This is a genomic window from Bacillus sp. RC242 (assembly GCF_044908245.1).
Lineage (GTDB): Bacteria > Bacillota > Bacilli > Bacillales > Bacillaceae_G > Bacillus_A > Bacillus_A mycoides.
Window position 1 is genome coordinate 1 of sequence record NZ_JBIYCZ010000007.1, and the last position, 115,343, is coordinate 115,343.

At 35.0% G+C, this 115,343-nt stretch carries 106 protein-coding genes, 1 tRNA gene and 15 pseudogenes (1 of these 122 running past the window's edge); 30 read left to right on the forward strand and 92 right to left on the reverse strand.

Annotation, left to right across the window (positions count from 1 at the left end):
- Positions 1–297: 297 nt before the first annotated feature.
- Positions 298–1,761: pseudogene (locus ABH957_RS14925) on the reverse strand (BclA C-terminal domain-containing protein); the annotation flags it as partial.
- Positions 1,762–2,522: 761 nt separating this feature from the next.
- On the opposite strand from ABH957_RS14925, the gene ABH957_RS14930 reads away from it, so the two are divergent.
- The 3 genes from ABH957_RS14930 (at position 2,523) to ABH957_RS14940 (ending at position 4,042) form a co-directional block, all read left to right on the forward strand.
- Complete coding sequence (locus ABH957_RS14930; protein ID WP_201054957.1) at positions 2,523–2,828, forward strand: PEP/pyruvate-binding domain-containing protein; 306 nt, start codon at positions 2,523–2,525, stop codon at positions 2,826–2,828.
- A gap of 182 nt (positions 2,829–3,010) precedes the next feature.
- Positions 3,011–3,445, forward strand: a complete 435-nt coding sequence (locus ABH957_RS14935) for a hypothetical protein (RefSeq protein WP_201054959.1) — start codon at positions 3,011–3,013, stop codon at positions 3,443–3,445.
- Between the two features lie 213 nt (positions 3,446–3,658).
- Complete coding sequence (locus ABH957_RS14940; RefSeq protein WP_252195854.1) at positions 3,659–4,042, forward strand: S-Ena type endospore appendage; 384 nt, start codon at positions 3,659–3,661, stop codon at positions 4,040–4,042.
- On the opposite strand, the gene ABH957_RS14945 is transcribed toward ABH957_RS14940, so the two are convergent.
- From ABH957_RS14945 to ABH957_RS14955, 3 genes and pseudogenes are all read right to left on the reverse strand, one after another.
- Complete coding sequence (locus ABH957_RS14945; RefSeq protein WP_201055261.1) at positions 4,027–4,371, reverse strand: DUF3992 domain-containing protein; 345 nt, start codon at positions 4,369–4,371, stop codon at positions 4,027–4,029. The two genes, ABH957_RS14940 and ABH957_RS14945, sit on opposite strands and share 16 nt — an antisense overlap.
- Positions 4,372–4,385: 14 nt before the next feature.
- Positions 4,386–4,754: a DUF3992 domain-containing protein gene (locus tag ABH957_RS14950; protein WP_201054963.1), complete on the reverse strand. Its 369-nt coding sequence runs from the start codon at positions 4,752–4,754 to the stop codon at positions 4,386–4,388.
- Between the two features lie 164 nt (positions 4,755–4,918).
- A pseudogene (locus ABH957_RS14955) lies at positions 4,919–5,259 on the reverse strand (DDE-type integrase/transposase/recombinase); the annotation flags it as partial.
- 137 nt (positions 5,260–5,396) lie between these two features.
- On the opposite strand from ABH957_RS14955, the gene opuD reads away from it, so the two are divergent.
- Positions 5,397–6,947, forward strand: a complete 1,551-nt coding sequence (gene opuD, locus ABH957_RS14960) for a glycine betaine transporter OpuD (protein ID WP_016096749.1) — start codon at positions 5,397–5,399, stop codon at positions 6,945–6,947.
- A gap of 285 nt (positions 6,948–7,232) precedes the next feature.
- Here the strand turns inward: opuD and ABH957_RS14965 are convergent, their stop codons facing one another.
- From ABH957_RS14965 to ABH957_RS15000, 8 genes and pseudogenes are all read right to left on the reverse strand, one after another.
- Positions 7,233–8,663: an IS4 family transposase gene (locus tag ABH957_RS14965; protein WP_201054965.1), complete on the reverse strand. Its 1,431-nt coding sequence runs from the start codon at positions 8,661–8,663 to the stop codon at positions 7,233–7,235.
- A 113-nt stretch (positions 8,664–8,776) separates the two neighbouring features.
- Positions 8,777–8,995 carry a hypothetical protein gene (locus tag ABH957_RS14970; protein WP_002090568.1) on the reverse strand — a complete coding sequence of 73 codons (219 nt, stop codon included), beginning with the start codon at positions 8,993–8,995 and terminating at the stop codon, positions 8,777–8,779.
- A gap of 283 nt (positions 8,996–9,278) precedes the next feature.
- Positions 9,279–9,440, reverse strand: a pseudogene (locus ABH957_RS14975) (DNA cytosine methyltransferase); the annotation flags it as partial.
- 754 nt (positions 9,441–10,194) lie between these two features.
- A pseudogene (locus tag ABH957_RS14980) lies at positions 10,195–11,028 on the reverse strand (anthrax toxin lethal factor-related metalloendopeptidase); the annotation flags it as partial.
- Positions 11,029–11,185: 157 nt separating this feature from the next.
- Positions 11,186–11,539, reverse strand: a pseudogene (locus tag ABH957_RS14985) (IS4 family transposase); the annotation flags it as partial.
- 518 nt (positions 11,540–12,057) lie between these two features.
- Complete coding sequence (gene tnpB / locus ABH957_RS14990) at positions 12,058–13,179, reverse strand: IS200/IS605 family element RNA-guided endonuclease TnpB (protein ID WP_149191235.1); 1,122 nt, start codon at positions 13,177–13,179, stop codon at positions 12,058–12,060.
- 620 nt (positions 13,180–13,799) lie between these two features.
- Positions 13,800–14,468: an S-layer homology domain-containing protein gene (locus ABH957_RS14995; RefSeq protein WP_404511782.1), complete on the reverse strand. Its 669-nt coding sequence runs from the start codon at positions 14,466–14,468 to the stop codon at positions 13,800–13,802.
- Between the two features lie 3 nt (positions 14,469–14,471).
- Positions 14,472–14,552: pseudogene (locus ABH957_RS15000) on the reverse strand (hypothetical protein); the annotation flags it as partial.
- A 199-nt stretch (positions 14,553–14,751) separates the two neighbouring features.
- On the opposite strand from ABH957_RS15000, the gene ABH957_RS15005 reads away from it, so the two are divergent.
- The 3 genes from ABH957_RS15005 (at position 14,752) to ABH957_RS15015 (ending at position 16,464) form a co-directional block, all read left to right on the forward strand.
- On the forward strand, positions 14,752–14,985 hold the full coding sequence (locus tag ABH957_RS15005) for a hypothetical protein (RefSeq protein ID WP_002016601.1): 234 nt from the start codon (positions 14,752–14,754) through the stop codon (positions 14,983–14,985).
- Between the two features lie 224 nt (positions 14,986–15,209).
- The gene (locus ABH957_RS15010; RefSeq protein WP_002169373.1) at positions 15,210–15,455 is read left to right on the forward strand and encodes a hypothetical protein; all 246 of its coding nucleotides are present in this window, start codon (positions 15,210–15,212) and stop codon (positions 15,453–15,455) included.
- A gap of 31 nt (positions 15,456–15,486) precedes the next feature.
- Positions 15,487–16,464: a CgeB family protein gene (locus tag ABH957_RS15015; RefSeq protein WP_404511517.1), complete on the forward strand. Its 978-nt coding sequence runs from the start codon at positions 15,487–15,489 to the stop codon at positions 16,462–16,464.
- A 125-nt stretch (positions 16,465–16,589) separates the two neighbouring features.
- On the opposite strand, the gene pseI is transcribed toward ABH957_RS15015, so the two are convergent.
- From pseI to ABH957_RS15060, 9 genes are read right to left on the reverse strand one after another with little or no spacing between them, the layout of a single operon-like run.
- On the reverse strand, positions 16,590–17,639 hold the full coding sequence (gene pseI, locus ABH957_RS15020) for a pseudaminic acid synthase (RefSeq protein WP_002169371.1): 1,050 nt from the start codon (positions 17,637–17,639) through the stop codon (positions 16,590–16,592).
- Positions 17,632–18,192 carry a UDP-4-amino-4,6-dideoxy-N-acetyl-beta-L-altrosamine N-acetyltransferase gene (gene pseH, locus ABH957_RS15025; protein WP_003193069.1) on the reverse strand — a complete coding sequence of 187 codons (561 nt, stop codon included), beginning with the start codon at positions 18,190–18,192 and terminating at the stop codon, positions 17,632–17,634. Before pseH ends, pseI begins: the two co-directional genes overlap by 8 nt.
- A gap of 1 nt (position 18,193) precedes the next feature.
- Positions 18,194–19,294 (reverse strand): UDP-2,4-diacetamido-2,4,6-trideoxy-beta-L-altropyranose hydrolase, encoded by a 1,101-nt coding sequence (gene pseG, locus ABH957_RS15030; protein WP_404457050.1) that lies wholly within the window; start codon positions 19,292–19,294, stop codon positions 18,194–18,196.
- A 39-nt stretch (positions 19,295–19,333) separates the two neighbouring features.
- Complete coding sequence (locus ABH957_RS15035) at positions 19,334–20,329, reverse strand: cytidylyltransferase domain-containing protein (protein WP_404446653.1); 996 nt, start codon at positions 20,327–20,329, stop codon at positions 19,334–19,336.
- Positions 20,330–21,535 carry a UDP-4-amino-4,6-dideoxy-N-acetyl-beta-L-altrosamine transaminase gene (pseC, locus tag ABH957_RS15040; RefSeq protein ID WP_002069610.1) on the reverse strand — a complete coding sequence of 402 codons (1,206 nt, stop codon included), beginning with the start codon at positions 21,533–21,535 and terminating at the stop codon, positions 20,330–20,332.
- Entirely contained in the window at positions 21,535–22,497 is a 963-nt protein-coding gene (locus tag ABH957_RS15045; protein ID WP_404511519.1) for a dTDP-glucose 4,6-dehydratase, read from the reverse strand. Before ABH957_RS15045 ends, pseC begins: the two co-directional genes overlap by 1 nt.
- Complete coding sequence (locus ABH957_RS15050) at positions 22,494–23,519, reverse strand: SDR family NAD(P)-dependent oxidoreductase (protein WP_404511521.1); 1,026 nt, start codon at positions 23,517–23,519, stop codon at positions 22,494–22,496. Before ABH957_RS15050 ends, ABH957_RS15045 begins: the two co-directional genes overlap by 4 nt.
- A gap of 33 nt (positions 23,520–23,552) precedes the next feature.
- Positions 23,553–24,956: a CDP-glycerol glycerophosphotransferase family protein gene (locus tag ABH957_RS15055; RefSeq protein ID WP_404511523.1), complete on the reverse strand. Its 1,404-nt coding sequence runs from the start codon at positions 24,954–24,956 to the stop codon at positions 23,553–23,555.
- Positions 24,957–24,960: 4 nt separating this feature from the next.
- The gene (locus tag ABH957_RS15060) at positions 24,961–25,728 is read right to left on the reverse strand and encodes a glycosyltransferase family 2 protein (RefSeq protein WP_016093944.1); all 768 of its coding nucleotides are present in this window, start codon (positions 25,726–25,728) and stop codon (positions 24,961–24,963) included.
- Positions 25,729–26,035: 307 nt separating this feature from the next.
- Here ABH957_RS15060 and ABH957_RS15065 point away from each other — a divergent pair, with 307 nt between their 5' ends.
- Positions 26,036–27,325, forward strand: a complete 1,290-nt coding sequence (locus ABH957_RS15065; RefSeq protein WP_404511525.1) for a glycosyltransferase family A protein — start codon at positions 26,036–26,038, stop codon at positions 27,323–27,325.
- Positions 27,326–27,809: 484 nt separating this feature from the next.
- Here ABH957_RS15065 and ABH957_RS15070 read toward each other — a convergent pair.
- The 6 genes and pseudogenes from ABH957_RS15070 to ABH957_RS15095 all read right to left on the reverse strand — a co-directional run bounded on the left by ABH957_RS15070 (position 27,810) and on the right by ABH957_RS15095 (position 31,518).
- Positions 27,810–28,517 (reverse strand): annotated as a pseudogene (locus ABH957_RS15070) (IS6 family transposase).
- A gap of 32 nt (positions 28,518–28,549) precedes the next feature.
- Positions 28,550–28,723, reverse strand: a complete 174-nt coding sequence (locus ABH957_RS15075) for a hypothetical protein (protein WP_404511799.1) — start codon at positions 28,721–28,723, stop codon at positions 28,550–28,552.
- 108 nt (positions 28,724–28,831) lie between these two features.
- Positions 28,832–29,065 (reverse strand): hypothetical protein, encoded by a 234-nt coding sequence (locus ABH957_RS15080; RefSeq protein ID WP_016097159.1) that lies wholly within the window; start codon positions 29,063–29,065, stop codon positions 28,832–28,834.
- A gap of 351 nt (positions 29,066–29,416) precedes the next feature.
- On the reverse strand, positions 29,417–29,614 hold the full coding sequence (locus tag ABH957_RS15085; protein WP_002069589.1) for a hypothetical protein: 198 nt from the start codon (positions 29,612–29,614) through the stop codon (positions 29,417–29,419).
- A gap of 761 nt (positions 29,615–30,375) precedes the next feature.
- The gene (locus ABH957_RS15090; RefSeq protein ID WP_003193045.1) at positions 30,376–30,747 is read right to left on the reverse strand and encodes an ArpU family phage packaging/lysis transcriptional regulator; all 372 of its coding nucleotides are present in this window, start codon (positions 30,745–30,747) and stop codon (positions 30,376–30,378) included.
- 138 nt (positions 30,748–30,885) lie between these two features.
- Positions 30,886–31,518, reverse strand: a complete 633-nt coding sequence (locus tag ABH957_RS15095) for a Holliday junction resolvase RecU (RefSeq protein WP_404511527.1) — start codon at positions 31,516–31,518, stop codon at positions 30,886–30,888.
- Between the two features lie 101 nt (positions 31,519–31,619).
- Here ABH957_RS15095 and ABH957_RS15100 point away from each other — a divergent pair, with 101 nt between their 5' ends.
- The 3 genes from ABH957_RS15100 to ABH957_RS15110 all read left to right on the forward strand — a co-directional run bounded on the left by ABH957_RS15100 (position 31,620) and on the right by ABH957_RS15110 (position 33,284).
- Positions 31,620–31,784 carry a hypothetical protein gene (locus tag ABH957_RS15100; protein WP_000140898.1) on the forward strand — a complete coding sequence of 55 codons (165 nt, stop codon included), beginning with the start codon at positions 31,620–31,622 and terminating at the stop codon, positions 31,782–31,784.
- A 415-nt stretch (positions 31,785–32,199) separates the two neighbouring features.
- Positions 32,200–32,415, forward strand: a complete 216-nt coding sequence (locus tag ABH957_RS15105) for a spore germination protein (RefSeq protein ID WP_002161752.1) — start codon at positions 32,200–32,202, stop codon at positions 32,413–32,415.
- A 401-nt stretch (positions 32,416–32,816) separates the two neighbouring features.
- Positions 32,817–33,284 carry an epimerase gene (locus ABH957_RS15110; protein ID WP_404511529.1) on the forward strand — a complete coding sequence of 156 codons (468 nt, stop codon included), beginning with the start codon at positions 32,817–32,819 and terminating at the stop codon, positions 33,282–33,284.
- Positions 33,285–33,354: 70 nt separating this feature from the next.
- Here ABH957_RS15110 and ABH957_RS15115 read toward each other — a convergent pair.
- Positions 33,355–33,947 (reverse strand): annotated as a pseudogene (locus tag ABH957_RS15115) (IS6 family transposase); the annotation flags it as partial.
- Between the two features lie 138 nt (positions 33,948–34,085).
- Positions 34,086–36,131 carry a sigma 54-interacting transcriptional regulator gene (locus ABH957_RS15120; RefSeq protein ID WP_404511531.1) on the reverse strand — a complete coding sequence of 682 codons (2,046 nt, stop codon included), beginning with the start codon at positions 36,129–36,131 and terminating at the stop codon, positions 34,086–34,088.
- 269 nt (positions 36,132–36,400) lie between these two features.
- Here ABH957_RS15120 and ABH957_RS15125 point away from each other — a divergent pair, with 269 nt between their 5' ends.
- The gene (locus tag ABH957_RS15125; RefSeq protein WP_404446771.1) at positions 36,401–37,813 is read left to right on the forward strand and encodes a YfcC family protein; all 1,413 of its coding nucleotides are present in this window, start codon (positions 36,401–36,403) and stop codon (positions 37,811–37,813) included.
- A 36-nt stretch (positions 37,814–37,849) separates the two neighbouring features.
- Positions 37,850–39,022: a beta-aspartyl-peptidase gene (iadA, locus tag ABH957_RS15130; protein ID WP_404511533.1), complete on the forward strand. Its 1,173-nt coding sequence runs from the start codon at positions 37,850–37,852 to the stop codon at positions 39,020–39,022.
- Between the two features lie 155 nt (positions 39,023–39,177).
- On the opposite strand, the pseudogene ABH957_RS15135 reads toward iadA, so the two are convergent.
- From ABH957_RS15135 to ABH957_RS15170, 8 genes and pseudogenes are all read right to left on the reverse strand, one after another.
- Positions 39,178–39,273: pseudogene (locus ABH957_RS15135) on the reverse strand (helix-turn-helix domain-containing protein); the annotation flags it as partial.
- A 313-nt stretch (positions 39,274–39,586) separates the two neighbouring features.
- Positions 39,587–40,042, reverse strand: a pseudogene (locus ABH957_RS15140) (Rpn family recombination-promoting nuclease/putative transposase); the annotation flags it as partial.
- Between the two features lie 43 nt (positions 40,043–40,085).
- Positions 40,086–40,787: a YrrS family protein gene (locus tag ABH957_RS15145; protein ID WP_404511535.1), complete on the reverse strand. Its 702-nt coding sequence runs from the start codon at positions 40,785–40,787 to the stop codon at positions 40,086–40,088.
- A 238-nt stretch (positions 40,788–41,025) separates the two neighbouring features.
- Complete coding sequence (locus ABH957_RS15150; RefSeq protein WP_002013690.1) at positions 41,026–41,460, reverse strand: hypothetical protein; 435 nt, start codon at positions 41,458–41,460, stop codon at positions 41,026–41,028.
- Between the two features lie 261 nt (positions 41,461–41,721).
- Positions 41,722–41,928, reverse strand: coding sequence for a histidine kinase (locus ABH957_RS15155; RefSeq protein ID WP_404511801.1), 207 nt, complete (start codon positions 41,926–41,928; stop codon positions 41,722–41,724).
- 187 nt (positions 41,929–42,115) lie between these two features.
- Positions 42,116–42,355: pseudogene (locus tag ABH957_RS15160) on the reverse strand (DDE-type integrase/transposase/recombinase); the annotation flags it as partial.
- 8 nt (positions 42,356–42,363) lie between these two features.
- Entirely contained in the window at positions 42,364–42,858 is a 495-nt protein-coding gene (locus ABH957_RS15165; protein ID WP_404511537.1) for a hypothetical protein, read from the reverse strand.
- 53 nt (positions 42,859–42,911) lie between these two features.
- A complete protein-coding gene (locus tag ABH957_RS15170) occupies positions 42,912–43,358 on the reverse strand; it encodes a collagen-like triple helix repeat-containing protein (protein ID WP_404511539.1) in 447 nt (148 codons plus the stop codon).
- Positions 43,359–43,566: 208 nt separating this feature from the next.
- Between ABH957_RS15170 and ABH957_RS15175 the strand changes: the two are divergent.
- Positions 43,567–44,272: pseudogene (locus tag ABH957_RS15175) on the forward strand (IS6 family transposase).
- A 758-nt stretch (positions 44,273–45,030) separates the two neighbouring features.
- Here the strand turns inward: ABH957_RS15175 and ABH957_RS15180 are convergent.
- A complete protein-coding gene (locus ABH957_RS15180; protein WP_404511541.1) occupies positions 45,031–45,237 on the reverse strand; it encodes a hypothetical protein in 207 nt (68 codons plus the stop codon).
- Between the two features lie 258 nt (positions 45,238–45,495).
- Here ABH957_RS15180 and ABH957_RS15185 point away from each other — a divergent pair, with 258 nt between their 5' ends.
- Entirely contained in the window at positions 45,496–46,878 is a 1,383-nt protein-coding gene (locus tag ABH957_RS15185) for an alpha/beta hydrolase family protein (protein WP_404511543.1), read from the forward strand.
- Between the two features lie 125 nt (positions 46,879–47,003).
- On the opposite strand, the pseudogene ABH957_RS15190 reads toward ABH957_RS15185, so the two are convergent.
- Positions 47,004–47,694, reverse strand: a pseudogene (locus ABH957_RS15190) (IS6 family transposase).
- A gap of 538 nt (positions 47,695–48,232) precedes the next feature.
- On the opposite strand from ABH957_RS15190, the gene ABH957_RS15195 reads away from it, so the two are divergent.
- Both ABH957_RS15195 and ABH957_RS15200 read left to right on the forward strand, forming a co-directional pair.
- Positions 48,233–49,327, forward strand: a complete 1,095-nt coding sequence (locus ABH957_RS15195) for a response regulator aspartate phosphatase (RefSeq protein WP_404511545.1) — start codon at positions 48,233–48,235, stop codon at positions 49,325–49,327.
- Positions 49,327–49,500: a hypothetical protein gene (locus ABH957_RS15200; RefSeq protein WP_404511547.1), complete on the forward strand. Its 174-nt coding sequence runs from the start codon at positions 49,327–49,329 to the stop codon at positions 49,498–49,500. The genes ABH957_RS15195 and ABH957_RS15200 overlap by 1 nt, the downstream gene beginning before the upstream one ends.
- Before the next feature lie 225 nt (positions 49,501–49,725).
- On the opposite strand, the gene ABH957_RS15205 is transcribed toward ABH957_RS15200, so the two are convergent.
- From ABH957_RS15205 to ABH957_RS15215, 3 genes are all read right to left on the reverse strand, one after another.
- Positions 49,726–50,457 carry a CPBP family intramembrane glutamic endopeptidase gene (locus tag ABH957_RS15205; RefSeq protein WP_404511784.1) on the reverse strand — a complete coding sequence of 244 codons (732 nt, stop codon included), beginning with the start codon at positions 50,455–50,457 and terminating at the stop codon, positions 49,726–49,728.
- Positions 50,458–50,750: 293 nt separating this feature from the next.
- The gene (locus ABH957_RS15210) at positions 50,751–51,896 is read right to left on the reverse strand and encodes a vWA domain-containing protein (RefSeq protein ID WP_404511549.1); all 1,146 of its coding nucleotides are present in this window, start codon (positions 51,894–51,896) and stop codon (positions 50,751–50,753) included.
- A 276-nt stretch (positions 51,897–52,172) separates the two neighbouring features.
- A complete protein-coding gene (locus tag ABH957_RS15215; RefSeq protein WP_404511551.1) occupies positions 52,173–52,940 on the reverse strand; it encodes a hypothetical protein in 768 nt (255 codons plus the stop codon).
- Between the two features lie 881 nt (positions 52,941–53,821).
- Here ABH957_RS15215 and dnaX point away from each other — a divergent pair.
- Positions 53,822–54,328, forward strand: a pseudogene (gene dnaX / locus ABH957_RS15220) (DNA polymerase III subunit gamma/tau); the annotation flags it as partial.
- Between the two features lie 80 nt (positions 54,329–54,408).
- Here dnaX and ABH957_RS15225 read toward each other — a convergent pair.
- The 4 genes from ABH957_RS15225 to tnpB (ABH957_RS15240) all read right to left on the reverse strand — a co-directional run bounded on the left by ABH957_RS15225 (position 54,409) and on the right by tnpB (ABH957_RS15240) (position 57,438).
- Positions 54,409–54,636 (reverse strand): hypothetical protein, encoded by a 228-nt coding sequence (locus ABH957_RS15225; RefSeq protein WP_000206853.1) that lies wholly within the window; start codon positions 54,634–54,636, stop codon positions 54,409–54,411.
- A 160-nt stretch (positions 54,637–54,796) separates the two neighbouring features.
- Positions 54,797–55,396 (reverse strand): hypothetical protein, encoded by a 600-nt coding sequence (locus tag ABH957_RS15230; RefSeq protein ID WP_012259929.1) that lies wholly within the window; start codon positions 55,394–55,396, stop codon positions 54,797–54,799.
- Positions 55,397–55,844: 448 nt separating this feature from the next.
- Positions 55,845–56,063, reverse strand: coding sequence for a hypothetical protein (locus tag ABH957_RS15235; protein ID WP_044441042.1), 219 nt, complete (start codon positions 56,061–56,063; stop codon positions 55,845–55,847).
- A gap of 253 nt (positions 56,064–56,316) precedes the next feature.
- Complete coding sequence (gene tnpB, locus ABH957_RS15240) at positions 56,317–57,438, reverse strand: IS200/IS605 family element RNA-guided endonuclease TnpB (RefSeq protein ID WP_404511554.1); 1,122 nt, start codon at positions 57,436–57,438, stop codon at positions 56,317–56,319.
- Positions 57,439–57,813: 375 nt separating this feature from the next.
- Here tnpB (ABH957_RS15240) and ABH957_RS15245 point away from each other — a divergent pair, with 375 nt between their 5' ends.
- Both ABH957_RS15245 and ABH957_RS15250 read left to right on the forward strand, forming a co-directional pair.
- Complete coding sequence (locus tag ABH957_RS15245; protein WP_404511556.1) at positions 57,814–58,914, forward strand: response regulator aspartate phosphatase; 1,101 nt, start codon at positions 57,814–57,816, stop codon at positions 58,912–58,914.
- Complete coding sequence (locus tag ABH957_RS15250; protein WP_404511558.1) at positions 58,914–59,072, forward strand: Phr family secreted Rap phosphatase inhibitor; 159 nt, start codon at positions 58,914–58,916, stop codon at positions 59,070–59,072. The genes ABH957_RS15245 and ABH957_RS15250 overlap by 1 nt, the downstream gene beginning before the upstream one ends.
- A 289-nt stretch (positions 59,073–59,361) precedes the next feature.
- Here the strand turns inward: ABH957_RS15250 and ABH957_RS15255 are convergent.
- The 21 genes and pseudogenes from ABH957_RS15255 to iolG form a co-directional block, all read right to left on the reverse strand.
- Positions 59,362–59,550: pseudogene (locus ABH957_RS15255) on the reverse strand (Rpn family recombination-promoting nuclease/putative transposase); the annotation flags it as partial.
- Positions 59,551–59,764: 214 nt separating this feature from the next.
- Positions 59,765–60,496: a GntR family transcriptional regulator gene (locus ABH957_RS15260; RefSeq protein ID WP_404446614.1), complete on the reverse strand. Its 732-nt coding sequence runs from the start codon at positions 60,494–60,496 to the stop codon at positions 59,765–59,767.
- 289 nt (positions 60,497–60,785) lie between these two features.
- Positions 60,786–61,775: a tagatose-bisphosphate aldolase gene (gene lacD / locus ABH957_RS15265; protein ID WP_309515362.1), complete on the reverse strand. Its 990-nt coding sequence runs from the start codon at positions 61,773–61,775 to the stop codon at positions 60,786–60,788.
- A gap of 15 nt (positions 61,776–61,790) precedes the next feature.
- The gene (gene lacC, locus ABH957_RS15270; RefSeq protein WP_404446608.1) at positions 61,791–62,726 is read right to left on the reverse strand and encodes a tagatose-6-phosphate kinase; all 936 of its coding nucleotides are present in this window, start codon (positions 62,724–62,726) and stop codon (positions 61,791–61,793) included.
- Positions 62,723–63,028: a hypothetical protein gene (locus tag ABH957_RS15275; protein ID WP_404446605.1), complete on the reverse strand. Its 306-nt coding sequence runs from the start codon at positions 63,026–63,028 to the stop codon at positions 62,723–62,725. The genes lacC and ABH957_RS15275 overlap by 4 nt, the downstream gene beginning before the upstream one ends.
- A gap of 405 nt (positions 63,029–63,433) precedes the next feature.
- The gene (gene agaF / locus ABH957_RS15280; protein ID WP_404446602.1) at positions 63,434–63,856 is read right to left on the reverse strand and encodes a PTS galactosamine/N-acetylgalactosamine transporter subunit IIA; all 423 of its coding nucleotides are present in this window, start codon (positions 63,854–63,856) and stop codon (positions 63,434–63,436) included.
- Between the two features lie 27 nt (positions 63,857–63,883).
- Complete coding sequence (locus tag ABH957_RS15285) at positions 63,884–64,750, reverse strand: PTS system mannose/fructose/sorbose family transporter subunit IID (RefSeq protein ID WP_404446599.1); 867 nt, start codon at positions 64,748–64,750, stop codon at positions 63,884–63,886.
- Positions 64,740–65,513 carry a PTS N-acetylgalactosamine transporter subunit IIC gene (gene agaW / locus ABH957_RS15290; protein WP_404446597.1) on the reverse strand — a complete coding sequence of 258 codons (774 nt, stop codon included), beginning with the start codon at positions 65,511–65,513 and terminating at the stop codon, positions 64,740–64,742. Before agaW ends, ABH957_RS15285 begins: the two co-directional genes overlap by 11 nt.
- A gap of 16 nt (positions 65,514–65,529) precedes the next feature.
- Positions 65,530–66,003 (reverse strand): PTS N-acetylgalactosamine transporter subunit IIB, encoded by a 474-nt coding sequence (gene agaV / locus ABH957_RS15295; protein WP_404446594.1) that lies wholly within the window; start codon positions 66,001–66,003, stop codon positions 65,530–65,532.
- A gap of 209 nt (positions 66,004–66,212) precedes the next feature.
- Positions 66,213–67,418, reverse strand: coding sequence for an N-acetylglucosamine-6-phosphate deacetylase (gene nagA / locus ABH957_RS15300; RefSeq protein WP_404446591.1), 1,206 nt, complete (start codon positions 67,416–67,418; stop codon positions 66,213–66,215).
- On the reverse strand, positions 67,408–68,571 hold the full coding sequence (locus ABH957_RS15305; RefSeq protein WP_404511786.1) for an SIS domain-containing protein: 1,164 nt from the start codon (positions 68,569–68,571) through the stop codon (positions 67,408–67,410). Before ABH957_RS15305 ends, nagA begins: the two co-directional genes overlap by 11 nt.
- 341 nt (positions 68,572–68,912) lie before the next feature.
- The gene (locus ABH957_RS15310) at positions 68,913–69,095 is read right to left on the reverse strand and encodes a hypothetical protein (RefSeq protein WP_404511560.1); all 183 of its coding nucleotides are present in this window, start codon (positions 69,093–69,095) and stop codon (positions 68,913–68,915) included.
- An 81-nt stretch (positions 69,096–69,176) separates the two neighbouring features.
- Positions 69,177–69,539, reverse strand: a complete 363-nt coding sequence (locus ABH957_RS15315) for a hypothetical protein (protein ID WP_404446585.1) — start codon at positions 69,537–69,539, stop codon at positions 69,177–69,179.
- 73 nt (positions 69,540–69,612) lie between these two features.
- Positions 69,613–73,569, reverse strand: coding sequence for a TIM-barrel domain-containing protein (locus ABH957_RS15320; protein ID WP_404511562.1), 3,957 nt, complete (start codon positions 73,567–73,569; stop codon positions 69,613–69,615).
- Positions 73,570–74,472: 903 nt separating this feature from the next.
- Positions 74,473–75,264: a 5-deoxy-glucuronate isomerase gene (locus ABH957_RS15325; RefSeq protein WP_404511564.1), complete on the reverse strand. Its 792-nt coding sequence runs from the start codon at positions 75,262–75,264 to the stop codon at positions 74,473–74,475.
- Positions 75,265–75,368: 104 nt separating this feature from the next.
- On the reverse strand, positions 75,369–76,214 hold the full coding sequence (locus ABH957_RS15330; protein ID WP_404511566.1) for a class II fructose-bisphosphate aldolase: 846 nt from the start codon (positions 76,212–76,214) through the stop codon (positions 75,369–75,371).
- An 88-nt stretch (positions 76,215–76,302) separates the two neighbouring features.
- Positions 76,303–77,199: a myo-inosose-2 dehydratase gene (gene iolE / locus ABH957_RS15335; RefSeq protein WP_404511568.1), complete on the reverse strand. Its 897-nt coding sequence runs from the start codon at positions 77,197–77,199 to the stop codon at positions 76,303–76,305.
- A 120-nt stretch (positions 77,200–77,319) separates the two neighbouring features.
- A complete protein-coding gene (gene iolD / locus ABH957_RS15340; RefSeq protein ID WP_404511570.1) occupies positions 77,320–79,260 on the reverse strand; it encodes a 3D-(3,5/4)-trihydroxycyclohexane-1,2-dione acylhydrolase (decyclizing) in 1,941 nt (646 codons plus the stop codon).
- A 154-nt stretch (positions 79,261–79,414) separates the two neighbouring features.
- Positions 79,415–80,878: a CoA-acylating methylmalonate-semialdehyde dehydrogenase gene (locus ABH957_RS15345; protein ID WP_404511788.1), complete on the reverse strand. Its 1,464-nt coding sequence runs from the start codon at positions 80,876–80,878 to the stop codon at positions 79,415–79,417.
- A gap of 77 nt (positions 80,879–80,955) precedes the next feature.
- Entirely contained in the window at positions 80,956–81,954 is a 999-nt protein-coding gene (iolC, locus tag ABH957_RS15350; RefSeq protein WP_404511572.1) for a 5-dehydro-2-deoxygluconokinase, read from the reverse strand.
- Positions 81,955–82,059: 105 nt separating this feature from the next.
- Positions 82,060–83,085 carry an inositol 2-dehydrogenase gene (gene iolG / locus ABH957_RS15355; RefSeq protein WP_404511574.1) on the reverse strand — a complete coding sequence of 342 codons (1,026 nt, stop codon included), beginning with the start codon at positions 83,083–83,085 and terminating at the stop codon, positions 82,060–82,062.
- 494 nt (positions 83,086–83,579) lie between these two features.
- Between iolG and ABH957_RS15360 the strand changes: the two genes are divergently transcribed.
- The gene (locus tag ABH957_RS15360) at positions 83,580–84,860 is read left to right on the forward strand and encodes an MFS transporter (RefSeq protein ID WP_098805776.1); all 1,281 of its coding nucleotides are present in this window, start codon (positions 83,580–83,582) and stop codon (positions 84,858–84,860) included.
- An 89-nt stretch (positions 84,861–84,949) separates the two neighbouring features.
- Here the strand turns inward: ABH957_RS15360 and ABH957_RS15365 are convergent, their stop codons facing one another.
- The 10 genes from ABH957_RS15365 to ABH957_RS15410 form a co-directional block, all read right to left on the reverse strand.
- Complete coding sequence (locus tag ABH957_RS15365) at positions 84,950–85,951, reverse strand: LacI family DNA-binding transcriptional regulator (protein WP_404511576.1); 1,002 nt, start codon at positions 85,949–85,951, stop codon at positions 84,950–84,952.
- A 521-nt stretch (positions 85,952–86,472) separates the two neighbouring features.
- Positions 86,473–86,925 (reverse strand): JAB domain-containing protein, encoded by a 453-nt coding sequence (locus ABH957_RS15370; protein ID WP_404511578.1) that lies wholly within the window; start codon positions 86,923–86,925, stop codon positions 86,473–86,475.
- Positions 86,926–87,437: 512 nt separating this feature from the next.
- Positions 87,438–88,277, reverse strand: a complete 840-nt coding sequence (locus ABH957_RS15375) for a hypothetical protein (RefSeq protein ID WP_404511580.1) — start codon at positions 88,275–88,277, stop codon at positions 87,438–87,440.
- A gap of 158 nt (positions 88,278–88,435) precedes the next feature.
- The gene (locus ABH957_RS15380; RefSeq protein ID WP_404511582.1) at positions 88,436–88,870 is read right to left on the reverse strand and encodes a hypothetical protein; all 435 of its coding nucleotides are present in this window, start codon (positions 88,868–88,870) and stop codon (positions 88,436–88,438) included.
- 309 nt (positions 88,871–89,179) lie between these two features.
- Positions 89,180–92,275, reverse strand: a complete 3,096-nt coding sequence (locus tag ABH957_RS15385) for a type I restriction endonuclease subunit R (protein ID WP_404511584.1) — start codon at positions 92,273–92,275, stop codon at positions 89,180–89,182.
- Complete coding sequence (locus tag ABH957_RS15390) at positions 92,276–93,418, reverse strand: restriction endonuclease subunit S (protein WP_404511586.1); 1,143 nt, start codon at positions 93,416–93,418, stop codon at positions 92,276–92,278.
- On the reverse strand, positions 93,408–94,928 hold the full coding sequence (locus tag ABH957_RS15395) for a class I SAM-dependent DNA methyltransferase (RefSeq protein WP_404511588.1): 1,521 nt from the start codon (positions 94,926–94,928) through the stop codon (positions 93,408–93,410). The genes ABH957_RS15390 and ABH957_RS15395 overlap by 11 nt, the downstream gene beginning before the upstream one ends.
- 417 nt (positions 94,929–95,345) lie before the next feature.
- The gene (locus ABH957_RS15400; RefSeq protein ID WP_404511590.1) at positions 95,346–96,023 is read right to left on the reverse strand and encodes a hypothetical protein; all 678 of its coding nucleotides are present in this window, start codon (positions 96,021–96,023) and stop codon (positions 95,346–95,348) included.
- Positions 96,024–96,406: 383 nt separating this feature from the next.
- Entirely contained in the window at positions 96,407–96,610 is a 204-nt protein-coding gene (locus ABH957_RS15405) for a hypothetical protein (RefSeq protein WP_404511591.1), read from the reverse strand.
- Between the two features lie 37 nt (positions 96,611–96,647).
- Positions 96,648–96,857 carry a hypothetical protein gene (locus ABH957_RS15410; RefSeq protein ID WP_404511593.1) on the reverse strand — a complete coding sequence of 70 codons (210 nt, stop codon included), beginning with the start codon at positions 96,855–96,857 and terminating at the stop codon, positions 96,648–96,650.
- 231 nt (positions 96,858–97,088) lie between these two features.
- Between ABH957_RS15410 and ABH957_RS15415 the strand changes: the two genes are divergently transcribed.
- The 4 genes from ABH957_RS15415 (at position 97,089) to ABH957_RS15430 (ending at position 99,803) form a co-directional block, all read left to right on the forward strand.
- Positions 97,089–97,418: a hypothetical protein gene (locus ABH957_RS15415; RefSeq protein WP_404511595.1), complete on the forward strand. Its 330-nt coding sequence runs from the start codon at positions 97,089–97,091 to the stop codon at positions 97,416–97,418.
- A 115-nt stretch (positions 97,419–97,533) separates the two neighbouring features.
- The gene (locus tag ABH957_RS15420; protein ID WP_404511597.1) at positions 97,534–98,244 is read left to right on the forward strand and encodes a DUF4145 domain-containing protein; all 711 of its coding nucleotides are present in this window, start codon (positions 97,534–97,536) and stop codon (positions 98,242–98,244) included.
- 16 nt (positions 98,245–98,260) lie between these two features.
- Entirely contained in the window at positions 98,261–98,461 is a 201-nt protein-coding gene (locus ABH957_RS15425) for a hypothetical protein (protein ID WP_404511599.1), read from the forward strand.
- A 589-nt stretch (positions 98,462–99,050) separates the two neighbouring features.
- The gene (locus tag ABH957_RS15430) at positions 99,051–99,803 is read left to right on the forward strand and encodes a S1 family peptidase (protein WP_404511601.1); all 753 of its coding nucleotides are present in this window, start codon (positions 99,051–99,053) and stop codon (positions 99,801–99,803) included.
- A 725-nt stretch (positions 99,804–100,528) separates the two neighbouring features.
- On the opposite strand, the gene ABH957_RS15435 is transcribed toward ABH957_RS15430, so the two are convergent.
- The 5 genes from ABH957_RS15435 to ABH957_RS15455 form a co-directional block, all read right to left on the reverse strand.
- The gene (locus ABH957_RS15435; protein ID WP_404511603.1) at positions 100,529–100,741 is read right to left on the reverse strand and encodes a hypothetical protein; all 213 of its coding nucleotides are present in this window, start codon (positions 100,739–100,741) and stop codon (positions 100,529–100,531) included.
- A 678-nt stretch (positions 100,742–101,419) separates the two neighbouring features.
- Entirely contained in the window at positions 101,420–102,226 is an 807-nt protein-coding gene (locus ABH957_RS15440) for a hypothetical protein (RefSeq protein ID WP_404511605.1), read from the reverse strand.
- Between the two features lie 348 nt (positions 102,227–102,574).
- A complete protein-coding gene (locus ABH957_RS15445; protein ID WP_404511607.1) occupies positions 102,575–103,183 on the reverse strand; it encodes a hypothetical protein in 609 nt (202 codons plus the stop codon).
- Between the two features lie 367 nt (positions 103,184–103,550).
- Positions 103,551–104,198, reverse strand: a complete 648-nt coding sequence (locus tag ABH957_RS15450; protein WP_404511609.1) for a DUF4145 domain-containing protein — start codon at positions 104,196–104,198, stop codon at positions 103,551–103,553.
- Positions 104,199–104,459: 261 nt separating this feature from the next.
- Positions 104,460–104,657, reverse strand: a complete 198-nt coding sequence (locus tag ABH957_RS15455) for a hypothetical protein (protein WP_098817675.1) — start codon at positions 104,655–104,657, stop codon at positions 104,460–104,462.
- Positions 104,658–105,125: 468 nt separating this feature from the next.
- On the opposite strand from ABH957_RS15455, the gene ABH957_RS15460 reads away from it, so the two are divergent.
- The 4 genes from ABH957_RS15460 (at position 105,126) to ABH957_RS15475 (ending at position 107,970) form a co-directional block, all read left to right on the forward strand.
- Complete coding sequence (locus ABH957_RS15460; protein WP_404511611.1) at positions 105,126–105,488, forward strand: type II toxin-antitoxin system PemK/MazF family toxin; 363 nt, start codon at positions 105,126–105,128, stop codon at positions 105,486–105,488.
- A 381-nt stretch (positions 105,489–105,869) separates the two neighbouring features.
- Positions 105,870–105,945: transfer RNA gene (locus ABH957_RS15465), tRNA-Val, on the forward strand.
- 170 nt (positions 105,946–106,115) lie between these two features.
- The gene (locus tag ABH957_RS15470; protein WP_404511613.1) at positions 106,116–107,036 is read left to right on the forward strand and encodes a tyrosine-type recombinase/integrase; all 921 of its coding nucleotides are present in this window, start codon (positions 106,116–106,118) and stop codon (positions 107,034–107,036) included.
- Between the two features lie 172 nt (positions 107,037–107,208).
- Positions 107,209–107,970, forward strand: coding sequence for a helix-turn-helix domain-containing protein (locus tag ABH957_RS15475; RefSeq protein ID WP_404511615.1), 762 nt, complete (start codon positions 107,209–107,211; stop codon positions 107,968–107,970).
- Positions 107,971–108,233: 263 nt separating this feature from the next.
- On the opposite strand, the gene ABH957_RS15480 is transcribed toward ABH957_RS15475, so the two are convergent.
- The 10 genes from ABH957_RS15480 to ABH957_RS15525 form a co-directional block, all read right to left on the reverse strand.
- Complete coding sequence (locus tag ABH957_RS15480) at positions 108,234–109,091, reverse strand: hypothetical protein (protein WP_098016198.1); 858 nt, start codon at positions 109,089–109,091, stop codon at positions 108,234–108,236.
- Between the two features lie 96 nt (positions 109,092–109,187).
- Positions 109,188–109,415, reverse strand: a complete 228-nt coding sequence (locus tag ABH957_RS15485; RefSeq protein ID WP_098016197.1) for a hypothetical protein — start codon at positions 109,413–109,415, stop codon at positions 109,188–109,190.
- Between the two features lie 42 nt (positions 109,416–109,457).
- On the reverse strand, positions 109,458–110,096 hold the full coding sequence (locus tag ABH957_RS15490) for an HGGxSTG domain-containing protein (RefSeq protein WP_404511618.1): 639 nt from the start codon (positions 110,094–110,096) through the stop codon (positions 109,458–109,460).
- Positions 110,097–110,111: 15 nt separating this feature from the next.
- Positions 110,112–110,339, reverse strand: a complete 228-nt coding sequence (locus ABH957_RS15495; protein ID WP_404511620.1) for a hypothetical protein — start codon at positions 110,337–110,339, stop codon at positions 110,112–110,114.
- A gap of 28 nt (positions 110,340–110,367) precedes the next feature.
- Positions 110,368–110,565 carry a hypothetical protein gene (locus tag ABH957_RS15500; protein WP_078213998.1) on the reverse strand — a complete coding sequence of 66 codons (198 nt, stop codon included), beginning with the start codon at positions 110,563–110,565 and terminating at the stop codon, positions 110,368–110,370.
- Positions 110,552–110,746: a hypothetical protein gene (locus ABH957_RS15505; RefSeq protein ID WP_078213999.1), complete on the reverse strand. Its 195-nt coding sequence runs from the start codon at positions 110,744–110,746 to the stop codon at positions 110,552–110,554. Before ABH957_RS15505 ends, ABH957_RS15500 begins: the two co-directional genes overlap by 14 nt.
- A gap of 78 nt (positions 110,747–110,824) precedes the next feature.
- Positions 110,825–111,481 carry a hypothetical protein gene (locus ABH957_RS15510; protein ID WP_404511623.1) on the reverse strand — a complete coding sequence of 219 codons (657 nt, stop codon included), beginning with the start codon at positions 111,479–111,481 and terminating at the stop codon, positions 110,825–110,827.
- A gap of 333 nt (positions 111,482–111,814) precedes the next feature.
- Positions 111,815–112,336 carry a hypothetical protein gene (locus ABH957_RS15515; RefSeq protein WP_404511625.1) on the reverse strand — a complete coding sequence of 174 codons (522 nt, stop codon included), beginning with the start codon at positions 112,334–112,336 and terminating at the stop codon, positions 111,815–111,817.
- Positions 112,337–112,355: 19 nt separating this feature from the next.
- Entirely contained in the window at positions 112,356–113,057 is a 702-nt protein-coding gene (locus ABH957_RS15520; RefSeq protein ID WP_404511627.1) for a LexA family transcriptional regulator, read from the reverse strand.
- A gap of 35 nt (positions 113,058–113,092) precedes the next feature.
- Complete coding sequence (locus ABH957_RS15525) at positions 113,093–113,314, reverse strand: helix-turn-helix domain-containing protein (protein ID WP_158081093.1); 222 nt, start codon at positions 113,312–113,314, stop codon at positions 113,093–113,095.
- 1,630 nt (positions 113,315–114,944) lie between these two features.
- Between ABH957_RS15525 and ABH957_RS15530 the strand changes: the two genes are divergently transcribed.
- A protein-coding gene (locus ABH957_RS15530; RefSeq protein ID WP_404511630.1) for a recombinase family protein crosses the window boundary here: on the forward strand, positions 114,945–115,343 show its 5' portion. Its footprint extends 168 nt past the window's final position; 399 of the gene's 567 nt are visible here — the first part of the coding sequence; it begins with the start codon at positions 114,945–114,947; the stop codon falls past the right edge of the window.

Here is a 115,343-nt window from a genome sequence, read left to right on the forward strand (position 1 = left end):
TTCGTTGTACAAAACCAACATCTCTAGCAAGATCCCGTAAGGCATTTGGAGATAAAAAACTTTGAATCTCTTGAGCAAATAGTTGTAATTCGTCATACACAGAAACAGACATAAAAAACGCCATCCTTTCCTATGATTCTACAGAAAGAATAGCGTATTTTTTCATTTTAAGGGGGATTTTGTTTTGTTAGCTTGATAGCAATGTGGTGCTACCTCAACTTGATGATATCATGGTCTCAGCCAACTGCCCATGATATCATCAAGATTATTCAAAAATTATGCATTCAAAACAGCATTTCAACTTACACGAATGATTGTTAGAGCAGCTCCTGTTGAGCCACCACCAAGTAAGACCGCAGTTCCTACTAAACCAAATAACTGAAGGGTAATTGTATTACCTGCTGTTAAAGATACAATTACATCATTGTTATAACTTGCAGTGGATACAATAGGAGATAATATAGAACCAGGAATTGAAGTAGCACCATTTAGTAATAGTCGTGAGCTAATTAATAGTGCGACTGTTGTATTAATTTGGTATGTGATGTAATAACGCCCTGTCGCTGGAACTGTAAACGTATCATTGGCACCATTGGCTGTAAAGCCATCCAAACTTTGATCATTAGGAAGTGGAATATTAGTACCACCTAACAAAACAACAATTGTACTTCCAACTGTATTTGCAGCAAACATTGAGTTAGTGGTTACATCCGTTCCAGTTGGTCCAGTAGCTCCGGTTACTCCCGTTGGTCCTGTAACTCCGGTAGCTCCCGTTGGTCCTGTAGCTCCGGTTACTCCCGTTGGTCCTGTAACTCCGGTAGCTCCCGTTGGTCCTGTAACTCCGGTAGCTCCCGTTGGTCCTGTAGCTCCGGTTACTCCCGTTGGTCCTGTAACTCCGGTAGCTCCAGTAGCTCCAGTAACTCCCGTAGCTCCAGTAACTCCCGTAGCTCCCGTAGCTCCAGTAACTCCCGTAGCTCCAGTAGCTCCGGTAGGTCCTGTAACTCCCGTTGGTCCGGTTACTCCTGTAGGCCCAGTAACTCCCGTAGGTCCAGTAGGTCCGGTAGCTCCCGTTGGTCCGGTTACTCCGGTAGCTCCCGTTGGTCCTGTAACTCCGGTAGCTCCCGTTGGTCCTGTAGGTCCTGTAACTCCAGTAGGCCCTGTAACTCCCGTTGGTCCAGTAACTCCAGTAGCTCCAGTAACTCCCGTTGGTCCTGTAACTCCGGTTACTCCAGTAGCTCCAGTAACTCCCGTAGGTCCTGTAACTCCAGTAGGCCCTGTAACTCCCGTTGGTCCGGTTACTCCCGTTGGTCCTGTAACTCCAGTAGGCCCTGTAACTCCCGTTGGTCCTGTAACTCCAGTAGGTCCTGTAACTCCAGTAGGCCCTGTAACTCCCGTTGGTCCGGTTACTCCCGTTGGTCCGGTTACTCCCGTTGGTCCTGTAACTCCGGTAGGTCCAGTAGCTCCGGTTACTCCCGTTGGTCCTGTAACTCCGGTAGGTCCAGTAGCTCCGGTTACTCCCGTTGGTCCTGTAACTCCGATAGGTCCAGTAGCTCCGGTTACTCCCGTTGGTCCTGTAACTCCGGTAGGTCCTGTAACTCCCGTTGGTCCGGTTACTCCTGTAGGCCCAGTAACTCCCGTAGGTCCAGTAGCTCCAGTAACTCCGGTAGCTCCAGTAACTCCGGTAGCTCCAGTAGGTCCGGTAGGTCCGGTAGCTCCAGTAGGTCCGGTAGCTCCCGTGACTCCAGTTGCCCCGGTAGGGCCCAATCTGCTCCTACCGTCGCAACTAAAACAATTATACTGAAACATTATTATTTTCTCTCCTCTACATTCTATAAATATAAAACATTGCATATAAGTAGCCCGAAAATAAAACAGTCTCCTTGAAAATAATTAATTTATATTCCCTACATACCAAATTCGTTTTTTAGATTCATAATATAGTGATGTTCATTTTGATGTTGTATCATATTTTAAGCCAATAGCACTAAGAGACAGTATAAGTTGTTCATAAATTTCCAGACAACTTTGTCTGAACGTACACGTTTTATAAGGAGAAAAACATTATTGAATAGGAAAAATGGATAGCTTGCTCCTCTAGGCATAATTTCCAACTATACATCCCATTCTAGCAGAGGGATGTATGGTTGAACTCATATCAAGTAATGTATCCATATCAACAAATTGCAAAGGCATTCAATATCAACTGTCACACCAGTAGCAATCAAATCACACTATGAACTACACACTCTATCTTGTACAAATTTTTATCTACACATTAACTCAATGTATTTACATTACACTTACATGACATAGTTTTTCTCCTTTTATTTATCACACAGTACATCTCTTATATATTTATGACTCAATCATTACCTTGCTTGTACAATATTATATAAATCAATTTAATAATTCTGATTATTATTAAAAACAAATTACTATTCTCTTATGTCTTTTCTAAGAATATCTAACAGAATGTGTACTTAATTTATTTGTTTATCCTAGTTTTCTCAGGTAAGTGTATTATGTTTACTGCTGACGCTATTACAGAGAATTGTAATGTTATTTTTATTAATGCGAGTTTCGGATTAGGAAAAGCTCTTGTATCTAGACTAGTTTCTGTTGAATTATATAAAGTAAAGAAAGGAAATGAAATGTCATTGCTAAAAACATCTCGGAGAAGAAACTGGATTTTTTTGTTACCGGAAGGAGGTAACGTAGAACAACCTTTACCTACTGATCAAGAGACCAAGCAAGTACTAACTGATAGTCAAATCATTACTTTAGCCGAAATGGGGGGAATTGAGGGGAAATTTTCCACAAGATATTGAGTTCTGTATAGAAAATGGAGGGATTTTCATTATAAAAAGTCGGCCAATCACGTCCTTGTATCCCTTTCTGGATATACCACAAGAACCATTGCATGTAATGTTATTGGACATATGCAAGTTATGATAGATACAATAAAGCCAGGTCTTTCTATATTACGGGCACTTTTCGAGGTGGAGGCACAGTGATAAGAGAAGGAGGAATATATATTGATTCTACGGAAGTACTTCTAATTACCTTAGGAAAAAAACTTTTCTCTAAGCTGATTAGAAATATTGATGAAATAACTAGTAAGACTATTCGAAAATTTATTCAAAGAACCGATTTCTCAAGTGTCCCACCTAAACCTGGAATAATGAAACCTACCTGGAAAGAGACCTTTAAATATATTCGTAAAACGAATCCAACAATAGCAAGAAAACAAGTGGAATCTTTTATGGATAATACGAGAAAACAAGTTCATCAAGATATGAACCTGCTACAAGGAGAAGAAAGTTTAGAAAAGAAACAATATCATTTGGATACCATAGGTATTGAAATCATTCGAAACATAATTCCAAAACTGTTAGCTTTTATGATCTCCTCTGTATTTTTAAAAAAGCTCTTGTCCTCTGGTTAGGTGACGACAAAGAAATTCATCAATTAATTTCTTTTATATAAATAAAATTATTATCAGATTCAAGCCTATTAAACAATCCTTCGTTGAATTTTTTGTCTATTATTAACACAACAATTGTTTTACAGCATTTAATAGTAATAAAAGAGACTATACAGGGAGGAATGAGCAATGACCTCTAAAAAAAATATTGGCTGTTTTGCCCCTCTATCTATCATCTGCCCTCCATACACTCCGCCCACTCCACCAAGCTGTGAATTAGTAACAAATGAGTTTGCTGGTAATTTTTTCATAACAAAAGAAATCCCCTTCCCAACAAATACAAATGATCTTCGAACATTACCAATATGGGAAGGTGATGGAGTGTTAAATATCTCAGGTACTATCTCTATATACAATAGCACCAGTAGTACAGAAGAAATCACTGTTCAAATTGTCAGCCAAGTTACAAATACTTTTACTGTTTTTCCTGGAAATACGATGTCATATACAGGTAAATCATTACAATCTGTTACGATCATTAATATTTTAAACAACCATTCTCCATATATAGAAGGGAAATATTGTTGCCAATTTTCATTTTGTTATGAAATTGGATAACGTACTGTAAGGCACAATTGTCCTTGGCTCGTTCCCGTTCCAGTTGTTACAATTTGAATTGTTGTAAAATATCTCACTGTAAACGACCCGCTACTTTGCGGTTGTACAGTAATTGTATTTACTATTGCTGTTCCTACTAAAAAGTTCACTGTAATTGGATTTACACCTATATCATATTTTACATAACCTGATGCATACAAATCTTGTGTAATATTATTCGTATATACCGTTTCAGTTACCGCACCAGTTGCGGACCAATCTATACAAACTTGATCTTGAACAAGTTTGTTATTGGAACAACATGATAAACTGGAATTTCCCATTTTGATCTTCTCCTATTCTTCTATGAAATTGGATAACGTGTTGTAATACAAAATTCCCCTTGATATGTTCCAGCTGTTGCAGCAGGTAAAGTCACTTCAATCGTTTCAAAACGACGATACGTAAAAGCAATACTTGTTCCTGGATTTAATGTTTGTGTATCAAGTGTATTTCCTGCAGAATCAAGGACTGTCATCGTTATTGCAGCAGGTCCTACATCATATTGAACAAATCCTGTTCCAATTACATTTTGATTAATATTGTTGTTATAAAGTACATTCGTAATTGCAGTAGCAACTACAGTTCCTGACCATGGACTACACACTTTATCTTGAACATAATTTTTATCTGGACAACAAGTTAACGCTGTCCCTGAGCATTCACAAGACATAATTGTTTTCCCCTCTCTCTATTTTATTCCTTATATGTGTATGTCCTTAAGAATCTTTTGCCTGTATGATTCATCTATTTTCACAAAAATCATTCACTGTGGGTTCTACTGCAAAGGTTACATCCATTTGAAAGAGGTATATAGATTCCTAATGGAATCTGATCTTATGCTGCTATTCTAAAGAGTTGGTGAATGAATTTCATTTGATTTTGAACAGACCGGTCCCCTAAAGTAAGTTGTCCTTTTTAATGATATGCATCGCTTCCATTCCGAAAAGAATAGATTGGATTGTACGAAAAGATTTCAATCCTAACATCGAGCCAACTCTCTTTTTAATAAAACGGGGATCTTATTTCACAATGATATTCAGATATTTTATCTGTCTGGTTTGGATACCTACGGGCATCTTTTTCTCTTTCTTAAATTCAGCAATTGCTATCGAATAATCTAGGTTCTTGTTTACTGTGATAACACGAGGCTTTGAAACATGAAAAGACCGCAAATAATTCTTAACGTGGGTTTTATGTTAGTACGTTGGCTGTACCCAATATCACCTATGAAAAACGAATTTTTTGACAATTAATTCTATCATTGTTATTATTAATATAATTTTTAACTTTATTAAATAAAAGGTGGGATTCTATGATAAAAAAAGAAAACAGTGTATTCTATATCTCCATCTTGCTTACAACCTTATTTATTATATGGGGTGTAATTCCAGCAAGTTGGATACAAGGCTATGATTTACAAAGTGTTACCTCTTCTTTAAACGCATTTATTCTCAATAAGTTTGGATGGTTTTACTCTCTACTTATGACCACAATGATTGTTTTAGCTGGTTATTTAGCATTTTCAAAGTATGGCTCCATTCGTCTTGGTAAAGATGATGAAAAACCGCAATATAGTTACCTCTCTTGGCTTTCCATGTTATTTGGAGCAGGAATGGGCATCGGACTTCTCTTTTATGGAATTACTGAACCCATTTCACACTTTGGAGCACCGCTTACTGGTGAACCTGGAACTGAGGAAAGCGCTAAACTTGCTATGCAATATTCATTTTTCCACTGGGGTCTCTTCCCTTGGTCACTTTATGCAATGGTCGCTCTAACAATTGCATATTTTACATTCCGAAAACAAAAAGGTAGTACAATTGGCGCTACAGTTACTCCATTATTTAATCGATCGAAACATTCTCCTATTGGAAAAACAGTAGATATTTTGGCTGTTTTAGCAACTGTATTTGGAATCGTACCATCCGTAGGAATCGGTGCACAACAAATCGCTGGAGGATTAAGCTATTTATTCCCTTCTATTAATAATACAATTGGTACACAACTCGTACTTATTGCCATTTTCACTGTACTCTATTTAACAAGTGCACAAACTGGCTTAGATCGTGGGATTAAATATTTGAGTAACTTAAACTTCTCCCTCGCTGGAATATTACTCGTTTCCTTTTTAATTTTAGGGCCAACTGTCTTTATCATGAAGTATTTTACTTCCACACTAGGCTCTTATATTGGAGCATTACCAAGCATGGGATTAAATTTAGGTGCTTTTAGCAAAGAATCCTCTTCTTGGATTGAAAATTGGACTATTTTTTACTGGGGTTGGTGGATTTCTTGGTCTCCATTCGTCGGTACATTCATTGCCCGTGTTTCTCGCGGACGTACAATTCGTGAATTTATTATCGGCGTCGTATTAATCCCAACATTCATTTGTACATTTTGGTTCGCTGTCTTTGGCGGTACAGCTATTCATATGGAAATGTTCCAATCACTTGGAATTGCTGATGAAATTGCGAAAAATGGTACCGAAATTGGGTTATTCGCTGTCATTTCGCATTTACCATTCTCAACATTTTTGACCATTATTGGACTAATTTTAGTCGCAACATTCTTCGTTACCTCTGCTGACTCCGCAACATTTGTTGTTGCTATGCAAACAAGCAATGGTAACTTATCACCGAAAAACAGTTTGAAGCTTATTTGGGGATTAACAATTGCAGCTATTGCAGCCATTCTCTTGCAAGCTGGTGGGTTAAATGCACTGCAAATTGCAGCGATCATAGCAGCTTTACCATTCTCTATTGTAGTCGTTCTTATGGTCACGTCGCTCTTTAAAGAATTACGAAAAGAGAATATCATTACTCAAACGAAACAATCACCGCAAAAAATAAAAAAAGTTATATAAGGGGTAGCACCACATCACTATCAACCTAACAAAATAAAATACCCCCTAAAATAAAAAAATACGCTATTCTTTCTGTAGACTTATAGGAAAGGATGGCGTTTTTTTAACACTTGGGGGTAAAGAAAATTCTTAAGTTGATGGATATGTGGCGGTACCCCATCGCTATCAAGCTAAGCTCATACAACGTCAATTATAGTAAAGGTTGTTTCTTTTTATAAAGGCTAGGTGTAGGGAATTGAAAGATTTGCATACGAAATAAACCCTAATGGGTTTCATTTTTTTGATTTAAGCCGCTTGATTATTAGACATGGTACAATTGTAAACGACACCTAATATATCAAAGACTGTTTTCTTCTCATACCTATGAGATTTTCGCCCGTTTTGCTGTAGGAGGTTGAACAAGCGAATTAGAATCTTTGATAGCTCTTGGGTGTCTTTCTGTATAGCTTGGAAAAGAAGAAGAAAGTAATCTTTAATCATATATACGGCCTTATATTCACTCAGTTCTCGTTTCTTTTTTATAAGAAGTAATTGCCGCATTTGAAACATGGTAGAAGAACAGAGTAGAATGGCAATCAGTTGTCCATACAAATGGCATTCTAATCTTTCTCGTTTTATCTTTTTACAATGATGAATATGAAAGAATGATTTCCATGTTTTAAATATAATCTCGATTTGCCAACTTAAAGAGTACCAATCATGTACTTGTCCCATCGGGACAATATCTGTAGGGGTGTTTGTCATATATACATTGATACCACTGAGACGTTTACTACGAGGAGAATACTTCATTCCTTTCTTTTTTTCTCTTACAGCTTGATCTTGTAATCGTTTTTGTTGTTGTTCTTTTGTTAGCCGATGAACAATCACACGAGTTGATACTTTATCAATCATTCCTACATAAGCTTCAGATATTTCATATGTTTGTCCTGGTTGAAGAGAGTTCATTACAACCTCCATATCTATCTGTATATACTCTGTACCTTTCTTTATTCTTCCATCTTGAAAATAATCAGGGTTGGGATTTTTTTGATAAATACATGTATTTGATTTAATACGAGAGATATAGTAAGCCTCTTTATCTTGTATGTGTTGAAGATCCTTCAAATGAAAATACCCTAAATCTCGGATACATAAATCATTCGCTTTCACAGTTGGAACACACAGAGAACCGTAGGTTCGATCATGTTGTTTCCCTGGACCCGTATGAATATGAAGGAACTGTCCACTTAATAAATCATACTCAAGCTGAATCTTTACTCCCGCTGTATGGCTGCATCCCCCTGCACCTGGATAAACGGATGAAAAAGGATCTGGAAGTTGAAATGCAGTTGAATCTAAAATACGAATACGCTTGAAAACAGAAGTATATGGAGAAGAAATCGGCATATATGAGGTCAATTTTTTGCTTAATAGTTCGGCTAGTAGGTGTTGTAAAAGTTGGACGGCCGCCTTATTAAATCGTTGATTCAGTCCCTCAGGACTGATAAGTACTGCTGTTGATGCTTCTAAACAGCTAGATAATTGAGTTAAAGAAGTCATAGCTACATTTTGGCTCACCCATACACATAAAGCTATTAAATCTTTTGCTTGGTACTTACTGGTTCGTTGTACGAAACCAACATCTCTAGCAAGATTCCGTAAGGTATTTGGAGATAAAAAACTTTGAATCTCTTGAGCAAATAGTTGTAATTCATCAGACACAGAAACAGACATAAAAAACGCCATCCTTTCCTATGATTCTACAGAAAGAATAGCGTATTTTTTCTTTTTATGGATACATTTTTTTAGCTCGATAGCGATGTGGTGTTACCTCAAATATAATTATTTTATTTGAAGGTCTCTTTTAAATTTGTTTCAAATCTTTTCATAGGTTGGTATACAAGAACGTGTAGTGATAAACCTATCACTGCAGTAATGTTTAAAATAATACTTATAATCATTAAAGACCATTCTATAACTGGAGAAAAGTATCCATTCATACTTAATGTAGAAGAACTTACACCAAGTATTAAAATCACTATTAGTAAAGGTAAGTTTTTAACCAATTTGAATCCCCCCTTTAAATATAATATCTTTATATTATTATATCACACACTAGGGTATGTAATTAATATAAGATAGTTATCTATGGGAATTTAACATGTTTTTTCATTTTGGGGGTGACCTATTTTTTTAGCTTGATAGCGATGTGGCGGTACCCCATCACCATCAAGTTAATTAATTTATTGCTCCATAAAATTTTCTTTATGGAGTTACTTTGAAATCCTAGGTCGATGGGCATTTGTTTTTCTTAGCTTGATAGCGGTGTGGTAGGATCCCTTGTTAATCAGCCTGATTACAAGCAGTATCTAATGTCTGAGCAACACCTTTCCCTCCTCTTCCCCTTCTAGTTTTACTCCCTGGAACAGAATAATTAACACTATCCCCCACTTCAGCTACTGCATATCCTTTTTTTGTAGCTTCTTTAATATGGATTTTATAGCTTTTCATCATTTACACTCTCCATTTAATTAATTTCTAATTAAGCTGCCTTTTTATTAGGAAGTAAAACCCTGGGATCATCTTTGCATGTAATCGTAGGGGATATCCCCATAGGATTACACATCTCTCCACCCCTTCTCCAATCACTAGAATTAATATTTCCTATTATTTAAATACGATTTTGTCCAATTTTTCTTCTGATAGGAAATACTTTTCTTGTACATTTTTTTCGAGAATGTCTAATAATAGCATCCTTTAACGAATTCCCCGAAAGAATTCTCCTTCCTCAAGCGTTATGAAGGGCGTAGCCCAACGGTAGGTGGGAGATGAATTTCGGTTTGGCATAGCCAAAAACTTTTGATAAACTAGCTATATGAAGTTCTTTGATAACTTGATATATGAGGTTGCAGGAAGAAAATAGAGTGCGAAAAACAAGCCATTCGGTTCCTGCGTAAAATATCAACCGTACCAAAAGAGCGTCCAAGCGTTGGACATCTAGGGATGGAACACCCCGAAGTAACGCTCAGGGAGACGAAAGGTTGCTTTCATCGTGGAACTGAGAAACTCCCACTTCAAGCCTTGCTAAGTGGCGAGTGTTCACAGGAATAACTTATTGCCACACAACAGTTCCCTAGTCTATCCTTCAATTCAGATGTTCTTTTCCTTTTTAGTATAAAAATACCCCTTTAGATAACCACCTAAAGGGATAGAGCATCGAATCTTTTTTATAAACATCGTGACTTTATTTTAAATCCATAATTAACTCTGCCTTCTTGTTATAATCTACTTTTGCGAATTCTCGATCACTATATCCTTTTAAAGACCAAGCAAATTGATTTCCGTCTAATAGTTCATTAATAGGTTCTGTTGAATTGGAATCCCCTTGAACAGTTTTAATTAATAAATCTATGCATCTATAAGTCAATGGAGCCTTATCTTTTAGCTCTTGCTTAGATGATTCGCTAAAATAATAATATGTAAAACATTCCGCAAAATATTCTTCCTTATTTTCGTAATATTTATCCGGGAAAAATTTCTGTCTCTCTTGACTGAAAGGAACATCAAACAAATCAGTATGACTTATATTAAAAAAAACCACTCGATCAATTGCATGCGCTATTTCATGAAGTTCTAAATTAATGGAACCATGCCCCTTTCCTCTTTCACTAAAACCTATTCTAGCCATTACAGGTTTTCCACCAATATCAGATCCCACACCTGGTACATCATCCCAGGTCAATTGTTTTCCTTCGGCATTGGTTTGCCCTTCCCATCCTCGTGGAATTAATCCTTTTAGGTCCCTGTATTCGTCAGACTCAGTGATAGGATAATTAACAAGTTTTACATATGTTCCGTCTGCCACTAATTTATCAAGTATGCCGCTTTTTATTTTTTTTATTCTATCAACCATATGTTGTGCCTCTTGATATTCTTCCACATTATTTCCTCTTATATCAATATGAATAAGCCTTTCATTTTTAGTCTGTTGTTCTTTTATAAACTCAAGGTTGTTTAAAGTTTCGGCTGCAAGGGGATGGTTTGTAAGGGAAATAGACAGAATAAATATCAATAATATCAAAATTGTATTTTTTTTCATATAAATCCTCCCGTTATATGATTTTTAATAACCCTTTGATTAAATAGGGATATTTCAAAAACAAAATTGATAGTGATTGAAGAAATAAGCATTCCTTTTAAAAGCCTCATTTCATGATTCCAATAATTCTGGGTTAATTTTATTTTCCATACTGGCTTGCCTTTTTATATTGTATGTATTGAAGGTCTTTTAAATGAAAACAACCTAAATCTCGGATACATAAATCATTTGCTGTTACATTTGGGACACACAGAGAGCCGTAAGTGCGATCATGTTGTTTACCTGGACCTGTATGAATATGTAGGAACTGTCCACCTGGATAAACCGATGAAAATACATCTGGGAGTTGAAATGCAGTTGAATCTAAAATACGAGTATGCTTGAAAACAGAAGTGTATGGAGAAGAAATCGGCATAGATGCGGCCAATTTTTTGCTAAGTAGTTCTGCTAGTAGGGGGTGTAAAAGTAGGACGGCCGCCTTATTAAACCGTTGATTCAGTCCCTCAGGACTTGATGAGTGCTTCGATTGATGCGACTTACTTTAAAAACGGACTCAAGTTCATTTAGTGAATAATTACCATCCTCCCATTCTTTCAATATGTTAAATTTATCCTCCGCAGAGTAAACTTTTTTAGACATTAACAAAACTCTCCTTCAAGCAAACAGATTTTTATTTTTTATCTGTCTACCTAAAGGAGAGCATATCAGTTTAGAAAGAATAACGTTTTCTTGGTACTTAGGGGTATTGTTGATGGGCATGTATGGTGCTCCTATCAGTATATCCAAGTTTGATAAACCATTTTTATATGTTTCAAAGTTTTTACATCAGAACCCATATTAGTTTAGCTTTTTTTTGCACCTATAACTTGGACATCATCAAATAATACATTAGATGTTCCATTTGACGTTAGAATCCCAACATGAGTGTTTGCTAAATCCCTACTTGTATTGAACTACCCCCACTTTCACTTCGTTTAGAAGTGAAAGTGGGGGATTCCTAAGTAAAGAGTTCTATCGAACTCTAATTTATTAGGCTATCTCCGCAGTCCTTGCGGTTAGAAGTCTTATCGCTTCATTCTTTAGATTGATACTTGCGTTAATATCCCTATCATGATGTGTACTACAAGAAGGGCATTCCCATTTACGTAGGTTTAGATTTTTAACGTCTTTGTTTTGATATCCACAACAAGAACATAATTGGCTTGAAGCAAATGTTTTCGATACGACAATGACTTGTTTGCCGTACCATTTTGCTTTATATTCCAACATGGTTCGAAACTGTGACCATGATACCTCACTAATTGCTTTTGCTAACTTATGATTTTTTAACATATTCGATACTTGCAAATCTTCTATACCGATAACATCGTGGTTTTTGATGATTTCAGTTGAGATTTTGTCCAAATAATCTTTTCTAGAATTCATTATATATTCATGAATTCTAGCTACCTTAATTCTTTGTTTATTCCAGCGAGAAGATCCTTTCATTCTTCTAGAAAGAACACGCTGTACTTTTGCCAACTTCTCTTCTAACGATCGAAAAAACTTCGGGTTTTTATAGGTTGTTCCATCTGACAAAATCGCGAAGTCTTTTAGCCCTACATCCATTCCAATGTAAGAAAGTGTTTTCAGGAATTCTTGCACTTCTGTTTCCACTAACAATGACACAAAGTATCTACCAGAAGGGTTCCTTCTAACCGTAGCATTTAAAATACGTCCCTTTACTTCACGACTTTTGGCAAATCGAACAAGACCTAGTTTTGGCAATTTCATTTTGTTGCCTACAACAGCAATGTTTTCATTTGTTTGTTTTGTGGTATAAGATTGTACGTTGTTCTTCTTAGATTTGAAACACGGGGAGCTGTTTTGTTTTTTGAAAAAGCGTGTATAAGCATCCGCAAGGTTGCGAACAGACGACTGAATCGCAATACTATCCACTTCTTTTAGCCAAACAAACTCTTTCTTCATGGCAGGGAGTTTGGCAGAGCATGTACCATATGTCAAACCTTTTCCTGTTTCCTTGTATGCATTATCCCATAGAGATAGGAAATGATTGAATACAAAACGAGAACAACCAATCGTTTTATTGATTAGAGTTGCTTGTGCTTTATTTGGATATATACGAAATTTATATGCTTTATTGATAATCATAAGTTTCACCTCCATTTCGATATATATCTATTATATACCGAACGTACATTCGAAATATAGTAAAATGATCATGACAATTTGTCAAGTAACACTTTACTACCTGTCGAACAATTAAGATGGCTCTTGCCATCCCTTGTCCGAAGCCAATTCATCTCCCACCTACTCACTAGGCTGTGGCCCTTCACGTTCCTTGAGGAAGGAGTCTTCTTGGCTAAAATGATAAAGTTTGATTGAAATTCATCATAAATCCTGCTACAACAACATTTCTTTTAAAATGTATTCTTTAAAACGGTTAAACTTTTTCAAAACGGTACGACTTTATTTCAAATCCACACTTAGAAATTGTTTTTTAATTTTCAACACCTTATATACCGTCTTAGTGCTTGTATTTTAAAAATAGACTATAAAAAATGCACCTCTAATTGTCAATTATGTGACTAACAATTAGGGTGCATTTTTTGATCAAATTAGTTAGTTTTTTCAAAACCTATAACTTTGATTAGAGAAAAGATGAATTGTGTTGATATAAACTTTTTTACACTCAAAATGATGAGTCAATTTCAAAACAAACTGGTACGAAGCCTATATAGGCTTCGTATTAAAGCCATCTTATTATAAGATTAAATAGGCTTTGGTACAAAATTCGGATTTAAGTTGATTGCTCTATATAAAAATACAGCCATTTCTGCTCTTGAAACATTCGCTCCTGAATTGAAATTTTTATTTCCTGTACCACTTGCAATCCCATTGCTATATAAAGCTTTTACATATTCATTCGCCCAATGATCTTTCATATCATTGAATTCATAATTAGCTTTGATTTTCAAGTTAAATGCTTTAGTTAACACTACTGCAATTTCAGCCCTTGTCGCAGTGTTTTTTGGATTAAATGTCTTTTCCCCATTTACTGAAAAAATACCGCTCTTCGTTAAGGACAAAATTTCTTTTTTAAATGGGCTATCATTTATATCTGTAAAAGGATTATCACTTGTATCCGGCAGTGATAAAGATTTATATAAGACGGCTGCTAATTGTTCACGTGTAAGATTATCATTTGCTCCAAAGTAACCATTCCCATATCCATTTATAATTTTATTTCCTGCCATATATGATATTTGGTCATACCCCCAATGACTTTCTGGAACATCTAAAAATACATTAGGAACTTTAATGCCATTTTCGTTAAAATAATATACTTGTCTCTTAATAGTTTGTAAGCCTGTTTGCATAACACCATCTTCATTAAAGTAGTATTTGTATCCATTAATAGATTGTAGGCCTTTAACCAGAGGGCCCTCTTTATCACGATAATACCAGTTTCCATCTTTTTGAAACCATTTAACCCAAGGATATTTCTCACTAACTTCTTTTATATTAAAATATTATATTTTTAAAAACAAATAACATCCAGGCTAACTAAAAAAGATAGATATAAGTTAATATACTGCTTTTTCGTTTTTATATAATTCTAGTTTTTCTATTAGTCCAAACATTTCATATTGTTACCACATACAATATAAAATGTTTGGATTGTATTATATTAATCAACACTTAAAGTTAGGAGGGCTTAATATGGCAGAATGCACAGGTTTAGCTTGTTTTTTATTCTCTTCGTGGCCAACAGGAACTGTTGTTACAATTACCACTAAATCAGGACAAATTATTGGACCTGCTACTTTTTCATTGTTCTTTCCGACTATTTGTGCGGTTGTATTAGTTGAAGAAGATGTGATAACCCCCTCTTCTACCAATACCATATTCATAAGTTGTGAAGATATAGAAAGTGTTACTTTAACCACCCCTTAAGATGCTTCAGGTGGTTAAAGTTCAATCCATAGTTAAGACATTCTAATGAATGTCTTAACTATGGATAATCTAATCAAAATGCTCCAAAATGTATTATTCCATTGTATCTATCATTTCAATAAGTTGCTTTAAACTGAATTTTTCCCCTTCTAAAGGTTACTTGTCTACACATCCCTCTACATACTTTCATATGATATAGTATATTGTTTAAAGGAGGGATAAATTTGTTCTTATGTAATTTATTTCGTTGTTCAGGTGGAGTATGTAGTATTTTTAAAAATTTACAACCAGGCGAAGTCGTTACTGTGACTGGTAAATCTGGAAATATTATTGGACCTGCTATTTTTACAAATTTTAACCCTAATACTTGTATCGTCACATTAGAAGAGGAAAATTCAGTTACTCCTCCTACTACAAGTATTACTAAGATCAGTTGTAAAGAAATAGAAAGTGTTACATTTATCTCATAATATATTTTAAACCTAAAGCAGGGATTGAAATATGAAACTCTTATACATTACTTCTGGTTACTCAAAAATCTATCAATATCTAGATCAAAGCATACAGAGAACACTTATCGATCAAAATTTCGAATGGTTAGCAGTACAGCCGAGTGAATTAATAGAGCAATTGGATTTCATTACAACAACGTTTCATCCTGATATTGTTTTCACCTTATTAGGTAATCATCTACCACAAAAAGCAATTCAATATTTTAAAAAAAGGAACATTAAATTAGCTGTCTGGTTAACAGAGGACCCTTTTTATATAGATACCTCTCTTCTTCTATTAAATAACTTTGATTTTATATTTACTATTGATAGTGAAGCACTTAAATATTATTCAGGTTTAGGATATACCAATGTATACCACTTACCATTAGCAACTAATATAGATGTATTTAAGCCTGGTCTAAGAAATTCGAAATATAAAAGTGAAATATTGTTCATTGGATATCCTTATCCAACCCGAGTAAAATTGATGCAGTTTCTTTTGGAAAAAACCCCTTATCACTATACTGTTATTGGTCAACACTGGAGAAATAAGTTAATTAAAAAATGGAAAAATCACCGAAGAATTAAAATTATAGAAGAATGGATTCCACCTCAAGAAGTTGCACTCTATTATAATAACGCTAGTCTTATATTAAACCCTCATCGTAGTCATCTATTTTCACAGAATAAAAATAAAAATAAAATAAAAAATAATACCATTAATAATCGTACGTTTGATATTGCAGCTTGCCAAGGCTTTCAAATTATTGAAGAAAAATCTGACCTTTCATCTTTCTTCAATAAAGATGAAATTATATCCTATAATAGCTTTGAGGACTGTTTAAATAAAGTATCTTTTCATTTGAATGATACGATTTCGAAGAGATTAATGGTCGAAAAAATTCATACAAAAGTTATTACACAGCATACTTTTCATGAGAGAATCCATTTTATTACGACTATTTTACAATCACAACTTCATTAGGTTATTAAATTAAAAATATCTTTTCTTCTATAATCATTCTGAATAAATTAAAATGCCTTTTCATTAAATTGAAAAGGCATTTTAATTTATTCAACGAATTCCTAGTGGTATCTAATTGTACCCTATCAAATAAGATCCCACGAAACAGGCGTTCCTTTTTCAATGTCCTTATTCGCTTTCTTTCCGATAATTTTGGATAGGTGTTTTGGTAATAAGCCATTACCTGGTCTAATAGCTTTAATATTTTCTATCGTGAAAGCCTCTCCCGCCTTTATGTTTTCTACAACATATAATGACCTTCTAAATTTTAAAGAATCTTTTTCTAAATCAGTAGGGCCATAATATACTTTCCCCAAAGATTCCCATGCTTTTTCAGTTTCGCTTACTAATAATTTAAATTCAGCAGGTTCCATTGAAAAATCAGCGTCAACTCCTCCATCCGATCTCGAAAGCGTTAAATGTTTCTCAATTACTGTGGCTCCCAAGGCGACACTCGCTACAGATACTCCTACCCCAAGTGTATGATCAGACAAACCTACTTCACATTTAAATAACTCCTTCATATGAGGTATCGTAGCTATATTTGTAGATTTCGGAGATGCAGGATACGTACTTGTACATTTTAATAGAATTAATTCTTTACATCCCTCTTCTCTCGCAGCTCTTACTGTTTCATCTAATTCAGCAATAGAAGCCATACCTGTCGAAATGATTATTGGTTTTCCTGTCGTTGCTACTTTACGTATGAGGGGAATATCAGTATTTTCAAAAGATGCGATTTTATAACAAGAAACATTCAATGATTCTAGAAAATCTACAGCAGTTTCATCAAATGGAGTACTAAATGGTATCATTCCTAATTCTATACAGCGATCAAAAATGGGTTTATGCCACTCCCATGGTGTATATGCTTCTTTATATAAATGATAAAGTGTTTTACCTTTCCATAAGCTTTTCGTATCCTGAATTAAAAAATCACCATTTTCTATATTTAAAGTCATTGTATCTGGTGTATATGTTTGAATTTTAAATCCTTGTGCTCCAGCCTCTGCTGCTGCCTCTACAATTTGCAAGGCTCTATCTAATGATTGATTATGATTCCCTGACATTTCTGCAATAATAAATGGTGGCGAGCTATTGCCAATCTCTCTACCCCCGATATATAAATTACTCATATTTTTCACCTTCAATTTCTTTTTTTATAGCTTCTTTCCTTTCCATCCATTGTTCATAAAAAAGGGTCATTGTAATAACGTCGATAAATTCATTATCCCTGAAAATATGGTTCACATGTCTTCCATCTTCCTGGAAGCCGAGTTTCTGATGAAAGTTTAAACTAATACGATTTGATTCTAATATTTCTGCACATACTTTTTGTATGCCATTTGTTTCAAAAATATAGTCTAATGCTACTATACCTAATACAGTTCCAGCACGCCTTACACTCTGTTTGTCTCCTATATAAAATCCCCAATTACAAGTTCGATCTATTTTATTTATTTTTGTAAAATTAACAAATCCAATTGGCTTTTCTTTATATATTAGTAATCTTGCAATCATTGTTTCATCATATTTTAGTTTTTCAAACCATTTATAGTGTTCGTCTATTGTTATTTTATGATCTTCGTACATAACAGAACGAATTTCTTCTGTATTCCTCCACTTTAAAATAAGATTTAAATCTTTCTTTTCTATACATTTCAAATGGAATTTTTCAATGTTTAACATACTATCCTCCTAAAATAATTTTTGTTATTTCATCCGAATTACTGGCACACTTTATGGCAAGAGCTTTATTAGACATTTCTCTCACTTTATCTGAATCTGTTAAAAGTTTGTTTAGACATTTCGTAATGGTTTCATCTGAAACACTTTCAGATGTACCGATATTCCATGTAGCTCCGGCCTCCGCAACAGCTTTGGTTACTTCTATTTGATTTTGTGCAGTTGTAATTGTTATAGAAGGTAATCCAAGAAAACAGCGCTCCCATGTTGTTGTGCCCCCAGCTCCTATCCCTAAATCCGCTCGTATCATAAACTCTTCAATATTCTCTATTTGACAATAAAATGAAGCGTTTGAAATGCTCTTGCAATAATTTTGAATATCTTTCTTATGAGGATTTTGGCTTCCTACCACTACATCTATTTTTAAAGTATCACTATTAATATTTTGTATAGCTCTTAACGTTTTTAATGTCTCATTCGTTACATCGTGCCCACCAAAAAATATAAAAATATGTTCAACCGCACCCGTTCTTTTTCGTAAAAATTTCTTAGCAGAATGGAACTCTGGCCGTAATATGGCATATTTAGGTCCTAATTTTATTAAAGAGTGCTCTGGTATTAATTCTTTATAGCGTTCATTAAGACTTTCGTATAGATTTTGATCTAATAACAATTCACAATCATGTACTCGATCTGCAAGATCGTCAATTACCATAATCTTTTTTACAGTTTTTTTAAAAACAGTCTCCCACTTTTTATCTAACCCATAATGATCAACTATTAACCAATCAAATTGGGGGAGTTGAGACAAAATGTCATTGGTTTGTTGTGCATCAACAAACCAATGACATTTAAGCCAATTCAAATAACTCCCATATACTGTACTTGAGAATTCAGTATTTTCATCATTTGTATCTAATAAAAATACGTGGAATCCTTTACTTAAAATATATCGCTGAAGATCACCTTGTAGCTTACGACAAATGAAATAAATTTGAGCACCTTTATTCTGTAACTCCTGAGCCAATGTTAAACAACGCATAATATGACCCGTCCCTATTTCAATAGATGCATCAGCACGAAAGACAATTTTTTTCTCAAGCAAGTTACTCCCTCCTCGTTAAAAGTACTACAATTTATTAATTTATAATTTTGTTTCTCTATTTAGCTCATCCACTAATGATTGTTGATTCGCCCATTTCAATTTCACATGACTATTGATTTGAATGAGCTCAGGATTTTGAAGGATGTAATCTTTTATTTGCTGAAAAAATACAGGTTCGTCTTTTACATTAAGATTTTTATAAAGTTCATTAAACATGTCTAAATCTGGTTGTTCATCTAATGTTAACCTCCAAGAAGGATAACACAATGGAGGAGGAAGTTTTACTATATTGACCCGGAATAAATGAGGGTTATTTATAAAATAAAATGGAAGATATTCTGTATAGTTTAAAGTTTTTGGGGCTTGTAGCAAACGTTCAATTGCTTCTAATGTGAAAATATCGCCTGCTGTTCCGACAGGTAACGTACTTAGCTGTGCTTGTGTATAATCTGCTCCACTTTTCAAATGTTGCTCTAGTAAATAATTATTGATTTCTGGTGATACAACTGGGCAATCTCCTGTAATCCGCATAACAATGTTTGCATTTTCTTGTTTTGCAGCTTGGAGTATGCGATCTGCGGTATTTTCTGAATCACCTCTGAAAATTTTAACCTTCCCACCTAGATCAAATTTTTCTAAAGGATCATCTTGTGCTACATCTGAAGTAGCAAGTATGACTTGGTGTCCCCCAGGAATAGCTAATGCATTTATAAGACAGCGTTCAATAGAAGGGATTCCATGTATTGGCAATATTGCTTTTAAAGGCAACCTAGTAGATTTTAATCTACAAAGTACAATAATTACTACTTTAGGAGGTTCAATAACCTCTTTCGTTAATGGAGTTCCTGCTTGCAAATTATATAAAGCTACTTGAGGTAATAATTCCTCAAACTGAAGCTGGTTCAGTGCATTTTCAACGCTACCTAGTTCCATATCAACTTTATTAGCTGTAATGATTTCTCCTTTTTTTATATCAACTTTTGTTACTGCTCTTAACAACTTTTTGTTTCGCAATTCTAATAACACCCCTTTCATTTAATGTTTAGCAACTCTATAAAACGAAAGAACTTTTCTTACTGCTTTTATTACATCCCCTACATCACCTTTTGTCATTTTAGGAAATAGAGGAAGTGTAATAATTTCCTCATATAAATTTTCGGCTTGTGGACAAAGGCCTTTTCTATAACCCAAATTTTGATAAAACGGTTGTAAATGTACTGGTATATAGTGCACATTCACACCAATATTTTCTTTTTGTAATGCCTCATAAATTTCTTTTCGATTACCCTTTAATAATTTAGTATTTAACCGAATGATATAAAGGTGCCAACTTGAGTGGGTTTGGGGCAATTGCTTTGGTATGATGATTTCAGGTAAACTATTAAATTCTTTATTATAAATGTCTACATATTTCTTTCTAATCTTAATAAAAGAATCTAATTTACTTAACTGTGATAAGCCAAGAGCAGCCTGTATATCAGTCATCCTGTAGTTGTAACCCAAAAATTGCATTTCATAATACCAAGGCCCATGATTATCAAGAAGTTTTTGAGGATTCCTTTCAATTCCATGTGTACGAAATTGAACAAGCTTTTCATAAAGCAAAGTATTATTTGTAGTAATTACTCCACCCTCTCCTGTTGTAATATGTTTCACAGGATGAAAGCTAAACATTGTCATATCACCAATTGAACCAATCTTTTGGTTTTTATAAGTGGCTCCTAATGCATGTGCTGCATCTTCAATGATAATCAAGTTATTCTCATTTGCTATTTTTTTTATTTTATCTAATTCTACAGGCTGCCCAGTAAAGTGTACGGGAATAATAGCCTTTGTTTTGTTTGTAATCTTTTCCTCTATAGACTTAGTACTGATATTGTATGTTTCATAGTCTATATCAGCGAAAACTGGCTTTCCACCCTGGTATAAAATACAATTTGCACTTGCTACAAATGTCATTGAGGTTGTAATTACTTCGTCTCCCTCTGTGATTCCAGCTGCATAGCAGGCAGCATGCAAAGCAGCTGTACCACTTGAAAAAGAAACAGCGTAATTTGCCCCAACGTATTTTGCTATAGCCTCCTCAAACTGTTGAATCGTTGGTCCTGTCGTTAAAAAGTCTCCTTTTAATATATCTATAACTGCCTGAATATCATGGTCATCAATTTGTTGTTGACCATAAGGCAAATATGTTCCTCTAACAGGATTTCCCCCATGTATACCGAGAATTTCCCTGGCCATTATTCTTTCTCCTTAGGGTTAATTTTTAAAGATTTAATCCACTCTTCTGTTTTAATAACTCCATCTTCTAAAGAAACTTTCGGTTCCCAATTTAATATTGTTTTTGCTTTTTCATAGTTACATAATAATTTTTGAATTTCACTTTGTGGATGGATATGAGTTACATGTTGAATACTTACTTTATTTCCCGAAATCAATTCTGCTAATTTATTAATTGATATATCTTGTCCTGTTCCTGCGTTGATAATATGACCATTTGCTTTAGAAGAATAGCCTGCTTTCACAACGAAATCTGCACAATCTTCAACGTATAAAAGGTCTCTCGTTTGTTTCCCATCTCCATAAATATTTACTGGTATTTTATCTAATTTATTATTTATAAAAATGGCAACAACCCCACCTTCACCTCCAGTTTTCTGGAATGGCCCGTACGTATTAAATGGACGAATTACCACAACTGGAAGCTTATAAGCATTATAGTAAGATAGAACCATATTTTCAGCAGCTATTTTTGATCCAGCATATGGAGAAGCTGGTTTAATGGGGTCTAATTCTGATATTCCTTGTGCATTAGTAGCTTTATCATATACCATACAAGTACTCATAAAGACCATTTTGACATTATGCTTATGACATTGTTCTAACAAATTAAAAGTACCTATTGTATCATTTTCAAAAGTCGTTCTAGCATCATCTATACTATCTTGAACATTAATACTTGCTGCTAAATGATAACAAAGGTCAAATGAATGATTTTTAAATAATTGGTCAAGCAATTTTTTATCTTTAATATCTCCTTGTATACATTGCTTCAAGTTTAAATCATAAACGAACTCGATAATATTTGCTGTAGTTGAATTCGCTAAATTGTCTAATATCCATACTTCATGCTTATCTTGCAATAATCGCTTTACAACCCACCTACCAATAAATCCTGCACCACCAGTTACTAATATTTTCATAATTTCTCCCCTCCTGCTAGTAGTTGCTGGTTTATAATCAAATTTCTAAGTTCTTCTTTTGAAATCGCATCTTGATGATCTGAGCGATAAAATCCTGGCTTCGCTCTATTGGCATTTTCATATTGAGCACCCTTTTTTAGTGGACTTGGTATGATAAACATATCCGGTAATTCAAAAGCCTGTAAAGATTCATCATGTGTCATAAGTTCTTCATACATTTTTTCACCAGGTTTTAATCCAATTTCTTCAATCTTAATACTATCCTTGGACAAACTATACAACTTTGTAACTTCTTCTATCATCACTTCACTTAAATCTTTTAATGAAATAACTGGCATTTTCAATATGAAAGTTTCACCGCCCTTTGCTATTTTCATTGCTTCAATGGTTAACATCGTTGCTTGTTTCAGTGTCATCATAAATCTGCTCATACTAAGATCAGTTACAGTTATTTTGTGATTTTCTTTAATTTGATTTTCAAATAAGGGAATAACAGAACCTCTCGATCCCATAACATTTCCGAAACGTACACTTGCAAATATTGTTTCACTAGATCCTTTTGAATATTCCGCTGATGTTATCAATCTTTCAGCTGTTAGTTTTGTTGCACCATAATTATTTGTTGGTGAAATTGCTTTATCAGAGCTTGTGAAAATCACCTTTTTTACTTTCTGGGCAATTGCTGCTTTTATTACATTTTGTGTTCCAAAAATGTTGGTCAATACCGCTTCAAACGGATTATATTCACAAAATGAAACATGCTTCATCGCCGCAACATGGAACACATAATCAATATTTTCCATTGCGCTATATAGGCGATCATAATTTCGAATATCCCCAATTAAATAGCGAATATTTTGATTTTCACCCCTAAACTCTTCTTGTAATAAAAATTGATTATATTCACTTCTACTAAAAATTCTTATAACTTTTGGCTTTCCCTCTAAAACATTAGAAAGAATGCTTTTTCCAATTGTTCCTGTTCCACCAATAATTAAAACGTTTTTATTTTTAAAAAACATAGATATGAATACCTCCTCTTTTTAAAATAATGTTTATCCTTGTGCGCTTTGAATTAAGCCTTGCAACTTTTTGGTGCTTACTTCTTGTGGATAATTTTCACTAATAAATTGTTGTCTTAATTCTTTTGCTAGACTTGACTGCAAAGAATCGTTTAGGACCTTTTCAATCGTGCTCACCATATCTTCAATAGAGTGATTTACAAGCCAATCTAATTTATCATAATACTTATAATCTCTATCCTCTAATAACGATTTATAAACAACTACAGGTATATCTAATAACATTGCCTCTAACCCAACTGTTGAATTAGAAATAACCACAAGATTCGCATGTAAAATAACATCATACATGTTCACTTCATTTGTTATATATTTAACATTAGGATATACGTTACTTAACCGAACATATTCTCCCACTAGGTTACGCCCTTTTTCCCAAGGATGAGGCTTTATAATAACTGTGATATTTTTGTCTTTAACTAATTCTTCTGTCAATTCGATATAAAATGAAGTTTTAAATGGCTGGGTTGCAATAAAAACTACTTTTGTAGAGGGGTCTATTTTTAATTGTTTAAAAAGATTCTTTTTATCCATATATACCCTATCGAAGATATCATCATATCTGGGATGCCCTATAACCTCAATTTGAGATTCACTGACCCCTTTTTGAAGGTACCAATCTCGTTCATATCTTCCATATACAACCTGTTTTGTAGCGAAAACTGGAAAGTATGCTTCTTCACCCATTATCGCACCATGCTGAAGACAATAACTCGGTATCCCTTCACTTTTAGATAGAAAAGTAAGAGCTCTGCTTGCTATATCCTCCGTTGTGCCAACAATCACACCAGAAATAACTTGTTCTTTAAATATGAAATATGCCATATTAAGTTTCTCAATCATAATAGGGAGGTCGCTGAGTAATTTTTTTTGAAAAAACATGTTTGAAAATAGTGGATGTGTATTAAACTTTGAATAGATTTTTTTAGCCTTTTCGATGAAAACATGTGCAGTATTAGGGGCTTTATTTATATAATCTGGTGCACAAATTGTAGGAAGACCATAAAGTTCTGTCTTTTTTGATCTAGTTAATATCTTTGTATGATTTGGATTAAAGTGAGTAAAATTACTTACTGAAAAACGGAGATAATCTGAATTCAGGAGAATCACTCCATTTTGATTTATTCTTTTTATCTTTGATTGAAATGAAGACATTCTTTTTTCAAACTCTAACTGCAACTGTGTTTCCTCTATAGGTTCAATTGACAGTTGTTTATAAAAATCTTTTTCTTTCATTTTATTTTTTACATCTTCGTCCAAATATTGATAGAAATTACTCAGTAATGGTAAAGGAACATTATAATGCTTTAATTCAGAAAAAACATTTATATATTCTAGATTTAATAACCAGTAATTTTTCAAATAGATGTCACTCAATATTTCACCCTCTTTTTTTTCTTAAGTCTTCTCTTAATTCTTTACATGTTCTTTGTGATGGTAATAATTGTACAAATTCATTTTTTTCTTCCGCAAATAACTGCGCATGTATTGAATGTGAAGTAATATAATTGATATCTAAAATTTCATCTAAAGGATAAAAATCCCAATAATGATTTAATCTCCAAAAAAAGCGTGCATCTCCTATACGATAAAACTGAGGATCTTCATCCCAGTAAGTACTCCACCTTTTTTCAAGAATCGGCAAAACAGATGCTCTATGCATTATAGAACAATGATCAATTGCGCATGGCGCATTATTAGTGACTTTTTTTGCAGGCCTTTCAACAGTTTTGATAGGTAAATCTGATTCATCTAGATGGATCGTTTTTGATGCAGAATATACAATTTGAACATCTTTATTCTCATCAAGATAACTAGACATCATTTTAAGTCGCTCTTTTTCGTATTGATTATCATCTGTAATATAAGTAATATACTCCCCTTTTGCATGTTTAAGTGCCTCGTTAATTAAAGCAGCATATCTGACTTTTTTTGTTCGTTCAGAAATATGGGCTACATTACTTTTATAAAAGTGTACATTTTTCTTGTTTATGAATGGTTGAATCACTTTCTGAGTCAGTTCGTTAGAATCATCATCCATAATAAAAAGTTCAAAATCTTGGAAAGTTTGGTTTAATACACTTAATATCGATTTTTCTACAAATGTGGGCTTATTATAACTCGTCATAATAACTGTAATTTTAGGCAAATATTACTCTCCTCCTTATCATTAAATAAAAAATAGTTACGTTATTATATAAAGAGAAAGGACGAACCGTTCCGATAATTTTAAAAAAGATTTATATATGTAATAAAATGATAAAGTAGCTATTTTATTTGCCCATGCATCTTTTTTATAATCCGCTATAGTCTATACCATATCTATGAACAAGTAATAAACTATTTAAGTACAAAAAAGAAAATATCAATAGTTAGAAACAACTAACTCCAAAGATTCAATTAATATTCACCTGAAAATATTAAGCTATCCAAAATTCTCACAAGAGGTGACAACTTTGAAACCCCTAATTTCAATTATCCTCACTAGCTATAATAAACCTTCTTTAATTAATCAAGTTATTGAAAGTGTTCAGATGCAAACTTTTAAAGAATGGGAACTTTTTATTATGGATGATAACTCTTATCCAGATACTATAAATATCATAAAAAAGTATTTAGATGACCCTCGAATTTATTATAAGAATAGTTTTATACAAGGTAATGAAAGATATAAAACCACAAGATATGCAACGCTCATTAATGAGGCGCTTCCATTAACATGCGGAGATTATATTTGCTATTTAACCGATGATACTATGTACGTTCCAAATAGATTAGCTGAAATGTTATCTTTCTTACAAAAAAATCCTGAAATAGATGTGGTGTATTCTTCTCAGCACGTAAAATGTGTTGATTATAATCTACAACCTACTCATGAATATGTAAGAAAAGCCTCGGAAATTTTATATACAGCTGCAAATGTTGTGGATCACTGTTCAGTTATGCATACAAGAAGAATTTTATTAATGGTTTATCAAAAATACAGTAATTATTGGGAGACCGATCCTCTATATTGGTTTAACGGAGATGCAATGTTTTGGAAACGTCTAAATACATTCCAACCTTTCTATCCTATTAACAAAGTGCTCGATATTACTTTCAAAACACCTTTTTCCTTCCAAAATCTATATGCCAACCTCCCATCTAAAGATTTAAATGGTATATTGCTTAGAAATTCACAAGGTGACGTATTTTTAGTTGATAATTATAAACGTAGGCCCATATCAAAAGAAATGCTTTCTTACTTCAAATATAATCAAAATCAAATTGTCCCAATACCTGAACCATTTATTTACAAATACACAGAAGGACCACCTATATCTCTTACAGAACCCATTCCAAATTTACGTGTTGTAAAAAATGAAAAAGGAGAATTATTTTATATAGAAAATAATCAAAAACGTCCATTTATTAACACTACAGCATTTCGCAAGTTTAAATTTTCAGCTCAAGAAATTATTAAAGTTTCGCAACGTAGTTTAGATGAATTTTCAGATGGACCACCTATTTACCCGAAATTATCTAATTACACGATTCTACCTGAAGGGAAAGTATTTATCTATCATCACAATTATTTCATTATGACAGATCGCATGCTTCACCCAATAGATAAAGACATGTTACAAAAACTGTATCTATTAAAGAACTGTATACCGATTTCAAAAACTAGCTTATCCTACTTTAAAATTGGTCCTTCTATTTCATCATATCCATCTCACTTAGCTGAAGAGTACCAAGAAGACTGACAAACGAGATTGTGCCAAGAAGGACTATCCCCATGCCCATCAACTTAAGAAAAGTAAGCACCCCAAAACAAAAAAATGAGCTGTTTTCTCAAAATATCTACCTGTAGAGAAAGAAAGTTTTCATTTAGGGGGTACTTCAAAACCTTAGCTTGCTAGTAGGGGTCACCATCTATCAATATTAGTAATGCAGATAACATCATCCTATCGAATAATAAGAAATATATATAATGCCATACTTCATCATTATTGCATGCTTGTTTCTTTCATCTTTCACAACAAATTCTATATGATAATAGGTGCACTTCTTCTCTTCATGAAGTTTTGATGTACCATTATGACTCTCTCAATTCTGTCAAAACAGTCACTTCTTTTTTTATTTTTTCTTTCTCAAATAGTTCTGATTTTCCCATTGATTCTTTTAGGTTCTGGTGCAAAAATAAAGTAAAAGAGAATAAAGCATATATATTCCTAACGGAATCGTATCTTATGCTACAAGTCCAAACAATTGATGGACGAATTCTTTCTGATTTTGGATAGACTGGTTCCGTAAATTAATCTGTTCTTTTTTAATCATATGCATGGCTTATACTCCAGAAAGAATGGATATAGCTGTGTCAAAAGATTTGAGCCCTAGCATAGAACGGATACGCTTCTTTATAAAGCGATGATCTTGTTCTACTATATTATTCAAGTACTTTTGTTGTCTAAGTTGCATACCATCAGGTATGCTTTTTTCTTTTTTCAACAGTTCAATTTCTATTGGATAAGCCGGATTCTTATCGACTGTTATCACACGTGGCTTTGATACATGAAAAGACCGCAAAGCTTTCTTGAAAAAGCGCTTTGCAGCCTTTCGGTCTCTTGTTTTGCTTAGACAAAAATCGATTGTGTTTCCTTTCGAATCAACAGCACGGTACAGGTACATCCATTGCCCTTTAACTTTTATATATGTTTCATCAACTCTCCAAGAGTCATTGGTTTGCTTAAGGTGACGACGAATTCGTTTGTCCAATTCCGGGCCATACTGATGAACCCAACGCATAATCGTGGTATGAGAAATAGATAAGCCCCGTTCCTTCATCATTTCCACCAAATCACGAAAACTGAGGTTATACCGTAGGTACCATCTTACCGTTAACAAAATTATATCAGGCTGATAATGCTTCCATTTGAACAAATTTTCCTTTTTCATACTGATCACACACCTTTTCTAGAGTAGTAATATCAGTATGTCCAAGTTTTATAGATTTTTTGCACCAGAACCAGCCAACCCGTTCCTAATCCAAGTGAAAATACTGAAATCCCTATAGGAAGTAGTGCTTTGAAAAACTCCCACTTGTAGTACCAAATAATCTCTAAAACATCCTTAAAACTTGTTGGACCCCACATTCCCCTCACCCCTTATCATCCCCTTAACAACAAACAAGACGGCAGCGCCTACGATAATTGCTATTGGTTTAATCACTACTTCACCAACAATCCTAATTCACGTAGGATTCCTGAGAACTAATAACCATACGCAAAACCTACAATACAAATTCCTGGAGTGTATCTATGTTCTAAATCTTCATTGTACGTTTTCTTATAATAAGCTAGTTTAGAATCAATGTTATGTTTGTCGTTAATAATTACTTCATCGCTAGGAAATCCATCCATTTCAATCTGAACAGCTACATACTCTGCTTCTTCATTTACAGCTTCATTAAAACACTTTTCTAATTCCTCTAATGTTACACCCACCATTAACCTTCTATTTAAATGTACATTTTGCTCAATAAAAAAGAGCACCCACGTCAGTAGATGCTAAAATATGTGAATGAACTTCTCGATGAGCATTGAATAGGATATAAGCGATTAACTTGTCCTACACTATACTATATGATTTCTTTATCAAAATAGTTCATCAAAAAGGCACCTTATCCAGGTGCCCTTTCGTGAACATAGAGGTAACACTAAAACGCAGCAATAAACTTGATATCGTGGTGTGTCAATATCATTCTATGCTCGATATTCCCTAATATGCTTAATGGTTAATGTGTAATTTCTATATAACAAAGAAAAAAGCACCCGTTTTGGATGCTTTTTTTGTATTTAATCCTTCTTCTCTTTTACCACTAAAGAGAATACATTGTCCAAATTAACCATACGATCTCCAAATCTGAAGAATCTAGCTTCTCTTGCTTGTATAGAATTTTCTATAGCAGCAACTGTTACTGTCTTTTTATACTCAATTTCAAATTCGTGTTGTTTACCATCGACTGCTTCTATGCTTATTATAAATTTTTTCATTTACTTATTCCCCACCTCTCCCAATCTATCTATTCGACAGAAAAGAAGAATATCCTACAAAACAAAAAGCCATCACCGAAGTGACAGCTCCTGAAGGGGAAGAGAGAGAACAAATGGCAATAAGTATCTCTTCAAGCCTCTGCTATTCTAGATACTCTCAGTCTTCTCGTTTATACTCCTTAGAGTCGGCTACTTAATGTCATTTTCGCCAATGTCGAATTATAAAAGATTTATATCCAGACGCATATGTTTCTTCCTACGCCTTGTTTGAACCAACACATAAAACTGAGGGGAATGTTCAGCTGTATTGGCTCAAACAAAGAGCGGAAGCTCTCTGCTCGGTTAATCGTTTAAGAAGAACAGCCTGACTTATATCGGTGATTGTCGGTAGCAATTACTAATATAATTTAGACTTTCCTTCTTTTATGACATGCAGTTCATTCAATCAAACCATCATATCCAATTGGTGCCGATCTAGTTTTAACATAGAAATCAAGAAATCCACATGACAGGCGTGGTTTTACTACCTATGAGCCTACAAACGAAAGGTGGAACGCTTATACACTCAATAAGAAGTAAAATATAAATAATTTCGGGAAGCTCTTATCCCCTCTAGCCTCCGCGTCACCGAGTAACGTTATTATAATGGGAACGCTATCCCCAAAACGTATTCTCTTTTCAAAGAACTGTTTATAGGAATAGCTTATAATTTCCGGCATTTTATTTAGTCCCCAAAAAAGTTCGCCTTTTGTTCGCGTTTTTTAGATAATCCCTAATGCTGTAGCAATCAGTTTCACTGCACTTTGCTTCTTCTCATAGAAGTAAGTCTTCTTGAGTAGTAGGTCATGATAAACATCTGAATCTTTTACTCTTTCATTCGTTAAGAACTTCATTGTAATAATGTCTCTTTCTTCCTTATCTAAGATATGCTCCAAAGTCTTCTCCATCTGTTTTACCTTTAATTCGCTTATTCTTCTTGAATTTCGTATCTCTGGAAACAAACTGATTCCTTCTTGCTCCACGTCATTGCTGAATCGCATCTTGAGTGCTCTGTATTCCTTTAATACGCTTACTACTTCCTTCTGTACTTTCTTATCATCGATATCCGGTAACAAAATCAATTGTCTCTCCAAGTCGGAATCCCCCTATTTCAAATTTTGGTTTTTACATTCACATCAGATACGTGAAATTTTACTATCTAACTACTGAATAAGAGAACATCGCGCATTAACATAGCCCCACCACACTATTGCAAGTTGTTCCGCTATCCATTAAGCCTTTAGCAATTTACGTTTCTTGTTGTTCATCTTTTCTTTTGCTGCTTCAATGTTATTCGCTATCCTTGTATGGTCATAATCAATTTGAATCATGCCCTCTAACATCGCTGGAATTATTCCTTGTTCATCGATGTATTGCAAGTAATCAACTGGCGCTCGTTCTGTCTGATCCACTAAGTATCCATAAATATCAAAGTCTGCTCTCGGTATAGACTTCTTACCTTTTGGTTGCTGTGACATTCTTATATAACATCGAATCGCTGATAGTGGTACCACGAATACTGACTTGTCCTTGCTAAATTCAATAAGGAAGAAACAAACCGCTCCCATCTTCTCTGCTTTCTCCAGGTAATCCAACTGATGCTGCACAATGTTCTTTAAATCAAATCGTGTAGCATTCTCTGTGGACTTCGCTTCAAACGCAATAGCTCGTCCCTTATAAACGCCATCATAGTCCACTGTACTTTTAGCTTCATAGAATCCATTTAATACACGGCCGCCTTTACTTTTTAACACCTTCACAGGAGTTGGACGCTTGTTTATAAGCGCCACTCCCCCTCTTTGATACATTTCATTCACTAGATTAATAAGCATTTCAAATGCCATTCTACGGTTTCCTAGTCCCATTGTTATTCCTCGCTTTCTATTCAAAGGATTATTTTATTAAGTTTCTACAAAATGGTAATTATTATATAATTAAACTATTAAAATCTTAGGTGGTGATGCAAATGACTGAAACAATCCGAATTGCTCTTTTCACTCTTGTAGGAATAAGTGCCATATTTTCTGTAATTAAAGAATTTCAAAAACCAGAAAAAAGAAAGTTTTGGATTACATTCGAAACTTTAATTCTAATCGGGGCAGCCTGGATGTTAATAGGGCTTCTCATGTAACCTACATAATTAGTAAATCCTCTGAATAAAACTCAATATTCCGTCAATACTGTAGATGACATTAGATTTTTCTCCTTGTTCCCCCTTGGAGATGAGCAGTTAGTTTTTGCTAACTGCTCTTTTATTTATGACAAAGATAAGATTCTTTAGAATGATTCTTCTTTATTTCTCAATATAAGGAACCTTGGATTTTCGTTAACAATCCTGTAATATATGAACAAAGAGTAAGGTAAGAGTTACTCTTTGCCATTTTAGGAAAGGTTCTGTTGGAGACAACAGGACCTTTTTTCGTAAAAGGATTATTTTGTTATGTTTTCTAACAAACTTCATTTCAAAATTTTCAGATCCAGATGAACCTCTAGACGCATACACCATATAATAATTTAAATACTTCTTAATAAAGCAGGTGAAAACTATGCCATCTGTTGTTGGAAATCTGGTTGTACAAAATAGTAACGGTTCTTTCAACTTAGGCGATTTTTACAACGTTTCTCCAAAGGAAAATACAAAGGCTTATAATGGTTCAGGATCATCCAATGTTGCTTTTGTTGCCAATACCTTTAGCGGTGTTAGTGCAACAAACACATACGATTCTGATGTTGCAGACCAAAACCAAGTTGGGACAGTCTAGAATTGTTCATTTTCCTCTTCCTCCCCTGAATAAAACTCAATATTCCGTCAATAATATAGATAGGCGATAGCCAGAACTCATTTAATGAAGTCCCTAACCTTTCTCCTTTCCCCCTTGGAGAACCAGCCGAGCAGTTAGCTTTTGCTAGCTGCTTTTTTACAAATACTAATTAATTTATCCAAGCACATTTTGAAAAATCCCGTATGATTTGGTGTACCCTTTCTTTTAAGTGAATGAACTCGTCACGAGAGCACTTTATTAAGTGCTCTTTTCGTGTTTCAAATACATACAAAGTGAAATTTTTGTTTAAAACCATCCTTATTTTTAGCTATAGTCTTACTAACACTTTTGTGTTAAAATCCTCTAGAATATTGATCTTTATATTATTTTTTGGAGGATTTATGAATAATCAAAACAACAATGGAACAAACAACATCAGTAGACTATTGGCAATTTTTCTAATAGTATCACCACTATTAATACCTATTGTTCTCCCGACAGCTATAATTGTAGGAATGAAACAATGGATGCCTGTTGACGTTGAATATCCAAGTATAATATCACTATTGACATTATGTATTGGATTTTTCATAGTAGGAATCATCTTCTCTTTAGTATTACGAGTATTCAAATTATCTGAGGAAAAGCTAAAAGAATTAGGTTTCTTAGGGTTTACAATTTCAATTGTTAGTACCTTCCTGACGATGTATGTCGGATATTTTTGGCTAGCTAATCTTAATTTTACAGCTGTGAAATTAACCCCCCATGCTGTATTGATTTTTGCTATTTTATCTACGGTTCTTCTAGAGGCTATCTTTAAATTAATCGATAAATTTGATACCTCCGATGAAAGAGAATCAATAAATTAAAATTCAGGATTCTGGTGCAAAAATAAAATATAGGAGAATAAAGCACATATATTCCTAACGGAATCGTATCTTATGCTGCAAGTCCAAACAATTGATGAATGAATTTTTTCTGGTTTTGGACAGACTGGTCCCGTAAATCAAGCTGCTCTTTTTTAATCATATGCATGGCTTCTACTCCAGAAAGAATGGATGTAGCTGTGTCAAAACATTTGAACCCTAGCATAGAACGGATTCGCTTCTTTATAAAGCGATGATCTTGTTCTACTATGTTATTCAAGTACTTTTGTTGTCTAAGTTGCATACCATCAGGTATGCCTTTTTCTTTTTTCAACTGTTCAATTGCTATAGGATAAGCCGGGTTCTTATCGACTGTTATAACACGTGGCTTTGAAACATGAAAAGACCACAAAGCTTTCTTGAAAAAGCGCTTTGCAGCCTTCTGGTTTCTTGTTTTGTTTAGGAAAAATCAATTGTGTTTCCTTTCGAATCAACAGCACGATACAGATACATCCATTGACCTTTGACTTTCTCATACGTCTAATCAATCCGCCAAGAATCATTGGCTGGCTTAAGATGCTGCCGTATTCGCTCATCTAATTCAGGACCATACTGGTGAACCCAGCGCATGATGGTTGTATGAGCAATAGATATTCCACGTTCTTTTATCACGGTTAATAGCATTAATTTGATCAAACTTTATTCGAAAACTACATTAGGGGATTACTTGCAAAGTTTGCACCAAAATCTGTAATGGCTAATTATATCATTTCCATTCACAATCAAAATATAGGAATGATTTCTTTAACAATACACAGCATACTTTGATTTAAGAAAATACAGATACTCTATTCCGGTATCAGTAATCTTTGTACCGGCTCGCCCTCTTCCTTTTACGACAAATCCTTCACTTTCTAAAATATCCAGGCGGCGACGGATTTGCTGTGGGGATAAAGCAAAGTCTGATTCTTTGCTTTTACTTGAAAGCAGATCTCTGCTTGCCGCCTTTCCTTTTTCGTTACATTGCTTGATTACTTCCAAGATAAAAACATGCTCCTTCATTTCCAGTATACTTCCACATACGGAATATTCGGATTTCACGCTGCCCCCCTCTTGTCCCAGCATGGACGGAAGATCTCCTTTCGTCACGACATTTCCCTCACAAATTGTCAGCATATAATCAATTGTACTTTTTAATTCTCGTATATTTCCAGGCCATTCATATTGCATGAAATACTCCAGCACATCTTGTTCTATCTTTACCCATTTTCCGCTCTTTGTGATGAAATGCTTAATCAAAATTGGTATATCCGCTCTTCTCTCAATGAGTGGTGGAATGCAGAGATTAAGTACATTCAACCGGTAAAATAAATCGACTTTGAATGAACCGGCCCTTATCTTTCCTTGAAGATCTTTATTTGTTGCGGTAATCACTCGAACATTAACAGGTATAATTCTTACACCACCGATTCTGCGGATTTCACCCTCCTGCAGAACGCGCAGCAGATGTAATTGAACAGTAAGACTTATGTCCCCGATTTCATCCAAAAAGATAGTTCCGTTATCCGCTAATTCAAACAGACCTTTCTTGCCCCCCTTTTGTGCTCCTGTAAATGTCCCTTCTTCGTAACCAAACAATTCACTTTCAAGCAGGCTCTCTGTTAATGCGCTACAATTTACAGCCAGAAACGGTCCGTTTTTTCGCAATGAATGCTCATGAATAGCATGGGCAAACAGTTCTTTTCCTGTCCCTGTTTCACCCTGAATTAAAATCGGATGTTCCGATAAGGCAAGTTTCTTGGCGATTCGCTTACGCTCTTTCATTACAATATGTTCGCCGATAATATCCTCAAATCCGTATTTTGTATGAAATCCTTTATTACGCATTTCTCTTTGCGCTGTTTTTTCAATTTCAAAGGCTTGATGTACACTCTTAAAAGTTGCGACAATTGTATTTTCTTGCATCATTTGCAAACGAAAAATTACGACATCCACGCCATCTATGTCGAAGAATTTGCTTTCATCCTTTCCATTCATGATGAAATCGGTAATATCCCGACGACTCATCACATGTTCTACATACTCATTAACCACATCTTGCGCCACAATATGAAACAATGCCGTAAGACGTTCATTGAATACCGTAATCCGCCCTTCCTGGTTAACGACTAATATTCCATCATCGACAGTTCCTAACACATTTTGGATGTGCTCACTCATCTGCTTAGCATCCCGCTCTGCATGTAATAACTTACGTTGTAATTCAATGATATTGCTAATATACCTTTCTGAAATCTTCGAGGATATATCCTTGCTCAAACCACAACATTCTACAACTTCCAGAATTGTTGTCATATCAAAAAGACGTACACCTATATCAATTACTTCTTTTATGTAAGAAGGGCACAGATGTGTTTCTCCTGGCGAAACAGCAATTCGAACATCATCATAAAACAATACCCCCTTCCGAAAAGGGATAAATTGAATATGATTTATACCAAGTTGATATAAGGATTCAATAAGATTTATTGTTGCATCATCATTATCATTCACCACTAGAACTGATGAATCTTCAGGTATTCTTAAAAGTTTATCAATGTATTCATGATGAACTGTTCTCTTTCCCACAATTATTTTCTCAGCATTCACGCTATACATACCATTTGTTTGATCATAAACAGAAGCTGATGAATACAAAATAATTGTATCTTCAAGAGACTGCGGTATTCCCTCATCCGCAGCATGGCTTTTAATATAAACATAGTCTCCAAGCAATTGTTCTAGTTGCTCCTGTAAGGCTTGCGTTGTTTTTGAGCTTCCAGCTATAAGTGTAAGTGAGGATTTTAACATTAAGACACCTGCCTATATTTAAATTGGTTCTATTATATCGCCAAAAAAGGACAATAAAAACCAAAATCTCTACTCTTGCCATAAAAATCTCCTTAAAAATCACACTATCAATATTGGCACACATATTGCATATATAAATTAATGAAGTGTCCGAGGTTATGAAAAGGAGGGAAACAGCAGAATACGAGAAAAGAACATGGTCTATTAGCGGTATTTTTGTAAGCGTTCTATTTCAATCCATTTATTTTAAATACAAAGGAGGAACACATATGAGCCAACTACAAGAACAGGCTGTTTCACTTGGAAAAAAAGAGAAAAAAATTAATGTTTTTGTATTGCTATTCGGCATTCTCGTAACAGCGACTCTATTAACTTATTTTTTACCGACCGGAGAATATGCACGGATTGAAGTGAATAACCGGACTACTGTAGACCCAAATTCTTTTAAATCAATAGAATCTGCTCCGGTCGGATTTTTCGATATGATAAAAGCTGTTCATACAGGAATGGTAGAAGCCGGCAATATTATATTTTTCTTATTGATTATCGGAGGATTTTTTGGTGTCTTAAGAGCAACTGGTACGGTTGATGTGCTTATCGCTACAATGGCTAGGAAGTTGGCGACGCGTGAAAAACTATTAATTCCTGTCGTGACGCTATTTTTCGCTGTAGGTGGCTCTTTAATGGGGATGGCGGAAGAAACACTAGCTTATCTTCCTCTTATCATTCCGCTGGCGTTGGCTCTGGGATTTGATGCAATTACAGGAACTGCTATTGTCATAGTAGGAGCATTGTCAGGGTTTACAACTGCCATCATGAATCCTTTCACAGTAGGGCTTGCACAAGGAATCGCAGAATTACCGATGTTCTCAGGCATAGTGTTTCGTCTTATTTTATTTGTTATCATCTACCTTGTTTCAGTTCTTTATATCTATCGTTACGCAATGAAGGTAAAGAAAAATCCTTCTATAGGAATCTACGGAAAGTATACAAAAGAAGACGCGGAAAAACTACTGCAATCAAGTGGAAAGTTAACAACAAGACATAAGTTCATCTTAGGAGCTTTTGTAATTAATTATATCGTTTTGGCGTTTGGTGTAATCAAATTCCAATGGTACATTACAGAAATTTCATCTTTATTCCTTTTATTGACAATAACGATTGGGATCATCGGAAAACTATCTGCAGATCAGATTGTTAACTCCTTTATCAACGGCTCTGCATCCTTGCTCGGTGGTGCTTTGATTATCGGTGTATCGCGTGCCATTCTTGTTGTATTGAATGAGGGGCATATCGTTGACCCTATGCTGCATCAATTATCTGTATCAATCAAGCATATTCCGGACTATTTAAGCGTTGTTGGCATGTACAATTTCCAAGCTCTTATTCATTTTGTTCTAGCATCTGGCACTGGTCATGCGATGCTGACAATGCCGATTATGGTGCCACTTGCAGACTTATTGGGTATTACACGCCAAACTGCAGTGTTATCGTTTTCTTTTGCTGACGGAATCGGAAATATGATTTTTCCGACCGCTACGACCTTAATGGCAGGCTTGGCGATTGCAGGAATTTCTTGGACAAAGTGGGCAAAGTGGATTCTGCCACTTGTATTCATTCACTATCTCATCGGATTAGTAGCTGTTATCATAGCTCACTTCATAGGATATGGTCCATTCTGATATAAAACGAAAAGTATTGACAGGAGGAGAAAAGAATTGATTACCTTAATAAAAAATGGAGAAGTATACGCACCCAACTACCTAGGACGGAAAGACATATTAATTGCAGATGATAAAATCGCATTCATAGATGATACAATCGCAATTCCTAACAACTTTGCTCCTATTCTAGTCATTGATGCGGCAAATCTTTTGGTTGTTCCAGGATTTATCGATTCACACGTTCATATTATTGGTGGAGGCGGAGAAGGCGGATTCAAAACCCGCACACCTGAGCTGATGCTTACTGATATTACAACTGCGGGTATTACAACATTAGTCGGTTTACTCGGTACTGACGGGACAACACGTAAAATGGAAAGTCTGCTTGCCAAGGCGCGGGCACTTGAAGAAGAGGGAGTTTCTTGTTTCATTCACACAGGCTCCTATCAAGTGCCAGTAAAAACGCTGACGGGAAAAATCGAAGATGATATTATTTTAATTGACAAAATTATCGGTGTTGGAGAGATTGCTATCTCCGACCATAGATCATCAGAACCTACATTTGAGGAAATAGTTAAAGTCGCCACTGCCGCACGCAATGGCGGTATTCTGTCAGGAAAAGCTGGCATAATAGAAGTTCATGTAGGGGACGGAGAAGGAAAACTTTCATTGTTACATGAAATTGCAGATAAAACCAACATTCCGATTCGGCACTTCCATCCAACACATATAAACCGAAACGAAGAATTATTCAGGGCGGGTATTGATTACGCAAAGCGAGGCGGTTACGTAGACTTTACCACGAGTACTACTCCTCAATTTTTGGAGGACGGGGAAGTGAAATGCAGTGAGGCATTACGTATAATGCTTGAAGATGGGGTCCCAGTCGGACACATCACCTTCTCCTCAGATGGACAGGCCAGCCTCCCCTTCTTTGACAACAATGGGGAGTATGCAGGCCTTCAAGTCGGAAAAGTATCTTCGCTATTTCACGAAGTACGAGAATCTGTTTTAGTGGAAGGTATTCCGTTAGAAACGGCACTAGAAGTCATTACCACGAATCCCGCACAATTGCTGAAACTTTCAAGTAAGGGCTGTATCCAAACCGGGAAGGATGCTGACATCGTATTGTTGGAAAAAGAAACGTTGGACATTCACAGCGTCATTGCAAAAGGCAAGTTTATGGTAGAAAATAAAGTTCCGATAGTGAAGGGAACATTTGAATAAGAAAGATAAGAAGCTTCTATTACAAAAATCATTTAAAGACACTAGAAAAATATGACACTTATACAAATGAATAGTATATAAACTTAAGACCACCGGTTTAAAAAATCAGTGGTCTTTTATTTAGAGAAGAATTTAGCTAATTAATTTCATGTTTTGAATACAAAGCGATTGCAACCAATGGTTTTAGCAATTAATATTTCTTGTTTCTTATTTAGGCAGATATGAAATTTATATGCCTTACTTACTAACATAGGGTGCACCTCACCTTTTTATAGGATATCTACAATATAAAAAAAAACGTAGGCTTAAGCCTACTGATATTCATCTCCCACCTAAAATTAGTGTTTCACACCTTTATATTTTTGAGGAAGGAGTCTTCTGTCAGAAACCGAAAAAAATGAGATACTCCCATTTTTTTCGGTCTTGGATTATTTCGTTTTCATTAGCTTGATAGTGCTGTTTCCGTATCCCTTAAAAATAGAAAAAGAAGATTGAGACATCTCATCTTCTTTTCAGGCAGAGTTAGAGAAAGCATTTTATTAGATAAAATGCTTTCTCTAAGAACTAGCTCTGCAAAAATCGCTGTATTTCAATTTCTGGTAATCCTGTAAGCTTTGCAATGTCTTCTACAGACACACCATTTTTATGCATACCTCGAATGAGTTGCATCTTTCCTTGCTCAACCCCTTGTTCAATTCCCTTTTTAATTCCTTGTTGTTCTGCATGAGCAAATTTTGCTGCCTCATCCATTAAGGCCTTTTCTCTTGCTTCATATGCTTGACGGAAAGAAGAATCTTGACTCATACGTTCCCATTTATTCATTGCTTTTTGTAAAATCGGATCTCGGTTCATGGCAATATCCTCCAATGTTTGTGTGAGATGTTCATCTTCATTCGCAGGTAATAATAATAACCAACGAACAAACGAATCTTCCCTCGGATTGACTTTCTCTTCGCGCCATTGCTGCATCAACTTTGGAATCTCTACTATATGAACTTCTATATCATCACTTAATAGCTTAGTCGCTCACAACAAGAGAGGATAGCATTTACATTTTGCTTATTTATTTTACCACTTGAACAGATACTGGTTTCCAGCCCTGATTCTCTACCCAATCAATATCAACCTTATATTTTTTATTACTTTGCTTATCTCGTACATTACCGTAGGCTTTATTTTCACCATTATTTCCAATAAAATCAAAAATCAATTGACCCTCTGGAACATCAGCAGCATAAGAAATTGCTTTTTTCATCTCATTCCAATCTACTGTTCCTTCTTTAAATTTCATTGTAGGTTTTGCTCCTTGCTCTGTACCAATTGGCTTCCAAGAAGGATTAGTTTGAGAACCCTTTTCTTGAGATGCCGTTTTTTCTCCCTCTTTATTTTCATTTTCGCTCGTTTTTACCGATTTTTCTGCTTTTTGTTTCTCTTCTAACAGTGCTGCTTCTCTCTCTTCACGTTTCTTCTCTTCTAACAGTGCTGCTTCTCTCTTCTCACGTTCCTTCTCTTCTAACTGCGCTGCTTCTTTCACTTCACGTTTCTTCTCTTCTAACTGCGCTGCTTCTTTCTCTTTATGTTTCTCCTCTTCTATCTTTGTTGCTTTCTTTTCTTGAGCAATTGCTTTCTTTGATGTATCAGAAGGGGAAAACAACTGGTATGTCACTATACCAACTGTCACTAATACCAAAGTAAATGCAATATTAAAAATCACCTTTTTACGACGATTTTGTTGTTTTTCTTGAAACCTGCTTCCTTGTCCCATTTTTTAAACCTCCGAGTTTATTTTCTCTTCTAATCTTTATGCATTATCCTTATAATTCTTAATATTTTCATTAAACAATGGAAATGAATTACAATTCCCATACAAGATTTCATATCATAATAAAATTTGTGTTGTTTCAAGCATCTGACATATGTTATTCAAAAATATTTTAATACATTAAAAATTGATAAGCATCTGTTTGTAAGAAACCTTCAATTTTATTCAAAGGTGATTCCAATTACGTCCACATTAGATCTCCTGTAGAAATCTTTTTAACAATTAAGCCCCTTCTTCCCTTATTTATAATTTTCAAATTAAACTGCCCTCTATGGTACAATAAAGATGTGTTGTTTTCTACTGGGGTATGTCGTAAAATCAAAAGGGATTTTATCTCTTTTACCTTTTTTTCAGAGTAACTTTCACCACTAGGAGACTCTATTATTCCTAATGTAATCTTTAATTCGCTTTCATCAAAAATCCAATCTTTATTAAGTTCCCTTATCTTTTGTATAAAGCTTCTTTTGGTTTTTCCTATATAGATCAATGTTTCATTCTTAGCATATACTCTAGAGATTGCAAATATTCCCTTCTTAAAAGCTTCTTCTCTATTATAAAAATCATTTAAACTATACAATCCATACCATTTAATATGTACTGTTTCTATTAACCTCACCTCATTTTCATGATAATATTATAATTTCTGAATGTTCAAATTATTATGGATACATAGCCTTGATTACTTGAATTATAAATAGTGCTTTTCAATAATACATTTTATTATTACTAATTTCAATAATGAATATGTACATATTCATTATTGAATGGCTGCAAAAAAACATGGGAATTTAATTCAAGCCCTATATCAAAATGAAAATAAAAAACACCTGTGATATACACAAAGTGCTTTTCTCTTGTCAATTTATCTATTTTCTTTTTATAACCCAAACTCCTTCGAATCGTACTTTTCTAGAGTTTGCTGCAATTCATTTTTTTCATATGGAATATGTTTATCTTTCTGTACATCTTCAACATTTTCTCCACCTGCTAATAATCTCCTGTACTTAAAAGAGTGCCCTGTTAATAATGGTGTAATTATGTTGTATGGCCCTCCTTTTGTTTGATTACTTGTATCATAAAACAAGTATCTGAAGCTGATATGTGGTCTACTTTACTGATAAAAATAACAAATAAAAAAGGAAACCTGCATGTTCGTTATAGTGATTTTCATGTTATATATATTCATATAAATTTATTAATATGCAATATTACATATTAGGTTCCTGTATCTTCATGATATTGATGTATTTATGATACTTATATCTTCATATTTAGAAAGGAATACTATTGTACATTGAAAAGGCGGAGTCTCTTTGAAGACTTCGCCTTTGTTTATATAGGGCATGAATAGTCTCGATACCTTTTATCGTACGTGAAGCATGACGAAGATTTTGAAATCCTGCAGATGTGGCAAAACGTCTCTTGACATGCCTATGAACCTGGTCAATAAGATGGCTAAAATTTTTGATTCTACAATGGATTGTAGTTTGATAAACCGAGAGACCCTTTAGAATAGAAATCACTTTTGACACAAAACAATGATTTTATATGGTGTAGTTTGAGCTGGTATACTCATTGTTGTAAAGCTATAAATAACTATTAAATTTCGATTTACAAGATTACCTGTAAAGAATTGACCATTTGTTAATAAAATTTGAGTAGAAGGAGAAATATTTAATTTTAATTTTCCATCACTACTCTCCAACTGTTCATTAAAATAGTCTACTTTTACATTTTGATGCGGTGTATATTTTGCCATAACAATCGCTTGAAATTGTGGTGGGAAAATAAGAGGAGCAGGAGCGTTGGCATCGTAAAACCCAGTTACTTTATCTCCTACTACTACCGTTGCATAGTCGATAAGATACGTATTTGGTTTCACTACAAAATTTATTAGATTTCCATAACCATTATCTACGGACATTAATTTATTACATCCTATATCTTCGTTTGACCCTGTTACAAAATCGTTAATCATAGTTATTGTACCATCAAATGATTGAAATTTTTTCATTCAAATACCTCTTTTGTTTATATAATTAAACCTCTATCGTTACTCTATAATTTTTAAAAACATGTAAATGAAATAATCCTTCTCGTATCAATTCCAAAAATAACCCAAAACCTACCGTTCCATCTAAAACCAGCAACAGACCTTGGTCCTACAAAAATTGGGAAATACCAAAATTGTTCACCATTACTAAGCCATATATAAGTATTTCGAAATAAACATAATGAAATTGCTCCTGGGTCAACAGCAAATGGTGAAGCTGTTGATTGTTGAGGAATAAATGATGGGGGGGGAGATGTTGGAGCTTGTGAGCTTTGCTGTCCCGGAAAACTTGGTTCACCCGGAAAGCCTGGTGCACCCGGAAAACCTGGTGCACCCGGAAAACCTGGTACACCCGGAAAACCTGGCATTCCAGGTATACCTGGAATCTGAGGACCAGGGAATTGACGATCGAAGTATTGATCATAATTTATATAAGGATAATATATTGACTCATTATACATTTAAAAACCACCTCTTTATTTTTGAAATCCTCTAAATTATTAATATGTAATGTGGTTCGTATAGGAAGCTTATTCGCTTCCTATACGAACCACATTTTAAACAAAACAAATATCAAACAGGAAATTATACCCATACCCGGTTCTGGTGCAAGAAATCTATAAAACTTGGACATACTGATACTAGTACTCTAAAAAGGACGTGATCAGTTTGGAAAAGAAAAATCTATTCAAGTGGAAACAGTATCAACCGGATATTATTTTATTAACCGTGAGATGGTACCTACGGTACAACCTAAGTTTCCGTGATTTGGAGGAAATGATGGAGGAACGAGGCTTATCCATAGCTCATACAACCATTATGCGTTGGGTACATCAATATAGTCCGGAACTGGATAAGCGAATTCGACGTCACCTCAAACAAACGAATAACTCATGGAGAGTGGATGAAACGTACATCAAAGTAATAGGACAATGGATGTATTTGTATCGTGCAGTCGATTCAGATGGGAATACCATTGATTTTTCCTTAGTACAACGAGAAATACCAAAGCAGCCAAGCGTTTCTTAAAAAAACCTTGGCTTTTTCACATGTTATCATCCCCCGTGTAATAACAGTAGATAAAAATCCAGCCTATCCAGTATCGATTCAACCGTTGAAAAACGAAAAAAAGATGCCAATAGGCACCCGAGCGAGACAAATAAAATATCTGAACAATATCGTGGAGTAGGATCATCGTTTTATTAAGAAACGGGTACGTTGTATGTTAGGGTTTAAATCATATCAAACAGCCGCCTCTATACTGAGTGGGATCAAAGCTACGCATATGATTAAAAAGGGGCAGATTGATTTAGAAAACCAGTCTGTCCAAAATCAGAATAATTTCATTCATCAAGCATTTGATCTTATAGTATAAGGAAAGATTCCACTAGGAATCCATTGTTATTCTTGTTCTTCATTATATATTTGCAACAGAACCTTTATTTTAGTGTGCTTATTGGTGAGGAATAGAGAATGGTTTTTATTTAATTTTTTTCGAAAGTAAAAAAAGACCTATTTATTAGATCTCTTTTTTACAGATTTTCCGAACGGGAAAGCCCACTACGGTGCGATAGCACCCACTTTAGGGGTGGGATGAGAGTGAGGTCAAATGCGATGTACAGATAAAATACCGAAGGTACGTTCTGCACATCAAGAATTTGAAATGGTATAATTTTCATAATAGACAAGTAAAAGTCTCTAAAACAATCTTGTTCTCTGAAAACAGAATACATATGAGGTTGGAGTAAAAAATTCTTCTACTCCGTAAAATGTATTGAGTCGTCAAGCACAAGACGCTAAAACACATTTGAGAACTCACAATCTGACTCGTTTGGTAATAGAATGAGTGCCGTATCTGCTATATGCACTGGATACGGCGTGGTGATGGCACACCGCAATCTTGCACGTCAGCGATACTAGAAATAGACTTCGCCTTTGGTAGCAAGAATCCCACTGACGTTAGTCAGCTTGTGGCTTTAGCCGTGGGAGTGTCAATTCGTGAATGATAACCTGTATATAACTGTAATCCTATATCCCTATGCTATAAGTGAAAGTAGTTGATTTTATTTACATTTTGTTTCTTACTCTCCCCAGGTACTGGTTTCATCCCCTGCTCGACCAATTCTGGATACTTCAATACTCTTCTTTTTTTATAGGTACAGACGCTGCCTCATAACTATCCTGTTCTCTCTTATTTTGTTTTGTTTCGCTTCCTTTCTGCTGGTCTATCTCAGCTACATTTCTTGTAATGGAAATTCCAGTGTCATCTTTGCTACTACACCCTGTTACCAATCCTAAAATCATGCACAATGTAGAGATGAACCATAAACATTTCCTCATCGTATGCCTCCCTCTCTTCTTGATTTTCTTCCCTTACATCATAACAAGATTGGAATAATTGTTTGAAAAACTATTGATTTCTATGATTTAACCAAGGTTTATGTATAAATCCATTGCTTAACTCCTCTACTCTTTCAAACGGACTTTTTATGATATGTATGCAGGATTCCCCCATACATGTACCGAAACCCCAATAGGGAAACATTCCACTAATTACCATCCCCATTTCATACCATTACATTTTGGAGGTTAAACAGGATGAAAAAAAAGAAGTTACAAAAATCAGCACTTTCTTTAACCCTACTCTTTTCTTTAGGAGTTTCTTCTTTTCCGCTTACAACAACGATTCACGCGGATACACAAGGGTCACAAACTGTAGAAAAGAAACAAGTCTCTTTAACGGAGCGTACGTCTTTATTTTTTGAATATCTCCAGCAAGGTAAATATGCAGAGGCACTTCAATTGACGTCTGCTGCTTTTCAATCCAAGTTTACGGCAAACATATTACAAAGCTGGTGGACACAAAGTGGCGGGAGCGGGATTACAAGCATCGGAACACCTTTTATAAAAGAACGAAACTTGGTCCATCAAACGGTTGAAGTTCCAGGAGCTATCGAAGGAACTACTATTCCATTACTCCTTAAATTCACGCCTGGCGGCAAAGTTGATGAAGTTGGTGTAAGGACGACGCCAGAGAAGTCTTATACCATCCCGCATCCTAGCTATGACCAACCTGATTCCTACCAAGAACGCGAAATCGTAATTGGAAATGCTACATACCCGTTACCAGCCACATTAACGGTTCCAAAACATAAAATTGGCGAAAAAGTGCCTGTTATTGTTCTTGTTCACGGTTCTGGGCCGCATGATCGTGACAGTACATTTATGGGAGCTAAAATCTTTAGAGACCTTGCAGCTGGTCTTTCATCAAGCGGTATCGCAGTGTTACGTTACGAGAAACGTTCTTCAGAACACGGTTTTAAAATGAGTGCAGAACCTGCTACGTTAGACCGTGATACTACAGATGATGCCATATATGCAGCAAAATCAGCAGCACAACAGGAAGGCATTGACCCTGCTAACATTTTCATTCTCGGACATAGTCAAGGAGCTGGCACGATGCCACGTATATTAAACAAAGCACCTTCATCACTTGTGAGAGGGAGTATTTTAATGGCACCACCTGCGCGTCCTTTTACTGACATACTCCTTGATCAGTATCAGTACCTCGGGGCACCAAAGGAATATATTAATGAACTAAAAAAACAATTTGCCTATATTGAGGATCCAACTTTTGATCCAGATCATCCACCAGCTGGTTATAATTATCTTTCTCCACATTTCATGTATGATGTGACTCGTTGGCGCCCAGTTGAGGAAGCAGCATCACGAAAAGAACCATTACTGATTCTGCAAGGCGCACGCGATTATCAAGTAACAGTAAAAGATGAATATACAAAATGGCAAGAAGGGCTTTCAAGCCGCAGTAATGTTCAGTTCAAAGAATATCCGAAATTGAATCACTTCTTCACGGAGGGGGACGGGGAATTAAGTCATCCTAGTGAATATGAAATCCCTTCCAATGTTCCTGCGTATGTTATCCAGGATATTGTTACATGGGTCAATGCGACAAAGAAATAAGAAAATAACAAAAGCCATCATGCAATTATCATTGCTTGATGGCTTTTGTGATACTAATGATTCGGTTCTGGTACAAAAACCATTTGATAGAGACATAGAACCTACATGGACTGTTCAATGACAGATTATGATCCAATTCCAAACAATTTATGTATGAATCTAACTTCATTTTGGGCAGACTTCACCTGTGGGTGAAGTTGTCCTTTTTTCAGCATATGCATGGCTTCAACACCACTCAATATAGAAGTGGCTGTTTCATACGACTTGAATCCTAACATAAAACGCACACGTTTCTTAATGAAACGGTGATCCTGTTCTACTATATTATTGAGATATTTAACTTGCCTTATTTGTATGCCTTCAGACATACGTTTCTCTTCTTTTAACTCTTGAATCACTATGGGATAGGCTGGGTTCTTGTCTACTGTTATAACACGAGGTTTACAAATATGAGAAGCAGCCAAGGCTTTCTTAAAAAAACGCTTGGCTGCTTGTTTATCTCTTGATTTACTTAGATAAAAATCAATTGTATTCCCCTCTGAATCGACTGCCCGATATAAATACATCCATTGACCTATTACTTTCACAAATGTTTCATCGACTCTCCAGGAATCATTTGTCGTCTTAAGATGACGTCGTACTCTTTCGTCTAATTCAGGTCCATATTGATGCACCCAACGCATAATGGTGGTGTGAGCAATAGACAAACCTCGTTCCTCCATCATTTCTACCAAATCACGAAAACTTAGATTGTACCGTTAATAAGATAATATCAAGCTGATAGTGCTTCCATTTGAACAATTTTTCCTTTTCCATACCGATTACACACCTTTTTTAGAGTAATAGTATCAGTATGTCCTAGATTTAGAGATTACTTGCAATTGCCCTGAAGTTTTTGCACCAGAACCAAAATTATAGCTATAACTATCATAAGAATCGCAAACCAAACCGGATTCACTTTTCTACAGATCCCCCCTTTAAACTATAAAGATAAAAAACCTTTACTTAACAGGTGAATAAAAGTAACTTGTCCTTCACTTTAAATATATACAAATAAATCTACGAAACTAAGTACCGGTAAAATAATATCAACCTATTCTCAATTCTTAAAAAGAACCAGGCGTAAATTTCAAAATTAGCTCACATTTAATTATTCTGCTAAGGGTCCAATTATCTTTATAAAAAATTTTTCAAGTTTATTCATGTATGTTGCAGTCTGAAAAACTCGAAAACAATAATTTTTTCTGAAGAAGGCAATAAAATATTGTTGAGAAATATTTTTCTAGATGCCCAAATATTAACAATTCTGATACAATAATGAGAAATTACACAATATATAATAGGAGGGTTTTATATGGGAGCAGCAACAGTAACATTAAGTGAAATTAAAGAGCTTTTAAGTAACTGGCATGACTCTATTCGCGAACTTGATCATGAAAAATCAACTCATTTATTTGGAGAAATAAAAAATAAGATTGATAAAATTGAAGAAAACCATAACGTGCGTTTATATTACTCTTTATTAGAGTTTAGACATAATATGTTAAACAAGGATTATGAAGGCTCTAAAAAATCTCTTGAAAAAATTGAAGATTTTAATAAACCAAGTGAAGAACTTTTAAATTACTACTACAACTTCTTTAAGGCAATTCATAACACAGAAATTGGAGAATATAAAAAAGCCGGTGAGCATTTCGATAAAGCCAAACAATTAATCGCAAATATCCCTGATGAGATTGAGAAAGCTGAATTCTATTATAAAGCAGCAGCCTTTTACTATCAGGTAAGACAACCTTTAGAAGCAGTTAAGTATGCAAATCGCGCTTTAAAATTCTTCGAACCTGAAACAGGATATGAACTTAATATAGCAGCTTGTAATAATATCCTTGGATTAACATGTACATCACTTAAACAATATGAATATGCGGAAGAATATTTTATTAAAGCTTTAGATATCGTTACAAAAAAACACAACACCATGTTAGGCCTTAAAATTAGACATAATTTAGGTTTTCTATATGCTGAACAGAATCTTTCAGAAGCAGCTATCCGAAACCTAACAACAGCTATTGATACTCCAGAAAGGAGTTATAAAGCAATTTTCCTTATTGCAAGAGAAAATTACAAACTTGGAAATACAGAAGAGTCATTAAAATTTATTAAAACTGGGTTAGATGCATGTGATTGTATCAATAACACGGAATATAAACACCACTTCTTAATATTAAGCGCACTAAACTCGAAAGAATCCACAGAAAAGTCCGAAAATATAATCACAGAAGGAATTGAGTACTTTGAACAAGAAGGTTTATTAGGGTTCGTTCATGACTATTCTAAACAATTGGCTTTAAAATTCTACTCATCTAACCATCAAGATAAAGCAAACCAATATTTCTTTAAGTCACACGAAGCCGAAGAAAAACTACGTAAAAAGGAGGCACTAAAATAATGAAGAAAGTAATTCAAACTTTAGGTATCACTCTAGGATTAGTAGCCGTTTTTGGTTTTAGCTTTACTTCCAATAACACAATACAAAATGCTGAACACGGAGAAACATTTGCACCAAAAGTACAAGATAGCTCTATCCATTACGTAATGAGAGAACATGGAGAAACGTTTTAATACTTAAAAAGAGCCATAGCATCATATATGGCTCTTTTTTATTACATTAAATTGTACTCTCGTGTCTTTAAGTTAATATATTCAGCTGAACCCATTAGGCTTTTACGAGCGGTTAATCTCCTACCTAACTTCATTGCTTCGGCCCAATTTTTTTGAAAAAAACAAATGATAAAACCAAATAAAAAGAACTCTTCATAGTGTTTTATTTGGATTGTAATTAATAATTTATAATATACGCTTCACCATCTCAAATATAATTCCTGAAAATAAATTATACGAACTATGAGCTAATATAGCCGAAAAGAGACCATATCTTAAGAACAGCAAAGCATATACAATCCCAGGGATAAAATAGAATGAGAAATTCAATACACCAGGCTCATGTATGATTGCAAACACAAAACTTGTAGACAATATCCATACCCAAACATATTTAGTGTTTTTTTCTACAAATAAATTAAAATACAATTTATTTGACACATTAGAATACTCTTTCGCATCATTAGCCAACCATAATAGCGCTGCATAAGGTACATATCTGTATACAAATTCCTCATTAAACGGGACAATGATACTAACCAAAATACGTTCTCCCATCTCGCTTAAAACTTCAGACGTATTAAACTGTGCTGATCCACCCCCTATCATTTCGCCCCCCATCCACGTTGGGATAAAACGCGCAAAATTAAACGCAACTTGCATTCCTAGCGCTAACAATATTGGTAGTCCAATAGTTAAACGTTTTTTATTACTCAAAAAGAAATAACCTGCAAAGTCACTTCTTAATTTGGGTATAGTAATCAAAAGAGCGAAAAGCAACGTTAGTAGTAATAGAGATTCGACACCCACACTTAACTTTGAAAGACCCAATCCAAGAAACTTATCACCATAAATCAAAAATGCAAGCATAAATACCCAAACTATAACCAGGGTTGAACCTCTAAGTATCTTATTCATAAAAGACAAAGAATTTCCTCCTCTAGCAAAAAATTAAACTTACTTAAATAATGTTCTACCGCAGAACTCCCACCCAATGGAAAATGATAAATTATCAACCATTTATATTTTAACATCTTTTCATTATGGTTTAGATTGCTCCAATTGTTGTTTCATGTTCTTTTCTTTTTCAGTTATAAGATTTATTAACTCCTTTTCTCTATCATTATAATAACTAGTTAGTGTTTCAAATCGAAGCTTAATAATTTTTTCAAGACTGAGCTTTTTATGATTATCAATGATTTATTTCTCACTTAAAAGTAAGAAATATTATTCTTTAAATTATAGTGTTCTTTATTAATTACATCATTAATTTCCATATGAGCCTTTTTAATATTCATAAATAACTCTGCCCACTGCGTATTCAGACTGAAGTATTGATCAATCTTCCAATTTTCCCATTCTTTATATAGTTTTTCATACTCTTTATTAAGAGTTTGATATAATTCATCGGCATTACTTACTGTCGCATAATTCCCTTTTCCTGCTTCTGCAGTATTCTTTAATTGCTGTTGCTCACTATTTTTCACATCAAATCCAATAATATTTACAACTGCATGAGTATTGGATTGATTGAGGTTTTTGGCAGCATTAACTGGATATCCCCCACAAGTCTCTTCTCCATCACTCACAATATATACTACATTTAGGTTTTCATCACCGGTATCCTCTTTAAAATCATCATTTACAGAATCTATAGCTGATGCTAACGGCGTCCACCCCTTCGGACCAAACTTAGATAAAGCAGCATTAAATTGTTCCTTATTATAAGGCTGTAATGGGTACATTACCTCCGAGGATCCACAGGATAAGCTTTTATCATTTTCATTATCCGGAATCTTATCAAGATAGTTGTAAATAGCTTTCTTAGCAGATTCCATTTTAATTTGACCATTAACTTTACTAGCCATACTACCGCTTGCATCAAGTAAGATCTCCACATTCAGGGATTTATCTTTTGGTTTTATAGAATGTACATTGTCATTATTTTGTTCTTTAATAGCTAATTCAGGGATAATTCCCTCCAGTTTACTTACAGCTTCTTTATAACTTTGCGCCTGTAGATTTAGTAATTGTACATATATTTGTTCTGCACTTAAATCTTTTGGTAATTTCATCAATTCCTGATTAAGTTCATTAATTTCTTCTGATGAGTGTGCTCTTTCCTTTGCGTATTTACCTGTTCCTTCCTGAATCATTAACGGGGCATTTGTAGCAAATAACGATTCATATGTCTTGGTATCCTCTTTTTTTATTTCTTTTTTGCTAATTTCCTTTTCAACTACTTCACTTTTTGATTCATTAGATTTAGAAGGCATAGTATCTAATTTTGAACACGCAGTAATAAATACACAGAATCCCAGTGTTATTCCAATTACATTAAATAGTGCTTTTCCCACTATAAAACCTCATTTCTTCCTTATAATTCAAACCTATGAGGACGATAGAAAATACAAAAAGGAAGAATTCGATAAGTATCGTGTTGTTTTTTCATTTATTAGCGACTATATAACTGAATTAATAACTACAAATTACGGCACAAACCTTGAATACTGTATCGATAAACATATTGTTATTCATAGAAATCTTTCAAGCGTTAACAAATCACCTCGCTCAGTAAGTAAAGACAACATTAAAATATATAAATTAGAATTCTACAATTAGTAAAATAATCATTATTTACCCAATGGTTTGAATTGGTTTTCAGCTACATCAATAAAGTTAGTTTTAGCACGTTCAAACAATTCTTGGTTTCCATTCGAAATGTTTTCAGATAATGTTTGTGAGCAGTAATAAAGCTTTTCCATGATGTTGTAATAACGGTTATAATCATTTTGCTTACCTTCAGCTACACCCCCATTAGGCATATCAACAACTAATCTTTTAAGGCTAGCTAAATTGGCGTGCATACCTTGTCTCCAAGCTGAGTCTTTTAAATCTGCACGTGTAAATTCGTCTTCAATATATCCAACAATTACAGCTACTTTTGATTTATGAATATTCAATGAATCATCTAAAACAATAGCACTTGTTTTTACGTCTTCTTGTTGTTGTTTAGCTTTTTCCGTTTCAGCTTTCTTTGCTTCTGCTTCTTGTTGTTTAGCTTTTTCCGCTTCAGCTTTCTTTGCTTCTGCTTCTTGTTGTTGTTTAACTTTTTCCGCTTCAGCTTTTTTTACTTCTGCTTCTTGTTGTTGTTTAGCTTTTTCCGCTTCAGCTTTTTTTACTTCTGCTTCTTGTTGTTGTTTAGCTTCTTCCTGTTGTTTATCCACTTCTTCTGATTCTTTAACTTCTTTCTTAACTTCTTGGGACTGTTTAGTCTCTTCCTTCTTAACTGGTTCTTCACTACTACAACCAACTAATCCAACAGATAACACTGCAACAAATCCGAATCCTTTAACTGCTTTAACTGCTATTTCTTTAACTGTATGTAATTCCTTTTTCATTAATGGCTCCTCCTAGATTGGGTTACTTAACCTTTTTTTTAAGTAAGGCGGTTCCTTACTCAATAGAATCTGATACAATTTTTTTCACTTTATCTTTTGGAAGTGTTTTAGAAAGTAATTTGATATTGTTTTGCGCTCCATAAATCCTCTTTGCATCTTCGAACTCGACTTCGAAGTTCTTTTTTTATCTCCTGAAAAGTGTGGCACCATACGCCCATTCAAAAACAAAAAGCTACCATCGAATTAAGGTAGCTCATCCATTTCTACATTCTGATCTTAGCCCAACGCAACGCCTACAGCTGGTAAGAAGTTTATTTAAATGGTCTTATTCATATCCCAAGCTAATTTTTTTTTGCCGCAAAATATAATGCTATAAAAATAGCCAAGTTACCGGAGCGATTATGTTGGAACCCGCTAACGCCGGGCTAAAATCAGAATTATTTTTCCATATTTTTATTATACCATAAAATAATCAGATTTTTCTAAATAATATACTACATACTTCTCTTATTTTTATAGTTTCCTATATATCTGTGAATGTATACCTTTATAAATACCAATTTACTTTCCATATTTTTAAATAAGCATTTCTTCAATTAACGGGTGCTATTATTGAACAACATAAGTAAAAAAGGATCAATCTTTTTTATAAAAACCAATCTTAAATCTACTAGAAAAGCATCCGTTTTGATTAATCTTTTTTCAAAATGGATGCTTTTTATTTATTGTAAAGTGCTGGCTTGTGGGGTATTTTTGATCAAACTTTATTTCAAAGCTACACTCGCCACATAATAAAAAGGTAGGAACATTTTGTACATATCAAATATGTTCCTACCTTTAATTTTTTTGAGTTTAACATCTATGACCTAAATATAAAATGATTAACTCCTTTAAATAATGGTGAGCCTTGCCAAAAGTGCGCCAACTGTAGTGATATCAACAATAATAAATTCGCGGACATTCTAGAATTTGATGCTACAAGTAATACTGGAGTGGAAGAAATACGGCAGATACTAAATCAGGTACATTTAGCACCGGTTACAGGAAAATATAAAGTGTACATTATCGATGAAGTGCATATGCTTTCAAATTCTGCATTTAATGCTCTATTAAAGACATTAGAAGAGCCGCCAGCACATGTTATTTTCATACTGGCTACAACAGATCCACAAAAAGTACCTAAAACTATCATTTCTAGATGCCAACAATTTGAATTTCGAAATATACCTCTTCAAGCAATGATTGAAAGGTTAAAATTCATCTCCCATGATCAAGGGATTCGGATTACAGACGAAGCATTACATTTAATATCTCAATTAGCTGAAGGTGGTTTAAGAAATGCTCTTAGCATAATGGACCATGTAATCGCATACGCAACATATAATGTAATCCCCCTAAATATTTAAATGTTATCCGATTTTTTTGCTACCTGCTCTAAATTCACTTTTAAATGTAACCTAATTTTTCGTTATCTATTACCCTTTATTTTATATATACTTTTCTTTAGCTTTGGCTTCTTGTGTAACCGTACTTTAGTCCCATTAATATCTAAGTCAATCTTTTCTTCCTCTAAAGCCTCCATTTTCTCTTTATGTTCTTTTTCAATTCTATCTCTTTCTTCTTTTCTCTTAGTCGCTTTGGGACCAATTACAAACAGAATTAAGAATATACTCACCATTACAACAAAAGTAGTCACTAGTACCTCTCCCCCTTTGCCAAAACTTCATACAACAAAATTCTTTTTAATGTATTAGACTTAACTCAGAAATCTAGAGGAGAACGAGCACTAGCATAATTACACAGAAACATTATAGAAATTACCTGCACTATTCCTCCTTCCCCTATATAAACAAAGATTATAAATGACGCAGCAAGGCCGGTACTATCAATGTCATTACAAATATAAAAATTGAACTATATCTCAAACTTGAACTCCATTTTCCATATTTGGGATGTTCAAATTTCTTATAAAGCATACCTAATGCTAGCGATATTAAAAACATTAATACAGCTGTCCCTAAAATTATAGAAGTTATTAAGCCCACCATATTACTCATAAAGGTTTGAAAATCAAAAGAACGTGTTGTCAACATTAACACTGGTAGAATCCTTATTAATAGAATGAGAATAAACGAACCTACTCCAAAATATATAGATCTTTTTTTCCACTTTATATGTTTAAACCATAAAGAGGCTCCAAAAACTAATAATGAAATTAAAATTACTACAGAAAGAATAAGGAAAATCACATCAAAAAATGCAGGCACACTCGCATGGACTACACCATCTACTTTATTTCCCCCATCTTTTATTACATCACTGCCGCCATTAAACAAAGAACCAAACCAGTCTACAATCCAATCGGTCATCCAGGAAATATCAAATGGTAAATCTTCATTTTTTATTTGTTTAGGCGCAACTGAATTGAGCATTTTCAAATTCTCCTCCCCCTTCATTAAAAATTACCCCCTTTACTTTAAGTATATAAATTTCCTTAACCAAAACTAAGAAAGTATTAAATCATACTTGATTAAATAGAAGAACCACACTTATGAATAGAAATTTCATTTGTTACATTTGTACACTCGCGTTTTGATAACGATCCGTTGCATTTAGCTTTGTCCCTATTTTGGAATAAGTAAAAAAATACCCATCCAATTGTTATACACATAATAATTGGATGGGTACTTCATTACACATTCTTTATTCTGTTTTTATTGACATAGACGAGTTTTATACATTTCATGGTGATACAAACTATAGTACCAAATTAAATAATTTTAAAATATTACTACGTAATTCACTCAATTTAAGAAAATAAAATTTCACAAACCTTTGATGATAACTTTTTGGTTTATCGGATAGAACATATGTATGGAAAAACGCAGCATAATATCGGTTTTTCTAACCTTGTAAATGACTTAATATATATCTTTGCGTATTTATGTCTTGGCATTTTAATGCCGTTACTAATTCTCGATTAACATCTGATACAGGTAATGGTTCTCCATATGTATCAAATAATCTTATACCCAACTTACTTAAAATCCGTATATTATTAAGATTCCTACTCTCTTGTGTATAACTAATAATAGTGCGTAAATTAACCCCAAAACTTATCATAAACCAACGCTCCCTCTTCAATGTAAACAGATATGGATATACTTCTATTTATTTTCGAGGAATCCCTTGATGCTTAATAAGCCCTACGTATTTCTCAATACCATAACAGTATAAGCTCTCTTTTTCTACTATAGTGCTACGCCACCTCTTATAAGAAGTATTCAATAGACAACAGTTATTGAACTACCCCCACTTTCACTTCGTTTAGAAGAGGGGGATTCCTAAGTAAAGAGTTCTATCGAACTCTAATTTATTAGGCTATCTCCACAGTCCTTGCGGTTAGAAGTCTTATCGCTTCATTCTTTAGATTGATACTTGCGTTAATATCCCTATCATGGTGTGTACGACAAGAAGGGCAGTCCCATTTACGTAGGTTTAGATTTTTAACGTCTTTGTTTTGATATCCACAACAAGAACATAATTGGCTTGAAGCAAATGTTTTCGATACGACAATGATTTGTTTGCCGTACCATTTCGCTTTATATTCCAACATGGTTCGAAACTGTGACCATGATACCTCACTAATCGCTTTTGCTAACTTATGATTCTTTAACATATTAGATACTTGCAAATCTTCTATACCGATAACATCGTGGTTTTTGATGATTTCAGTTGAGATTTTGTCCAAGTAATCTTTTCTAGCATTTGCCATGTATTCATGAATTTTAGCTACCTTTACTCGTTGTTTATTCCAGCGAGAAGATCCTTTCATTCTTCTAGAAAGAACACGCTGTGCTTTTACCAACTTCTCTTCTAACGATTGAAAAAACTTCGGATTTTTATAGGTTGTTCCATCTGACAAAATGGCGAAATCTTTTAGTCCCACATCCATTCCAATGTAAGAATTTGTTTTCGGAAGTTCTTGCACTTCTGTTTCAACTAACAATGACACAAAGTATCTGCCAGAAGAGTTCCGTCTAACCGTAGCATTTAAAATACGTCCCTTTACTTCACGACTTTTGGCAAATCGAACAAGACCTAGTTTTGGCAACTTCATTTTGTTTCCTACAACGGCAATATTTTCATTTGTTTGTTTTGTGGTATAAGATTGCACGTTGTTTTTCTTAGATTTGAAACGCGGGGCACTGTTTTGTTTTTTGAAAAAGCGTGTATAACCATCCGCAAGGTTGCGAACAGACGACTGAATCGCAATACTATCCACTTCTTTTAGCCAAACAAACTCTTTCTTCATGGCAGGAAGTTTGGCAGAGCATGTACCATATGTCAAACCCTTTCCTGTTTCTTTATATGCATTATCCCATAGAGATAGGAAGTGATTGAATACAAAACGAGAACAGCCAAGCGTTTTATTGATTAGAATCGCTTGTGCTTTATTTGGATAGATACGAAATTTATATGCTTTATTGATCATCATTCGTTTCACCTCCATTTCGATATGTGTCTATTATACAACAAACATACATTCGATTGGTAGTGAAGTAACAGTTTATGTATGTCGAACAATTAAGATGGCTTCCTGACATCCCTTGTCCGAAGCCAATTCATCTCCCACCTACTCACTTCGCGTTCCTTGAGGAAGGAGTCTTCTTGGCTAAAATGATAAATCAAAATCAAAAAAAGCATTAACAAAACTTGTACTTGCTTAACTATACTTTTTCAAATTTAAAAGCATGGACATTATTATAATCCAGAATATTCTGTATATTAGTGAAAAAAATCGTAGTTAAATTTATTTTATCTAATTCCTGTTATTATCAGAATAAGCCTTTACAGAGAAATGGGGGATATTATGACTGTTCAAGAAAAAAGTAATAAGCAATTGATGAAATTATTACATGAATGGTATGAAGAAATTCGTTTATATCATGTAAAAGAAGCAAAACAGACATATCTACAAGTAAAAGAACTTTTAAAGGAAATAGAAACAGATCAATATGTATCATTCTATTATTCCCTACTGAATTTTAGATATAAAGTCTTGGCAGATGGAATGAGTATTACAAAAGATTCTTTTAATCAAATAGAAAAACTCCCTAATATCAAAGAGGAATTTTCATTTTTAGCTTACTATTATTATTTCTTTAAGGCAATCCACTCTACAATTTTAGCTAATTATACTGAAGCGAAAACACACTATGAAAAGGCAGAAGAACTTTTAATTGATATACCTGATGAAGTAGAAAAAGCCGAGTTTGAGTATAGATTTTCAACTTACTGTTATCAATCTTATCAACCATTTGAAGCGATTCAACATGTAGTAAAAGCCAAAGAAATATACCGGAATCATGTAGGCTATGAAATTAATATTGCTTTATGCGACAATGTATATGGACTGGCTTGTATAGATCTAAGAGAATTTGAAAGAGCGGAAGAATGTCTCAATACGGTTATTGATGTTTTTAAGAAGTATGATGAAGGACAATTATTATTGCGAGTACGATCCAATTTAGGCTGGTTATATAATATTCAAGATTTATATCCATTGGCGATTAGACAGAGTTCTGAGATTATAAATACCATACCGAACCATTTTAAAGCATTATTTGTCTTAGCAAGAGCATATTATAAATTAGAAGGCGTTGAAACAGCAAAAGCATATATCGAGCAAGGAATAAAGTATACAAATGAATCAGGAAATGAGGAATATAAGCATCGTTTCGCAGTTTTAAATGAACTAATCACAGAACTACCTAGCATTAAATTAGAAAAAGTAGTTACTGATGCAATTTCTTATTTTGAAAAAGAGGACATGTGGGATTGTATAAAAGAATATGCAGAGATTTTAGCACTCCAATTTTACGAGGCAAATAATCATGTTAAAGCGAGCAAATATTTCTATATTAGCAATAATGCTGATAAGAAACATTTGAGAAAAGGAGCGTTAAAGTAATGAAAAAAATAAAAAAAGTGTTATTAAGTATGGTAGTAGTAAGTGCATTAGCATGTAGCATGATCAATTTAAATGTATCACAACATTCTTCGTTTAATGGTGGAGATACGCCAGCACCAACAAAACCGATTGTCTCTAGTGGCGTATCTATTGATTAACGTAATACATTTTTCTTACTTTAAAAATCAGAAAATTCAACCTCTTAATCTTTAAAAAATGTTGAATAAAATGGATAAGATATTGAACCCCTAGTCCGAAACATATTTGTTTCGGACTATTCACGTTCTTCTTTCAACTTTTCTATATAATTGTGAGCAGAATGAAAAATATCAAAAAGTTGATTGAGAAAAAGCACTGCTAAAATCTTCAGCAATGCTTTTCTATTAAACGTACCATGATAATGAGCATCTACCTTCTTTTATTCATGAGTACTGTAGGTCCATATATTTACTTTAACTTCAAGATACGCTCTATTTCCTTCAGACTTAACTTACTTGCTTTTGCAATAGTTTCAAGCGGTACACCAATTTCATGCATCCCTCGAATCATTTGCATCTTACCTTGCTCAATTCCTTTTTCCATGCCCTCTTGTTCTGCATGTGCTAGCTTAGCTTGTTCATCTAGAAGCAATTTCTCCTCCTGGGCAACCATAATAACGAAGTACCATAGCTGCTGCCAGTAAACCTGTTCCGAGTAAGTTATGGCCTCAACTATGTCCATTTCCACCGGATTATATTCTGATACGCCACCTGAATTGTAACTAAAGTAAAATTTTAGAATGGATAATGGAGTATTGTAAAAAAAGATCAATTGAATCACCCATAAACAAATATTATGAGTGATTCAAAGATTAGGTTAATTCAGTGTAAAAGCGGCAGCGATCGCCCCGCACAATGGATATACAAAATTCAACAGGCACACCATTGGTATCGTAGGCAGTTCGTTCAAGCAGAAGTGCGGGTCGACCTTCCTCCGTTTGCAGATATTCACTTTCTTCGGAACGGATGAGAACGGGTTCAAATGCCTCGTTTGCTCTTGTTACTACGGTATTAAAATGTTGTGAAAATAGATCATATAAAGAAATTTCACCTACCCTTTTTAACTGCTCTATATCTGTAACAACACGTTTAGGAATAAAAGATGATTCCAAAATAAACGGTTCATCTTCAGCACAGCGAAGGCGTTTCATTTCAATGACATTCACATCATCACTCAGCTGTAGCGCTTCTTTGATTTTGGCATTTGGTTTGACTTCTTCTATTTTTAGAATGATATCCTTAGGATTCAAGCCTTTTTCTTTCAATACTTTACTAAAACTATAAAATCCCATCAATGACTGCTGCAATTTTGGTTTTGCTACGAAGGTACCTTTTCCTTGAATTCGGTATAGAATTCCTTCCTGTACAAGCTCCTCAATTGCTTTTTTTGCCGTGTTGCGACTCACACCAAATTGATCCATTAACTGATTTTCTGAAGGAATTTTATCACCAAGTGCCCAATGACCTTTTTCAATTGAATCCTTTAATCTTTCCATTAATTGATGATAAAGCGGGATTAAACTTTCATGTTGCAATGGTTTCATTTTACTAAACCTGCCTCCAAACTATACTATCGTTCTTTTAATAACCTAAATTATACCATCATCACTTATTGCGTCAAACTAACAACCAGGTTCTATAACGAAATAGCTTCTACCAAACTATAATACTGATAGCTTATCAAAATCGTTATTAATACCTTCTACGTTTGCAGAATATGGACCCCCTTCTTAATCGGACCGTTTTCCGAGTTCCAATCAAAACGACTTTTAAAAATAAATCAAAAAATAAGGAAGCGCGAAAACCTTCCCCACACTTTCTTACCTCGCTTCCTTATCCTGATATTTTTACAAACCACGGGCATGCTGTCTCTTTCAAGACAATATTTAGTCTTTCGATATTTTTTTTGCCGTTTTCTTGTAACCAAGCACGTCCGGCTTGTTCACCATTTTCGGCAAATTGAGCGACACCATTTTTCCATGTTGCCCGGCCGCAGAGGACACCGTTGAAAGTTGAGCCGGATTTTTTCGCAAACGTCAAGGTTTCTTGAAACAATTCTGCACTTACGCCGGCGCTTAAGAAAATAAACGGCAGATCTGTTGCCTCACTTTGCTCTTTGAAATACGCAGCCGCTTTTTCCTTGCTATAGGCTGTCTCGCCTTCTGCGTAACCCTCTACAAACTTCATATCTACTGGAACTTCTACCTTTAAAACGTCCACCTTGTATTGCGGTTTAGAGAATTCCCTCATGGCCTCGATAACTTTATGAGGCTTCAATTTGGCATACTCCATGCTTTTCACATCATCATTTTTGGCATCATAAGTCACTATTTCAAGGAAGAACGGAATGTCCTCTACCGCACACTCAGATCCAACTCGTTCCATATAAACGTGCTTATAGTCATTAATTTTTTCATCTTCATCTACATCATAGTACAGTAAAAATTTAACTGCATCTGCTCCAGCTTCCTTCAGGCGTCTAACGGACCACTCTGGCAATAAATCAGGCAATCGGCCCTCAGTTGTTGCATCATAACCTGTTTTTTCATACGCCACCAATAACCCAGCGTCCGAATGACGGACCTTCGCAGCCGGCAAACCATATTCCGGATCCAATAGAATCGAAGTTGCATATGGTGTTAACTCTTCAGAAACCAATTCTTTGAAGCGAATGATGCCCTCATCCCCGACATTATTCTCACTTCCAGCTACAATCATTTTCTTTAATGAACCGCGTTGATCAATTGCCAAAGCCCCGATAATTCCATTTTCATCCGACAAACGCTTGAGAGCCGCTAATTTATTATTCGTTAATTTTAACATCAACAATCACCTCTATTAATCTATTTTAATAACCTCTACCATTTCAAAAAATTGACCGAACTTCTCCGGATCAATATAACCCGTTACCTCTTCCATCGTATTGAGCATGCCCGTCGTCATCGCAGTTTTCAGGATGTCCGAAACGGCTTGCTTTCGTTTTAGGGCAACCGCTAACCCTGCGACAGTCGCATCACCCGAGCCAACAGCGTTTATGACCTCTATAGCAGGAATAGTAACCCGGTAATAATCTCCACCATGCTTGAGAAAAGCACCTGCCGCTCCCATCGAAACGACAATCCATTCTATCCCATGAAATAACTTATTATTTAATAGTTGCTTCAAGCTGCTTGTGCTCTCCTCCACTTCCATGCCAAAAAGCTGGAACAGTTCTGAGATATTCGGTTTGATCGCAAAAGGTTTTACATTATGGTTCAAAACTTGTCGGAGCGGCTCCCCTGATGTATCTACAATCACTGGAATTCCCTTCTCCCGGCCAATTTCGACCATCTGACGGTAAAATTCAGACTCAAGCCCTTTTGGCAAACTACCTGAAATAGTAACAAGAGAAACTTCAGACAGCAGTTCTCGATATTTTTCTAAAAAGGCCGTTCCTTCTTCCGTGGATAAACTTGGCCCAGATTCGAGGATTTCTGTCTGCTTGCTATCATGGAGGATCGCGATACAGTTTCTTGATTCTTGATTGATTTTATAAAAATGATTCCTGATATCACTTTTCGTCAATTCCTGAATAATGTAATCACCAATAGTCCCGCCAATTACACCTGTGGTCAAAACGTCTTCTCCCATCTGCTTGACAACTCGGGCTACATTTAAGCCCTTTCCGCCAGCAGTTTTACGAATATTTTCCACACGATTAACATCATCTAGCTTAAAATCTTGAATTGGATAGGAAATATCAACAGATGGATTCATAGTGACAGCTAAAATCATCGCACTCCCTCTTTCCCTATCAAGTTTTTAACTTGAAACCGGAAAACCCTATCAAGATACGTGGCAATTAAATCTAGATCCGGTATTAAGGCGATAAAATCGGCATCATAACCGTTCGCAATCATATCGCATCCCCCATCGATGCCAATACTTTTCACGGACGCTGTACTTGTCATATGGAGGGACTCCTTAGGGATCGCAATACTCCAATCAATGGTATTTTTGACAGCCTCTTTGAATTTCAAAATACTGACCACCCCAATCTTTTTCCCACCAATATCAATACCTATTGCCATTTTCATGTTCCTGCACCTCTATTTATTCTATTGTACCTGCTCATCGATTTTAAAAAATTGATATAATCAGGAAGACGGGTGTTTCTTCAAAAAACGATTATAACATTGGGTTGTTGGTACAAGTTAAATTAAAAGAAAAACTCATATAAACTAGATTATGAGACTAATTGTTAGATTGTTTTAAGTAATTCTATTATGTCACCATAACTTGTAGGATTAACCCATTAGCAGTAAAACATTTAATGTAGCCGAATCCATCCACATTAAATGTTTTAATTTTCAGACAAAAAATCCAACAACCTATCCATCCTTACAATATTTAGTTGTAGTTCCGTTCTATCATATTCCTTATCAGGGCCTGGGAGTCACAATTATTAGACTTATAGATTTCCCTATCCTTTATCGCTTTCATTACATGCTAGACTCTTTGAATCTTGGACGCTCCGATTTTTGAAAACCCTTAATCGCTTCTTTACCAGTATTGATCGCTAAATCTCTTAATCCATCGATTTGAAGTCCATCCTTTATTAAAACAGTTTCGAGGACCATCGCAAGATTTGTTCCGCCAACCACAGCAAAACCTTCCTTTCCATTCGTAAGCGAAACGGCCGTTTTAAACGGAGAACCGCCAACTAAATCACATAAGACTAAGATAGATTTACATTCTTGTAATCTTGAAAAAGCCTCAAGCAGCTTTTTTTCAAGATCGCATGTTGAATCGCATTCAAGAAAATCCACGTATTCCACATTGGGTTGATCTCCAGCGATTAGTTTTACCGAAGATTGAAGACCCGTTGCAAACGATCCATGACCGCTAATAATCAAACCATTCATATTAAAATCCTCCTAACATGCTATATATTATAAAATGGTTCCAAAAGGAAATGGAATTTTACCAATAATACCGATGATCACGGTAATGATAATTAGCTTAACTGGAGAAAATCCCTTTTTTAATAGATAGTACATTAATAAAGTGTATGCTAAAGGCAATAGGTTTGGTATGAGTTTATCGAGTAAATCCTTTTGCAGGGCGATTTTTGCCTTACCAGCATGGATCACTAAACTTGATTCTAACTTTACGAATGAGGCAATCAATGCGCCAACAACTGTTACCCCGACAATAGATGCTGCATGTGCTACTTTTTTAGTATTTTCCTTTAAAGAACTGATAGCATTTGTTCCAGCACTATAACCGTAATGCATTAATCCAAATCTAAGAGCAAAATGAACTGCGTTAAAGATTAATAGGAAGATCACTGCCCCCATAGGGTTTCCATCTTGCCCAAGTGAAGCACCTATACCAACACAAATGGGAAGCAAAGTCAGCCAGAAAAGAGCATCACCAATTCCCCCAAGCGGTCCCATCATGGCTACCCGAATGGCTCTAATCGTGTTTCGATTTTGTTTCTTTTCCTCCATAGCAAGGACAATCCCCATAATAATGTTTACAAGGAATGGATGCGTGTTAAAGAATTCCATATGACTTTTCATCGATTCACTTAAATCGTGCTTATTATTGTGAATCTTTTTCAAACCTGGCAAAATCGAATATAACCATCCTGCGGCCTGCATTCTTTCATAGTTAAATGACGCTTGAAGTAACAGAGATCGCCATACCATCTTGTTTAAATCTTTTTTAGTTAAGACCTGTTCTGTGGCACCGTCTTGATAATATTCCGGACTGCTCGTATGGTTCATTAACGTTTCTACTTTTTTAGATTCCACGTTTTGCACCCCCCCTTACTGATCCATCACCAGAATTTGTTTTGAAGTAATCGTATAACGCGATGGCAATCCCAATTAGAGCAACAGCAATGACTGGCATCTTCATATATGTGACTAAAATAAATCCGACGATTAAAAATGCAACGTATTGTTTTTTTAACATAATTTTCAATAGCATTGCAAAACCAATTGCGGCCATCATTCCCCCGGCAACACCAAGGCCACTAATAAGCCATTTTGGTAATACCTCTACGACCCCTTTAGCAGCTTCTGCGCCAAAATAAATTGGTAAAAAAGCAATAACAAAATAGAATATAAATAATGTAAGAATCCCGAAATAATTAATCCGTTCAATTCCCTTTGTATTAGCCTCTTGTGCATATTGGTCAGCTTTATGCATAACCGGAGAAAAAGCAGTAAACATGAGAGTGATACATGCCTGAACCGCAACCGCAAACGGAACAGCAATACCGATTGCCACTGTTGGCTCTTGTCCTGTCAGAATCGCAAACGACGTTCCAATTATTCCCCCAATAACAACGTTTGGCGGCTGTGCCCCAGCAAGCGGAACCATCCCAGCCCACACTAATTCCATGGCAGCACCTGTCATAACCCCTGTTGTTACATCCCCAAAAATCAAGCCAATAATGACACCGGTTACGATTGGCCGGTGAATGTGGAACAACCCGTTAAAAAGGTCAATCCCTGCAATTCCAGCCCATATGGCAACTAATAAGGCTTGAAGCAACATGTGATTATCCATTCATTCTCACTTCTTTCTATAAATGTTTATAAATATCATCTGGTCTTTCATCCGGAACACGACGTACCTCAAGTTTCGCTCCCAAGTCACGCAGCTTCCTAAAGGCTGCTTTATCATCTTCATCCACGGAAATGGTGGAGAATACTTGTGTTTTCCCTTGAGAAAAATGCATATTTCCAATATTTATTTTTTCAATTGGTACGCCGCCCTCTACAAGTCGCAACACATCTTGTGGTGTTTTTACAACTAAAAAGATATATTGTTCATCTGCTGCATTGTGAATCACATCAATGGTCGTCTGGATTGAGAAAAAGCGAATTCCAATTGACTCCGGAACAACCATTTCCATTAAATCCTGTTGTACCTCATCTTCAGACACCTCATCATTTGCGACGACAATTAAATTAGCTCCTAAATGATTAACCCATGTTACTCCTACTTGACCATGAACCAATCGATTGTCAATTCTTGTCAGCAAAATATTCGGCATGATATTACCCCCTATAAATATGATAAATATATTTAAACTCCTTTAACAACCCGGTTTACCATACCAGATGGTGATGGGTTATCTAGAGCTATTCCCAAATAAATCGAATAGAATAATGCAAAAAGCAGACCATAAAGCAAATAATTTAAGGAAAGGTAGACACGTCATTACTAGTTAAAGCGTACCTGGAGATGGATTCATCGTGTCAGTTAAAATCTGCGCACTCCCTCTTTCTGTAAATGGTAGCGACAAGCACCATCAAGGTACGTCGCCATTAATTCCAGTTCAGGGTTCAACACAATAAAGTCAGCGGCGTAACCCTTAGCAATTTTCCCACATTCCTCATCCATCCCAATACTTTTAGCAGGTGCGGTACTAGCCATATAGATTGCTTCCTCTGGGGTGGCAATCCCCCAATCAACGACATTTTTGACTGCATCTTTCAGCTGTAAAACACTGCCTGCTAAACTGCCGTCCTCAAGACGGACCGCACCAGCTTTCACCTCTACAGCAAATTCGCCGAGCTGATAGGGTCCTTCTGCCATTCCCCCAGCCATCATACAATCGGTGACCAAAACGGTTTGATTTCTGCCGCGTGCATTCATTAAAATATTGGCGGCAGCAGGGTGAACATGGTGGCCATCACAAATGATTTCCGCAAAAACATCTTTTAGATTCATTGCAGCTCCGGCCATCCCTGGCTCACGATGGTGGAGCGGGCTCATTCCATTGAACGTATGAACAAAAATCGAAGCCCCTCTCTCAACCGCTTGTTTTGCTTCTTCATAAGTTGCATCACTATGAGCTAACGCTACAGCTATCTCTTCACCGACAGCATATTCAATAAATTCCGCTGCACCCTTTCTTTCAGGTGCAATCGCAATTTTTTTAATAAAATCATTGGATAACCTTTGCCAAACTTTCAACTTTTCAACGGATGGGTCACAAAAATATTTCGTATTTTGTGCCCCTTTATGCTTTTCGGTAAAAAACGGCCCTTCTAAGAAGATTCCTTTAATTTTTGCTCCCCTGACTTTCGTATAATTGGCACCGATCATTTCAGTGACGTGATTCAACACTTCTGTTGAAGAGGTTAATGTTGTCGGCAAAAACGAGGTAACGCCGCAGGAAAGAAGCCCTTCTGAAATCTCATTCAATCCTTGAAAATCATTGTCCATAATGTCGTGATTTCCAAACCCATGAATATGTGTATCTACTAAACCAGGAGCAATCCAATCCCCCGCGTAATCAATGATTTCTGCTGATTCATCAGGCCGATTTTCGGAAAAAACACCGAATTTCCCATCTTTAATTTCCAAAAAACCAGGCCCTACGACCTCTCCCTCAAGAAAAAACTGATCGGCAAAGATAAACATCGACTTGCTGCTCTCCCTACCCAAATTACTAGTATTCATAGATGGTTACACCTTTAACGACACGGTTCACTGTTCCTGTAGGCGACGGGGTATCTGGTGTATTGCCAACCTTTATCGAAGCCAGCAATGAAACCGTCTGTCCAACCATGACAAAAGGCAAGGCCAGATAAGCATCTGGTATAGATTGAGCCTCTCTGCCAAAACTAAATATGTTCCCATCATAATTGCTTTCTCCATCAACCTCGATGGCACATATATAGCTGGAAATATTGTCCTGTTGCATTTCTTTTAACATATCTAAATCGTATTGGCGTGTATAAGGATGGTTGGAAACAAACACAAAAACCATGGACTTTTCATTCACAAATGATTTAGGACCATGCCGGAAGCCTAACGTTGAATCAAAGGTAGTGACTATTTTTCCAGCTGTCAGTTCTAATAATTTTAATTGTGCTTCTCTCGTTAAACCTTCTAAACTACCAGAGCCTAAGTAAATGATGCGGTCAAAATCACGATCGATAATTGCTTGAATGACGTCTTCTCTTTGAATGACACTTTCACCCATTTGCCGAATCATTTTTAAAATGGCCTTTTTTTCTTCCAGGGGCTTAGGATCAAAAATGAATAAAGTCGATAGTGCCATACAAGTATAACTTCCCGTCATCGCAAATCCTTGGTCATTCGATCTTTCAGGCATTAAAAGCAATAAATTATTTTCATCCCCTGCTGCTCGCTTAGCCAATTGGCCATCCTTATTACAGGTAATTGTTAGATGATACAAATCGGTCACAATTTGCTCTGTTAATTGGACGGCAGCAACACTTTCCGGACTGTTGCCGCTTCTTGCAAATGAAACGAGTAAGGTTGGAAAGTCCGCTTTTAGGAATTGATATGGATTGGATACCAAGGTGGTTGTCGGAATACTCAGCAATTCCCACTGTTTTTCATCCACTTTTTCTTTTAGGTATGGAGTGACAAGATCGCCGATATAGGCAGATGTTCCGGCACCAGTAAAAATAACCCGAACTCGGTCGTGTTTCATTGATAATTTTAGTAAAAACTTTTCAATCTCACTGCTTCTATCCGTATACAATGCAAAGGTTTCAGCCCATAAATCAGGCTGCTGTTTTATTTCTGCCGTTGTGATTTGTGCACCTAATGGTACTAATTTTTCTTGACTGAACGTAAACATATCCGAACACTCCTCTTTAAATTCTTTTGAATACTCACAATCCCGCACCAACAACACCATTATTCTGCGCCAGTACATGGAAAGACGAGTTTTCTTTAAAAAATCCATTCCATCCCCTTTTTAACATCGGGTTGATGGTATAAGTTAAATGTACGAGAAACTTATAGAAATTAGACCGTCTAAATAATTAGATTATTTCAATTATTTATATTGTACCACATCAACTTGTAGGGTCAACCCAACAAGTTAAAATATATTAAATTTTCAGATAAAAATTTCGACAACCTATACCCCTTATTTAAAGGTTCTACAAACTTGTTATTTATTAATACTCCTTCCACCTATGCTCCTGATTGCTCTATAAGGTCCGGTGCATCCCAAATTAACGCTGCAATTCTAACCTTCGACATGAATTCACTGATCATCCATTGAATATCCACTTTGACATTTGGATTTGCAGCCTCAAATTCATCGATAATTTTTTCGGATGTCAATCTGTTGCGGTTCCCTTTTGTTCCACTCATAACAGAAATTATGTGTCAGGGTTAACGGATCAACCCTAACACAACTAAGGTAATAAGATATATTTATGTTTATTTCTCTACTTAAGCAGGATTCTTGGCAAAAACTTCTACCTCTGCAACAGATAACATAAGAGGACCACTGTGCGATTCCTGAAAGTTAATCGATAACTTTGTAAATTTAGTTCCAATCGGTATAGCAGCCTCCGCTAAATCGAAAGTTATTGATTTATCGTCAACTTGAACACTTTTTGTACCTAAATCATACTCTTTTCCAGATTCAGTATATACTTTGACACTTAGTGTTTTAATTTTACCGTTTGTGTATTGCGGGCGATTATAAACGATAAATTTATCCAATTCTTGTGGTTTAGTAAAGTTAAAGTCAAAAGGTAACGGTAAAGAAATTCCGTCTTTTTCAGTGAGATTCCATTTCAATTCCGTCAATCAGCTTGGCAAAAGCTGCTGCACCACCCTGCATCTTTTCCCCTTCACCAGTAACTAACATATCTTTATCCGATTATTGTAATTCCTTTGGCTTTTGTGGCTGTTCCACCTCTCCAGGTTCTTGGCCAGGATTTAAAACCTCTCCTATTTTATCAATAGTGTCAAAGGCTGTATTAATCAGTAAGGACCTGGTTATCGGCATATCAAATTGAAGATCTTTCTTAGCCTTTAACTTAATCGTGGCCAATGTCTTCGTACCTTCTAATGTATTTTGCGTTCCCTTATTGGAAAATGCAGCCATAATTCGTTGTTCAGGCTTTCCAATCCCCGCAAGTAAGGAATAATTCAACATATTAGCAGTTTCATTGGAAGCTGAAACAATATTTTTACCGCAAGTCCCGTCAGGCTTACAATCTTTTACTAATTCATATTTGTTAGGGTCTAGCTTTAGTTCTAAGTTGAATGCATTAATATCCTTTAATCCTGCCCCGATTATTTCTACGAAAAATTCCTCTCCTGCTTTTAACTCCTGCTTACTAGGTCTAATATCCAATAATCCGGCAACCGGTTTACCTGTTGCTTGAAGTGGTTTTTGTCCCAATTGTGATGCTACATACATTAAATCGTATGCGTCTATTACACCATTGAAATTAATATCCACCTTTGAAACCTGCTCCCAAGCTTCCGTTTTATCAACACCCATATAGCTGGCAAAGAAAAGCAGATCAGCTTCATCAATTACGCCATTTGGTATATTTTCACCAACTACCATTCCTTCAGTTTTATCCTTTTTGTATGGTCTGAATTCCATTGCACTTCCAAAGCCACCTACAGAGTTTGTAATGGTCAACTTAATATACCTTGCAGTAATATTCCCCTGAAAATCAATAATTTTCGTTTTGTCATTTTTCTCAAATGTTCCATCAGTGATGACGTTTTTATAAGTTTTTCCATCTAAACTTATGTCTAAATTATATTTTAATATCGTACCATTTCCTGCATTTGGTCTTGGAATATACTCAAGCTTATCTAATTCATAAGCTAACTTCATATCAATCTCAAAAGTATGTGGCAGTTTATTACCCGTATCTCCCCATGCAGTATGCCACATTGTTTCATCTTTTCCATCGACAGCTAGAGATGCTTCTTCCCCTGGCTGTTCACTATCAGCTTTTGCCGTCATATCCTTAGGGACATTTCTGTATCGATCAAGCTTCGTTCTTTTTTTGATCTCGTCACTCCAGCCTGATGATCCTTTTGTATTCGTTGCTCTTACTCGATAAGAATGTTCTGTATCAGATGTTAAACCTGTATGAAGATAGGATGGTGCTTGCCCACTATCACTTGACTTAAACACATTTGTATGAACAATACCATCAATCATTAAATCATATGTTGTATTCGAGCCATCAACCTTGTTCCAATTTAATTTAATGTCTCGATCAGTAGTGTTAGCCTCATCAGCTTTTATCCCTGATGGAATCGTTGGTACTTCTTTATCTACTACATCTTTCTTTTCGGTATTATCGAAGCCATCAACTGTAAATGTTATTTTATTTTTCGTAATATCTGTTTTTCCAACCTTAATATATAATTTTGGTGATGTAACAATGTCAGTCTGTTCAAATGGTGAGCCTTTTGTAGAATATTTGTTCAGGTTGGGCTTTTCATTATAGAAGTACACGTTCTCTGAATTGTTATATTCCTCTTCATTCGTAACTTTCCTTAATGCAACATCTTTGTTTCCAACTTTAACCTTTATATCCTTTGGACTTACACGTGTATTAACAATCGCTTCTGTGCCCCTATTTTTAACCATCCCTTTATAGCCTTTTCCTTTTGCGATATCAACGGTTATAACAGCTTTTTCCTTGATTACCTTTGAATTGACCTTCGTTGTTGTATTTTTCTTTTCCTTATACTCAACAGTTTTACCATCATCTTCATATAGAGTAAACTCTGATTCTCCCGATGGATAAACATCAAATATTCTATTTTCCGAACCATTTAATTCATTAATAGAATTATTTTCTGGTGCCATTGGAATAATTGCACCAGCCTTAACAAATACAGGGGTCTTCCACACTGGGGCATTAAAATTATGAAGGACCGAACCTCCCTGATATTGCTTACCTGTAAAATAATCGATCCAAACTTGATCTTTATCTGGAAGATAAATATCGTTCCTTACTTCAGCATCATTAGAGTTTCCATCATATATTGGCGCTACTAATAGATTTGGCCCCCACATATATTGATACTGTGTTTGTGTCCCGTACGTATATGGATCCTTCGGATACTCTAACATCATCCCTCGAACCATCGGCATGGATTTTGATGTAGATTCCTCAGCAATCGTGTAGATATAAGGCATCATTTGTGACTTTAATTTTAAATACATCCTATTAATCGATGTATATGGTTCACCATAATTCCATGGATTTTTAGATTTACTGTAATCATTGCCTCCTGATGCCCAGCCATCCATATCAATTTGGATTGGCGTGAATGCCTTCCATTGGAAATCACGTGTCTGCACTTTTGGATCTCCGCCAAATATACCATCCATATCTGATCCAACGTTTGGATTTCCTGATAATCCTGCACCAATGTAAGTAGGGATATGCATTCTGATGTACTCCCAATTACCGCCATATTGATCACCTGACCATAATGTAGCATAACGCTGCGTACCAGCCCACCCATCTAGCGAAATAACAAATGGACGTGCACCACCTGAATTAGCATCTTTTTGAATTCCTTCTGCTGCTTGGCGTGTGGCATTTAAAGCCATGGAATATCCTTGCCAAACCCATGCAACATCCGTTTTTATTGCTCGAATACCAGCTTTAACTTCCCCGTCAAGGTCTCTGCGTAAAGGGCTATCTCCAGGTAAATTAGGGTCTGGATAGAGATTACTTTGTGTCCATAAGCCTACCTCTACTTTTTGGTCATTTGCTTTATCAACAAATTGCTCCAAATTACCCAATCCGCCATACCCGCATCCATACCCGTCATTTGGTAAAATCCATCCTAAAGGCATATCGTTATCTACATATTGATTTAATGTATTTAACCCATTAGTTAGGAGTGTTCGTTGGTCCTTATGACCATTATGAGTTCCATTAAAACAATCAGCATGTCCTAAATAAAAACCAGTTTTTGGCATAAGGGCCGGTTTCCCGGTTAATTCTGTATATTCGCCAATGATGTTTGGAAGGGAATCATCTACAAAATAATAAGCATCAAATCTGTCTTCATCGTGAGTAAAGGTAGACGTTTTGGTAAAATCATAAACACCCGGCTTAAAAGTATTTCGCATGACTCCATAGCCCTCAGTGCTTAAATAGAATGGGACTGGACTTGATGCAGCTCCTGCATCCCAACCTCCCCCGACTGCAATATTTATGGAATTATTCTTATGGGCATAAAACCCATTCTGTTGACCTCCACCATAAAAATATTCACTTTCTTTTGTGCCGAGGGTTTGAACAGTACTTCCGCCCGAATGTTTTAGCGGTTCACTTTCACTCCAAAGAATCTTTGCTCTTTTTTTATCGTACAAGCTCATCTTTGAAGTAGCTTTATCTACCCTTAACTCTAAAGCATTAGTAGATATTTTATAGGCATTCTTATCTCTTTCATCGACCTTAATGTTAATTTCTCCATATTCCTTTTTGTAATCGCCAACATTTTTGTCGATAATTTTCGTCTCATGCTCAGGTTGATTTGGAGTTGGATATTCTTCAAAAACACCCTTTGGGTCCAAATGCAATCGAAAAACATTATTTTTTAGAAAGTTAATTTTTATTTTTTCTCCTGTTTCTAAGTCAAAGAATACGTTATTTCCTTCTTTCGTAACCTTAGTAATTTTACCTATAGCCTTATAGGTTTGATTGTCAGATACATTATTAATGGAGTACTCCTTTTTAATTGCAGTTGCAGATGCTGTTGGAAGCATAGTAAGCAACATACCCACTGATAAGGATAAGGTTACCAGTTTTTTAAACTTAGCTCGACGTCTTAGCATATTCTACCTCCGAATGTAATAATGGTTTACCGAAAATGAATACTAATAGTCTTTAACTCTTCGTATGGATAATTGGCGTACCAATTCCTAGTGGATCCAATCGCAAGAGAAGAAAGACAGTCCCCTTAAAAACTTAAAAGCTTGCAATTTATCCTGTTTATGAATAACGATCTTTTTTTGACTTGCAAAAAATCATTTATAACACCATCCCTTATATATTTTTATATTTTCTTATCCGAACATATAGTAATTTTGAGTAAAACCTTTATAAAGTCTTAGTTTGAGATTATATGGTGAAAGATAAAATTTGGTATACTAGAAGATTACGTAAAATTTATATTGATAGGGAATTTGTGATTGAGAAAGATTGTCGATGTATACTAGAGGAATGTGCTGTTATTATCAATTCAGCCCTTCGTTTCTTTTCTATTTGTAATGTCCTTTCTGCTTATTGGGATGCATTTTCTGTTTTATTTCTAATATAAGATTTATCATCTCCTCTGTTCTAATTATAATTGAGCGAATTTTCTAACATTTATAATATATAATAAATCGGGTTGATGGGTCAACCCTTTAATGCAAACATTCTGATAGGGGGAGTGTCACATCGCTATCAAGCTAAAAAAATAAAGAGTGAGAGGAATTCATCAAACCTGAAAATTACCTATTGCTATCTAGTAGGTAGGAGATGAATTTCCCTTTCTGCGCATAAATAGGAAAACGAGCACCCTATCGCTATGATTAGGAGTGCTCGTTTTTATTTTTATGGATAATTATCGAATCAATATAGTCTCTCCTAGTAAGTAAAAATTAAATCTACTTCTTAGAAATTTCGTAACTTTATCCTAAAAGATTCAGTTCCTACTTTTTTATACTTTTTTGCACCAGATCCTTTATTTTCGTCTATTCCTTTTCTGGCCAAATTTTCGCGTTTGGTTCTAATAACCACTTGTGGTCTTCCTCCATGATACGATCATTCCATGGATTATACTCAAGATGTCGAATCATCCAACAAAAATACATTGCATATCCAGGCGCAGTTGCTTGCGGGTGGTCTAGCTCACCTGGAATCGTAATAAAGCTATTATGTACGACGCGATAAGCATCCTCACCAACCATTGCACATCCAAATCCCTGCGGCTTGTTAAAGCGATAATAATATACCTCTGGCTGATCATGATGATGCGGTGGATAACTAGACCATCGACCTGGATAAGAAATTACTTCTCCTACTACCATGTTAGAATATGCTGCATTGTTATAGTCAAAAATTGTCCGAATAACACGCTGCGCTGTTCCCTCCCATACTCCTTCTCCAGCTACAACACTTTGACACTCATTTGGAGTATACAACTTAGACGCAAATTCTTGATCATTATCTGTTTTTTGAACAAGCACTTCACTATCTGAAAGAGCAGTAATCGTAACCTTCACATTTTTAGCTACATGTAAACACCAAGGATTTTCTTCAAACACAGACTGTCTTTGAATAACTTGTTCCATTCCTTCCCACTCTAAACGTATTGCCCCTTCTAGTAAAAGAACTGCCGTTTCATTCTTATCATCAAATAGCAACTCTTCTTTTCCATTAGACATCTTATATATGCCTATATCCATTAACATATCACTGCATTGACCGTTCATTTCTGTTAATACATTATACCCTTCATTTAATTCACCTAATTTTCCTAACACGGCTTTCTCCCCCTTTTAATTAATGGCTACTCTATAATTCTCTATCTTTGTCAGCTAACTAAATTTCGAGTTTCTTCTGATATTAATGAAGAAAACCTTTCTGGTTATGCTTTGTTTTCACTTCCGAATATGAGCATATGATTTTTAACGTTTTCGTATGCGGCCTCAATTACATCTTGATGATACGTAAAGTAATCTGAATAAGGAGTATTTAGGGCAGCAGTGTTAACCGCAGCAATTACATTCTGAAACGTCGCTGTTGCTACATTAATTTTACGAACACCATGTTGAATACATTGCTTGAAATCCTCTGGACTAATGCCAGAACCACCATGTAATACGAGAGGAATACGAACTACCTCATTAATCTCCTGCAAGCGGTCTAATCGTAAATCAGGATCTCCATTGTACATACCGTGCGCATTTCCAATCGCAACAGCTAACGCATCAACGTCTGTTTCTTCTGCAAATCGTTTTGCTTCTGTAGTGCTTGTCAGTAACATTTCAATATCTTCTGATCCGTCCTCACTACCACCTACTCTGCCAATCTCAGCTTCTACCGTCGCTCCGTACTGTTTCGCAAGCTCTACAATTTCTTTTGTCTTTTGGATATTCTCCTCTAACGGATAGTGAGAGCCATCAAACATAACCGAACTAAAACCAATCTCTAACGTCTCTTTAATCTTTTCAAACGTCATACCATGATCAAAGTGAACTGCTACTGGGACAGTCGCTTTTTTCGCCGCAGCTACCATCAAAGGGCCAATCATATGAATCGGCGAATGATTCAAACGTACTTCCGCAATTTGTAGAATCAGCGGCGAACGCAACTCTTCAGCTGCTTTAATAGCACCCATTACCATTTCCATATTAGCGACACTGAAAGCCCCGACCCCATAATTCTCTTGATTTGCCTTAATTAAAATACCCTTCATTTGCACTAATGGCATTACACATTCACCTGTTTCAATATTATTTATTAAATAGAAAACAAACGTTTCATCTTTTTACTCCTTATGTAATCTCACCATGCGGAAATTAAAGACCTGCTTTCTCTTGTATAAATTTCCGGGCTTTTAATGCATATTCAAAAGGATTCGCTAAAGCCGGGTCTTGCTCTGCTTCTACTACAAACCAACCCTTATAATCAGAGTTAGCAAGGATAGTAAACACTTCATCAAATACAATTACACCATCTCCGGGAACTGTAAATGCACCATTCTTCACTGCCTGTAAGAAGCTTAAATCGTTTTCCTTTACAGCATCTACTACTTCTTGGCGAATATCTTTTAAATGTACATGTTTAATACGAGGTAAATATTTTTTCAAAATATAAAGTGGCTCTTCTCCTGAAAAAACAAGATGACCTGTATCAAAAAGCAGGGATACAAGATCTGGATCCGTCATATCCATTAACTTTTCAATTTCTGCCGTTGTTTGAACACCCGTACCCATATGATGATGGTATACAATATGTAGCCCCTTTTCCTGAGCTAATTTACCGAGGTGATGTAACCCATCCGCAAGCTTATCCCACTCTTCTTCTGTAAAAACGGGCTTGTTTTGAAATAGCGGTACATCCATTAAACCTTGAATACTATGTCCTTGCTCTGAAACAACGATGACTTTTGCACCCATATCATGCAAGAAATCTCTATGTTTAATAAATGCTTGTGCTGTCTCTTCAAGCGGCCTCGTTGTCAAGAACGCACTAAACCATGCGCTAGCAATCTCTAGATTTCGTAATTCCAAAGATTTTTTCAATACAACTGTATTTCTTGGATATTTATTACCTACTTCACTTCCATTAAATCCAGCTAGTGCCATCTCACTAATACATTGTTCAAACGTATTTTCTGCTCCTACCTCCGGCATATCATCATTTGTCCAAGCAATTGGTGCAATCCCAAGCTTAATCGTGTTTTCTTTGAACATCCCTTGTCTCTCCTCTTTGTAAAATGTTATAGAATATCGCCAATTTCTCTTATCTATTCGTTAAAAAGGGAGCTTTCTATAAATATGCATGTAGATAAAATGCTCTCTTTTTGCCCTAATCTAATAAGATCTTGCCTTTTGCAAGTTACTTACTTTACTCTCATACGCGGCTTGTACACTTTGACTATTAGAAACTTCAGCAACACCTACATGCCACCATGAATCGTATCCATTTGTCATTGTTTTTGGTAATACTTTAATATCAATCAATGTAGAAACTGTTTGTTTTTTCGCATCTATAAGCGCTTCCTGTAATTGTTCTATCGATGTAACACGATACGTTTTTACGCCATATCCAGCCGCGCTAGCTGCAAAATCAATTTTCATAATAGCCCCGTTTAATTTACGAGTTTCCTGGTTTCGGTAGCGAAACTCTGTTCCAAAGCTCCCCATTCCGTTACCCATTTGTAAGTTATTAATACAGCCAAATCCGGAGTTATCAAACAATAAAACGTTAATTTTTTTGTTTTCTTGAAGACTTGTTACGAGCTCGGAATGAAGCATTTGGTAACTGCCATCCCCTACCATTGCATATACTTCTTTCGATGGTTCAGCTAGCTTTGCACCAAGTGCGCCTGCAACCTCATAGCCCATACAAGAGTATCCATACTCCATGTGATATGTATTTGGTTTTCTGGGTGCCCACATTCTTTGTAAATCACCTGGAAGACTTCCTGCCGCACCAACGATGATTGCATCTTCATCAAGTAATGTATTCATTTGTCCAATGACTGCAGTCTGTGTTAATTGTGTACCAAGTGCTTCCACATACTCATTTAAATTTTCATCAAAATGACCTTCGACTTCTGGCGTGAAATCTTGACCTGTAAAGCGAATATTATGTAGACGTGCTAATTCTGTTTCCCAAGCTTCTTTTGCATCAGCGATTTCTGATGTGTAACTAGATTGATAATCAATCGCTTGCAGTTCATCCATTAGAGCAAGAAGCGCTTCTTTTGCATCAGCTATCACCTTCAATGCATCGAGCTTGTTCGCATGAAATTCTGATATGTTGATGTTTAAAAACTCAACCTCTTCATTCTGGAACAATTGCTTAGATGCCGTTGTAAAATCAGTAAATCTCGTCCCGATTCCAATAACAAGATCCGCTTCCTTTGCAATTGTATTGGCTGCTAAATTTCCAGTTACTCCGATGCCACCAAGATTATATGGATGGCTGCTTTCAATCGCACTTTTCCCAGCTTGCGTTTCTCCAAATGGAATGCGGAATGCTTCAGCAAACTGTTTCAGTTCCTCTGCTGCCTCTGCGTACCTTACACCACCACCACAAATCATAATTGGCTTTTTCTTTTTCTTTTTCTTAATCATTTCCACCGCATCCGCTAAACTGGCTTTTGTAGGGAGACGACGTTCAATACGGTGAACACGCTTTTGGAAGAAGTAACTTGGAAAGTCCCACGCTTCGCCTTGGACATCTTGTGGTAAACAAATTGTTACAGCTCCTGTATCTGCCGGATTCGTTAAAACGCGCATGGCTTGAATCATAGCTGTCATCAATTGTTCAGGACGGTTCACCCGGTCCCAGTACTTACTTACTGCACGAAAAGCATCATTCGTAGAAATAGATAAGTCATGTGTTTGTTCAATTTGTTGAAGAACAGGATCAGGTTGCCTCGTTGCAAATACATCACCTGGAAGTAGTAAAACGGGAATATTATTTGCAGAAGCAGTTGCAGCAGAGGTAATCATATTTGCTGATCCAGGACCAACAGAAGAAGTACATGCCATAATTTGTTTTCTATGTTTTTGTTTAGCAAAAGCCATCGCAGCATTTGCCATCCCTTGTTCATTTCTCCCTTGATATACTTCTAATTCCCCTGCATCTTCTTCTAAAGCTTGACCTAGGCCTACTACATTTCCATGACCAAAAATCGTAAAGATTCCCTTAATAAATTTTTGTTGTTCTCCATCAAACTCTACGTATTGCTGATTCAAAAATTTCACCAAAGCTTGTGCCGTCGTCATTCTAACAGTTTGCATATTGTTTGCTCCTTTCTATCTCTATCATTCATCCTGCATATGAAAAAGGAGTATTAGGAATTTGATAGACTCCTAATACTTCCTTCTTATGTTTAACTACTTTCGTTACTATCGCTTACGAACAACTAGAGAGATTCTACTTCTCTCTTAATGATTACTTTTCCCAGCGAGATGTAAGCATTTTCTTTCTAGTATAAAACTCAACGCCGTCCGTACCATTCGCATGAAGATCACCATAGAAAGAGTCTTTCCAGCCAGAGAACGGGAAGAATGCCATTGGTGCTGGTACCCCAACATTGACACCTAACATACCTGATTCAATTGTTTCACGGAATTGACGTACACTTGCTCCGCTATCTGTATAAATACAAGCTCCATTTGCAAAGCGAGACTCATTCGCAATTTCAATTGCTTCATCTAATGATTTCACACGAACAATGGATAAAACAGGAGCAAAAATCTCATCTTGCCAGATTTTCATTTCTTTTGTAACATGGTCAAAAATTGTTGGGCCAACGAAGTAACCAGCTCCTTTTACAGCTGTATCTTCGCGTCCATCACGAACTAATGTAGCGCCCTGTTCTACACCTGAATCGATGTAACCAATTGTGCGCTCTTTATGGTTATCACGAATAACTGGTCCTAAAAATACATCTTCGTCAAGACCATTTCCGATCACAATTTTGTTTGCTTCTTCTACTAATCTACCAACTAATTTATCTGCAATTTCTTCTTCTACTGTAACAACAGAAGCAGCCATACAACGCTCACCAGCTGAACCGAACGCAGCACTAATAATTTGCTTTGTTGCTAGTTCAAGATTCGCATCATTTAATACAATGGAATGGTTTTTCGCACCCGCTAATGCTTGAACACGTTTTAAGTTTTCTGTTCCTTTTTTGTAAACGTATTCTGCGACAGGTTGAGAACCTACAAATGAAATTGCCTTCACTAATTTATGTTCAAGAAGACCGTTTACTACATCGTGTGCGCCATTTACGATATTTAATACACCTTTTGGTAAACCTGCTTCTTCAGCTAATTCCGCTAATTTTGCCGCTAGAAGTGGTGTACGCTCTGAAGGTTTTAACACAAATGTATTACCGCAAGCAATCGCAAGTGGAAACATCCAGCATGGAACCATCATTGGGAAATTAAAAGGTGTAATCCCGCCTATAACACCAATTGGGTAACGATACATACCAGACTCAATACCTGTCGCAATATCAGGAAGCTGTTTTCCCATCATTAATGTAGGAGCACCCGCTGCAAACTCCACACACTCAATACCACGAAGAACTTCACCGTAAGCTTCGTTATAACTTTTTCCGTTTTCAATCGTAATAAGTTTCGCTAACTCTTCCCAGTTATCTACTAATAATTGTTGATATTTAAATAAAATACGAGCACGTTTTGGCACAGCTGTTTTAGACCAAGATTTGAACGCTTCATTTGCTGCTAATACAGCTTGTTCAACATCTACTTTTGTTGAAAGTGGTACTTGAGCGATTACTTCTCCTGTTGCAGGATTATATACAGCTTCCATCTTCGTTGAAGAAGATTCTACCCATTCGCCGCCAATGTAGTTTTTTACAATTTGTGCTGTTTGTACTGTCATATTCATTCTCTCCCTTTTATGTAATGTAGAAGCGTCCATAGGATACGCCCTTACTTGATTACTCATTTATGATGTTTCTATACAATTTCCTCAGCCGTTTCCATGAATGCAGAAATCTCTGCCCTTGTTGGCATTGCATCAGAACAGCTATGTTTAGAAATAACGATTGAAGCAGAAGCGCCACCTAATCGCATCGCTTGAGGAATCTCAAGCCCTTGCATTAGGCCATAAATAAACGCAGAAGCATACGAGTCACCAGCACCAAACGTCTTTAATACCTTTGTTTTAAAGATACCGCCTCGGTGTGATTGACCGTCTCTCGTATAAGCGATTGAACCATCCCCGCCGTGCTTAATTACTACGATTTTCGCATGATGAGAAAACCATCTTTCAGCCGTAACTTGGTCATTAGATTGTTCATAGTTTAATAGTTTTTCCATCATATCGAACTCTTCACGCGTTCCAATAATGACATCAGATTTTTCAGCCGCTAGATTGTAATACAAAGCCGTTTCAGCTTCTGACTGCCATGTATACGGGCGGTAATCAACATCAAAAAATACGACTACATCATGCTTACGCGCATATTCTAGCGCTAAAAATACCGCCTCGCGAGAAGGACTTTTCGCTAAAGCTGTTCCTGAAATTAAGAGAGCTTTTGATTGTTTAATATAGTCCTCAGAAACTTCTGTTGGATCAAGATTTAAATCTGCGACATTGTCGCGGTACATTAAAATACTGCAATCTTCAGGACTTTTAATTTCTGTGAAAGCTAAACCTGTCACTGCACCAGTGCGATCAATACATATCTGATCCGTATTAATATTGTTGTCCTTTAAGTACCCTGTAATAAAGCGGCCCATTTGATCATCGGACACTTTACCGATAAATCCTGTTTGTAAGCCAAGACGCGCCGCACCAATCGCAATATTCGCAGGAGATCCCCCCACATACTTAGTAAATGTTCTTGTTTCTTCCATAGGACGTTGTGTTTCATTGGCATTTAAATCAACGCATAAACGTCCAACTGCAATTAGATCTAATGGACAATCTTCTTTAAAAATAAGTGGATTCATCGTTACTACCTCCCGTGCTTTATGTAAAGGTAAATGATATGGTTCAGAAATTTTTATAACCATACGATTCACTGCTCTTTAAATTTCTAGAAGTAAGCGCTCTCTTTATTGATTTAATGCAGGCTGTTTATGTTCAATTTGAACAGGTTTTCCTGTTAGTAAAGATTCCTTCGCAGCTTTCGCAATTCGTTCTGCTTGTAAACCATCATTACCACTGCAAATAACAGCTTGTCCTTCTATAATTGACTTTGTAAATTGTGTTACTTCCTCAATGTAAGCCTGTGTATAGCGCTCTAAGAAGAAATAAAGTGGCTTATCTTTTACAACACCTTCTGTTTTTGACACTTGCACAGTTGTTGGGCAGCAATTATCAGCAGCGACCGCTCCTTTTTCACCAAACACCTCAAGACGCTGGTCATATCCATAAACAGCTTGGCGGCTATTATCAATTACCCCTAAAGCTCCATTCGCAAATTTCAATGTGACAATTGCTGTATCAACATCATTTACTTCTTGAATGGATGGATCAATTAATGTTGTACCATATGCAAATACTTCAACAACTTCACTATTCATCACATACCTAGCCATATCAAAATCATGAATCATCATATCCATAAACAATCCACCGGAAGAACGAACATATTCTATACTTGGCGGTTGTGGATCTCTAGACGTAATTTTTAAAATATGTGGGTGTCCCACTTCTCCTTGTTGAATAAGATCATAGACTTTTCTGAAGTTAGGATCGAAACGGCGGTTAAAACCTACTTGAAGAGATACTCCTTGTTCTTTTACTACTTCTAATGCATCTAATGTTTCTTCTACCGAGAAACTAACAGGCTTTTCGCAGAAAATATGTTTTTTCGCAAGAGCCGCTTCTTTAATAATTTGCGCATGTGTATTTGTTGGTGAACATATAAAGACAGCATCAATTTCTGGATCTGATAATAAATCCTGATAGTTAGTTGTAAGAGTGGAAATCCCTTTATCCTCAGCCCACTTTTCTAGATGACTAATCACTACATCTGAAACCGCTTTAATTTTTACTTGTGGCATAAGCTGCAAATTATCAACATGCAGTTTCCCAATTCGTCCAGCACCAATAATCCCAATCGTTAAAACATTCATATGATTTCTCCCTCTTTATTTAAATTTAAGAAACGAAATGAAAGTCTATAAGGTTTAGCGTAATAAATTTAGTTAAGCGCTTTCCCTATTTTTCTTCATTATACACACTTGATTATAAATTGAAAACATTTTTATTTTTTGAATACTTTTCTTTTTATTCGAATTTCAAATTCCCTCAATATACGTACTACGTCCATATACAAATTAATAATTAGAAACAAATGATCTAAACAGCTACAAATATATTCTTTTAAAATACTGATATAACAAAGGAAATTAAGCCTTTTAAATATTAAACTCCCATCTATAAGTTATTTCTTTCTTTTCATACTCACAATTATTTTAGTATCCGATAAGTAAATAGATTGCGCCTTATGAAAGAAAGTTGTAAATTGTCAAAAAATTTCATTGACGACCTCATAATGTAAGCGTATACTTTTTTTATCAAAAGTAATTAAGCGCTTAACCAAAAATAATTTATCGGTGGTGGGAGAATGAACGCAATTGGTTCAAACAAAACATTTATGGACAAGATTGGTATCCCTTCTAATTTAACTTGGGGATACATAGGGATTATTGTTTTTATGATTGGGGATGGTTTAGAACAAGGATGGTTATCCCCTTATCTCGTTGAGAATGGCTTAACGCTAGAACACGCTGCTTTTCTGTTTACCATTTACGGAATTACTGTATCTGCTTCTTCCTGGTTTTCGGGGGTATTTGTACAAATGTGGGGACCAAGAAAAGTAATGACGTTTGGTTTAGTATCATTCATTTTAGGCTCCATTGGGTTCATCGGTATAGGAATTCAACATATGAATTATCCCGTTATATTACTTTGCTACGCTCTACGAGGATTCGGTTATCCCTTATTTGCTTATTCTTTCTTAGTTTGGGTATCTTACAGTACTCCTCAGCAAATGCTCTCAAGGGCAGTTGGATGGTTCTGGTTCGTATTCCAGCTTGGACTTAGTGTTATCGGGGCCTTCTATTCTAGCTATATGGTTCCTAAAATCGGGGAAATCGCTACTTTATGGAGCGCCTTAATTTTTGTTGTCGTCGGGGGATTATTCTCAATTGTTGTAAATAAAGATAAATTTAAAGCACAAACCGTAAGTGCTAACAAATCAGGTGAACTACTAAAGGGCATTACCATCGCATTTGAAAATCCTAAAGTTGGTATAGGTGGTATTGTCAAAATTATAAATTCAGCCGCTCAGTTTGGATTTGTTGTTTTCCTGCCTACTTATATGATGAAATATAATTTTACGATGACTGAATGGCTACAAATTTGGGGTACTCTCTTCTTTGTAAATATGGTGTTTAATATTATTTTTGGTATTGTTGGAGACAAGTTTGGCTGGGTAAATACGATTAAATGGTTCGGAGGAGTCGGTTGCGGAATTGTAACCCTTGCACTCTATTATGTACCACAAATGGTAGGACATAATTATTGGGCTATATTATTTGTTGCATGTTGCTACGGAGCAACACTTGCCGGTTATGTACCTCTTACAGCTTTAGTACCATCTTTAGCTCCTGAAAATAAAGGAGCCGCGATGTCTGTATTAAATTTAGGTTCAGGATTATCAGCATTCGTTGGGCCATTAGTAGTAACTGCATTCATCGGTCCATTAGGTGTAGGCGGCGTGATGTGGATCTTTGCTGGCTTGTACTTCTTTGGCGCATTTTTAACTCATTTCCTTACTATTCCAAAGGAAAATGAGATGAAACAGGATCTAAATACGAAAAGCGGAGAGCAATTCTCAGTATAAATTCTTAATAAAAAAGAAGGTCATCATAACTTCTCATAGTTATGATGACCTTCTTTTTTTACATTCAAATAGACCACTAAAGAAACCTATCATGTAATATCCTTAACTGAGGATCGTTCTACCAATTGCGGTATAATGGTAATTTTTTGCTTAGCATGCGCCTTCATTTCCATCGTTTTTAAGAGTTGTTCAAACGTACAGGCTGCCATTTGTGTAATTGGCTGTTCAATCGTCGTTAACCCTGGATCAGCAATCTCAGCATAGATAGTATTATCAAATCCGATAATTGATAAATCTTCCGGAATCGAAAGCCCTTGTTTTCTTGCTTCATTCATAAGGCATATCGCAATTAAATCTGTACAAGCAAAAACCGCTGTAGGCCTGTTAGGCAAGCTAAGTAATTCTTTACTTGCACGTTTGCTATCTTCCACTGTCGAATAGCAGCTAATAATAGCATCATCATCTAACGAAACCCCTGAATCTGTAAGAGCTTGTTTGAAACCATTCAGTCTTCCTAAGCTACTTTTTCTATCCTTCTCCATCATAATCGTTAAAGATGTATGGCCTTTCTGCGTTAGATAACTTCCAGCTAGATAGCCTCCCCTCATATCATCAGTTGTCACAACATGAGTCGTGATGGAAGGATGATCTACAGTGAATAATACGAGTGGCAAATCCCGATTCACGATTTTTTTAACAAGTTTATAATCATTTAGCTCCGTTGCAATAATAATGCCATCTACTTGCTTTTTAAATAATAAATCAATGTATTCGTACTCACGTTTTGTTTGATGGTCTGTACTACATAAAATGAGTGTATACCCTGATTCTCGTGCACTATTTTCAAAAGCTCTTGCTACTTCTGCAAAAAATGGGTTTGAGATATCTGGGACAAGTACCCCAATCGTATATGTTTTTTTACCTGTTAACGCTGCTGCTACACTACTTGGTTGGTAATCTAATTCATCCATTATTTGATTTACTTTGTTTATTGTTTTTTCACTTATACGTCCTGTTTGATTAATTACCTTGGATACAGTTGCTATTGATACACCTGCTTTTTCCGCAACATCATAAATTGTTGGTTTCACTTTAATTATCCCTTCTTAATCATCTTTTTCTATATTTTATCATAAAAATATTTTGCTTCTTGGTACACAACAGGAAAACTTTTAATATTTGTAAGTAATTGTATCCTCATGCGTGGTACCTCTCATTAACATAACAACTTGTTCCAAGTGGATATTTCAACTTATAAACATGCCCATGTATTAAAAGCTTTTTACAAGCAGTATGCTTCGAGAAAATAGAAAAAAACACTTTAACCCGGTCCTATTTCTATTTATATGTTATCAATTAATAAACCTTTAACCTATTATTTTTCGCTTTAGGCAGAACCCATCTTGGTAGTTTAATAAGCATAGAGATTTTTCCTTTTACCCTTATTTCTCATCTCCGAATCTGTCTATTTCTACGAATTACATATGCTGGACACATTTATGAATTGCTTTTACAAATAAAAAAGAATAAGAAGATCCGTGCGAGTAAACGCTTTAGAATCTTCCTATTCCTCCATACACGCCCTTAATTATAGTTGGCTTATTTCTTTGTATTAGATAATCCCCTTTTTCATTAAACTTACATAGCTGTTATCTCCAATGATGACATGATCTAGAAGATGGATACCGATAATAATCCCACATTCTTTTAATCGCTTAGTTACTTCGACATCTTCATGTGATTCCATGCTATGTCCTGATGGATGATTATGAAAACATACGATTGAAGATGCGTTGTTTAATATTGCTGTGCGGAACGTCTCACGCGGGTGAACGAGCGATGAATCAACAGTTCCTTCAAACACAATGCTACAGCCAATAATTTCATTCTTTGTATTTAAGTTAAACACACCAAAAATTTCATTTGGTCTTGATTCTATATCAAATATAATCTGCGCAAAGCGTACAGCATCCGCTGGACAGGTGATTTTCTTTTTCTCAATATCATAAATACGATTACTGTCTTTCACCAACTTTACAGATTGAACCAAAATTTTCTTACCCATGTCCTTCTCCTTTCGAAATAAAAAAGACGAGACTGCTCCTCTCATCCTTTTTCACCTTCTTTTGTATTTTGAAATTCAAAATTATTATTTTCCTACTACAATTCTTAATAATTTAAGATAATCTATCACATCCTTTTTAGTTTAGTACTTGTCCTATTCCTACAACGCAAAAAAACCTTCCAGGAATACATTCGTATTACAAATTAGCGTATATGTTTTATACACTTCTTTGTAATGAATCGTAAACCCGAAAGGTTTGTGGTTATTTAGGAATGATTAAAAAGGAAAAAATTTCTTGATATTATTATATAACATATAAAATATTCTTTCAATTCCATTTTAAAATCTTCAACGACTTTCCTATTAGTTTTAAACAAGTAGTTTCACTATAATCTAGTGGAAGCAACTACCTTCTAAGAATCTTCATTCTTTTTAAACGTGTTGGAAGCCTAAGATGAAATACTTTAAATAGTTATCCTAATTTTATACTGTTTTCTAATACCATTTTCCACTTAAATAAGTATTAATTTATCCATAGCAATTCTAGAGAATTTGCGAGGTGCTATAGGTAATATTTTTAAGTTGAATTGTTGAATTTCACTCGGTTCAAAATACTGATCACAGTAATAATTATGATACTGTGCTACCCATTCATATTTACTATAAAGCTTATCATTATTATTTTTTTTATACACACTTAAATTGCTAAATACAATATCTTTATGCTGTTGTATTTTTTGAATATATTCGCTTTTATCTCCCGTCATATATTCATATTCCTCTTTAAGGCCGTATAAATAATTAACAAAAACTATATCATCAATATCTTTTAATAAATGCAAGCTTTGTGGCGCCTCTCCCGATTTTCCATAATAACCCAAATGTTTCGCTACCATTCTAACCATTTTCTTACTTAAAATAATTCTAGGATAATTGGCACTACTACATTCTAAATTATGTGCTTCAATTAAAGCTGATCCATACGCAAAATCATCATCACCATAATAATCCCCTACAGCTACTCCACCTCGTAAAAAATAGCCATTCATTGTCATTTCTAATTGATAATTAATAAATGACATAAATAGATTACCAGATTGCCCCTCACCATCTTCAAATATTGGATATGCCAATATAACATTGTCCGTAAACGTTTTCAATTGACCTTGTGGATTCATAATCTTCAGCTCTGCATATTGATTTTTAAGAATTGTATGAAGATTTTTCAATAGTTGATTTCCATGTAGTCGATTAGGTGATTGCAAAATCAAATTCGAGAATCCTAAGATATCAGTAAAACAAACTATTGAATCTAATAAACTTGGATTATCAGGATTATATTGAGGTAACATATTCATTCCACCTTATTTTTTCTATAAATATTCCCTAATAAATATAATATCTTAAAAAGTTATTTTTAATCAAACCTTTCTTACTAATTAATATACTTAGTACATCATATCAATCGTTCATATATGAACAGTCGTATAAAGCATATAATCTTTAGTAATTAAGAGCGCATCATTTTCCTGAACATTAATAACATAAAGAACTTTTTAAAGAAAACGTATATGATTAAATATTCTTCTTTCATTTCATCAAAATTAGCATTCATCGGAACATATTTTTCTACAAAATAGACTATAACCTCTTTGTTTTGCTCAATAAAAATACTAATTTCCTCAAGTGTTCCAGATGAATGCCTTTTTGTAGGTGTACCAAGCTTTGCCCAGAACACACCCTTAAGAATGTCACATTTGTTTACTAACTGTTCGATTATAATTTGCTGTGCATCTATTCCACCATAAACTGGAACAACATCTTTTTCCCAACGACTTGGTAGAAGAGTAATTTGCATTTCTTCAGTAAATCGAATATTCAATTCAAAGATTTCTGTTTCAATCTCATCACGTTCTTTTTGAACATCTGAAGGTGAGGCGATCAAAGCTCATTTTATCAACCTCGTTCTGTTATCAATAATTTAAATAATTATCGGCAAAACTTTAGTATTAAAATACTTCACTTCTACACTAAGGTGGCGAGTCAGATTATACAAAATTTCCCGAAAGTATTTTGATCAAAATGAGCGTTCTCTATTCCAAGTTTATAAACGTCGTAGCTTTAATTTAAAGCCAAACTTCCCTATAATGTAAAGAATTTTTCCGAATAACTATATATAGCATATACAATAAAAACTTAATTTGCTAATTATTAAAAATTAGATAAGAAAACAATTCCGTATCAAGTTACTAACTTATAATTCTAGCACTAACTGTTCTGACATCCGCTCTGCCTGTTCAATTACAATTTCAATCGCATCCTCTTGAAGATCAGGTGGATAACCATACTTTTTAAGCAGTCGTTTAACAGTTATACGCATTTTCGCACGAGCGGATTCACGTAAATTCCAGTCAATACTCATGTTTTCTTTAATTGACCTTGTTAATTCATGCGCAATAATTTTTAACGTATCATCGCCTAAAACTTGTTCAGCGGTTTCATGTGAAGCAAGGGCATCATAGAAAGCAATTTCTTCCTTAACCATACCAGTTTGTTCGCCACGTTTGTATGCTGCATCCATTTCTTTTGCAAGTTCGATTAATTCTTCGATAACTTTAGATGTTTCAATTGTACGCTTATTATATTTATTTAGTGAGTTCTGTAACATCTCTGAAAATTTACGCGCTTGGATAAGATTACTACGTTGAACATTTTTCACTTTGCCATTTAACAAACGATTTAATAATTCTACTGCTAAATTCTTTTGAGGTAATGCTCTAACATCTGCTAAGAATTGATCAGACAAAATTGAAATATCAGGATTTTCTAAGCCTAGTTCCTTATAAATATCGACAACATTTTCAGAAATGACCGATTTCGAAATAAGTTGATTAATTTGAGCATCCATTTGTGATGCTGTTTTCTTTTTACTGCCATCACCGATGGTTTTTACTATACTTGCCTTTACTGCTTTAAAGAAACCAATTTCATCATTCAGTTCCTCTGCCTCTGGAGTTGTTGCACAAAGAGCATATGCCTTCGCAAGCTCTGTTACTGTATTTAAAAAGCGTTTCTTTTCATCCTCACCTAAACCAATTACATAATCCATCGTATTCACAATCGCCTTAATACGTTGTGACGATTTTTCAGATTTATAACCTGAATAGTCGTGTCCGTGTAGCATTTCCAATACAAGTTGATGCTTTTCTAACATCAAATCAACAGCAAGTGATGTATCAACTCCTGCTGTTTTTCGGTCACTATCCGTATATTGATTTAAGGCTTCTTTTAAACTGTCAGCAATACCAATATAGTCAACGACAAGGCCACCCGGCTTATCTTTAAATACGCGGTTAACACGTGCAATGGATTGCATTAAGTTATGTCCTTTCATTGGCTTATCAATATACATCGTATTCATTGCAGGTACATCAAAACCTGTAAGCCACATATCACGGACAATAACAATTTTTAATGGATCATCATTGTCTTTCATACGACGTGCTAAAAATTCACGACGTTTTTTATTACCGATAAATGCTTGCCATTCAGCTGGGTCACTAGACGAGCCAGTCATCACAATCTTAATAACCCCTTTATCGTCATCATCCGAATGCCAGTCTGGACGCAGTTTCACAATCTCTTTATATAAATCGATAGCAATCCTACGTGACATCACAACAATCATCGATTTGCCAAACATCGCTTGTTGACGCTCTTCATAATGATGTACGATATCTTGTGCCATTTTTTCAACACGTGACCCTGCACCTGCAATTGCTTCTAGACGTGACCACTTTGACTTTAATTTTTCTTTAACAGATGTTTCTTGGTCTTCGGTAATATCTTCATAATCATCATCAATTGATAACCCTTCTGGTAATTCCAGTGGTATGACACGTGATTCATAGAAAATTTTTACCGTTGCGCCATCTTCGACAGCTTGTGACATATCGTAAACGTCAATATAATCACCAAATACGGCAGGTGTATTTTTGTCACTAGCTTCAACAGGTGTACCAGTAAACCCGATAAATGAAGCCTTTGGTAAAGCATCTCGTACATACTTGGCAAAACCATACTTCGTATTGTCTTTTGTCACAGTTGCACTAAAACCATATTGTGAACGGTGCGCTTCATCAGCCATTACAATAACGTTTGTACGAGCCGTTAAGCACGGCATTTCTCCGGTCTCTTCATCTGGTGCAAATTTTTGAAGAGTGGTAAAAACTATTCCTCCCGATTCCACGCTTAATAACTCTCTTAAACTATCACGTGATTCAGCTTGGCTCGGTGTTTGACGTAAAATATCTTTGGACATTGAAAATGTTTTATAGAGTTGATCATCTAAGTCGTTTCGATCAGTTAATACAACAAGTGTTGGGTTGTTCATCGCTTTAATGAGCTTCCCAGCATAGAATACCATCGACAAACTTTTACCAGATCCTTGCGTATGCCACACGACACCAATTTTATGATCACCATCTTGAGCTGTTGCAATTTTTGCTTTTTTAACAGCTTTATTTACAGCATGATATTGGTGATATGCTGCTAAAATTTTGAATGTATCAATACCATCAGTTTGAAATAAAATAAAGTTTTGCACAACATCAAGCAAACGACTAGGCTCAAGCATCCCTTTAATCATCACTTCAAGTTGTGGTTCAGCAAGGCTAGCTAATGCTTCACCATCTACCGTACGCCACTTCATAAAACGTTCTTCATTTGCTGTTAATGAACCAACACGTGCATTAATACCATCACTCGCAATTAAGAATGCATTGTAACGGAATAATGTTGAAATAGCTTGTTTATAAGTTTGCAATTGATTGTAAGCATCGGTAATATCAACATCTTCATTCGTCGCATTTTTAAGTTCAATGACAACGATCGGCAGTCCATTGACGAACACGATAATGTCAGGACGTTTATTGGATTGTCCTTCAATGACTGTAAACTGGTTCACAGCCATAAAATCATTTTTTTTAGGATTTTCAAAATCGAATATAAACACTGATACAGTTGGATTGTAACCATCTGTACCTTGTGTTTGTATTTCAATACCTTCTGTTACAAATTTATGGAATTGCTTGTTATTGAGAACGATGTTTGGAGAAGCATTTGCAATAATCTTTTGAATCGCTTCTTCAATGACTTTCCGCTCTAGCGTTGGATTAATCTTTTGTAACGAATCACGTAATCGGTCAACTAACACAACATCATGGAAGCTTTCACGCTCAGCGTAATCACCATCTGGTGCAATATCTGGACCTTCGACAATTTCATAATCCATTTCTTCTAACCATTCAAGTGCTGCTATTTCTAACTCTGATTCGTTATACTTAAACAACTAATCCACCACCAATTCATCGGATATTTCGATTTCTCCTGATAATAGCTTTGGGAGAAGTGTATCTCGGAGTTCAGAAAGCTGTTGATTTTCTTTTAATAAATTATTAATTTTTTCATACATAGGATTGAGTATTTTTTCGAACTTTCGAACTAAAACAGGGTCTGGAATTATCGCTTTTGTATTATACACAAATTCTCTGTTTAGTCCTGGAACTGCAGAATCATTATTCGCTTGTGTAAAATCATACTGTTTGAAAAATTGATGTAAAAAATTGATTGGATAAGTTTTGCTTTCTACATAATAAACTGTATCAATTGGATAAAAATTGTTCGCTTCTAAATACAAAGTTCCAATAGAACCTTTTCGCCCAATAATTAAACCAGGCCCTTTTATTAAATACTCTTTATGAGTTCCTGTAATACCACCAGATCCATATACAGGATATGAGCCCGGAATACGATTTTTCTTAGTTAAAGCTTTACCATACTTTAATTCACAAAAATCTTTAATAGTACCCGTATTGAAAATTATTGGTATCTCTCCTAACTCACTTTCCACCATTTCGTCACCACTTGATTTATAGGGTTGTCCTAGTTCATTTGGAAATTCAAAATTGATAAACCAGTGTTTGAACAGGGTTTGAGAAAGATGTTCTAAATTAGAAATAATATCTTGATTTAAGCTAATTTTAGAGTCTATTTTAGCTAATATTTGACCAATTAATTTCATTTGATGATTATCTTTAGGATAGTTAATTTCTAATCTATCTAAAATTGTTTTAGTTAGAAATTTCGTAGCACTTCCTATGGATAGATTCTTTAAATAATTCAATTTATACAACAAATAATAGTATAAATAAGTGTTGTCAATAATATCATTGTTTTTTGATGCCATAACATACGTTCTTTGATAAGCATTAAATTTACCCTCATATCGTTTCAATGGGAACTTACCATTAGCGTTATTTCCTCCTAAAATTACAGCATCTTGATCAAAAGCGTACGTACTTATTTTAAAAACCTCTGGTGAACAGGTAAAGAAAGGATATACTCCATCATCTTCAGCAGCGTTAGAATTTAAACGTCCAGTCTTATAATCACATATATCCTTTAATAAAATTTTTTCCCATTTAGATTCCATACCCAATCCCCCCTAGTACTCGGCGGATTTGTTCTTCTAGCTCTTTTGATTTAGCGAATTGCTCTGATAAATCACCTGTTAAGCGTGCCATTTTTTCTTCAAATGGTTCACCATCATCTTCTCGCTCTACTAAGCCTACATAGCGGCCGGGAGTTAAAATATAGTCATTGTCACGTACTTCTTCGAGCGTCGATTCTTTACAGAAACCCATTTCATCCGAATACTCTTTCTCATTCGTACCACGCCAAGCATGGAATGTATTGGCTACTTTTTTAATATCTTCTTCACTAAATTCTTTATGTGTACGATCTGCCATAAAACCAAGATTACGTGCATCAATAAATAAAACCCTATTATTACGTTCACGTTTTCCTATTTTTGTTTTATTTTTCGATACGAACCATAAGCATACGGGAATTTGTGTCGAATAGAATAATTGACCAGGTAGGGTAACAATACATTCGACTAAATCATTTTCGATAAGGCTGTTACGAATTTCTCTTTCGCCACCTGTATTTGAAGACATCGAACCGTTTGCTAAAACGAAGCCTGCTGTTCCTGCTGGAGCAAGTTTTGAAATCATATGCTGCACCCATGCATAGTTAGCATTTCCTTTTGGTGGAATACCATATTGCCAACGAACATCATCTTTTAGTTTTTCTCCTCCCCAGTCACTAATGTTAAATGGTGGGTTGGCTAAAATATAATCAGCTTTTAATCCTTTATGTAGGTCATTATGGAATGTATCCGCATTGTGAGCTCCCAAGTTACCATCTATACCACGAATTGCTAAGTTCATTTTACAAAGTTTCCATGTTGTTGGATTCGATTCTTGACCATAGATTGATAAATTATCAATACGTCCTTGATGTTCTTTTACGAATTTTGATGATTGTACAAACATACCACCTGAACCACATGCCGGATCATATACACGACCTTTATATGGCTCTAACATTTCAACAAGTAACTGTACAATAGTTGAAGGTGTATAGAATTCCCCACCATTTTTACCTTCTGCACTTGCAAATTTACTTAAGAAATATTCATATACTCGACCTAAAATATCTTTTGAGCGACTTTCTTCATCACCGACTTTGAATGAAAATAAGTCGATTGTCTCACCTAAACGTGTTTTATCTAACTCTGGACGTGCAAATGATTTTGGTAGTACCCCAACAAGTGAAGAGTTTTCCTTTTCGATTGCAACCATTGCCGCATCAATTAATTGACCAATTTCAGGTTTTTTTGCATTGTCTTTGATGAATGTCCAACGTGCTTCTTGAGGTACAAAGAAAATATTCTCTGCTACATATTCATCGCGATCCTCTTCATCTGCCCATTCGTCTGTTTTTAATTCCTCGTATTTTTCTTCAAAAGCATCCGATACATATTTTAAAAATAGCAATCCTAATACAACGTTTTTATATTCACCTGAATCCATTGATCCACGTAATTTATCTGCCATCTGCCATAGCTTTTCTTCAAATCCTAAGTTTGCTGTTGCCACTTTGTTGCCTCCTCTATCTACTATATATTGAATTAGCCAAAGCTATATTTCAATTTTTATCTATTTCTATATCCATTATACCAGTCATACTCTAAAAAAATAAGAAAATACAGTATCTACTATAAATCAATAAATTATTCACAAATATTAGCTTAATAATTTTCAAATTAATAGTTTGCCATTTAATTTAATAAATTAATTATAGAATGTGGGATGAAAAGAAGGAAACTATTAGGCGCCAATCAATAATAGAGAAAGAAAAACTAGTTAACAGCTAACTCTAATATAAATAGTATGCAGGTATAAAAACTTCATAAATTGTAGAAACCATACTACAACTCTTCCTATTATGGAATTAATGTATTCCAAAGTCCCTTTTAATACTAACAACGAATACGGTAACTAAATCAAGTAATATTAATTATAAATAATAATCGCCTTTTTATCATATTCAATTTCAAACTCAATAATCTTCTCTATTATTAAGTTTAAAATATTACTTAGAATCTCATCATTTAAATTTTGTAGGTCTTTAATTTTTTTTTGTGTCTCTTCTTCAATAATTAGTATTTCTGACTCCCAATAATCATAGTCGTGTACAATACTATTTCTTATCCGCCTTAAAGAATCTACCCTAGTTATTAATTCAGTTAAATCAACCTGCAAATCATTATTTAAACGTAATATCTTTTCTCTTAAGTTTCTTAAACTTTTATTCTTCCCAATAGTAATATCAATAATATTATTAAAAAACTTCTCTATCTCCGAGTAACACAATATAATAAATGTCATTTTTTGAAACTCTAAAAAATCTGTTTCAATACCATATAATTCGTCCTCAATGGTCATAGTCATTTCATATTCCGAAAATGTATACTCTCCTAAATACTCATCCTTAATTGTCCTATTTTCAGGATTTTCGATCTCTTTTTCAAAATCTTTAAGTTCTTTCCTTTTAACCTTAATATAATCTTCATAATTATCTTGAGAATAGTTATAAAACCTAACTAAATTTTCAATCCTATCATAAAAGACCATAAATTCTATTCGTCCGGAACTTGAATCCGCAATTTCTGTATAATTTAGTATAATCATATGCTCACTCCTTTTTTACAATAATATAGATAAATGTTTTACTAATATATTTTGACCATTACTATGCCTATTTAAAATCTTATGTTATATTACGATGCGAAATAAAAATAATCCATAATACCAAGTAAATGTCTTAATGAAAACACCTGAATTGATAAGAGATATAATCGCCATACTTGAAAATGAAGAACGATTGTATCAAGAGCGTAATAAAAAATAAAAGAACTAATACAAACGATCCTATTATTCGTATCAGTAGTAATAAAAATACTAACGTTGTCTATGACCATGTGGGAAGATTTGGTTTACAAAAAGGCAAGAACAAGAGAGGTACTACAACGACAGGAAATGATTAAGAATATGAAGGGAAGGGATATATATTTCTATATAGCCTTCTTGTTATTTTTTACAGATTCTCGCCAATCTTCGCATTCTTTTTTAATTATTTTTAAGAATACTTGATAATATTCTATAAGTTGCTCATTCTCCCCTTCTTCAAAAACACGTTGTCTTTCATGAATCCCTTCTATATTTTCTATTTCACTGATAATTAATTCGTCTAATAAATGATAGATTTCATATAACAAGAGACAAATCTGTTCCAAGTATTTACTGATTTTAAATTTAAATCCATAATGTATATTCCAATCTAATATATATAACATCAAAATATAACATTTTGCTAAATACTACAATTTTTGGGGCTTCTATCTTATTATGATTATCCCTTCTCATTTTTTCTTCATCCCATTTTCGTTGTCTGTTAGAATACCGAATGTTATTCCCCCCTACAACAACCCCTAACAATTGAATTAAAGCACTTACGTCATTCATATTAAATCCCCTGACAATTAATTTACATTATTATTTTATCACCCCAAAACAATAATTGACGAACTTAGGTTGTTGAATTTTCATCTTATTTGCAGGAATTTACCGTTATTTGTAGAAGTACATAAAGTTCAAAAGATATAAAGAGTTGCTGACATGGATTTTGAAAAGACAATGCGGAATTTTAATCACCAAGCTACTGGATTAACGAAATAATTTGAAATGAGAATTAGATTGGAAGAAGAAGAACAAAGATTAGTAAAGCAAATACAAACAAATTCTTTTGAATACCTCGAACAAATTGTTGAAAATACACAAGTAATAAATGAGATCATCAGTTTGTTAAGAAAAAATAATGAAATTAATGAGCGCACATTCGAATTATTTCAAGAAGTATTCACAGTGATTACAGCGGAAACTCCTGAGCAAGTCGATGGCATATTAAAAAATGTAATGAACAAAGCGAACCAAGCTAACGAAGATTTGGGTACGATACAAGCAATTTTGGGCTATGGGAAAATGATTGCTAAATTAATTTTTCCAGATTCATATATATTTACTTAAGGCTCCATACAAATACCAAAATTAACATACTGGTTTCACAACTCCTATTAACATTAAATTTCTAAGAGAATCTCTCAATTTGTGGAACTACATAAAATAGAGGTGGTAATAAACTATGACTGTACAAAATGAAAAAATACTAACATGTCATCATTGTGGTAATAAAACATCCATGAAAGAGATTGCAAAATATCAGCATAATGAAGATGAAGATATTTGGGATTATGATATTAATCCTTATACGCCGGTTCATGCTGTTACTTACACAAATGAATGGCGCCTTTTTCTATGTCCGGTATGTACCAATGTTACTTTAGAATACGCAAGTTATAATAGTTTGGAATTTAACCCTAAGGGCAATCATATAGTCTCCAAAAAATTATTATACCCAGTTACAACTATAGAAGTAAATTACATTCCTAAACATGTTGCAAAAGCTTTTGAAGCTGCATTAAAGGTAAGACAAATTGATGGTGCAATATGTGCTATTGCTATCCGTAGAACTCTTGAAATGATGTGCAAGGACAAAGGAGAAGAAGGCAGAAATTTATATTCAATGTTAAAATCTTTATCAGACAAAGGCGTATTACCTCCAATTTTAAACGACATGGCAAGTGTTTTGAGGGAAATTGGAAATGCAGCTGCTCATGCAGATGAAGCTAATTTCCATCATGATTTAGTACCTTCAATGATTGAGTTCACTAATATCATTTTAGATTATGTTTACAACCTGCCGAAACGAATTGAACAAATTCAAGATAGAATCGGCAAAAAAACTACTGAAATTGCCACAAAAACAAATACTGAATTAACAACAAAAGCATAAAGTAGGAGTATTACGGATGGATTTAATTGCAATTTCAACAGAAGACACAATATCGATCACTAAATATCGTTCGTTGACACAAGATGACGAACCCCAAAGAAAGGCTATCTCAATAACAGCTGGTTATTTCCAAAGGTTGTTATTACATTCTAAGGAAGGACGAGAACGTGCATTAGCCTTTCGTGAAGTTTTAGCAGACGAAAAGCTGCATTTATAAAAATAAACACTGAATTTTATGTTGTTCTGAGTACCTTATACTTGCTATTAATAAGATACTTTTTGTTAAATCATAAGTACAATTCATATTTCTACTAATTAATTCAAAATTTTATTAAATATCTAATTCCAACAATTACTTACCTAATCCTGCTTTTTTGGTGGAAAGCCCCCATACTGTCTATGTGTACGACAACACACGTGAAAATTATGTGTATAGACAGAGTCATAGTCTATACACACGTGGTAATTATTTGATCTGATTGTGGGTGCAAGATACACCTATGTGTAATGAATCTTTTATATCTAATTTACCTATCTAAATTAAATGTCCATAAAGGTAAAGTAGTAATGAATTTAATTCCTAAAACCTTGATATAACTACGTTCTCTTTTGTACTTGTTCATTGCCATTCCAGTTTAGTCCATTGGCAATACACCTCCAATAATGAAACGCTGTCATTATTCCTAAAAGATAAACTTGATATTTTTTGATTCTATACCTACTATTCATATTTACTTAGACTTTTTTCATTAACAGTGATAACTTATATCTATTAGTAGTCTTACTAAGACTTAAGGAGGTAGCAGATGGTGAACTATATTGAAATTTATCGTAAATATCGTACGGCTATGGCTTATATAGAAGTTCAAAATCCTGATTCTACAATTGGAATAGGAAGTGCATTTCATATTGGCGAAGGAGTATTTGTTACAGCAAGACATGTAGTATATGATAATAAAATTCTAAAAATGGCACGCACCGAACAGAATTGGGATGAAGAAGAGAGTATCGAAATAATAGAAAAACCATTATTTCACCCTAATTCCGATATTGATGTAGCCATCATTAGAACAGCAAATTTTGACCTTCCTTTTATAGAAATAGGGGGACATCTAGATGATTGGATTAATAAGAGTTTTATACTCTCTAAAGTAGTAGTAATGGGATACCCACCAATTCCACTTTCAAAAGAACCAGCTCTTGTGACAACTGTTGCAGAGATAAACGGAATAATTGATACATATATTGGAAGTAACCATCCACAATTCATTTTATCTTCTATGGCTCGAGGCGGGTTTAGTGGAGGAGTTGCATTATTAAATGACGGATCTGCACTTGGAGTAATTACCGAATCTTTAGTATCCAATGATAAACCTGCAGAATTGGGATATTTTTCAGTTTTAACAATTGAACCCATACTTTCTTGTTTAGCTCATAATAAGGCAATGCCTAAAAGGATAAATGACTTTTGGAGAATAGAAGGATTCGAAAAAACAATTTGGGATTTCCCTGATGATCCTTTTAAATATTTATCTACTAAAATAAAACATATGGAGTAATTTTACTATTTATACAAAGTTAAATCATTAACTGTTTTGCGCGGCTATATCACTCTTAATGATTGTTTAAAACATTCTTTTATACAGAATAATCTCTTATAGGAATGGGGGTTTCTATCTATTATTTTGTATTTGAAATGCTCAATTAGCATACTTAGTTTCCAGAAAGAACTTCATTGTCAACATATTATTAAGTTACTTCAAAAAGTTGATGTGAATGAGTAGAAAAAGCTGTTTAAAATCACTGAAAAACTAATCAAGTAAAAAGATCACAATTCTCCCACTCTTCAAATATTATTATGAGTTTAAAAATCGCACGGTTATTCACCAAAAAACCTCTCTATTGACAGGTTTTTTAGTGGAATCACACGTAATACGTTTTAATACGAGTGAACATGCAGTACATAAAATTCAATTTTTATACAGTTAAATCCCCATTTTAGATGGTGGTTTAGTCAATAATTATTAAATTTCATTATTTTTTATGTTTTAAGTCTCGATTAGCATTAAGATTTCCCTCGTTACGATTTGTGTTTTTACGTTTTACCTTAAAGTTAATCCAAAACCCAAGTATCCACTTTACTTAGAGAAGGATTAATAAATAGAAATTTATTATATAAAGATACTTTATCAAATTAACTCTGAAATTAATCATCTAAGCAATCACATCGGACTTTTATTTCTCAGTTTTTTATAAAAATTTGTCCACTCAGAATCTTCATCCCCTAAGCTAAACTGGATAATTTTGGTCTAATCCCCATTATTTTAAACCATGCACGTTGTTTCTTTTGATGTTCTAAATGTTCTTGGTATACTCTTTCAAATCGGTCTGCAACTTCACTTGCAACCGTGTTAGTTGATTTACGCATTGCATCAATTTTTTTGACCAGCTTGTTGTACATATGGACAAGTAGTTTCTTTCCATATTTTATAACCATTGAATCTCCATTTTGTATTCTTATTTAAAATTTGTTTAAATGTTTTCCATCTGCTAAGACATTTTCATTAGTAACCTTAGATATTTCATTTTCTAAAATTGTAAGTTTTTTAGATTTTTGCTCAGTCCTTTCTATCTTACTGACAACAGAGTCTGTTTGAAACACAATAATTCAAAAAAATCACTTAAGTCAGCACTTGAAAAAGCTGTTTATAATAAAAGGAATCGTGAGATGGTGGATCAATTATGAACCTCATTAAAAATCCAAAATAATTACTAACCACTATCTTTGTTGAAGATTATAATTTAATAACTCAAATAAGATAAGAAAAATTAACCTAGAGATTTTTTTCAATACGAAACAAAGGATTTGGAATTACTGGTGCGGCAACTAATGCAACTCCTACATCCTCCTTGACTAAGTCTTCTTATCCATTTTATCCATGATTTCAATCCTTTTTATTTATTAGCAATTTCACAGAACACAACATAATCTAAAAACTTATGTTTTCTAGTGTACTTTAGTTAATATAATCATCATAATAAATTAACTCCTATCTCTTGAATTTATTATGATGATTATATTTTTACTTTTCTAGTTTTCCGTTTTGATACAATCAAATCAATAACAGAGCATAAAAAACTTTCTTCGTAAGAAGAAAGTTTTTAAAACGTTTTCTCACGGAATAAGTTCCGACAATGATTTATACTCTATTCTTAATCGCTGTCTCTCTATCTCATTGTCGCTCACCCCAATTAGTCGAGCCAATTGATAAACTTGCTTTTGGTTATATGCCTTTCCTTTATCCTTTAATTTCTGAATTAGTTCTTCTATAAATTCACTTTCAGTTGGATAATTTCTATTAAGGAGATTAGCTATCGGACTTTCATCAGAATGAAAATAAGGAAAATCATACCCCATCTTAGCCGCTACCTCTTTTAACACCACTTCTTCTATTCTCATTTTCTTTTTCACTGCTTTTTGTTCAAAACTCCCCCATTTCTGTATCGAAGGTGCTTTTTCAAAGTACTCTCGCCTTTTTAAATCCCATTCCACATATCGCTCTATTCCCGTAGCAACTAAATCGGTTCTCTCGGCAATATTACATGGGGGATTATGTTCTTTAATTAGGAACTGCTCAAACCAAATATGAGATTCTTTTTTTTCGAATTGATATACTTCTATCCGATATATATATTTTTCATACCCTGTATCAAATCCATTAAATTTCCCTGTATTAACATCTATATTTTTGCATATATAATTAGAAGCTTTTGCTCCGGTGAATTTCAAATGCTCTCTCACTCTTGTACCAACATCTCTGGTTTCGGTAATACCGGCATATATTATATCATTATGGTACCCATACAATACGTAAGCACCAATGAATTGAAATTCTGGGTCTGTTAATTTCTTTTCTTCCCATACATAAAGTTCAATTTTCTTCCCTAAAGTTTCTACTTTTATCTTCTTCCAACTACTCATCGTAATCCCCTTTACTTTTTATCTCATATTACTATTTTCCATTTTCACCATACTCATCCTCCTAATTAAATAAAAAGAGCATGGCTTCTCCCCCAATAGATACCCACTTATTATTTCATCTTTTGTAATGTAGTAGTTTATTAAAATTCCCCTTATAAATAAGTCTTTTTGCTAGAATAAATCTTCATATTAACAGCTAGTACACTCGTTAATCCTGTACTAGAACCAGCTTTTCTTTATTGCACTAACGTGCACAGAATCTATTAAACTAGATTCGAGTTTGTATATTTATATGGATAAGCCTTTACAATGAATTTCAAGTAGAGTTTGTACATAAATATGGGTCTATTATTTAATTAGATAATAAATATAACTGCTGAATGTGTGATTAATTAATAAATTCTCTGTAAGAATGCTATTTTTCCCATTATCAGCTAACTCTAATTTTCCAATGACAAAATCAAACCTCTGGTATTCCAATACAAATTTAGGTATTCCACATGTTAAGTAAGTATTAATTTTAATACTATGCCCATTTCTTATAGGTCCGATTTCTTTTACTAATTCTCCTTTCTCCATCTTCCCCACATCAAACTTATAGATCTTAATATAGCGCAAAGGCTGTGATGGGGTAATAAATATTCCCTCTACTGTATTATCCCCTACCTGTAATTCTTCAATTAAATTATACTGTTTATCTGTAGAACTATATGATATATCCAAACTCTCCAAAAGTGTCATTTCCATTTTCCTTATCAAAAATATCCTTCCAGCAATGTATGCAATAAATAAAATCAATGTAACAATTGAAGAAATAACACCTATTAACGTAATAAAATTCATTTTTTCGATTTGTTCTATTAACTTTAATATCACATTATTTAAACCTAAATGACCCAAAAGATAACCTAATATAAAAATTAAAACTATGCTTATCGATTTACCTAAAGATCTCATTACATCTATCCCTTCCTAATTCTTATATCTATTTTACTATAATTATTTAATAATCATTTTTTCTTTAAAACTATAATTTGATTACAAAAGGAACAGCGCACCCCTTGGACAACTTATTGTGCCTTTTTATTTACCTAATTATTCAGTTTATAGTTCATACTTTAGTTTCTTCAAAAGGGTATATTCAGTATTTATAACAAAAACTCATTTATTTATTATACGTTTCACCGCATCACAAAACTAACAATATTACGTTATGACCAGCCATCCTTCTGCTCAGATACCTGATTCTTTCTTTTAAGCTAAACAATTTTATCTCTATAGCTTATCTATAATCTAAGGTTTATTTACTTAAATGCTATCCCTTTTATGTCATCCTTCTCTCGATAAGGAATTTCAACTCATCACATTTGCTTCGAATTTCATATATATTTTCCAAGGTATGCTCTATAATTTTAATAACGATTACTAATTCTTCTTTTGTAGGTATTTGTAGATCATGTAATGCTTTGTTACCCATTAATCTAGGTTCATGCAAGATATTAGCATGCTGTTTTGTAAGAAACCCCTCTTCAAATAACTTATTTATTTTTTGTTCAATACTCCCTTTATTTATACCCACATTAGAACAAACAGCTTCAATAATCGCCCTAAGACATGCCATACTAGAAAAATATAGCTCTTTATTAAAAGTATCAATCGCTTCAAAATAAATCTGCTTTACCTTTAAAGGCAGAAATTTAAATTCTTGATAACTTAAAGTATTCTCCTGACATTCTGGATATGATTTGACCTGCTCATAGAGACTTCCAGTTTCATAATCTATATCCTCACTTGTTACCCAAGTCTCAGAAAAGGATACTTCCTCACACCCACTGCATTCAATAATTTTCCATGCTTCCTTAGCATACTCGATCTGCATTTGTGGAGTGTTTTCTGGTGTATATTCTCTGTTATATTCATAAATCACCAGATGATTAGTTAACTGTTTGCATTTGTTACAATATTGTCTCAATTAATCTCACTCCTAGTAATTATTACATTTTCACCTATCTCACTATCGACTTATTTTACACTTTATTTAATTACAGTTTCGTCTAATAAAAATACTCTAAAATTTTTATTAGACGGTTCCCTTATTCTAACCCCTTCATAATAGCTACTCATTATCTAAGTTCTCGAAAAGAATAATTATTTTTAGTCAAAAACAGATTACTAATTAAGACTAATAAAAAAGACGTAGTTATTAACTACGCCTCCCCCCATACTATGTTTTTTAATGACCCAAAAAGTTTGAAGCCCACTGATAGACACTATAATAATAAAGTGCAGTCAACCCAAAATAAAACATATTCACCTCAAACTGTCCTAGTTCAAGAATCTCTGATAGAATGAGAGCAACCTTCGGATATAGCTTTTTTAATGGAATTAAAGCAAACATAGAAATTAGATGGATTAACAGAAAAACAAACATTTAAACTCCTCCAGTTCATAAATTACTTAGAATACCTATTTATAGGAATCCCTAGGCTCATGCCCTTGCATAGCTAGTACGTAATTTAACGAACTTTTTTAATTTACAATGTTCACCCTACTGTGATATCCACTTATTTCATGTTTATCCAATATTCCCATTAGCCAAATCTTTCAGCTTAAATCTAATATAACAATCTAAAAGGCACTTGTAAATTATTAATATTAAAAAATCAAATTATTTTCCATACAATATTCACTCCCTTGTAGAGATTGAGGTATTATATTTTATTTTTTAAAAATTTGATACGCTGCTCACATTTCTACATTTTTATACTCTAATCTTAATGGCTCCCATAATTCTTTAATATCTTCTCTAATTTTAACAATATCAACTATTTCTGCTAATGGTAAGATATTTGTATTATATCATTTAAAGAAATTTAAATTATAAGAGTGTGAATACATTTTGAAGCTTGGCGATATTTACCTGTTAGAAATTCAAGGAGAATTAACTAATAATAAATTAGTCCCCTGTTTAATACTTAGTAAAATACAAAATAATACCACTTTAGTTGTCAGGATTAATACAAAGATACCAGATCAAAGTAAGTTACAAAATATTGTTACGATCGAACCCACTATCCCTGTCTTCCCTCATCCACCTTATATAGATTTTCAAAATACTATGTCCGTGCATATAAGTAGATTGAAAACTAAAATTAGCAAACTCGATCAAGATTTGGTAGAACTAGTTATAAAAGAAGTTACAAATGCCGATGGTTCTGTAGATACAATTTACACAGCTTCAATGACGGTGACGGGACGATAGCTCATGACTGAGCTCCATTATTTATGATTGTATTTTAGATAATATCATTGATAATTGCGTTGATATAAAAAGAAGGTTTGTAATAGTATTATGGACCTTCGAGGATAGTCGTAATGTGACCACCGTTTATTTTTAATGTAGGGAGTTCACATTATGAGCTCCCTACATTAAACTTAGACACTATATATAGTATATGTATAGGAACTTAGTGATTTAACGAGCACATTTTTATGAATGTTGTTCTTATATTATTTTGGATTTGCACTTCAATTCTTTGCTGACGCTTAAATAATACAATTAAAAACTTATGTAAGCTTTTATTCATTTCTGTATAATTAATTTAACATAACTTCCGGGGATGTTGATGCATCAACGTTAGTTTGAACCCCGTAGCTCATCAGGGCGAGCACTACCTTGACAGGGTGGAGGTCGTGAGTTCGAGCCTCTCCGGGATCATAAAACTCAATAGTATCAAGGCTTGAGAGGACATTCTCAAAAGCTAAAACTGTGGAGGTCTCCATCAGACACCACAAGTTAACAGAGGACTACTTCTAGTCGGCTAATCAGCTGGCTCAGAGGTAGTCCTCTTTTTTGTTTCCATAAAACTGAGAAAGGACTGAAAAGAAAATGCTACTTAAGTTTGCTATGAAGGATTTCAAGGAGGAAAAGGAGTTCGCTAATCTGTCTCCTCGTACAATTCAATCTTATATGGCTACCATGCATGAGTTCCAAGCGTTCTGCTCTGAGCGTGAACTCATTGACACAAGAGACATCAGAGAAGCAACTGTTAAGGGCTATCTCATGTATTGCCAACGAACAAGAAAAAACAACGTAGTAACAAGAAACACAAAGCTTCATCACCTAAAGATTTTCTTTAACTATTTACAACATGAGGACATTATCACTGAGAAAGAAAACCCTATTCGTAAAATGAAGCTGGCTAAAGAGGATATAAAAATTGAAGTCTTTCAAGATTACCATATCAAGCAAATGCTGAGTTACTATAGGAGGCTTAAAACAAGAGATAAGAGCTTATACGCCTACAGAGACCATACCATTATTGTTTTCCTTTTAGGAACTGGCTCAAGGCTTGGTGAGCTTATTAACGTTCGTTGGAGTGAGTTGGACTTAATAAACCAAACAGTAACCCTATTCGGTAAAGCTCGAAAGCAACAAACTGTCCCTCTCACAGACAAGCTTGTAAAGGAGCTTTGCGAGTACAAAGTGTTCATTGAACGTGAGATTGGAAAACTTCCAGAGTACGTATTTACCACACGAGAAGGAAAACAGATGAGCCCTAATAGTATCAAGCTCATGTTTAAGCGACTCAAACAGGTAATGAACTTTAATGATGTTCGCTTATCAGCTCATACTTTCCGTCATACCTTTGCTCATCGTTGCTTAATGGCTGGAATGGACGTTTTCACTCTCCAAAGAATGCTAAGACATAGCAGTTTGAGAATGACTGAAAGGTATCTTGCTCTTTGGGGAACTGCCTTGAGAGAGCAAAACGATAAGTTTAATCCACTTAATTCACTTGAAATTTAAAACAAATAAAAAGAGACCCCTGCTCTTAGTTTGGCGACCAGACAGGGCTCTCTCTCGAAGAAAAACTCAAAGGACTCAAAGGAGTCGAAGGAGCTTCCTTGTTTGCTATTGTATCATGCTCATTGGTACTAGCTCAAGGGGTGTTCCTTCTATAAAGATGGAGGACTATATAATGAAGGAACTCAGAAAATACGAAAGCTTTAAGTCTGTCACTGAGATGGACAACACAATTGATAAAGCACTCAAGGAGTACAACCTCAAGGATAGCGAGCGAGTTATCCTTATTAAGCTGTCTCAATATAGCTGTAAATTTGTAGGTGTAAGCTACATGAAAAACCAAACATTAGCAGACTCAGCAGGCTACTCTAAGCGCACTGTACAGCGTGCTTTAAAGCGTTTAAGCGAGTTGGGTATCATTACTCGTATTGAACAAAAGAGGGCTAAATCTGGAGGCTATGGAGCGTTCATTTGTGTGATTAATCCCTTTGAGTGTCACCTCAAGCTGTCATCTTGCCAAGAAGCTGAGAGTCCTACTCCAGAGGAGGCTGAGAGGCAAACTGAGGAGAACAAAACAATTATTCCTAAAGCTAATCTTCGAGAAATAAATAAACGTAACGAGCTCGATGTATCTTATTTGGACAACTCACATGTTCCTATTGAGTTTATTAGTGCAGTTAAACCTTTTATTGGCTCAGCTAAAGAGGTTTATTCTCTGTGGGGCAAAGTCTTGCTGGCTCAAGGGAAATACGCTCCAGACCTGTTAGATTCCACTGAGATAGCCATACAAGCATTTAAGCAATCTGTATTCGCTAAGAAGATGAAACGTATTAGAAAAGACTTCAAGGGCTATTTGTTTGGCGCTCTCGCTAAAATGTTTTCAGTTGAACAGAGAAGATACAACAAGGGGAACTTGTGGAATTGGCTAGAAGTGTAACTTTGTAGCGCCACACATTAGTTATTACTGTAAGTAATAGTTCACTTAATCTAGCATTCTCATTTAAGCTCTTAATCCCTTGAGCTAGCTCAATCTGGCATATGCTCGATGTTACTTCTAGGGTGGCATTGATGCTGGTATAGCATCTGGCACGTTGTTTTCTTGTAATGGCAAGCTCTTATGTGGTAAACAATGAGGTAGACCTTATTAATTTCTCGATTGAGTGCCACCTCATAAAAAAAAGAAGCACAAGATAGAAATACTCATGCTTCTGTTAGTTGCTCTTTTGGTTTTTCAAGTAAGAAGTCCACAGCAGTAAGCGAGTAGATAGCATTAAATAACCTTAAAGCATCTACCTTTTTCCAATTACTCGGAGTATCTTTACCATGAAGTACCCAGTCTCTATTTATGATTGGATAGCGAGTTGAGTTCTCGTCAAAATTCCCATTCTTAAATACTTCATTTAAGAAACCTAATACAGACACATATGCAACTAAATAGAGTCTATCAGTCGGAACTTCCTCCCGTACTACTTTAAATTGTGTATAAACCTTTGGTCTGCGGTAAGCTTTTTGGTGCTTCTCGAATTTTTGAGATATAAGCATACGTGCTATTCCCTCAACAATAATGAATAGGTTTGGAATAGCTACTAAATAGTTTCCATTCTCGTAGCTGTTAAAGCATTGTTCTAATAAATCTTTCCAACTCTCAATAATTTTATGGTCGAGCACATCTCTTTTCATTCTCATATATTCATGTCCATTATTATGACTAAAGTATTCTTCCATCTCTGCATCTATATCCTCAACCTCATAAAGCTCAACCACTTCACGAGGAGTCATACTTAATGGAAATGTCCAACCTCTTTCTCCAATCTTCTCAGCAGACTCCCTCCAAGTCTTCATAACTCCAACCCAGTCTATATCACTTAACTGTGAGGTAAGCTCTTTTGTAGCTTCACTTATCGCTTCATTTATTTGTCTGCTGAGGTCACCAACCTCTTTATACGTCTGATTTACATCTTCGATTGTTTGTCTAACCTCTTTATTTGCTTTTATGTATGCATTAAGTTCTTCTAAAAATCCACTGAAAGCTATATAACCAGACTTATTAGTTCCCATCTTTTTTCTCCCCTCAAATATTCTAATTCAATAATACCCTATGATTAGTAATTTTGTATAAAAAAGAGAGCCACAACTAATAAGCTGTGAGCTCTCTTAATTCAATCTAACAAGTGAATAATCAGTTCTATCCTTGTCGTTCAACAGAATGACTCTTTCTCTGTGACTTAGCTCCTTAGGATTGGAACTGCTGAGCTGTTGAAAGATAATGCTAGCTCGTTCTTTTACTATTGGTTTCCCCTCAGTTGTAGACAAGCAGATAATCGTATTTGCTCCAACATCAAAGATATTAAAACTTTCTATACCTAATTCTTTAAGACTCATACAGTTCTCCCTCCTCAGATTAATTGCGAGCTGGTTAACCTCTTAGTTTCCGTCTCCCATGTCAAACAGAACGTTTAAGTTTACGTCTTCACTTTTATTCTTAGAGTTCTCTTTAGATTGTCTGAACTTGTTGTTTAAGCCAAGAGTCTCAATGTAGCGAATCAACTTAGTTTCTGGGTCATTGTAGCTCTGTGAATCCTTCAAGAATGACTTAGAGTCCATACGTGCAACCTTAATCATATTGAGAGCGTATCTGTCTACGAGTGCCATGTTAAAAGGGTCGTTCTCATAGTTGTCTAAGTAGTAATCCATTAGCGAGTTATAAAGCTCCGTCTCCTCTTGAGTCAGCATATCTTTGAACTCCTTAGAGTATATTCCATGAATCAAGTTAGCTTTTGGGTTTAAATTTGCCAAGCTTCTTCTCCTCCCTTCCTCAGTTGTTTGACTAATAGACTTGCCTCCGTGTATATGGCAACGACCTAAAGTAGTTCCATCTTCTCGTACGTATGGCTTCCTCATGCAAATCTTTCCGTTACCCTGTACAGCTCCACAGATGGAGGGCTCTTTTCTGAGCTCCTTCCTTAGTTCTTTGAGTGCGTCCTCATCGTTATTAGCTTTAGCAGTTGCTACCCCATCAGCTAATCTCTTAAATTCATCACTTTGCTTGAATGGTCTTGTCATAAGTATCAACCTCCTTTAGTTTAATAAATTTAAATTAATTGGAATATTGGGAGGCTTAATCCAATAGGGACTATCCTCACCAAGGTAGTGAGCATGTTTGAGTTGGTAAGCTTTTATAGCTTCTCCCTCAGTGGCGTGCTCGCTCGTTTCCTTGAGTTCCCTTCCATAGTCAAATGCCTTATAAACCTCGACTGTGTAGCCTTCATCTTCCATTAGCACAATCTGAATAGAGACATATTCCATTCCCTCCCTCCTTTTTGTTTGTTCCTAATTAGTGAACGTATAGCCCTCTTTGCTGAGCTGAGTCCATTAGATTCATTAGTGCTCCAAAGCCATTCGTATTGTAGTAGCGTCTCTCAAAGTCCTCTAAAGCAAGTAACACCTTAGATAATTGCTTTGGAGTTCCACTTTCAGAAGCTTTGTGGTAAATCGCTAGCATTGCAAAGTACGTCTTCTCAGTGTGAGTCATTAGCAAACGCCTCCTTAGTTATCTTCTCTTGAAACATCTCAATCCTTCTTTCTGCTTGTTCCATCTTCTGAGCTAACTCTTTGTACTTAATCCTATACTCAAGAGCTCTTATTTCTCCCTCAAGCTTCATTCTTGCAAGCTTCTCTTTGAATAGTTGTTCTCTCGTCTCCTTTCTGCTCATAAGTAAGCCACCTCGTTTTAGTATTTAGTTGTTAAATGGGTTAGCCAAACTAGGGGAAGACCCCTAGTAGCCAACTAATTAGATTAACTTCTTACCAAAATACTTCTCTACAGCTTCAAGCAATTCAGCATAGTCAGCGTCAAGCTTTGCGTCAGCTTCTTTAGTTACTTTCTCCCAAGCTTCCACATGAGCAGGACTTTCTTGGTAATGAGAAGGCTGGAAGCTACTTCCTTGTGTATAGCCAAACTCTCTACTCTTACCGGTTCTATTATCAATATCTCTAATTAGACTAGTTGGGTTACCAGCTCCACCGTTACCTGTGAGACTGTTAATCTCATTGTCAACACTTTCCATCAACTCTTTAGCTTTATAGCCTCTACGACTATCCTCGTAGCTTATAGCATCTTGTTGAGCCAGATTCTCAATTCTGAGTTGTTCTTCCTCAGCTGTTACCTTTGCAATATCCTCAGCGATAGCATTCAGTTGTTCTTGTAGGTTTGCAGTCTCTTTTGTTACTTCCTCAATTGCTTGAATATACTTGTTAACTCGTTTCTGTGTAGCTGTTGAGTTCTCAAGCTCATGGTCTACCTCTGCAAGTTGTAAAGCGTTCTGTATTCTTGTTTGCTTGGCTTGTAGCTTACCAACCGACTCGTTTAACTTACTTTGTTCGCCTTGTAGCTTTTCCAATTTAGTTTCATTACCTTTTTTAAAGAATCCACCTAATAAGTTTTTCATAATAAAATCACTCTCCAATTAGTTTTGTTTAGCTTCCCTTTTCGAGAATGCTGGTCAGCCTACCAGCAAGCCTCCTAGCTCCACTCAATGAGCTTCTGCGCTATAAGCCACCTTTGTAGCGAAAGCTTGCTGAGAGGCTCAACAGCACTCTCAAAATAGGTCTTGCTCAATTTACTTAAATCTGTTAATTTTAATAGTGGGTAAATCCGTGAGTTTCTACCTCAATTATTGAAAAAGGTTTTGCTAACCCGTGCTATATTCTCAGATTCAATTAACAAGCTTACATACTCCTCAGTTGTAATACCTGTTTTGTTAGCTAAGTAGTTCATGCTCTCAAGTAACCCTCTCTTTGTCAACCACACTAGCTCCATGCTCACTTGTTAAATAGTCCTTTAAACTGTAAATCCATTTCTTCTCATTCACCTTCTTATCAACAAGCCAGATGTTACTAGCTACCGAGCCAACTACTAATTTATTTAAAGCAACTACGTGGTCTAGCTGAGTTGTCTCTAGGGTCAACACTTTACCACTTAACATGCATTTTCCATCTGCAAAGTTTACTAGCTCGTTGTACTCCTCAACTGTGAATGTTCCTTCAAGTCCTTTCTCAATTGCTCTGTCATTGACATTCTTAATCTTTCTAGTGAGTCGGTACTTTTGGTTAACCTCTCGTTGTATCTTTGTGTAGCATTCTCTGCATTGCGCTCTAAGGTGACCGCTTGAGTACTTCTGAAAGTCCTCCGCAAGCTTTAACTCTCTACATTCAGAACACTCTCGTTGTAACTCTGCGCTTGTCAACTCATCAACCAAGCTTAGTGTACCTACTCTGTTTTCTTTTACTTTGTGCTTCCTCATTTTGCCTTGCCTCCATTTGTTATTTAAAGTTTTCTATCTCTATAGCCTTGTTAGTTGCTTCCTCAAAGTTACTGTAAATCGTAAACATAAGTTCATAATTCATAAAATCAAACTCTTTGTAGGCTGTCTCGCTTAATTCATCGCCAGTAAACCAAAAGTTTTTAATAGACTTGTTTACTTGTAGTCTTAGCTGTTCGTCAGCCTCTACATAGTCGTACTTTGTGTGAATAGCTATTGAGCGTGTATCTATCTCAATAAGACCTAAGCGCTCTTTTACTTCCTCAAAGAACTCATCCCACTGAGTAAAAGCTACTGGATATATAACAATCTGTTCTTTCGTCTTTATATCTACTCCCCAGTTGTAACGGTTAGCCTTTTGAGTGCGTGTAGCTGTTAAATATCCCTTGTGAGCCAGCGCTTCAATATGTCTCTTAGCTGTTCTCTCAGAAACACCAGCAAGCTCAGCTAGTTCTGTGTAAGTAGCCTCAAAGCCACCTGTCAGCTTATCTTTCATAACATCAAATGTAGCTTGTTCTTTCGGAGTAGCTAGAACGTCTTTGAAGATAATTTCTAGGTCGTTTGCTTCTTGCTTAGTTAACTTTTCAGTTTCTTCCTCAGTGTGGCTGTTCATGAACTCATTGTATTCTTCCTCAGTTGAAAGCCCTGTTAAGCCCCGTTCGCTTCTCCAAGCTAAATAATCACTCCAAATTTTGTCATTCATAGCTTTACCTCCTCATATCATTTTTAAGTTTGAACTTATAAGCCAGCTTCCTCATGGTTAACTGATATAAGTTTTGAAACATCTCTTTCATTAAGCGCTACAGCTAGTTTGTTTAATACAACTAAGCTAATTGTTTTAGTTCTTTTAATCCGAGACAGTGAAGGCTCTTTTATTCCAGCTCGTTCAGCTAGCTCTCTTTGACTTATCTTGTAGTTATTACAAATAGCTCCAACATCAACATAAAACTTTTTTGTCATTTTCATATACCTCCTTCACTTAACATTAGTGTTAATTTTTAACCAAAAAGAAAAGCCCTACGAGTAAGAGGGGCTAACACAAAAGTAAATTTTCATGGAGAGCTAACCGTTAACACCAGTAAACAGTCAACTAATTTGTTACTACCCTAAGAGATGGTAACGAGGCGCTTACTCTCAAGCTGAGAAGGCTCAAGAGAAAGCTAGAACTTTGAGGAAAGCTCCATTGCATCTTTCAACTTAGTTGACCGAGCTAGCAACTTCTTAAAAGTCCCTTCATAGTACATATGAACAAAGTGTTTACTTTTTTGCCCTACACTTATATATAACAGACTTGTGTTTATTATTCAGAAAGTTGAATATACAGTCATACCAAGGGCTCGAGCTATTTTGTGAGAAACTGTAAGAAAAAATATTTAAAGTTTTTTAGTTTGGCTGGCTCGCTTAACCACATATTTACAAATACGAACATTATTAACTTACAGTTACCATATTGTTAGTTTTTACTTATATTCAAAAACCTCATATTTTGACACCCTGGGATTTTGTAAAGTGTCTCTTTTTAGCGTCAACCCTTGGTATATATAGCTTTAAGCTAGTAGTGAGGGCATCAAGCCAGCTTATCACTCAGAGTATTGACTAAAGAGCTAAAAGCTAAGAATTTGACTAAAAGACGAACCAAAGAGTTATACTATCTCGTTAATAACTTAAAAGACTAAAGAGTTATAACTAATAGCTTAACTAATTTGGCTATCTCAATATAGAAATTTAAATAATTAAAATCTTAAAGACTAAAGAGCTATAACTAATAGCTTAACTACTTAGAATAACTACTTTGTCCTACTCATATAGGTCTTTAAATATTTTAATACCTTAAAATCTAAATAGGTTTAACTAATAGGTTATCTAAATAGCTTTAACTACTAGTACTCATCTCAAGTAAATAATTAATTACAAATAACCCTTGAGAAGGACAAATAGTTTTAACTCTTAGTATCACCTAATTCAATTACTGAGGAAGCTTAACTTAAAGTATTAACTCTTAGTATCACCTCAATTAGTTTTGTTTTAAAATACCTTAAACCTCAATAGCCTTATGAGATGAAACCAATTAGTTTTAACTACAAGTAATCCTACTTCATTTACTGAGGAAGCATAACTCCAAATATGCTACAGAGCTGGTCTCATTTGCAATGGAGGTAGATGACTAAAAGCCAGTACTAACCGTCAAAAGCGTTGAGATATCGACTCATTAGTGAACTACAGAGGCAGAAGCTTTTTTAGTCAAACTTTTGGTTAAAAAAATTTTTTCATTCTCATAGTTTCTACAAATGTCACTTATCGTGTCTGAGAGTACCCCCTATGGTCATAAAATTGAGGGGGTCTATAGAGTCAGCCCTCTTCTCGTTTCCCTGCTCAGCCAATACCAATGAATAAGTTCACTCAATCGCCAACTCCAAGTTACATAAAACGATAAATAAGTGTAATCATTCAACTGAGGAAGCAAACCTTATTGTTAAGCCTTTTGCATGTTACATAAAGTTGTTACACAAATTATTACATAAAACCTTTACACTTATTATCCTCTCATGTTACATTAAAGGTACAATAAATATAACAAGGAGGAAACCTAATGAGAATCGCTTATGCTAGGGTTTCAACAGATGAGCAGTTACTTGATAGACAGTTGGAAGCACTCAATAAGAATGGCTATGATAGATTAATCCAAGAGAAGTATACAGGAACTAAGAAAGACCGAGCAGGATTGAACCAACTCATTGATACAGTACGTGAAGGCGATACCGTTATTGTAGAATCCATTAGCAGACTAGGAAGAAACACTCTTGATATCCTTACAACTGTTGAGGAGTTAAACAATATGGGTGTTACTTTTGTATCACTAAAGGAGAATATGGACACTTCAACGCCCACTGGTAAGGCTATGTTCTCTATGATGGCAGTAATTAGCCAACTCGAAAGGGACTTAATAGCAGAACGAACAAAAGAAGGACTGGCAAGCGCAAAGAAACGA

What these genes read in the sequence shown, in the direction of transcription:
- ABH957_RS14930 (WP_201054957.1), top strand. Translation starts at nt 2,523, where the DNA reads ATGTTTACTGCTGACGCTATTACAGAGAATTGTAATGTTATTTTTATT.
- ABH957_RS14950 (WP_201054963.1), bottom strand. Translation starts at nt 4,754, where the DNA reads ATGTCTTGTGAATGCTCAGGGACAGCGTTAACTTGTTGTCCAGATAAA.
- opuD (WP_016096749.1), top strand. Translation starts at nt 5,397, where the DNA reads ATGATAAAAAAAGAAAACAGTGTATTCTATATCTCCATCTTGCTTACA.
- ABH957_RS14965 (WP_201054965.1), bottom strand. Translation starts at nt 8,663, where the DNA reads ATGTCTGTTTCTGTGTCTGATGAATTACAACTATTTGCTCAAGAGATT.
- tnpB (WP_149191235.1), bottom strand. Translation starts at nt 13,179, where the DNA reads ATGATTATCAATAAAGCATATAAATTTCGTATATATCCAAATAAAGCA.
- ABH957_RS15005 (WP_002016601.1), top strand. Translation starts at nt 14,752, where the DNA reads ATGGCAGAATGCACAGGTTTAGCTTGTTTTTTATTCTCTTCGTGGCCA.
- ABH957_RS15015 (WP_404511517.1), top strand. Translation starts at nt 15,487, where the DNA reads ATGAAACTCTTATACATTACTTCTGGTTACTCAAAAATCTATCAATAT.
- pseI (WP_002169371.1), bottom strand. Translation starts at nt 17,639, where the DNA reads ATGAGTAATTTATATATCGGGGGTAGAGAGATTGGCAATAGCTCGCCA.
- pseH (WP_003193069.1), bottom strand. Translation starts at nt 18,192, where the DNA reads ATGTTAAACATTGAAAAATTCCATTTGAAATGTATAGAAAAGAAAGAT.
- ABH957_RS15035 (WP_404446653.1), bottom strand. Translation starts at nt 20,329, where the DNA reads ATGAAAGGGGTGTTATTAGAATTGCGAAACAAAAAGTTGTTAAGAGCA.
- pseC (WP_002069610.1), bottom strand. Translation starts at nt 21,535, where the DNA reads ATGGCCAGGGAAATTCTCGGTATACATGGGGGAAATCCTGTTAGAGGA.
- ABH957_RS15045 (WP_404511519.1), bottom strand. Translation starts at nt 22,497, where the DNA reads ATGAAAATATTAGTAACTGGTGGTGCAGGATTTATTGGTAGGTGGGTT.
- ABH957_RS15050 (WP_404511521.1), bottom strand. Translation starts at nt 23,519, where the DNA reads ATGTTTTTTAAAAATAAAAACGTTTTAATTATTGGTGGAACAGGAACA.
- ABH957_RS15085 (WP_002069589.1), bottom strand. Translation starts at nt 29,614, where the DNA reads ATGAAAAAATTTATAATAAGCATAGAAGCAGTCGATGGTAAACAACAC.
- ABH957_RS15095 (WP_404511527.1), bottom strand. Translation starts at nt 31,518, where the DNA reads ATGGGACTAGGAAACCGTAGAATGGCATTTGAAATGCTTATTAATCTA.
- ABH957_RS15100 (WP_000140898.1), top strand. Translation starts at nt 31,620, where the DNA reads ATGACTGAAACAATCCGAATTGCTCTTTTCACTCTTGTAGGAATAAGT.
- ABH957_RS15105 (WP_002161752.1), top strand. Translation starts at nt 32,200, where the DNA reads ATGCCATCTGTTGTTGGAAATCTGGTTGTACAAAATAGTAACGGTTCT.
- ABH957_RS15110 (WP_404511529.1), top strand. Translation starts at nt 32,817, where the DNA reads ATGAATAATCAAAACAACAATGGAACAAACAACATCAGTAGACTATTG.
- ABH957_RS15120 (WP_404511531.1), bottom strand. Translation starts at nt 36,131, where the DNA reads ATGTTAAAATCCTCACTTACACTTATAGCTGGAAGCTCAAAAACAACG.
- ABH957_RS15125 (WP_404446771.1), top strand. Translation starts at nt 36,401, where the DNA reads ATGAGCCAACTACAAGAACAGGCTGTTTCACTTGGAAAAAAAGAGAAA.
- ABH957_RS15145 (WP_404511535.1), bottom strand. Translation starts at nt 40,787, where the DNA reads ATGGGACAAGGAAGCAGGTTTCAAGAAAAACAACAAAATCGTCGTAAA.
- ABH957_RS15165 (WP_404511537.1), bottom strand. Translation starts at nt 42,858, where the DNA reads ATGAAAAAATTTCAATCATTTGATGGTACAATAACTATGATTAACGAT.
- ABH957_RS15170 (WP_404511539.1), bottom strand. Translation starts at nt 43,358, where the DNA reads ATGTATAATGAGTCAATATATTATCCTTATATAAATTATGATCAATAC.
- ABH957_RS15180 (WP_404511541.1), bottom strand. Translation starts at nt 45,237, where the DNA reads ATGAGGAAATGTTTATGGTTCATCTCTACATTGTGCATGATTTTAGGA.
- ABH957_RS15185 (WP_404511543.1), top strand. Translation starts at nt 45,496, where the DNA reads ATGAAAAAAAAGAAGTTACAAAAATCAGCACTTTCTTTAACCCTACTC.
- ABH957_RS15195 (WP_404511545.1), top strand. Translation starts at nt 48,233, where the DNA reads ATGGGAGCAGCAACAGTAACATTAAGTGAAATTAAAGAGCTTTTAAGT.
- ABH957_RS15200 (WP_404511547.1), top strand. Translation starts at nt 49,327, where the DNA reads ATGAAGAAAGTAATTCAAACTTTAGGTATCACTCTAGGATTAGTAGCC.
- ABH957_RS15205 (WP_404511784.1), bottom strand. Translation starts at nt 50,457, where the DNA reads ATGAATAAGATACTTAGAGGTTCAACCCTGGTTATAGTTTGGGTATTT.
- ABH957_RS15215 (WP_404511551.1), bottom strand. Translation starts at nt 52,940, where the DNA reads ATGAAAAAGGAATTACATACAGTTAAAGAAATAGCAGTTAAAGCAGTT.
- ABH957_RS15230 (WP_012259929.1), bottom strand. Translation starts at nt 55,396, where the DNA reads ATGAAGGGGGAGGAGAATTTGAAAATGCTCAATTCAGTTGCGCCTAAA.
- ABH957_RS15235 (WP_044441042.1), bottom strand. Translation starts at nt 56,063, where the DNA reads ATGATAAGTTTTGGGGTTAATTTACGCACTATTATTAGTTATACACAA.
- tnpB (WP_404511554.1), bottom strand. Translation starts at nt 57,438, where the DNA reads ATGATGATCAATAAAGCATATAAATTTCGTATCTATCCAAATAAAGCA.
- ABH957_RS15245 (WP_404511556.1), top strand. Translation starts at nt 57,814, where the DNA reads ATGACTGTTCAAGAAAAAAGTAATAAGCAATTGATGAAATTATTACAT.
- ABH957_RS15250 (WP_404511558.1), top strand. Translation starts at nt 58,914, where the DNA reads ATGAAAAAAATAAAAAAAGTGTTATTAAGTATGGTAGTAGTAAGTGCA.
- ABH957_RS15260 (WP_404446614.1), bottom strand. Translation starts at nt 60,496, where the DNA reads ATGAAACCATTGCAACATGAAAGTTTAATCCCGCTTTATCATCAATTA.
- lacD (WP_309515362.1), bottom strand. Translation starts at nt 61,775, where the DNA reads ATGTTAAAATTAACGAATAATAAATTAGCGGCTCTCAAGCGTTTGTCG.
- lacC (WP_404446608.1), bottom strand. Translation starts at nt 62,726, where the DNA reads ATGATTTTAGCTGTCACTATGAATCCATCTGTTGATATTTCCTATCCA.
- ABH957_RS15275 (WP_404446605.1), bottom strand. Translation starts at nt 63,028, where the DNA reads ATGAAAATGGCAATAGGTATTGATATTGGTGGGAAAAAGATTGGGGTG.
- agaF (WP_404446602.1), bottom strand. Translation starts at nt 63,856, where the DNA reads ATGAATGGTTTGATTATTAGCGGTCATGGATCGTTTGCAACGGGTCTT.
- agaW (WP_404446597.1), bottom strand. Translation starts at nt 65,513, where the DNA reads ATGGATAATCACATGTTGCTTCAAGCCTTATTAGTTGCCATATGGGCT.
- agaV (WP_404446594.1), bottom strand. Translation starts at nt 66,003, where the DNA reads ATGCCGAATATTTTGCTGACAAGAATTGACAATCGATTGGTTCATGGT.
- nagA (WP_404446591.1), bottom strand. Translation starts at nt 67,418, where the DNA reads ATGAATACTAGTAATTTGGGTAGGGAGAGCAGCAAGTCGATGTTTATC.
- ABH957_RS15305 (WP_404511786.1), bottom strand. Translation starts at nt 68,571, where the DNA reads ATGTTTACGTTCAGTCAAGAAAAATTAGTACCATTAGGTGCACAAATC.
- ABH957_RS15310 (WP_404511560.1), bottom strand. Translation starts at nt 69,095, where the DNA reads ATGAGTGGAACAAAAGGGAACCGCAACAGATTGACATCCGAAAAAATT.
- ABH957_RS15320 (WP_404511562.1), bottom strand. Translation starts at nt 73,569, where the DNA reads ATGCTAAGACGTCGAGCTAAGTTTAAAAAACTGGTAACCTTATCCTTA.
- ABH957_RS15330 (WP_404511566.1), bottom strand. Translation starts at nt 76,214, where the DNA reads ATGCCATTAGTGCAAATGAAGGGTATTTTAATTAAGGCAAATCAAGAG.
- iolE (WP_404511568.1), bottom strand. Translation starts at nt 77,199, where the DNA reads ATGTTCAAAGAAAACACGATTAAGCTTGGGATTGCACCAATTGCTTGG.
- iolD (WP_404511570.1), bottom strand. Translation starts at nt 79,260, where the DNA reads ATGCAAACTGTTAGAATGACGACGGCACAAGCTTTGGTGAAATTTTTG.
- ABH957_RS15345 (WP_404511788.1), bottom strand. Translation starts at nt 80,878, where the DNA reads ATGACAGTACAAACAGCACAAATTGTAAAAAACTACATTGGCGGCGAA.
- iolC (WP_404511572.1), bottom strand. Translation starts at nt 81,954, where the DNA reads ATGAATCCACTTATTTTTAAAGAAGATTGTCCATTAGATCTAATTGCA.
- iolG (WP_404511574.1), bottom strand. Translation starts at nt 83,085, where the DNA reads ATGAATGTTTTAACGATTGGGATTATTGGTGCTGGACGAATTGGGAAA.
- ABH957_RS15360 (WP_098805776.1), top strand. Translation starts at nt 83,580, where the DNA reads ATGAACGCAATTGGTTCAAACAAAACATTTATGGACAAGATTGGTATC.
- ABH957_RS15370 (WP_404511578.1), bottom strand. Translation starts at nt 86,925, where the DNA reads ATGGGTAAGAAAATTTTGGTTCAATCTGTAAAGTTGGTGAAAGACAGT.
- ABH957_RS15375 (WP_404511580.1), bottom strand. Translation starts at nt 88,277, where the DNA reads ATGTTACCTCAATATAATCCTGATAATCCAAGTTTATTAGATTCAATA.
- ABH957_RS15390 (WP_404511586.1), bottom strand. Translation starts at nt 93,418, where the DNA reads ATGGAATCTAAATGGGAAAAAATTTTATTAAAGGATATATGTGATTAT.
- ABH957_RS15400 (WP_404511590.1), bottom strand. Translation starts at nt 96,023, where the DNA reads ATGATTATACTAAATTATACAGAAATTGCGGATTCAAGTTCCGGACGA.
- ABH957_RS15410 (WP_404511593.1), bottom strand. Translation starts at nt 96,857, where the DNA reads ATGAATGACGTAAGTGCTTTAATTCAATTGTTAGGGGTTGTTGTAGGG.
- ABH957_RS15420 (WP_404511597.1), top strand. Translation starts at nt 97,534, where the DNA reads ATGACTGTACAAAATGAAAAAATACTAACATGTCATCATTGTGGTAAT.
- ABH957_RS15425 (WP_404511599.1), top strand. Translation starts at nt 98,261, where the DNA reads ATGGATTTAATTGCAATTTCAACAGAAGACACAATATCGATCACTAAA.
- ABH957_RS15430 (WP_404511601.1), top strand. Translation starts at nt 99,051, where the DNA reads ATGGTGAACTATATTGAAATTTATCGTAAATATCGTACGGCTATGGCT.
- ABH957_RS15435 (WP_404511603.1), bottom strand. Translation starts at nt 100,741, where the DNA reads ATGGTTATAAAATATGGAAAGAAACTACTTGTCCATATGTACAACAAG.
- ABH957_RS15440 (WP_404511605.1), bottom strand. Translation starts at nt 102,226, where the DNA reads ATGAGTAGTTGGAAGAAGATAAAAGTAGAAACTTTAGGGAAGAAAATT.
- ABH957_RS15445 (WP_404511607.1), bottom strand. Translation starts at nt 103,183, where the DNA reads ATGAGATCTTTAGGTAAATCGATAAGCATAGTTTTAATTTTTATATTA.
- ABH957_RS15455 (WP_098817675.1), bottom strand. Translation starts at nt 104,657, where the DNA reads ATGTTTGTTTTTCTGTTAATCCATCTAATTTCTATGTTTGCTTTAATT.
- ABH957_RS15470 (WP_404511613.1), top strand. Translation starts at nt 106,116, where the DNA reads ATGCTACTTAAGTTTGCTATGAAGGATTTCAAGGAGGAAAAGGAGTTC.
- ABH957_RS15475 (WP_404511615.1), top strand. Translation starts at nt 107,209, where the DNA reads ATGAAGGAACTCAGAAAATACGAAAGCTTTAAGTCTGTCACTGAGATG.
- ABH957_RS15480 (WP_098016198.1), bottom strand. Translation starts at nt 109,091, where the DNA reads ATGGGAACTAATAAGTCTGGTTATATAGCTTTCAGTGGATTTTTAGAA.
- ABH957_RS15485 (WP_098016197.1), bottom strand. Translation starts at nt 109,415, where the DNA reads ATGAGTCTTAAAGAATTAGGTATAGAAAGTTTTAATATCTTTGATGTT.
- ABH957_RS15490 (WP_404511618.1), bottom strand. Translation starts at nt 110,096, where the DNA reads ATGACAAGACCATTCAAGCAAAGTGATGAATTTAAGAGATTAGCTGAT.
- ABH957_RS15495 (WP_404511620.1), bottom strand. Translation starts at nt 110,339, where the DNA reads ATGGAATATGTCTCTATTCAGATTGTGCTAATGGAAGATGAAGGCTAC.
- ABH957_RS15500 (WP_078213998.1), bottom strand. Translation starts at nt 110,565, where the DNA reads ATGACTCACACTGAGAAGACGTACTTTGCAATGCTAGCGATTTACCAC.
- ABH957_RS15505 (WP_078213999.1), bottom strand. Translation starts at nt 110,746, where the DNA reads ATGAGCAGAAAGGAGACGAGAGAACAACTATTCAAAGAGAAGCTTGCA.
- ABH957_RS15510 (WP_404511623.1), bottom strand. Translation starts at nt 111,481, where the DNA reads ATGAAAAACTTATTAGGTGGATTCTTTAAAAAAGGTAATGAAACTAAA.
- ABH957_RS15515 (WP_404511625.1), bottom strand. Translation starts at nt 112,336, where the DNA reads ATGAGGAAGCACAAAGTAAAAGAAAACAGAGTAGGTACACTAAGCTTG.
- ABH957_RS15520 (WP_404511627.1), bottom strand. Translation starts at nt 113,057, where the DNA reads ATGAATGACAAAATTTGGAGTGATTATTTAGCTTGGAGAAGCGAACGG.
- ABH957_RS15525 (WP_158081093.1), bottom strand. Translation starts at nt 113,314, where the DNA reads ATGACAAAAAAGTTTTATGTTGATGTTGGAGCTATTTGTAATAACTAC.